Below are 115,343 nucleotides of genomic sequence, written 5' to 3' on the forward strand. Positions count from 1 at the left end.
ATAAAGAAATCAGGGAGTGCAGTTATGTACTCCCTTTATTGTATGTAAGCGTCTATTTGTGCGGCAATGTCGCCAGCCAGTACGGCACCGTAGCCCACACGGAGCTCGATAGTGGGACGAAGCGGGTCGTTGGTACCGATGATCACAGCATACTCGTCTATGGTGTAGGGCGTGGCCATGTTCTTTGACATCACGCACTCCAGACTGCTGAGTTTCAGCTCTTCGCCGGCGATAATCGCAATGTCATGGTTGGGATAGAATAGGATAAGGGCAGGGAGCTCGTTGGCTCGCGAGGCATCCAGCACCACCACGCCGTCGGGTTCTCCGTATCTCTGTTTTACCTCTTCCACCGTGGCGTAGGTCACCCTTGGAACAGCCGTCCGCTCCTTGCGCTTGATGATGAAGTAAGCGAAGGGGGCGATAACCAGCAGCAACAGTAAGTACGGTCCAAAGCCAATGGCTAACATAATGCCGGCAACGACGGCAAGAATCGTGTTTCGTTTCATAAATAGTCTGTTATTTGTCTTTACCGAAAAATCGCTGGCAAAGTTACGCATTCTTTCTCCATTCTATCTTAACCATGGAAATTCCTCAAAAAGCTGTCTATCAAACTCCTCGGAAGAAGTCCAATGTACCTGTCCGTTTCTTAAATTCTCTTCAAACTTATCTATACTTTCAATAGCCTCTTTTTCTGATGAAGGGCCAATGATGGGATACTTTCCCCAGTTCAGATCGTCAATCCAGTCGTGGACGGCAGTAATGCCATCTACCGAGTTCGAAGCAACGCTTGCTGCTGCAGCTGTAGGTTCGCATGCCATGTTGGTATTGCTTTCCTCTTCGATTTGTGGATATCTTTTTTCTTTCATTGCGCTTTGTTTTATGGCGCAAAGATAAAAAGATTATTTGAACTTTGCAAGATTTTTTAGAAAAACTTCTTATTAATAAAATCAGGGAGTACATAACTGCACTCCCAGACTTGTAGTTGTATATAGGATTAAACTAATCCTGGAAATAAACGCGCTTGACGCGGTTGCTGATGCCGGTGAGGACCTCGTAGGGGATGGTTTCGAGGACATCGCTGAGCACGGTAACGGGCAGGTGCTCGCCAAAGATCTCTACCTGATCGCCCTCCTGACAGGGGATGTCGGTGACATCAATCAGGGCCACATCCATACAGATATTACCCACATACTCAGCTTTCTGGCCGTTTACCAGACAGTAGCAGTGGCGATTGCCCAAACGACGGTTCAAGCCATCGGCATAGCCAATAGGTATGGCAGCGATGACAGAATCGCGAGTCAGCTTACCCTTGCGACTGTAGCCCACGGTTTCGCTCTTGGGCACCTGGTGCATCTGCAGAATGGTGGTCTTCAGGGTACTGACGGTATGGAGGATGCGGTTGTCGCGCGAATCGATACCATACAGACCGAGACCCAAACGACACATATCCAACTGGCGATCGGGGAAATGCTCGATGCCGGCAGAGTTGTCGATATGGCGCAGAATCTTGTGCGAGAAAGCGGCCTGAAGTTTCTGACTGCCCATCTCGAAACGCTTGAACTGCAAGGTTGAGAAATTATCGAAGTCGTCGCTATCAGAACCAACGAAATGACTGAACACCGAACGGGGGATAACAGCCTGCTGATGGGTGAGGCGATCGATAAGCTCATCCATATCCTGCTCGGGATCGAAGCCTAAGCGGTGCATACCTGTATCGAGCTTGATATGTACAGGCCAGCCGGTGATACCCTCCTTGCGGGCTGCCTTGATGAGGGCATCGAGCAAACGGAAGCTATATACCTCGGGCTCCAGGTCGTAATCGAACATGGTCTTGAAGGCGGTCATCTCGGGGTTCATAATCATGATATTGGCGGTGATGCCAGCCTTACGGAGGGTAACACCCTCGTCGGCCACTGCCACTGCGAGGTAGTCAACACGGTGATCCTGCAGGGTTTTGGCTATCTCGACGGCTCCTGCTCCATAGGCATCGGCCTTGATCATGCACACCATCTTGGTTTCGGGCTTCATGAACGAGCGATAGAAGTTGAGATTCTCGACCACGGCATTGAGGTTGACCTCGAGGATGGTTTCGTGAACCTTCTGCTCGAGCTGCTCGGTAATCTGATCGAAACCGAAAGGACGGGCACCCTTCAAGAGAATCATCTCGTTGCGCAAACCGGTAAAGGCATCGCTACCCAGGAAGTGGTTTACATCGGCAAAGAACTGCTTGTCGGCAATCTGAATTTTATCGGCCTGGGCAGTGAGCTGGGCGCCGATACCAATAAACTTGGTGATGCCACGCTTAACAGCCAAATCGGATACCTGGGCGTAGAGTTTTTCGGGCGAAAGACCCGACTGGAACATATCGCTGAGGATAAGGGTACGCTTCTTCAACTCCTCGCGGCGATTCATGAAATCAAGGGCGATATCGAGTGAATTGATATCGGAGTTGTACGAGTCGTTGATGAGGATGCAACCACGCTGGCCCTCTTTAACCTCGAGGCGCATGGCCACGGGCTCAAGCTTAGGCATGCGGTCGGCCAGATCGCCAGGGGTGAGACCCAAGCGCAGGGCAACGGCTGCACAGGTGATACAATCCTCGATTGAGGCCTCGTCGATAAATGGGATATCGAAGCAGTTCTCTTCTTCCTTCCAAATATAGGTGATGTGCGAGTTCTCGACACTCTTCACATAGAAGGCGGCCTGCTGATCGCAGGTGCTCCACGAGATTTTCTCGCCTTTATAGTTCATGCGACGGATGCAACGGCTCACGATATCGTTATCAGAGCAATACACCATGGCCTCGGTATCGTGCATCAGCTCGAGTTTCTCCATGCACTTCTCTTCCATCGAACGGAAGTTTTCCTGATGGGCGGCACCTAACGAGGTGAGCACGCCGATGGTGGGCTGGATGATATCGCGCAGGGCCATCATCTCGCCAGGCTGCGAGATACCTGCCTCGAAGATACCAACCTCGGTCTGCTCGTTGAGCAACCATACCGAGAGGGGCACACCTATCTGTGAGTTGTAGCTGCGAGGCGAACGTACAATACGCTGCGAGGGCAACAGCAACTGATAAAGCCACTCCTTAACCATGGTTTTACCATTAGAGCCGGTGATACCTACGATGGGCAACGAGAACTCGTCGCGATGGCGCTCGGCCAAACGCTGCAGGGCTGCCAATGTGTGCGGTACGCGCAAAAAGTTGGCCTGCGGATAAAGGGTTTCGTAAGCCTCGGGCACCTGCTCTACTACAAACTGGCGCACACCACGGTTATACAAGTCCTGAATGTAACGATGACCATCGTTACGCTGTGTTTTCAGGGCAAAAAACAATGTTTCTTCGGGGAAACAAAGACTACGGCTATCGGTGAGCAACCAGCTTACCTGAGCCTCAGTGTTTCCATATCGTCGCGCTCCTATGAGCGTGGTAACCTTTTCTATACTGTATTTCATACTGCAAAGTTAGGGTATTTTTTTTGCAACTCGGAAATTTTTAACATAGTTTTATCCATAAATATGCGATATTCATCCGAATCGGGATTGAACGGCTTGTGATTAAGCGCGGCCTTGAGGGGTTGCCACTCCTTGAGGAATGCCTTGGCCTCGGGACTGAGATACACCTCGGAGAATCGCTGCCAGATATACTCTACGGCCTGCGATGAGGGGTGCAGCATATCATCGGCATAAAAGCGGTAATCGCGCAACTCGTCGTTGATGATTTCGTAGGCGGGAAAGTAAGAGACATTAAACATTAAACATGAAACATTAAACATTAAACATGAAACATGAAACATTTTGATGACCTTATCAACGGCTAGGAGAAGCGTAGCTTTAGATAACTTGGAGCCGTGGTAGCCGTATTTGCGATAGCGGATGGGACTGACGGTGAGCACGATGCGCATATCGGGATTGGCGGCATGCAGGATATCAATGGCCTGCTGCAGGTAATCGGCACACTCATCTACCGTGAGTTCCTTCTCGGTAAAGAGCGATTGCGGGCGCTTTTGGCAGTTATCTACTATCTCGCCTGTTTCATTGAGAATATAAACGTGATTGGTGCCGAGGGTCAAGAATGCGGTCTTGACGGATTTCAAATCGGGCTGAGCGGAGAGGCGCTGGATGGTATGGAGGATGGAGGCGGGATTATACATCACGCCAAAGGGATTAACGATGGTGCGGAACTTCTCGTCGGTAAAGCGTGCGCCTATCTTATCGGCAAAGCACGACCCTACGAAGAGCATCTCCTCGCAAGCCCCTATCCTAAACCCAGGGTCCTCAATATCTACAATAGTCCTAAACTCCATATTTTCTTTTTTGCAACGGATAACAGGACTAACAGGATGATTATCGCGGGTAAAAATCCTAAAGTCCTGTAGTCCGTTGCTAAATATCAACTTCTACTTATTTGCAAACCGCTCGTAGAGAGACTCATCTCAACAAAGCGGGCATTTTTACGGATGCTGTTTTCGGTGAGTATCTGCTTGATACGTGCGGCGGCCTCGGGATCCTTAGCTACCATATACAGATAGCCGCCACCACCTGCACCAGGCAGTTTGTAACCTAAGCAGAGGTCGTCGATCAAGCTGGTGAGCTTAGCCACATCGGCTGGGTTGGTACCTGCATCGAGGGCCTGATTCTGTGCCCACGTTTTGCGTACCAACAAGCCCATTCGCTCGAAGTCGTTCTGCTGGATGGCCTCGTACATGTCGAGGGTATGCTGTTTCATCTGACGCAACAGGCGAAGCTCGTCGCCACGATTCAGGAACATGCCACGCACAATCTCGGCCAGGATGCTCTTAGCCGTACGCGTGATGCCTGTATAATATAATAGGTGACAAGGGCGATATTCGGGTTGCGTCCACAGATCGGTAGGCAACCAGCGCACCTGTGGGTTCTGGGCGAAGCCCCTACCCGTTTGCAGCAGTTTTACACCACCCAGCACACCACCGAACTGATCCTGCCAACCACCACCTGTGGTAAGCATCTGTTCGAGCATCAGGGTGCGATGACCTATCTCGTTCTTATCCCAACCCAAGCCGCAGAAATCGTTGAGCGCGCCCAGCACGGTAGCAGCCAGGATGCTGCTGGTGCCTAAGCCACTGCCTGCGGGGATGGCACTGAGCAGGGTGAGCTCGATACCTGCGCCAAAGGCAGCTAACTCATCCTTGAGCGAACGCTGACCAAAGCCTGCCAATACCAAGGCGGCCTTGGGGATTGAGAAGGGCGAGCCTACGTGCATAAAATCACGCAACTGCTCGGAGGTCTCTACTACCTCCATGGCACCCAGGTCGATGCTACGCAGCACAATACGGGGCTCCTGACAGGGGCGCACATAGGTTTGCAACGGGGGCTGACCATTGAGCTCGATGGCCAGGTTGATGACGTTGCCACCCTCCATCAGACAGTAAGGAGGGGTATCGGTCCAACCACCTGCGATATCGATACGCACAGGTGAACGGCCCCAGACAATCTGGTCATCGGCCACGCTGAGCTGGGGTATCTGCTGATAATCGTTGGTATCGAGTAAGCCCTCACGTAAAAGCGCAAAGGCCTTTTCGCTTTCGCCACGGAACATGGCATCGTGGATGCGCGTCATCAGGGGTGCATCGGCATCGAGTGCAGGGGGCATCTCAATGTGCTGTTCGTCGAACTCGCGCTTGGCATCGGCCAGGTCGAGCTGGTAGAACACACTGTGGTTCCAGTTCTTGGCCAGCGCACTCCAGTTGAGTTTGCGGAAAGCCTTACGCTGATCGAACAAGCGATGCAGATTGGCCTCGGTACTAATCTCCTCGGCCGAAATCATACGACTGGTAACGAGTGCCAGGCCATCCAGTGTTTGCAGCATGCTCAGGGCCTCAAGGTCGGCCACTACAGGGAACTGCTGTTTCTGCTGTTCGGCACCAGCAAACTTATCGTCGATATGGTACAGGCGCACAGCGTATTCGGTATCGCCAATGGGCACTACATCGATACACTCGCCTGGGGCCAGGTTTACCTTCCAGTGGTTCTGGGGTACACCTGTTATAATATTGTCGTGACTCAGGGTCCAGCCCTCGCTCACGTCGCTGTTTTCAATCCAGATATTGGTATTGTCCTCGGTAAACTTGTACTTGCAAACGGCATTCTGCACAAACAAGCTGGGGTGCGGTTTGCGATCGTGGTGCATAATCTCTCGCTGATCGTTTACCAGATTCTGAATGCGGAGGGTAGATGAGATCATCTCGCGCGAAGTACCGAAGTGATAGAACTCGCCACCCTGCAGGGGCACAATGGCCACCTTGAGATCCTTCAGATCGTCGTCGGGCAACGAAGGGTTGGTACCCAAAGCACAACCGAACTCAGAGTACATATCGTACTCCTTTAATTGACCATTCTTGCCTTGCAAGCCAGCAGAGCTGGAGCGGACCATTGACAATGGACCATTTGGATCTGCCATTGATTTTTTAGCCAATAGTTCAACGGCTTTGTCGCTCAGCATCCAGATGCCGATATCGGTGAGGTAATAATGATCTTTCTGAAGCTCGTTCAGGGTCTCGATGCTGGGTTTCTGCAGCATATGCTTAAGCACCTGGGGCGATTTGCGCGAGCTTACGAACACACCGTGGTTCTTGGCCACTGAGGCATCGAGCCACAAGCCATAGCACACCACATCGGCATCGGGGATGGGCTGCAGGGGCTGTGAGGTGCGCACCAGCACATCGCCACTTACCACCATGGTGTGGATGCCCTCGGGAGCCATATCCATCATCTGCTCGTAAAGGGGCAGCTGCAGACTGAGCAAGTCCTGTGAGAGGCGCTGTCCACGCTCCCAACGGAACACGGGTACGGGGGTAAGGATCTTACCTGATGGGGCATACGAGGGCAAGCGACGACTCTGTCCGCCGGCATGCAGCAGAATACGCTTTTCGCGGGGCAGCCACTCGGCAAGCGAGGTGCCATCCTCGGTAGTCATACAGGCCTGTAACAGCCAGGTGGTTCCGCCACCACTACCCAACTTATGACCAACTGGATCGTTGGTACAGAAATACTCCTCACGACTCAATCCGGTTACATCGTGGAAACTGTCCACCAAGTTTGGTGGCAATGAGAGCAACTTTTTCATTGAACATTGAACATTGAACATTGAACATTCAGCTCGCCAAGAGCCTTAACCATTCTTTTTGCGGCGGTAGGCCATGAAGGCGGCTCCTGCCAGCACCAGTATCAGTATAGCATACGCTGTATAGGCAATCGTCTCGGTAGTATCAACCGACTTGGGGAAGAAGCTGAGCACTACCTCGTGTTTACCTGGTTTTACATTGAGGGCACGCAGGATGTAGTTTACCCTACCCAACTCGGCAGGCTCGCCATCGATGGTGGCAGTCCAGCCGGGATAGTAAACCTCGGAGAATACCACTACACCACCCTTACCCGAGTTAACCTCGTAGGTAAGCTGGTTAGGCTCGTAGCTCTTGATATCCACGGTGCTGGTGGTATCCTGTGTAACAGCATCACCCAGCTGTGCCTGGAACTTCTCGTCGGCCACAGCCTCGTGACGCAGGTCGATCTGACCCACCTTCAAAATCTCCTCGTTGGCATTCTTGGCATAGCTAATCTTATCAACAAACCACGCATTACCCAAAGCATAGGGGTTCTGGATGGGCACTGTCTGGCCACCCTGCAGTGGGAACACAAAGTAGCGGGTGTTGAGCATATTGATAACAGGACAGATGCTGTCGCCTTTAACCTGAGTCATGTCGCCACCAGCCTCGGCCACGGCATTCATCAGGCGCTGCATCTCGGGTGAGATATACTGCTCTATCATCTCCTGATAACGGCGCAGCTTGGCAGCATGGTAACCACCAATGCTCTTATGGTAGTAAGATGTCTCGTTCTCGTTGAAGGTATTTGATGCCAGGTTGAGCACACGGTAATCCAGGGCCTTGTCGCGCAGGATGAGCTCATCGGTCTGCGACATCTGCTGGGGTGCCTCGCGCTCGCTCTGGGGCACAAACATCTCATCGTTCAGGTAACGCTTGTTAACCTGCCAAAGGTCGATGAGGCAGAGCACCAGGATAGCACCGATGGTATATTCGGCCTTGAGTTTGCGATATTTGTAAGCCATGAGCAATACCATGCCCACGACGATAATCCAGAACGAACGCCAGCAATCGGCTGTAAACACGGCTGTACGCATATCAACCAGATTACTGATAAGTGGTTGGATGTGCTCCTGTGGCAAGGTGCTGAGAGCACGCATCTCGCTGGATGAAACAAAACCATCGAAGAAGGTGGTTGGCATCAGGGCAAACAACAGGCAGAAGCCTGCGGTAACACCAAAGCTGATGTAGATAGGCTTGCTGTACTTGCTAAAGCCCTCGGGCTCGTCGAACAGTTTTTTCAATGCCATCATGGCCAGCAAGGGGATGGTGAACTCGGCAATCACCAATATCGAGGCCACGGTACGGAACTTGGCGTACATGGGCACATAATCGAGGAAGAAATCGGTAAAGCCCATGAAGTTACGACCCCACGACAGGAGTATCGACAGGATGGTAACAGCGAGCAAAGCCCACTTCATAGGACCTTTGACAATCAGCAGTCCCAGCACAAACAGGAACATCACAAAGGCACCTACATACACAGGACCGCTGGTACCAGGCTGTTCGCCCCAGTACTGACCAATCTGCTGGTAGATGCTCTCGTAGGTAGGATCGGCTTTCTCCATGGCAATCTTACTCTCGCTCATGGGCACCGAAGCACCACCCTTGGTGTTAGGAATGAGCAGGGTCCAGGTCTCGTCGATACCATAACTCCACTGTGTGATATAATCGCGCTCCAAACCACTGCTGGTCTGGTTGGCCGAATTCTTCTTTACCAGTTCGCTCTTACCGCGCATCGACTCCTGACCGTACTGCCAGGTGTGGTAGAGGTTTGAGAGGTTGATGCACACGCCAATGGCGGCACCTGCGATGCACACGGCAGTGGCCTTACCGAAGGCAGCCAACTGATGCTTGCGGATGGCATCTACCAACCAGGCAATCACCATGGCCAGGATGATAAACAGATAGTAATACGTCATCTGCACGTGGTTGGCATTGATTTCGAATGCGGTAAAAATGGCTGTGAGCACAAAGCCCCACAGATATTTGCCCCTATAGGCCAGCACAAGTCCTGCAATCAATGGTGGCAGGTAGGCCAGTGCCCACACCTTCCAGATGTGACCTGCAGCAATGATGATGAGGAAATAGGTGCTGAAGGCCCACACGATAGAGCCTAAGGCTGCCAGATGCTGACGGAAATCGAAAGCACGCAGCAAAATATAGAATCCTAACAGATAAGCAAACACATACCACACATTCTCGGGTAAGAACAGATGGTAGATCTTGGTCATTGTACTGAGTTTATCGGTAGAATGATACGAGGGAGCCATCTGGTAGGTAGGCATACCACCAAACAGGGCGTTGGTCCAACGACTACGCTCGCCTGTTTTCTGCATATATTCGATACCCTCCTGACCAGCACCACGACCAGCTGAGGCATCGTGACGGTACAGGATACGTCCCTCGATATCGGCAGGGAAGAAATACGCAAAGGCCAGAACGGCGAATAACAACACTGCCAACATATCGGGCAGCCATTTTTTCAATAATGTCATAACTTGCAAATTATTTAATTTGCCTGCAAAGGTATTAAATTTTTGGCACGGATTACACGGATTTCACGGATTTTTTATAATTTTGCAGCAAAATATGGAAGAAACAATCATTACAAGCGTACAAAACGCCAAGATTAAGCACGTAGTAGCCCTGCAGCAGAAGTCGTCGCTCCGTCGTGAGGAGGGACTTTTTGTGGTTGAAGGCCAGCGCGAGATAGAGCACTGTAAAGCCTGCGGCTACGAGGTGACGGAGGAGTACATCCGCGACAAGAACGTTTCGCCGCAGGTATATGAAAAGATGGCCTATCGCGGCAGTACCGAGGGCCACATTGCCGTGGTGAGATGCAAGGAGCACACACTGTCAATTCTCAATTCTCAATTGTCAATTAAGAACAACCCTCTTGTGGTTGTTCTCGAGAGTGTGGAGAAGCCTGGCAACCTGGGGGCTATATTGCGTAGTGCCGAGGCGGCTGGTATTGATGCCCTCATCGTGTGCGACCCACTGACGGATATGTACAATCCCAACGTGATTCGTGCTAGTATCGGTGGTGTGTTCTGCGTGCCCACAGCCGTTTGTTCGTCGCAGGAGTGCATCGCCTTCCTCAAGGAGCACGGCATCAAGATTCTTACCGCCCAGTTGCAGGATTCGTACGAGTATTACGATTACGACATGACGCAGGGCACAGCCATTGTGATGGGCACCGAGAGCACGGGCCTTACCAACCAGTGGCGCGAGGCCGCCGATGCCCATATCCGCATACCCATGCTGGGCCGCCTAGACTCGCTGAACGTAAGCGTATCAGCCGCTATCCTGATGTACGAAGCTGTGCGCCAGCGCAATGTGAAATGAATATTTAGCAACGGACAACAGGACTAACAAGACTGATTATCACAGGTAAAAAAAATCCTAAAGTCCTGTAGTCCGTTGCAAAAAATAAATGTTTAATCTTTAATGTTTAATCTTTAATGTTTAATGTTTAATCTTTAATGTTTAACGTATGAAAGTTGGAATGATCGTAGCGATGGACAAGGAACTGAAGCAGCTCCGTCCATTATTCCCCGAAGATAAAGTGATTCTGCAGAAGAGTGGTATTGCCACTGTAAATGCCGCTATCCAGGCAGTAGAGATGATTCGCCAGTATAAGCCCGACGTGATTATCTCGAGTGGTTGCGCTGGTGGTAATGGCGACGACATCAACCTGCAGGATGTAGTAGTTAGTTCGGAGCTGACCTACCACGATGTGTATTGTGGCTATGCCATCGACGAGAACACGGTATATGGTCAGGTGCAGGGCTTGCCAGCCCGTTATCAGGCCGACCCTTATCTGCTTGAGAAAGCCCAGTTGGCAGGTGCCAAGCCCGGACTGATTGTGACTGGCGACTGGTTTGTGGATTCTAAGGAAAAGATGCGCGAGATAGTAAATCACTTCCCCGAGGCCAAGGCTGTAGATATGGAGAGCTGTGCCATCGCGCAGGTATGCCACATCTATAAGGTGCCCTTTATCTCGTTCCGCGTCATCAGCGATATTCCCCTGCGCGACACCGATGCCTCGCAATACCACAACTTCTGGGATACCGTGGCCGAGAAGTCATTCATCACCACCAAGACTTTTATCGAAAGCCTGTAGAAAAATGTAAAAATTGAAAAATGTAAAAATGTAAAAATTGAATGGAAGTTATACAGAGTTTTACGATTGACCACACGCACCTGAAGCCAGGTATCTACGTATCGCGTGTGGATAAAGGTTTTACCACTTTTGATTTGCGCATTACCGAACCCAATAAGGAGCCCGCTGTTGCCCCTGCTGCTATCCACAGCATTGAGCACCTGATGGCCACCTGGTTCCGCAACTCGCGCGCCAAGGAGGATGTGGTATATGTGGGTCCGATGGGCTGCCTCACAGGTATGTACATCATTATGACGGGTGAATACACCGTTGAGGACATGCGCCAATTGACGATGGAGTGCCTGGAGTGGATACTGACACAGGACGAGGTGCCTGCAACACGTCCTGAGGCTTGTGGCAACTATCTGCTGCACGATCTGCCCATGTGCAAATGGGAGTGCACCCGCTATCTTGACCGTCTGAAGAACGATTTCCACTGCGAGTACACCAAACTGCAGATTACACTCGAAGACGGTAAGGTGTTTGCCGATGCCTAATCCTTCAGCAACATAAAAAATAATCCCCACCTCGATTTGAGATGGGGATTTTCTTTTCTTGGTTGTAAGTACGAATATTACTTACGGAGACCCAGAGCCTTGATGATAGCACGATAACGATTGATATCGTTATTGTACAGGTACTTCAGCAACTTACGACGCTTACCTACCAGCATGGTGAGTGAACGTGCAGTGTTGTGGTCCTTGTGATTCTTCTTCAGGTGCTCTGTCAGGTGAGAGATACGGTAGCTGAAGAGTGCAATCTGAGCCTCTGCAGAACCAGTATCAGTAGTGCTCTTACCGTACTGACCGAAGATCTCCTCTTTCTTTGCCTTGTCTAAATACATAATTTTAATGTGATTAAAAAATTGTTGCAATAACATTTTTCAAACGCGATTCCCGCCTAATCACCAGTGGGTTTACGTCGTCAAATGCTCCGGATTTTCCGAAATGCGGCTGCAAAATTACAACAATTTATCCATTCCTCCAAATTTTTTGGCACGGATTTCACGGATTAACACTGATTTTTGATATTTTTTTGTGATATTTATTAAAAAATCCGCGTAATCCGTGTAATCCGTGCCTATTTTTTTGTAACTTTGCACCCGCAAAACAATTTAATTAGTATGCAGGATATCAGAAACATTGCAATTATCGCTCATGTTGACCACGGAAAAACAACCCTTGTGGACAAGATGATGCTGGCTGGACACCTGTTCCGTGACGGACAGAATCTCAGCAATCAGGTACTGGATGCCAACGACTTGGAGCGCGAGCGTGGTATCACAATTCTTTCGAAAAACGTCAGTATCAATTGGAAAGGCGTTAAAATCAATATCATCGACACTCCGGGACACTCTGACTTCGGTGGCGAGGTTGAGCGCGTGCTCAACATGGCTGATGGCTGTCTGCTGTTGGTTGATGCCTTCGAAGGTCCTATGCCTCAGACACGTTTCGTGCTGCAGAAGGCACTCGAAATCGGTCTGAAGCCTATCGTTGTAGTTAACAAGGTGGATAAGCCTAACTGCCGCCCTGAGGAGGTTTACGAAATGGTGTTCGACCTGATGTTCTCGCTCAACGCCACCGAGGAGCAGTTGGATTTCCCCGTGGTTTATGGTTCGGCCAAGAACGGCTGGATGAGCGAGGATTGGCAGAAGCCTACCGACAATATCACTTATCTGCTTGATAAAATCGTAGAGGTGATTCCCGCCCCAAAGAAGGAAGAGGGAACACCTCAGATGCTCATCACATCGCTCGACTATTCGAGCTATCAGGGACGTATCGCTGTAGGTCGTGTGCACCGTGGCACCCTGAAGGATGGTATGCAGGTAACCATTGCACACCGCGATGGCACCATGGAGAAGACCAAGATTAAGGAGCTGCACACCTTTGAGGGTATGGGACACGTACATACCGAACAAGTGGAGTGTGGCGACATCTGCGCTGTAATTGGACTGGAGAAGTTTGAGATTGGTGATACCATCTGCGACCTTGAGAACCCAGAGCCCCTGCCACCTATCGCTATTGATGAGCCAACCATGTCGATGCTGTTTATGATCAACGACTCACCTTTCTTTGGTAAGGAGGGTAAGTTTGTGACATCACGCCATATTAACGACCGCTTGGAGAAGGAGCTGGAGAAGAACCTGGCCCTGCGTGTGACACCTTTCGAGGATAGCACCGATAAGTGGATTGTATCTGGCCGTGGTGTGCTGCACCTCTCAGTGCTGGTTGAGACCATGCGCCGCGAGGGCTACGAGCTGCAGGTTGGTCAGCCTCAGGTAATCTACAAGGAGATCGACGGTGTAAAGCACGAGCCTGTTGAGGAGCTCACCATCAACGTGCCCGAGGAGTTCTCATCTAAGATGATTGATATGGTAACCCGTCGTAAGGGTGAGATGACATCGATGGAGAGTCAGGGCGAGCGTGTAAATATCGAGTTCGATATCCCATCACGTGGTATTATCGGACTGCGTACCAATGTGCTCACAGCCAGTCAGGGCGAGGCTATCATGGCCCACCGCTTTAAGGAGTATCAGCCATACAAGGGCGAGATTGAGCGCCGTGTAAATGGTTCGATGATCTCGATGGATACTGGTAACGCTTTTGCTTATGCTATCGATAAACTGCAGGACCGTGGTAAGTTCTTCATCGATCCAGGTGAGGATGTTTACATGGGTCAGGTAGTAGGTGAGCATGTTCACGATAACGACCTGGTAGTAAACGTATGTAAGGCTAAGCAGCTTACTAACGTACGTGCATCGGGTACCGATGATAAGGCTCGCATTATTCCAAAGACCGTGATGAGCCTTGAGGAGTGCCTGGAGTACATCAAGAGCGACGAGTTGGTTGAGGTAACACCAAAATCGATGCGTATGCGCAAAACGATTCTGGATCACGACCAGCGTAAAAAGGCTGCGAAACAGTGAGCGTAATGATGCTTGCATCGATTACCGAACGCAAGCAGGCTCGACCGTAGGTCTCAAGGCTAATAAAGTATAAGGTTTATATAGCAAAAAAAAAGCCTCGCCAATCGGCGAGGTTTTTTTATGCTTAGAAGTGAATGTTTACGTCTAATCCAACCTGGATAGGTGTTGCTCGCTGAGCAAAGTAGTGAGTTCCACCTACAGCACTCGATGCAACGGCAAACGTATTGTAGTGCGTGTTGGTGAGGTTACGTCCCCAGAGCGATACCAGCACAGGACCGAAGTCGTAATCAGCATGAGCACCAGCCACAGCATAGAACTTCTGTGCGTAGGTGTTAGCATCGTCCCACCAAATCTTGCCCTGACCATTCATATTGGCACCAATGGTAAACTTACCGATGTGCCAATCAACCATAGCGCTCAGGGTGTGCTGAGGAACGAATGGCACATAGTTGCCATCGTAATCACCAGCGAATGTATCCGTATTTGGAGATGTTGAACCACCTACGGTATGCTGGTACTCATCAAACTTAGCATTTGTGAATGCATAGGTTACAGCCCAGTCGAGAGCATTGTCGGCAGCCTTTCCGCGCAGAGTTGCCTCAAGTCCGCATGAGTGACTCTTACCTGCATTGACCATTATGCGACCATAGTTGCTGTTTGGCTCCATGATTGACAGCTGCTGATTGCGAATCTGCATGTAGTAGAGAGCCAAGTCGAAGTGAGTGCTACCACCAAACAGGTTGAGGTGGGTACCAATCTCATAGTTCCAACTCTCCTCTGGCTTGTAGGCGATAGTCTCGTTGATAGCATCATAGTCGGCAGCAGTGTGCTCCACATCGTAGTCACCACGCATAGCGTCCTGCTGATGCGCATTCAACTCAGTCTGCAGCACATCGCTAAACATCTGGAAATTGTATCCACCAGCGCGATAGCCCTTTGATACCAGTGCGTAGATATTACCAATTGAATCGTCGAAGGTATAGGTAAGACCAATCTTTGGCAATAGCTGGGTGTAGCTCTTAGAGCGACTGTCCTGTACATGCGATGTGAGGTGATAGGTAGCTGTGGCATTAGCAGTACCACCAGTCATGTTCATATAGGCCAGCGCATCGTACTCAATCTTCACCTTATCTATATTAAAGCGCAAACCAAGGGTAAGCTTCCAGTTGTCGCCCAACAGGATGTTACTCTCGTGGAAAGCTGCAAAGTTCCAAGTTGGAGTTTTGTACTCACCAGGCACAGCCATCTCAGCACTCATGTTTACACCCATCTTTTCTACAGCAGCCTGTGCAGCAGCCCTAGCAGCCTCAGCACTCATTCCCTGCCCCATAAAGCGACCAATCATACCCTGAAGCATAGAGTTCTTCATGGCATTGGCAATCGCATTGCCGATAGGACCTGTGATGCCATCGCCAAAGAGCACGGGTGCATTGGTGTTAAGCCACTGGTACGAAGCGAACAAACCTGTAGCATGCTGCCAACGACTTGGGAATATCTGACGAATCAAGCCCTTGTTGTTGCTACGCAGCACAAACTCCTGAGTGATGGCGTTCATCTTCTGAGCCTGATTCAGCTGCAGATAATCGCCTGTCATATAATCCTGGTCCATCAGCATCAGGTCGTTCAGGTACTGATAGCTGGTGGTTGAGGTAAAGAGCAGGCTCTCTGTCTCGTAACCAATGTTCAAACCTGTGGTAAACATGTTACGCTTGTAACCATTCATGATGGTGGTGGCAGGATCCTGAACTGTTTCATCTGCAGGCATAAATGTTGAGCTATATAGTGTTGGCAGATAAGCGAACGGCTGGAACTCGCCATAACCAAAACCATTCTGGTTTACATACTGGTAATCAGCAGTCCAGTCGAACTTCAGTTGCTTGTTAGGCTGCCAAATCAGGCGCAGCTTACCACCAGCCTCGTTGGTCAGGTCGTTCTTCTGGTCGAAGTTCTGATTATTAATAAAACCTTTAAGTCCGCTGTAGAATCCAGCCACGCTGAATGCCAACTTCTCTGATGGACGATGGTAGTGAGCCACCTCTACATTACTATATAAGCCAGTGCCGATACCCAAACGGATATCAGTACCCTGATAGTTCATCGGGTTCTTAGAATAGATACGTACCAGTCCGCCCTCGGTATTCTGACCATAGAGCGACCCCTGAGGACCACGCAGCACATCTACACGATCCAACATATAGAAATGGTTGTTGAAAGCCGACTTCGACATCAGGGGGATGTTATCGTAATACACACCCACTGCAGGGTTGTTGATACGCGAACCAATACCACGCACATACATCGACGAGGTGAGGCGCGAACCATACGATGGCATCACAAACGATGGTACATACTGCGAAAGCTGACTCAAATCGTGAACATGCAACTGCTGCAACTGCTCACTACCAAACACATTACTACTAACTGGCTGAAGGCGCAGGCGCACCTGCTCCTTGGGTTGCGATACCACCACAACCTCGTCAAGGTCGACAACCTTACTTGAATCGCTGAGCTCCTCAGTATCCAAGTTTCTAAGAGGAGTGGCCATTACCGAAAGCTGACCACCCAGTGCCAAAAGCACGAAAACAATCTTCTTATTCATCAATTTTACAACTTATGTTCTTAATTGCGCTGCAAAGGTACGCAATTTTTGCAACTTGAGCAATCCACATTTATATGGATTTTCAGAAACACTACGACAAACAGACATACATCAATGCCATTTTGTCAGACAAAAAGCCTTAGGCATAAGCTTTGAACATTAAACATTAAAGATTAAACATTAAAATAGAAAGGAGCATATTATGACATTCGACAAGTTTACAATTAAAGCACAAGAGGCCATTCAGCAGGCGGTGAACGCGGCCCAGATGAATGGTCAGCAGGTGATAGAACCTGTACACATACTGAAAGGTGTGATAGAGAAGGCGAAGGATGTAACCACCTTCATCTTCCAGAAGTTGGGCGTAAATGCCCAGCAGATAGAGTTACTGGTAGATCAGGAGATACAGCATCTGCCCAAAGTACAGGGTGCTGGTCAGCCTTATCTCTCCAGTGATAGTAATAATGTACTCGTGCGCGCGCAAGAGGTGGCCCAGAAAGGTGGCGACGAGTTTGTATCGGTAGAGCCTATCCTACTCGCCCTGCTGAAAGTTAATTCTACTGCCTCACGCATCATGAAGGATGCCGGCTGTACCGAGAAGGATATGCAGGCGGCTATCCAGGAGCTGCGCCAGGGACAGAAGGTGCAATCGCAGAGTGCCGATGATAACTACCAGAGCTTGGAGAAATATGCCAAGAACCTGGTGGATTTGGCCCGTCAAGGCAAGCTGGACCCAGTGATTGGTCGCGACGATGAGATTCGTCGTGTACTGCAGATTCTGAGTCGCCGCACCAAGAACAACCCTATATTAATAGGTGAACCTGGTACAGGTAAGACAGCCATCGTTGAGGGACTGGCTGGTCGTATTGTGCGTGGCGATGTGCCCGAGAACCTGAAGGACAAGCAACTCTACTCGCTGGATATGGGTGCACTGGTAGCAGGTGCCAAGTACAAAGGTGAGTTTGAGGAGCGCCTGAAGAGTGTGATCAACGAGGTGACCAAGGCCGAGGGCCGCATCATCCTGTTTATCGACGAGATCCACACCTTGGTAGGTGCAGGTGGTGGCGAGGGTGCCATGGATGCCGCTAACATTCTGAAACCAGCCCTGGCTCGTGGCGAACTGCGTGCCATAGGTGCCACCACACTGAACGAGTATCAGAAATACTTTGAGAAGGATAAGGCCCTGGAGCGCCGATTCCAGACCGTGATGGTTGATGAGCCCGATGAACTGAGTGCTATCAGCATTCTGCGAGGCTTGAAGGAACGTTACGAGAACCACCACAAGGTACGTATCCAGGACGATGCCTGTATCGCTGCCGTACAACTCTCAGAGCGCTATATCTCTGAAAGATTCCTCCCCGACAAGGCCATCGACCTGATGGACGAGGCCGCAGCAAAACTGCGCATGGAGCGCGACTCGGTACCTGAGGAGTTGGATGAGATTACCCGCCGACTGGCTCAGCTCGAAATCGAGCGTGAGGCTATCAAAAGAGAGGGCGACACCCAGAAGATAGCACAGTTGGATAAGGACATCGCCGAACTGAAGGAACAGGAAACCCAGTTCCGTGCCAAGTGGGAAGGCGAGCGCCAACTCATCAACAAAATCCAACAGGACAAGCAGGATATTGAGAACCTGAAGCTGGAGGCAGAACGTGCCGAGCGCGAGGGCGACTATGGTAAGGTAGCCGAAATACGCTACTCGAAACTGAAAGCACTTGAGGACGACATTGCACATATCCAGAGTCAGCTGGCCAATGCCCAAGGCGATAACTCTCTGGTTCGCGAAGAGGTTACCGCCGATGACATCGCCGAGGTAGTAAGCCGCTGGACTGGCATCCCCGTTACCAAGATGATGCAGAGCGAGCGCGAAAAGCTGTTGCACTTAGAGAATGAGTTGCACAAGCGTGTGATTGGTCAGGACGAAGCCATCATTGCCGTATCTGATGCTGTGCGCCGTAGTCGTGCTGGCTTGCAGGATCCTAAGCGTCCTATCGCCAGCTTCATCTTCCTTGGTACCACAGGTGTAGGTAAAACAGAGCTTGCCAAAACCCTGGCCGACTATCTGTTTAACGACGAGACCATGATGACGCGTATCGACATGAGTGAGTATCAGGAGAAATACAGCGTGAGCCGACTGATTGGTGCACCTCCAGGATACGTAGGCTACGACGAGGGTGGACAACTGACCGAGGCCGTGCGCCGCAAGCCTTACTCGGTAGTGCTGTTCGATGAGATTGAGAAGGCCCATCCGGATGTGTTCAACATTCTGTTGCAGGTGCTGGACGATGGACGTTTGACGGACAACAAGGGACGTACCGCCAACTTTAAGAACACCATCATTATCATGACCTCGAACGCCACCCGTGAGCAGCTCAGAGCCACTATGCGCCCAGAGTTCCTGAACCGTATTGATGAGATTATCACCTTTACACCTCTTACCAAGGAACAGATTGCCGACGTAGTGAAGTTGCAGATGAAGAAGGTTACTGATATGCTGGCACCTCAGGGCATCACCTTAGAGTGTACACCGCAGGCCATCGACTATCTGGCCGAGCAGGGTTACGATCCCGACTTTGGTGCACGTCCTGTTAAGCGTGCCATCCAGCAGTTCGTGCTCAACGATCTGTCGAAGAAGATTCTGTCAGACGAGGTGGATCGCACCAAGCCTATCATCATCGATGAATACGGCGAAGGACTGATATTTAGAAACTAAAAAAAGGGTTGCTCGAGTTATCGGGCAACCTTTTTTCTGTTATGGATATACACACCTTTCTGACGTGGTTCGCCTTGTAGCTGGCGCCCTTGCAGGTCGTACCAACGATTATCAGTATCCGTTACCTCGATAATCGGTTGGATGCCCGATGTACCCTTCATAAAGTCGAATGATACCGTACCATCATCAGCAATACGGATATTGGTAATAGCCTTCGACATCAGCAGGGCACCTTCAGCATTCTTATTATGCACGGTAGATGCAGGTGTACTGCTATCATTCAGCACATCGTTTATCAACTGCGTTTCGGGATTGGTATAAGGATAAGTCGAGGTACTCAGGTATCTGTTACGCAACCAGTCGTCCATCGTATATTTCCCCAAATCCTTGCCATTATTCTTGGGATCCCAAGTCAGGTAATCCTTACCATCCGCATGGAACAAATCGTAACGGAAAAGGGTATCAGCGATATTTACTTCATTTAAATGCCACCTTTCCTGATCGTAATCTACATGAAAAATTGCTAAGCCATTGCCAGGAATACCATAATCCCACTTAGTTTGTCTTCGATTCTCCAGCAGATAGTACTCGTTTGTGCAGCCAGAGTTACGAATTAAATAGGTTGTCCCTCCCTCACTTACAGGCTTCATTTCTGTGATAGTAGTGGGTTCTGTCAGTTCGGTAGGTGTACCCCACCCCAAGAGCATTTTCTCCAAGATCGATAAGTTGGGTGGGCACCAACCCTTGTTGGTGTAGTTTCCCCCATCCATCAGGTCCCACTCATCCACCACCGAGAAATAACTTGAACTACTAGTAGGGTAGATATCAGGCAACCCTAAGCAATGGGCAAACTCGTGGCAAATGGTACCAATACCACATAGTGTCTTGTCTCTCCACAGTTCACAAGTTATACAGGTATTCACCATTTCCTTTTTTCCTGGGGCATTAAAAGTAGTATAATCTGTGTTAGGCCAAATGTAACCCGAAGCCTGGTTTCCGCAAAGACCAGCTGCCACAAACAGCATCTGTTCAACCACACCATCTCCATTCCAATCGTAAACAGAGAAGTCTTGAGTGGTCAAGGTATCCAATGCCGCCAAAGCCTCTTCCATAGCATTAAAGCCATAGTTATTATAAGAACCTTTTGCACTCATGCTGACCTTAATAGGGCCATAGATGTCAAACTGCAAGTTAAAAAGTCCACCTGACTGATCGCGAAAATAATCAGCCACTGAGCCTAAACCATAACCCTCGTTATAGCCATTCTCATTAAACAAACGCTGGTAATAGGCGGCAGGATTCTCCATCGAAAAATCGCAATCGGCAAAGGTTATCAGCACCACAGCCTGACGATACACTTTCTGCGGATCCCAATCTTGAACGGGAAAACTAAGCACCCCGCGGGTCTTAGCTTTATCAGTGGGGATATTTAGTACACAAGGCTTTCGCTCTTGTGCGCTGGTGGCAACCGCCACCAGCAACACAAATGCGAACAGTATTATTTTGCGCAAGGTGTCCATGGCTTCAGGGTCTTGAAGAAGTCATTACCCTTATCGTCAACCAGGATGAATGCGGGGAAGTCCTCAACCTCAATCTTCCATACAGCCTCCATACCCAGCTCTGGGTACTCTACGCACTCAATGCTCTTGATAGAGCTCTTAGAGAGAACAGCGGCTACACCACCGATGGTTCCGAGGTAGAAACCACCATGCTTCTTACAAGCCTCGGTAACAACATCAGAACGGTTACCCTTGGCAATCATCACGAGCGATGCACCATTAGCCTGGAACTCATCAACGTATGGGTCCATACGGTTAGCGGTGGTTGGGCCCATCGATCCACAAGGATAGCCCTCTGGAGTCTTAGCAGGACCTGCATACAGTACAGGATACTTTTTGAAGTACTCAGGCATTCCCTCACCAGCATCCAGACGAGCCTTCAGTTTAGCGTGAGCGATATCACGAGCCACAATGATGGTACCCTTCAGGTTTACACGGGTGCTTACAGGATACTTAGAGAGCTCAGCACGTACAGCATCGATACCCTCGTTCAGGTCGATCTCGATACCCTTGCCGCCCTCACCTGGCTTGCGCAGCTCCTCAGGAATCAGCTCTGTTGGGTTAGAGTCCATCTTCTCCAACCAGATACCATCGGCATTAATCTTAGCCTTGATATTACGGTCAGCCGAACAAGATACACCCATACCGATAGGACAGCTGGCACCATGACGAGGCAGACGGATTACGCGGATATCGTGAGCCAGGTACTTACCACCGAACTGGGCACCCAGACCAATCTTCTGAGCCTCCTTAATCAGCTTCTGCTCCAGGTCGATATCACGGAAAGCACGACCAGTCTCATCACCTGTTGTGGGCAGACCATCGTAGAACTTGATAGAAGCCAGCTTCACTGTCAGCAGGTTCTTCTCGGCTGATGTACCACCAATTACGAATGCAATGTGGTATGGAGGACATGCAGCTGTACCCAGACTCTTCATCTTCTCAACCAGGAATGGGATAAGTGTACCCTCGTTCTGGATAGTAGCCTTGGTCATGGGATAGAAGTAGGTCTTATTGGCAGAGCCACCACCCTTAGCAACCATCACAAACTTATACTCAGCACCCTCGGTAGCCTCGATATCAATCTGTGCAGGCAGGTTGCAACGAGTGTTCACCTCGTCGTACATGTTCAGAGGAGCATTCTGCGAGTAGCGCAGGTTGTCCTGAGTAAAGGTATTGAACACACCACGGCTCAGAGCCTCTTCATCCTCGAAACCTGTCCATATCTGCTGTCCCTTCTCACCATGGATGATGGCAGTACCTGTATCCTGACAGAAAGGCAGGATACCCTTGCAAGCCACCTCGGCATTGCGCAGGAACTGCAGGGCTACATACTTATCATTCTCAGAGGCCTCGGGATCGGTCAGGATCTTAGCCACCTGTTCGTTATGTTCGCGACGCAGCATAAACTCCACATCGTGGAATGCCTGCTGGGCCAAGAGAGTGAGGGCTTCTTTGCTAACCTTCACGATCTGCTTTCCTTCAAACTCGGCGGTTGTTACGCCTTCCTTCGACAACAGACGATATTCCGTCTTGTCCTCGCCCACCTGGAACATGGGCGCATACTTAAATTCAACTGTCTTAGCCATAATCGTATTTGTTTAATCAACGTTTAATGTTTAATCTTTCATGTTTAATATCCAAAAACTTCTTCGGTAGTCAGTCTCTTCACAGGACCGATCTTCTCGAGTGTCTTCATGTCGAGTTCCTTTTCATCGCCTAAGATGATATAGCGACATGGCTTGTTGGCCATCTGCTGCTTCTCAAAGTTCACAATATCCTGCAGGGTTACCTTATCCAGGTTCTTGTAGATAATCTCATCCAGACTGCAGTCGAGACCCAGGCGCAGAGCACTCAGATAGGCATTAAAGATACCAATCTTGGTAGTACGGTTGCTGGCCATCTGCTTGGTAACAGCATCCTTGGCAATCTTAAAGGCTGCCTCGCTAGCAGGCATATTGTTCAGAATCTCGTTAAAGTGTGCAATACAATCGCTCATCTTATCGTTCTGGGTGATGATATGAGTCATAAAGAACTCCTTACGATCCTTCCAGCTGGGCTGAGCATAGTAAGCGTAGGCATTGTAAGCCAGACCTCGAGCCTCGCGCATCTCCTGGAATACGATACCGTTCATACCGCCACCATAGTACTCGTTGAATACCTCCTGTACAGCAGCCTCATCAGGATTCCAGCTACGACCCTCATTGTGGTACATACGCATGTAGATGTTCTTGGCATCGTAAGGTGCAATCAGAACTTCGTTCTGGGTAGCAGGTGCATTCAGGTATGGCTTGTTCTCTGGGATAGCAGCCAACTTCTTGGCTATGCGGTGAGCCTTAGCAATAGCAGCAACAGCCTCCTTCTCGCTCATCGGACCAAAGTAAACCACCTTATGGGTGTAGTTGCTCAAGCCCTTCAGCAGATCAACAAATACCTGTGGATCGGTATCTTTCAACTCCTGCTCGCTAACCAGGTCGCGATAAGCATTACGCTCGCCAACGGTAGCATAGCTATACAGGTGTGAGAAATAGGCACCCTGACTCTTCTTGGTATCGTTACGACGCTTCAAAGTCAGATTTACCATCTGATCGTAAGCGGCCTTATCTACCTTGGCATTCTTAAACAGGTCCTCGAGCAGAGCCAGTGCTGCAGGCATATTCTCGTTCAAACCCGACAGGTTAACGGTGATATTCTCAGTACCTACATTCATCGACCAGTCGCAAGCCAGCTCATAGAACTTCTGCTTCAACTCAGCGGCACTCTGCTTGTCGGTACCAAGCAGCTTAATATAATCAGCCACTACATCGTAGCGCTTATCAGCACTCTGACCAAACTCGTAGAAGAATACCAGATTGAACAAACCGTTATCGTTATTCTTCACGTAGTAGAAAGGCAGACTCTTACCCAGCTTAGCGATGGTCAGATCCTTCTTAAAGTCAACAAATCGTGGCTGGATGGGCTCTACCTCAGCATTCTGTACATCCTTCACAAACTGACTCATCATGTCGCGGTTGGTAGGGATGGCGGTGATGGCAGGCTTATCAATCTTCTTCTGCAGGCTGTCAACACCCTGCTTCTTGAATACGGTTACATATCCATCGGTAAAGAACTTGTTGGCAAAGTCAACCAGTTCCTGCTTGGTAATCTTCGAAATACGGTCGATACTCTCAACCTCCTGTTTCCAGTCAACCTCGTTGATAAAGGCATCCACGAACATATCTGCTCTACCCTCGTTGCTCTCCAGACGCTGATAGTAGCTACGCTTCTTGTTGTTAATAATGCTGGGCAACAGGTTCTCGGGGAAGTCGCCCTTCTTCAGCTTGTCAATCTCAGCCAGCATCAAGCTACGAACCTCTTCCAGGCTCTGACCCTGCTTTGGGGTACCCATCAGGAAGAAAGCGCTATGGTCTCTCAACAGTTCGCAACCACCATTGGCGCTCTGCACCTTCATGGTCTGGTTCAAATCCAGGTCGAACAGTCCGGCACGACCGTTGCTCAGTACATCCTCCATCAGCTGCAAGGTATCAGCCTGCAGGGCATTGGCCTGCTTGGCACGCCAAGCCATCCATACACGCTCGGCCTCTGGACCTACGATGGTAGTATCCTTGGGCTGCGTAAGAGCTGGCAGTGGTGCAAAGGTTGGCTGCTTTACATCAGCACCTGGCTTCCAACTGCTGAAGTACTTATCGATGATAGCGATGGTCTTATCAGGATCAAAATCACCAGCCATACAGATTGCCACATTATTGGGGCGATACCACTTGTTGAAGTAGTTCTTGATATTGGTGATTGATGGGTTCTTCAGGTGCTCCTGGGTACCGATGGTGGTCTGTGTGCCATAAGGATGGTTAGGCCACAACAACTTGCTCAGGGTAGCGAACAGCTTACGACTGTCGCTGGTCAGTCCGATGTTATACTCCTCGTACACAGCCTCCAGCTCAGTGTGGAAACCACGAATCACCATATTCTGGAAACGATCGGCCTGGATCTTTGCCCAGTTATCAATCTCGTTCGATGGGATATTCTCGGTATAGCAAGTCACATCGTTCGAAGTGTAGGCGTTGGTACCCTCAGCACCAATAGCAGCCATCAGCTTGTCGTACTCGTTAGGAATAAAGTACTTGGCAGCAACCTGACTCACTGAGTCGATCTCGTGATATGCCTTTTTACGAGCCTCAGGATCGGTGAGCTTACGATAAGCCTCGTAGCGCTGCTCAATCTCAGCCAGCAATGGGGCCTCAGCCTCTGGGTTGCTAGTACCAAACTGCTTGGTGCCCTTAAACATCAGGTGCTCCAGATAGTGAGCCAATCCTGTGGTTTCGGCAGGGTCGTTCTTTGAGCCTGTACGTACGGCTATATAAGTCTGGATACGTGGTTTCTCTGTGTTCACACTCAGGAACACCTTCAGGCCGTTATCCAATGTGTACATACGGGTTTGCATCTTGTCGCCGGGAACGGTGACGTACTTGAAATCCTTAGCCTGGACACTCATTCCAAGTGCCATGGCTGCGATAGTCAGTAAAAATTTAGTTTTCATTAATAATAATAAATTGATAATAATAATTATTTCAGCCGCAAAGGTAGGTATTATTTGCGACATTTGCAAATAAAAAGGAGCATTTCTTAATAAAAAAATGCTCCTTGATATTATTTAATAATCATTCCGCCATTCGGCTGAATAACGACTTTTATCTTTCCCTTCTTATCTTTCTGCAAGGCTGTCTGTACTGGCTGCTTCTGCTTATCGTCAACAAGCAGTTTAGTCAGGTCACCAAATGCCTTCAAATCAAGAGTCAGTGCGAGTGGTTCTTTCTGGGCATTCAAACCAGCGATGTACCACTTGCCATTAGTGGCTTTACGTGCCATCACCACATACTTGCCGGGATAGCCATCAATAAAGCGTGTCTCCTCCCAAGTGGTGGGCAACTCGCGCAAAAAGTCCATCTCAAACTGTGGCAGTTCCTGCAGGTTGTTAGGCTGCATGGCTACACACTGTACCGAGGTCTGCATGGTAATTCCCGAAGCCAGTTCGAAGATATCGGTAGTCTTGCGTGAGTGGCGACTCTTGTTATCTGTCGACATGAACTTGTTCATGATAATACCACCCCAGTCCATCGAGGCCGTAGCATTACGACAGAAGGGATGCAACGTAAGGTCGAAGCCCTCGCTGATGGTAGCGCCCTCGCCAAAGAACAGGTTCTCCGAAGCCAACACAGCCTCCGAAGCCACAAAGTTAGGATACATGCGCTCCCAGCCACGAGGCACGGTGCAACCATGGAACACCACCTGCAAACCATGACGATTGGCATCGCTCAGGATATCCTCATACAGCTGCATGGTCTGCTGCTTGTCGCCACCAAAGAAATCTACCTTGATACCCTTCACACCAATGCTCTCCAACCAGCTCATCTCCTTTTCACGGGCAATGGCGGTGTTCATACAGTTGCGTGGGGTTTGTGGGGCATCGTTCCAGAAACCATTACTGTTATACCACATCAGCAGGTGTACACCCTTGCTCTGGGCATATTTCGAGAGTTCGGCAATACGCTCACGACCGATATTCTGGTCCCACCAGTTATCCACCAGACAGTACTCAAAGCCCATGGCCGAAGCCAGATCGATAAAGCGTACCTGATCATCGTAGTTAATCGAGTTGTCCTGACCAATCAGCCAGCTCCAGGTATAGCGACCAGGCTTGTAATCAGTCGAGGCCTGATAGCGGGGCTCTACCACATCATAGCTGATGGTTGTTTCCATAATTGGCTTCAAGGTGCTGCCCAAGGTAATGGTGCGCCATGGTGTTTCGCCTGGCAGGGGAATAGCGGCAAAGTCGTTACCAAAGCCGTTGTTCTCGCCCTTATCGGGATATGCCACGGTATAGCCACTACCTGCCTGATAATCACTCAGATGACTACCACAATAGCCACTAGTAACCCCCGTCTCGCTCACCAGTGCCCAACCAGTAGGCAGATGGAACAACGCAGGGAAGATGTAGCCATGACCATACTGCGAAACCTTATCCATGGGTGCATCGTTAGAGTAGCCCTCCTCGTACGAAGGTTTGGTCTGCTCCCAACCAGTTTCCGGGCCAATCTGTGGTGAGATAAAGGTGGTGGTACCCTCAGGGAAGTTAAAGCCACTCACCTCTGAGAGAATACGCACACGCTTGTACTCACGGCGACGGATAGTCTGTCGTGGCATCTGGTAGCGGTAGGCGATATCATTGTCAGATACCTGAAACAGGATGCTGAACTTTACACCATCCTTGTTCTGAAGATTGATGGTCAAGGCATTGGCCTTATAATCCACCTTCGAGGCCTTGGTGCCACGCATCGAGTAGCTATTAGCTACAGTTGACAATTGAGAATTTACAATTGACAATTCCTTAGTCAGGTCGCCCAGACTGGTTTGCAAACCCAAGGCCGATGGTGCCAACATCTGCTTACCATCAAGGGTAGCCGAATAACTCAGTTTTCCTTCTGCATCACTCACAGTCACCACCAAACTCCCGTTAGGTGATGAAACACGAACGTCATCAGCCCAACAAAGGACTGATGACGCCAGCATTATTGATAAAAATATTTTCTTCAAAATATTAAATGTTTAATGTTTAATATTACAAAAGCTGGTCGCTTTCGATATCCTTAAAGTACTTATAGGTGCTAACCTTCAGCTCATCAGCAGCCTCCTCATCACTTACGATGATGCCGTGCTCATGCATCTGCAGAGCCGAGATTGTCCACATGTGGTTCACAGCACCCTCAATAGCAGCCTGCATAGCGCGAGCCTTACCATGACCATTTACCAGAATCATGACCTCGCGGGCATCCATCACGGTACCAACACCTACGGTCAGAGCGTGTGCAGGTACATTCTCGGGCTTACCACCAAAGAAACGACTGTTAGCAATACGAGTGTCGGTAGTCAGAGTCTTCATACGAGTACGGCTGCGCAGTGATGAACCTGGCTCGTTAAAGGCAATATGACCATCAGGACCAATACCACCGATAAACAGGTCGATACCACCAGCCTGCTTAATCATCTCCTCGTAGTGCTTGCACTCAGCCTGCAAGTCAGCTGCATTACCATTCAGAATATGGATATTCTCCTTGGGACAGTCGATATGATCAAACAGGTTGCGGGCCATAAAAGCATGATAGCTCTCAGGATGAGCCTCGGGCAAACCAACATACTCGTCCATGTTAAAGGTAATCACATTCTTAAACGAAACCTTACCTGCACGGTTAGCCTCAACCAGTGCATTATACATTCCTACTGGCGACGAACCGGTTGGCAATCCCAGTACAAACTTGTGATCGGGAGTTGGATTGAACTCGTTGATACGCTTAATAACGTGGTTTGCGGCCCACTGTGACATTTTCTGATAGTCACTCTGAATAATCACTCTCATACGCTATTTGATTTTAGTTTATTTCTATTTCCGTGCAAAAATACAACGAAATATTCTTTTTAGGCACGGATTAACACGGATTAACACGGATTTTTTTCTGTCGCGAAGATTTTTCTATAATTTTGTGCCGAAAAATAATTGTAAAATAGAAAAATAGTAAATAGTCCATTGAAAGAGTTTGTAATATCAGAAGCAAAAGCAGAGACTGCCGTACTGGTGGGACTCATTACCAAGGAACAGAACGAGGCTAAGACCAAGGAATATCTCGACGAGCTCGAGTTCCTGGCAGATACTGCCGGTGCAGTTACCGTGAAGCGTTTCACCCAGAAAGTGGGTGGCCCCAGTCAGACCACCTATGTAGGTAGCGGTAAACTGCTCGAAATCAAAGAATATATCAAGCAATGCCAGGATGCCTACGATGAGTGGCTGGATGAGCAGGATGCCTCGCTGTTTGCCGAGGGTTTGCTCGACGAGTCGAATGCGCCACAGCCTGTAGGTATGGTCATCTTTGATGATGAGCTGAGTGCCAAGCAGATGCGTAATATCGAAAAAGAGCTACAGGTTAAGATTCTGGATCGCACCTCGCTTATTCTCGATATCTTTGCTATGCGCGCCCAGACCGCCGAGGCCAAGGCACAGGTTGAGCTGGCTCAGCATCGCTATATGCTGCCCCGCCTGCAGCGACTCTGGACCCACTTGGAGCGCCAGGGTGGTGGCTCAGGTTCAGGTGGCGGAAAAGGTTCGGTAGGACTGCGTGGACCTGGTGAAACCCAGTTGGAGATGGACCGTCGTATCATTCTGCAGCGCATCACCCTGTTGAAACAGCGCCTGGCCGAGATCGACAAACAGAAAACCACTCAGCGTAAGAACCGTGGTCGTCTGATTCGTGTGGCCCTCGTAGGTTATACCAACGTGGGTAAGAGCACCATGATGAACCTGCTGGCCAAGAGCGAGGTGTTTGCCGAGAACAAGCTCTTTGCCACACTCGATACCACCGTACGTAAGATGACCATCGATAACCTGCCTTTCCTGTTGGCCGATACCGTTGGATTCATCCGCAAACTGCCCAGCGACCTGGTTGAATCGTTCAAAAGCACCCTCGACGAGGTGCGCGAGGCCGACCTGCTGGTACACGTGGTAGATATCTCCCACCCCGACTTCGAGGATCAGATCCGTGTGGTTGAGGAAACCTTAAAGGAGTTAGGCTGTGCCGATAAACCCGCCATGCTGGTATTCAACAAGATTGATGCCTATACCTGGGTGGAGAAAGAGGAGGACGACCTGACACCTGCCACCAAGGAGAACATGACACTCGAAGATTTGGAAAAGACCTGGATGGCTCGCACAGGCGAGAACCAGCACTACCTGGAGTGCCTGTTCATCTCGGCCAAACAAAAGGATAATATTGATGCACTGCGCGACATTCTGTATAAACGAGTACGTGAGCTGCATGTGCAGAAATACCCCTATAACGACTTTTTATATCAAGATTATGAGTAATTACAGACAACTAACCCAGAACGAAATCGACGTTTTGGAGAACAACGTGTGCTGGGCTGAGGACTGGCAACGTGTTTTAGTCGACGAGAACTTTAAACCGTACAATTTCCATCGTGTGATGTTCTATGGCGACATCCGCTTAGGCGCATTCAACAAGATGGTCGAGGTAAGCAAGGGCTTTACCAAGCACTCTGGTATCAACGATGCCACCCTGCGCAATGTCACGGTAGGTAACGACTGCCTTATCGAGAAGATTGGCAACTACATCAATAACTACACCATCGGTAACGACTGTTACATATCTAATATATGTACGCTTGAGACCACCGATGACGCCACTTATGGTGAAGGTTCTGTTATCTCGGTACTCAACGAGATGGGCGATGGCAATGTAACCATCTTCCGCGAGTTGAACTCACAGTTAGCGTCGTTCATGGTGAAGCATAACAACGACAAGAACCTGAAGCAAACCCTCCAGCAGATGATCGAGGACGAGTTGCGTGTTTCGCGCCCCGATCGTGGCTATATCGGTAACAACGTAAAGATTATCAACGCCAAGGATATCACCAACACCATCATCAAAGGCGACTGCGAGATTAGTGGTGCAGCTCGCCTCTCAGAGTGTACGGTAATGAGCTCAATGGATGCCCCTGTGTTTATCGGCACAGGTGTTATCTGCGAAAATTCGATTATTTGCGATGGTTGCTCAATCAACAATTCGGTAAAAATGCAGGATTGCTTCGTAGGCGAGGCCTGTCAGATTACCAATGGCTTTACGGCCGAGGCTTCACTCTTCTTTGCCAACTCATTCATGGCCAATGGCGAGGCTTGTGCTGCTTTCTGCGGCCCGTTCTCAGCCTCTCACCATAAGAGTTCGCTGCTGATTGGTGGCGAGTTCTCGTTCTATAACGCAGGCTCTAACACCAACTTCTCAAACCACGCTTATAAGATGGGCCCCATGCACTATGGTACGCTGGAGCGCGGCACCAAGACCGCCTCGGGTGCTTACGTGCTGATGCCTGCCACTATCGGTGCTTTCTCGGTGTGCTTTGGTAAGCTGATGCACCACCCCGACACCCGCAATCTGCCATTCAGCTACCTGTTGGCTTATGGCGACGATTGCTATCTGGTGCCAGGACGTAACATCACCACCGTGGGGTTGTATCGTGATATCAAGAAATGGCCCAAGCGTGACAAGCGTTCTAAGCAGTCGCGTAAGAGTATTATCAACTTCGACTGGCTCTCACCCTTCACCGTAGGCGAGATTATGCAGGGCATCCAGATCCTGAAGGACCTGCGCCATGCTTCGGGTGATAATGTCACCACCTATAACTTCCACGAGTATGTCATCAATGCCACCTCGCTGCGTAAGGGATTAAAGTACTACGATATCGCCCTGCGTATCTATATGGGTGCCGTACTCAAACGTGCCCAGAAAGAGGGTTATATTGGCAAGCCCGTGAGCACCACTGGCCAGGGCCGCTGGATTGACATGAGCGGACTGCTACTGCCCGAGAGCGAGGAGCAGCGTTTGGTTGAGGATATCAAGAATGGCAACATCGACAATATCCACGATGTACTCGACCGCTTTGTGGAGATTAACAACAACTACAGCGATTATCGCTGGGCATGGAGCTACCAGATGATTCTGGATTACTATCAGCTCGAAGAACTCGACGAGGCCGCTTGTGAACGTATTCGTGAGGACTACGTCAGAGCCCGCCGTGCCTGGATTGCCGAGATCCGCAAGGATGCCGAAAAGGAATTCCAGATGGGCGACGTAGAACAGGACGTTTACGAAGACTTCCTCTCCAAACTCGACCACGAGATTGACTACGAGAACTAACAATAATCCCCAGCCGCTCGGCTGGGGATTTATTATTTTACTTCTTATCTAATTTCTCATAAACCGAATTATTCGACTTATATTCCGGTACGATATCTTTCATCTTCTTCACGGTTGCCATATCATCAAAGCGTCCGGCTATCTCTACCAGTTCATCGATATCCTGGCATACCTGATCATAGTCGTACTCACGAACCTCGGCAATACGTATCTTCTCGTGGAAAGTTGGCTTGGTGTTCTCCTGATCGTTCAGCACCTCTTCATAGAGTTTCTCGCCAGGACGCAGACCTGTATATTTGATTTCCACATTCTTAGCGCCCGACAGTTTTATCATACGCTTGGCCAGGTCCGAAATCTTCACGGGCTGTCCCATATCAAACACAAATATCTCACCGCCATTACCCTTGGTACCAGCCTCGAGCACCAGCTTACAAGCCTCTGGTATCAGCATAAAGTAGCGAACGATATTCTCATCGGTCACAGTTACAGGACCACCCTCCATAATCTGCTTACGGAACAAAGGTATCACACTACCGTTCGATCCCAGCACATTACCAAAGCGGGTAGTTACAAACTGTGTCTTCGTATAGTCGCGATCCAGCTTATGGTGTGTCTGCAGGTGCTCCAGCTTCAGTTTGCGGTCCAAGCTCTGCACATAAATCTCACAGATACGCTTCGAGCAACCCATTACGTTGGTGGGGTTCACCGCCTTATCGGTCGAAACCATCACAAACTTCTTCACACCGTACTTCACACTCAGGTCGGCAATCACCTTTGTACCATAAATGTTATTATGCACAGCCTCGCTGGGGTTATTCTCCATCATAGGCACATGCTTATAAGCCGCAGCATGGAACACATAATCAGGCTTAAAGCGCTCAAATATAGTCTCCATACGCGCCTGGTTGCAAATGCTTGTCACGATAGTCTCTGTAGGAATCTTCGGATAGTTCTTCGCCATCATCAGACGGATATCATGCTCAGGTGTCTCAGCCTGGTCAATCAGCATCATGGCTGCAGGTTTAAACTTCGCCACCTGGTTCACCATCTCCGAGCCAATCGAACCTGCACTACCTGTAATCAGCACGCGCTTACCTTTCAGCAGTTCCTCTACCGATTTCAAATCCACACGTATTTCCATGCGTGGCAACAGTTCCTCAACGCTCACCTCGCGCATCTGCAAACCGGCATCAAAGTCCTCGCCATTCTGCTGGGCGTCATCACCCATCTCAATAGCATTCTGCGCCATCAGGATCTTAGCACCCGCACCGATAATCTGATCCTGAACTTTCTGATCATTTCGGAAATCCTTCACACGATAAGGCGACACCAATACGGCATCAATATCCTTTTTATGGATAATATCGGCCAAATCTTCGCAAACAGAGTACACAGGTTCACCTAATATTTCTTTATGTCTTCCTCTCTTTACATGCGAGATAAAACCTTTTACGATGTATTTACGTGGACGCTGGTTACGGATACTTTTAGCAAGTCCAACGCCTCCCTGCATAGCACCATATATCAGGATACGCATCGCTCTGGTATCCGAGAATGCGGCATCATAAAGTGTCTTCACAAACACACGTGTGGCCCACATCATCAATGTAGCCAACAAGAATATCAGGAATATCGCCGACAACTTAAAGTGTACAAACCACTCGGTGGGCAACAAATAGGTAACCGATTGTGCCAACAGCACCAGACCTAACGACAACAAGTTGCCATACACTACACGCATCAGGTCAACAAAACCCGCAAAACGCATATAGCCCGCATAAGTATGGAACAAGCGGAAACCAGGTACGCTAAGAATAGTAAAACACACCATGGTGTTAAATACCCTGAGTGTATCATCATAAAGTGTTTGTGTATTTGTAAACAGCCAATACGTTAGCACGCCACTGGCCATCATACTGGCGCAATCTATCAAAATAATGCACCAATAAGGCAGGGCACTTTTAGAAAAGTACCAATTTAGTATCTTATCAAACAGATTTCTCATACAACACTCATATAGTTCTTGGCCGCAAAATTACATATTATTTCCGAACTATGCAAGAAAATCGCAACTTTTTCCACCCTATCGAGAAAAAACTCATTCACTATTTAAATGAATTAAGCGCGGAAACAACCGCCTCGGCATCTTCTGAAGAAATTGCTTGATTCATTGGTATTGACAACTCCTGAGCATGAATCTTCTCTGAAATAGGAAAACTGCGATGATTCCACTCCCGATAGCATGCCTGCTGATGCGGAGGTATCGGATAATGAATCAATGTCTCGATACCATACTCTTTCAGATAGTCCTGTAGTTCATCGCGGCGCACACAGAAGATGGGGAATTGATGATAAACATTGTTCTCATCATCCAATCTTTTGGGGAGCGTTATCAGAGGATTATGGATATGCGTACAATAATAAGCCGCCAACTCTTGGCGTTTCCTGTTATCATCATCCAGATACTTCAGCTTTACATCCAGCACGGCAGCATCTGTTTCTGCCATTCTACTGTTGATACCAATGTATTTGAATGCATACTTTTCTTCACTACCATAATTGGCCAGCGCTCTGATAACCGATGCGAGTTCTGCATCATTGGTTGTTACTGCCCCAGCATCACCAAAGGCTCCAAGATTTTTTCCTGGGTAAAAACTATGAGCTGCAGCATCGCCTAATGCACCAGTTTTCACACCTTTCCAAGCACATCCATGGCTTTGAGCACAATCTTCCAATAACTTCAGGTTATGCTTTTTGCAGATATCACCCAATTGGTCATTATAAGCAATTCGTCCATATAGATGTACTATCATCACCCCCTTGGTTTTTGGCGTGATAGCAGTCTCAATCTTATCTATATCTATTTCCAGATGTTCCCAAGTCGGCTCAACCAATACCGGAACCAGATGGTTGCGTGTGATTGCAATAATAGTGGCAATGTAGGTGTTGGCTGGTACAATAATCTCGTCGCCATCATGCATCAATCCCATTTCCTTATAACCACGTAGCAATAGGTAGAGTGCATCCAATCCGTTTGCCACGGCTACACAATGATTGGTGCCAATGTATTGAGCATAATGCGCCTCAAATTGCTGGTTTGCATGGCCCTGCAGAAACCAGCCCGAGTCAATCACCCTGGCTATAGCCTCTTTGTACTCATCAGCATGCATCGCCGTAATGGCCTGCAAATCATAGAACTTAACCATAATTTATCCTTGCTCATATAATCTGATGCAAAAGTACACATTTTATTTGAGCCAACCAAAATTAGTGGAAAATAGTTCATCTCCGTAAAGAGAAATAAAAACGCCTCTAAGGAGAGTAGTTCTTCTTAGGGGCGTGGTATTAACTGTCAAGCCTTATCACTTACTTGGGCTGGAGATTGGCGTACTCGCGGCTGGGGAAGTAGCAGGGGCAGTCCTTGGCTACATGGGGTAGTTCGCAATGGCCTACGATGCGGGCTTGGGAATATTCCGCGGTCAGTTCCTTCAACAGTTCGTAGAGAGCATGCTTCTGGGCTTCGGTGCGGGTGTCGCAAGCCTTTCCTTGCTCGTTCAATCCGCCCTCGTACACAATGCCGAGCGAGCAGTAGTTGTAATGCCTGGCATGTACCCCCTGCACGGTTTCTGGTAGCAGCGGTATTACCTCACCATCTCTGCGTACATAGTAGTGGTAGGAACACTGACCGTATTTGGCTTCGCCGCAGGCAATCAGGTTCTCAACACTGAATGGACGGTTACACTTGGTAGCCGTGCAATGCACTACAAGCAGTAGCACTTTCTTAAGAGGCTTCAACTGTTTATTCATAACTTACGGGTTTAATTAGAACAAACTGGGGCCGCAGCTCTGAACTGCCAGTGTACCAGCTACAGTAGTGACGATGGTAGCAGCTATCTTGATAAGCTGCTTGATTGTTGACCACTTGATTTTCATTTTTAATACGATTTTTAATGGATAAAGTTTATGGATGAAAAAGGAAGAAGCAGATGCGCAGGCTGCGTTCATACCAATTGAAAATTAATAATTGAGAATTGATTTCAGTGTTCTCACCGGGATGGTATCGCTTTGCCCCAGACACATCTGCTATCTTCCATGATTTACGGTTTAATCACCAATGGGCTCGTTGCTGGGGGGATTGTTATTTCCACCGCCACCGGTATTGCCTCCTCCAGTGGTATTACCACTGTTACCAGAGTTCGATGAACCCGAACCCGATGGTTCTGTTTCTACGTTCATGGCATTGTCGTGAGTTTCCTCGAAGGTTACATCCTTCAGCAGCGAGATGGCATTTACGTACTTCTGCTTCACACTGCCGTCTTCTTTCTTCTCCTGGCCAACCACCACACGGCTGGTCTCTGGCTGGAACAGAATACGACGGGTGGTAATGGTCTGGGCACCGCAATCCTCGAGCTTCGTCACACCGATACTAGAGAAGCCCACCTTGAAGATGCCAATGCCGTTGAGCTTGATTTTCTGGCCCATCTCGAAGAAGTGCTTCAGGGCCTCACCCAACTCCTGGAGTACGGCTTTGATGTCACTCTTCTTCACTGAAGCCTGGCGCTGGATGAAATCTGCCAGCTCTTCAGTTCCCACAAAGTGGTTGTCGTACACGGCCTGTGCAAAGTACTTGCCGAAAGCCTGACTTGAACTGTTCTTGTTCTGCGACTTGATAAATTTTTGACTCATGTTTTTAAAATGTTTAAATGATTAAAGTTTATGGCTGGCGAGGAGACCATCTTAACGTGCTATCCGGATAGTCTTAATGAGTCGTTCAGATAGTCTTTATACCCCCTAAGGGATTATCTCAATGAGGTGTTCAGATGCTCTTAATGACTCGAAAAGATAGTCTCAATGACCCGTAGATGACTCGGTATCACTCGGCTCGCTTACCGATTACAAAGATACAACATTTCGAAAACTCGTTGTCTGTTTCTGTCTGTTTTTGGCCGAATTTGGCTGAAAAAAGTTCATATTTCTATGCCATAGTCATCACATATGTATTTTACAGCCTGAGGTGGCAGCAGATGAGCATGAAGACTTACGCCCATAGTCGCAAGAACGTTTTGGCGAGAAACCATATAGCGCTGAAAAGTTCTGGGTGACACGCCAGCTAATCTGGCGAGTTCTGATTTATACATGGCTTTCATCTTGTTCAAATAAAAAATCTACTATATCAATTTTGCGTTCTTTCTGTTCTTTGGTAGTTTTCTGCTCCAGCAATGGCGACAGGCGGATGGGATAACGGAATCGGTAAAGTCGTTGTGTCTCGTTTACGATGTCGGCCCATTGCTTGTATGCTTCACCCTCAGGATCTGCATCTGGAAAGATAATGATGCGATATTGTGCTAATGGTGCTAACAGCTCTGGTTTCAGCATTTGCATGCCACCACACGATAACCATACAAAGTCTGTAAACTTCTCCGACATAATTACCGCCGTTTTCTCTGATTCTACAATCGCTACTCGTTCTGTACGTTCATTTAGCAGGTGCAGTCCGAAAAGGCAATGCTGCAACTCGTAGTCAGCTGGCAATTGTTTTTTCAGGATAGTATGTACCCAGGTTGGGTTATGCCCTTTGTCGCGATGGCAGTCGGGTTGGTAATACATAATTTTTCCCGTATGCACCTGCTGCTGTTCGTCAATCTCCCAGAAGATAACGCCGCCCTCTTTTGAGTAGCCTAGCTGATAGCGTTCTGCTGCATGGCGCAACTGTCCCTCGCTCAGGTAGCCTGTAGCCACCACTGCTTTGCAAAACTCGGAACCCAGACCTTTGGATTTGGTAACCAAAGCCGCATCCAGCGGTACCACAATAGGTGGTGGAGGTGCAGATGGCTTGCTTTTTACATGGTTTTGAACAGTATGGTTTGTCAATATCACATCAAACTCCTTTACCAACCAATCGCAAGCCTCTCGAAAATCTAGATTCTCGTGTTCCTGGACTAACTTGATCACATCGCCACCTTCGCCACATACAAAGCATTTGTAGATGTTCTTTTCCTTGTTGATACGCATTGATGGGTGCTTGTCGTTGTGGTGCCAGCAAAGGGTACGTTTGGTAATCTTGCCCTTTCCTTTTAACGTAATACCCAATTTCGAGCATACATCAAATATGGGCACCTCGCGGATTTTTTGAAGATCTAATTCATTGTATTTCATTTTTTAATTTTTACATTCTTACATTTTTCAATTTTTGCATTTTTACTTCCTCCGTAGGTGAATGCTAAGTCCCCATACGTAATTCTCTCTACGAGAGAGAATGTAGTATGTGGGGGAACGTTAGCGTTTCACCGTAGGCCATATTCTTTTTTGCCAAAGGGATTCGTTACACACACTATCACGTTTTCTTCTACCGCCTTTTGTAGTATCTCATCGTGCAGTTTAGGTTTGATGGCTCCTGTCAGATCGAAAATCTGTGGTTTCAGTTGCTCCTCGGAATATACCAGTCCGGGTTGCATGATATCGATAAACAGCTGTTTTACATCGAACACATGCTTGCGGCCCTCCTTGTGAGCATACTTCGGGTTTAAATCAGGCAGTTTATTCGAGCCTTGCAATTTGTCGGCCATCTTCTGCTGACTGCGGAACTGTGCTTCCAGTAGCTGCTCGTGACTGCATTGATACGGCAGTCCGTCATCATTCACAGCAAACTGCAATGGTGTCGGGATGGTGTATTTGCGTGTATCCGTTTGCCCCCACGTAAAGATGTGCTCTGAGTTTTTGGCACACTCATATACCTCGAAGGCTTTGTTCTTCAGTTCTGTACCAATCCAACCACGCAGGTTCTTGTCCTCCTGGCTCTTGTTCTGGTGCAACACGCATACGATGGCACAGTGGTTTTCCGATGCCAGGCGCATCAACCGTTCGATGGTGTCCTGAGCCACCACGCCATCGTTAATATCCGCCACCAGGTCGCGAATACCATCCAGCACCACCAGGTCGGGCTGATAGCGCATCACCAACAGCTCCAATAGGCCTAAGCGTTCATTCATGGGCTCGCCACGCACGTTAAACACATCCATCTGCTCCATCGGGAACCGGTCTTCGGGTATGCCTGCGAGTGGTATGATACGATGCTTGAGGATGTCTTGCGTCGACTCTTCGCTCTGCTCGGTATCATACCACAACACGTGCAGCTTTTTCTGCTCGATTCGCTCTACGGAGAGCAACTGGTTGCAAAAGCATAGTGCCATCAAGATACTCGAAACAAATGTCTTACCGCTCTTGGCCTTACCAGATAGTCCTGTTAGTTCGCCACGGGCAAAGCAGGGCTTACCCGACAAGCGGAACAGGAACTCCATCGGCCGTAACTTGGTGGTTGGTGTAATACGTCGCTGCTCCAGCTGCTTCAGTCGTTGTTCCTGCTCACAGGAAATACCTGCCAGCCACAGCTCTCCACGAATCAGATGCCCCGCATCCGGATTAAACACCACAGGTTTTAGGTTCTGCATAATTGTTATAATGTTAAAGTTTAAATGATGTAAAAAATACAGTTGAGTTATGGTCTGATGGCGCAAATATAAGAAAAAAAGCAGTAACTTTGCATCCACTTTGTGCTCCATTAGGGGCGCACAAAACTAACACATTTTAACAATAAGATGAACGAATTTATGACAACACCGTCATTTCGTGCCTTGATTAAAGGCATGATTGACAACGACGCGCAGGCCACTGTGCGTAACCTCGAGTATGTCCATGTTGGTCGCAAGACACGGGACCGTTTTTTAAAAGCGAAAGCAGTGTAATAGCCCTTTGGCAGGGCTATGTAGTGCTCCGTTACTTCCTGCAGAAGCCCGGACTCAGTTCCTATCAGAAATGGCAACTGATAGCCAAGGTTCTCGACAGTCTGGAGCACGACTTCCAAGAAGCCTTCCCCAACGAGCCCCCCATCTTCCTGCAAGGCTTCCGCGAAACCCTCTTCGCCCTAGTCACCCAACCGTAAAAACACAACAGCGGGAGCTCCACCCATGAAGCTCCCGCTGATATTCATTTTATTCATCAAAATTCACATTTTTGCTTGCAATTCAAGAATGAGTTCATCTACTATATAGGCATCGCTCCTATTATGAAGATGATATTCCAAATTACTTAAACAACGATACACCTCAGACGTATAAAACAAATCAAGCGCACGTACCTGACTTATTTGCAATGTCTTAGCCAAAAGCGACACTACCCTTGCAAACTTCATCTGCAACAGTGTTTCATTTATCAACGGATTCTTAACCATGTTGTTCTCCCCTTTCCAAAAATCAACAGATTCTATGAATTTGGGAGTTTTTTGTTTTAAATATGTTAACACCTCATCAACAATATAATCCTTGCTTTGTGTATGAAGAGTTGGGTAACTAGGGTACAAGAATTCTTCAATAGCATTCAGCCGTTTCATCTCCTTATACAAAATGTCTCCAGAGATTCCAAGCCTCATAGCGGTATTTTCTATACAAAACACCACAAATTCCGTTGCCCTGTCAGTTGTTTCCATATCTTATACTTATTTGTACGTCTGCAAAGATATACATTATTTCCTACCCCACCAACTAAAAACTAAAAAAAGATGTGTTATAACAAAAAAACTACCCCTAGAGGGTAGTTCCTTATACAAAAAAACTGCTGCTTGTCGGCATTAACTACGACAAACAGCAGAAAACTCACGCTTGCAAAATTGAGCGATTGTAGAATCAACCAACGATTGACTCTCTGATAGTCTGTACAATATATTTTACATCCTCATCGCTCACATATGGACCAGCGGGGAGACACATACCTATTTTGAATATTTCCTCGCTCACACCATTTAAGTATGCTGGTGCATCCTTGTATACAGGCTGCTTGTGCATAGGCTTCCATACAGGACGAGCCTCGATGCCTGCCTGATCCAAAGCCACACGCATTGCCTCTACATTATCATTGGGCTGACAATCTGTTACGGCACTCGACGCTGCATGAATAACACCTGCAGCACCACCCACAGCACCAGTAACGATTGTTTTGTAAGCATTCTCCTGCCCTTTCACCTTCAATGTTGGGTCAAGTGTAATCGTGCAAAGCCAGTAGTTACTATCGTAATCACTATTCTCAGGCTGACGATGCACAGTTATTCCTTCAACACCAGCCAACAACTCCTCATAGAGTTTCTGCATATGCTGATGATGCTTAATATGATCATCTGCAACTGTCATCTGGCCACGACCGATACCCGCACAAATATTACTCATGCGGTAATTGTAACCAATCTTCTCATGCTGATAGTATGGATAACTCTCACGATACTGCGTAGCATACATCATAATCTCACGCCAAGCAGCCTCATCAGGTGTAATCAGCGCACCGCCGCCGCTGGTAGTAATCATCTTATTACCATTGAACGAAAGCACACCATATTTTCCAAATGTGCCCAGCATTTGTCCCTTAAACTTCGAACCAAATCCTTCAGCCGCATCCTCAATCACAGGAATATCATAGCGATTAGCAATCTCCATGATGCGGTCAATCTGATATGGCATACCGTAAAGTGCTACAGGTACGATGGCTTTAGGCTTCTTACCTGTTTTTGCAATACGGTCATTAATTGCCTCCTCCAACAAATCAGGATCCATATTCCAAGTATCACGCTCAGAATCCACGAACACAGGTGTAGCTCCCAAATAGGTTATTGGGTGTGACGATGCACAAAACGTAAAGCTCTGTACAATCACCTCATCGCCAGGACATACGCCACAAGCAATCAGCGCCAAATGCACTGCCGCAGTACCAGCCGAGAGGGCAACCACCTTCTTTTTTAAAAGACTTCCATCTTTACATTCTTTAATTTTTTCATTGTCAGTTACAAACTGACGAAGGTCTTCTTCAAAGCCATTTACGTTAGGTCCAAGAGGCACAACCCAGTTAGTATCAAATGCCTCCTTAATATACTTCTGTTCCAATCCAGCCTCGCTCATATGAGCCAAGCATAGATAAATCCTCTTATTTGCCATATTATATCATTTCGTTATTATTCCTAATAAAAAAATCCAGCCTCATTTAAATATATATTCCCAACTATATTGCGCAAATCCTTAGGTTTTATCTTTTCAATTTTTCCCATTAAACGCCTCCATCGTGGCATTCCCCTCCTGCGAAATACCATCACGCTTCAGCACCTTCATAATGGTTATCCAAATAACCTTCAAATCTGTCGCTACCGACACATGATCAACATACCACACATCCAACTTAAACTTCTCCGTCCAACTGATCGCATTCCGCCCATGACACTGGGCCCAACCAGATATCCCCGGTCTAACCTCATGTCTTCGAGCCTGCTCCGGGGAATATAGTGGAAGATATCGTACAAGCAATGGTCTTGGCCCTATCAAAGCCATATCTCCTTTCAGCACATTAATCAACTGCGGAAGTTCATCAATCGAAGTTGATCTAACAAACTTTCCTATTTTAGTTAGTCGAATCTCATCAGGCAACAAATTCCCTTCCGCATCTCGTTCATCCGACATGGTCTTATATTTTATAACCTTAAACACCTTCCCATTCTTGCCTGGGCGCTCTTGGAGAAAAAAAACCCCAGCCCCCTTATTCGCAAAGTGCATCAAAATCGTAACAACCAATAATATCGGACTTATAATAATCAGCATCACCAGTGCGATCCAAAAGTCAAAGAATCTTTTAAAAAAGTGTTTGTACATACAGTTTCTACAATCTATTCAAATAATAATCTAAAGCCTTTTTTCTCATCTCATCTGTTACAGATACAGAAATCACTTTCCTTTCTGGCACTCCATAATCCATCAAAATACGAGTGGCCAACGACACATATCCTTTATCAAGGCTCGCAACAATTACATAATCAAATTCCAACGAAGAGATACTATCAACAGGATCCACATTCAGACAACAACGTCTATATTCCCAATAGTCATCATCCAACCATCCTACGATTTTGCAAGATTGGTCTTTCGCAAATCTTTTCATCAACTGCTGGCCAAAAGTTCCCCCGCCATACAGGACGACTTTCTTACCTGTCAAAGAGCAGCCAAATGGGAATTCAGAGAGCGATTTTTCATCTGTCACCAAATACCCACCCGATCGTATTATAAAGATTCCTGTGATAAAATCATCAACTTGTTTTTGAAGTCCATACCCATCGGGATATCCTTTAATCACCGATGAAAGATTGTTATACAGAGCCCTTACCCGAATCATCTCCTTATCAAAATCTACAGAACTCTTCAGCATAGAATCTTCCCGCTGACGATAATGATAAGCACAATTATCTGTAATGCAGATGCGTTTACAATCCAAAAGCGTAGCATAAACCACGACAGCATCTTCTCCAATCGAGACATCATCACTTATTTCGAGTTGATGCTTAAATATCACATCCCTTTTAAACAACTTGTTCCAATGATAAGTCGATATGCCATGATGATAAAACTCCCCATAAGATATCATTTCTTTGAAAACATGTTTTAATGTCTCGCCTTCATAATATCCCGAAGGAACAAAATTGTAAATGCTTTTTGTTTGATTAAACAAGTCCCGACTAAAACCTGCAATAGCAACATCACAATCATTCTGACTTATTGCATTATAGAGCGATTGATAAAAGCCTGGCCCTACCCAGTCATCACCATCTACAAAACCTATATAATTACCAGTAGCAGCTTGTACCCCTGCCTTACGAGCGGAGACAAGACCACCATTTTCTTTATGAATTACCTTTATTCGTTTATCCTTTGAAGCATACAGATCGCATATCTCAGAACAACGATCTTTTGATCCGTCATCCACAAGAATTATCTCCAGGTTCCTATATGTTTGATTAAGAATGCTCTCGATACAAATACCAAGATACTTATCAATCATATATATAGGAACGATTACACTAATAATAGGCTTATTCATATCATTCATTAATTGGCTTGCCTTAGATATACTCTCCTGCAGTCATCCTAAATGTACTACCAGTCATCATGCTCGACTCATCCGAAAGCAAATAAACAAGTCCTGGCAGATAGTCTGCATACTCTGGCATTCTCCCCATTGGTAGGATTCCTGCTGCTCGTTGGCGTAATTCCGCCTCAGACTCTCCTTGCGACTTACGAAGAGCCACCTCTCCATCCGTTGCTGTCCATCCTAGAGTAAAGTAGTTACAGCGAATATGCTCCGTAGCATACTGGTGGGCAATATGTTCCATCAGGATACGCAACGCGCCTTTTGAGCACGCATATGCAGTACGGTCTTTCTGACCACCCCATGCATGAGCCGAGCCTGTAAAAACGATACTACCGCCGCCATTCATTCGCATATATTTTATTGCCTGCTGGCAGCAGAAGAAACACCCTTTAAAGTTCACGCCCATCACCCAATCATAAGTCTCCTCATCGCATGTATCGAGAGGTGATACTGGTGTAACACCTGAATACATATAGAACCCGTCTATCTTTCCGAACTTCTTATAAGCTTCGTCAAACAGGATCTTACAATACTTAATGTCGCGAAGGTCAACATATACAAAATGACCATCACTACCATATGTTCGCATCAGACGGATGCTACGCATAGCAGCCTCTTCATCCAAGTCACCTATAACAACCTTCGCACCTTGACGAGCGAACTCCTCAGCAGCAGCACGACCTACGCCGCGAGTACCTCCAGCGATGACGATAACCTTATTTTCAAGTCTCTTTTCCATAACAAGTAAGTATTATTAAGAGTGTACTACTACTATTTTTTCTTTTTTATTCACTTGAGGTACATAGTCAGAAGATGTTGCTAACGCTTTATCTACGTCAAAACCCTTCAAAAGCATATTATTTCCAGCCTTATCAAAAACCTTAACTTTCTGGTGATACTCTTTGATAGCGGCTGTCAGTTCTTCTTTAGTGTCGCAAACCAAATACAAGCGAGTCAGCACTTGCTTCTCATTACCAACCCACTCTTCAGGAACAATGTCACCTTCATGAAGGCGCTGACCATTAGCCACCACACGCTTGTCGGCTGTAACCTTTTCAAGTCCTTCAATTTTGGCGATCTCCCCCTGCTTCAGCAAGAACCATACCGTAGCTGCAAACTTGCCACTCATGTATGGATCTTCCTTATAAAGATCAACCTTCTCACCCTCGCTACCAGTCAGTGCAAAACGTATCAGCATCTCGCGCTGGTCATAACCATATATGGATTCAAGAAGCAGATGGGGGGCTTCTCCCTGAAGGCGGAAACCTGTGTCATATACATAAAACTCTCCATTTTCGTAGAAACCACTTAGCATCAGAATTCCATTTTTGATACCAATCTCCTTAAACATACGAATGGCATTAAAATGCATACGACGCATATAGTCGTTCATATGCTTTGAAGGATAAGTTCCACCAAGGCATACTCGAGCCATGCCGGGTTGCTCATCAGTAGTGTAGCGGTCATAAATACAAGAAGCAGAACAATAACCATCCTTAAAGGTATAATACATACCCATATCCTCTACGCCCCCCATATAACGCTCTACAATGAAGCGTTTGCTGTGCGAAGCTTCTAGAGCAATGTCTACGGCTGCTTTCAGTTCACTTTCCTTATATACTACAGTGATACCTACACCACCGCCATTATCTACAGGTTTAACTACAACGGGATATTTTATCTTTGCAACGTCCTCTGGCTTCATCTCCGCACTAAGATAGTATTCAGGAATACCATGAATGCCATAGCTCTCACAAGTAGCCTTAAAAACATCCTTATATGAGAAAACATCCACAATACGCTGAGTAGCATAGCAAGGGAGGTTCAGCGCATCACAGACTTTACAATAAGAAGGAACAAGGATGTCAGCCACTCCAACAAGCACACCGTCAACCTTCTCTTCTTGAGCTAATGCAATCAACCCTGGAACATCCATACCATCAACATCAGATGCTTTCCAGCAGTATTTTTTTGCATCGTCAGTATGCCTTCCGCTTGCCACTATTGTCTTTACACCCATCTCATTAGCGACTTTCACCAGCGCTGTAGTCTCAGGATTTCCTCCTAAAATTAGAAGTTTCTTTCCTTCAAATTCTTTTTCCATATTATCGATAATTTATGTATATTTCTGTTTTATTCAAATTACTATCCCTTCACCTTGTGTGAATATCTTATACTTCTGTTCTGGCAATTTCTCTTCCAACAATTCTTTCCAAAGTCCCGGATGCCCTCCATGAGAAGCGAACATACCGAAATGACAAGGAACTGTCAGTTGGGGCTTCAAAGCAGCTGTCAAATCAACCTGTTCCTGCTCATTCAAATTTCCGTATGCACCGTTAATTGGTGCAATCAGCACATCAAGAGCACCTTCCTTCATATATTCAGCTTTCCAGTCAAGATGCAACGAGGTGTCTCCAGCTTCAAGGATATGTTTACCATCAACTGTAATAATCGGTGCAACCTCCAAAGGTGCACCTGCCCCATGATCCGAATGAATAAAGTCGACATGGAAGCCTGCTACGTCACAACTGTCTCCTGGTTTAACATATTGGACACGACTATCATCAATCTTCAATCTTTCAACATCCTCCTGACAATCATAAGCACAGTACAACTGTGTCTTTCTATTCGCCATCAGACCTGGCATCGCATCAATATCAAAATGGTCTCTATGGAAATGAGTTGCAATGAGTACATCAAACTGCAATTCATCATATCCTAATATCTTAGGCATTAGTCTATGATAACCTACATGTCCCTCAACTGGTTCCACGCACTCCGATAGATACAAATCTATCCCCAAGAGTTTTCCATCTTTACCCTTTATAATAAAGCCTGCCTGACCAACCCAAAACAAATGCGTCTCCCCGAGGGATGCTTCCATCACGTTCTTTGCAAAACTATTCATATAGATAATGTTTAAGTAAACTCATACATACTTTTCTAATAACTCATCATAGAAATCATATAGGCAATTCCTAACGAAGCCCTGCTCAAATCTTGAAGCAATCATCTCTCTTGCATTATCAGCCATTCTATCGCGGGCTGCGTTATCATTCACCATATCCATCATAGCCTTATATAGTGCATCTGCATCTTTCGACGGAATGACAACACCGTTTTTGCCTTGACGAATAATCTCGCGCGAGCCATTTATATCAGTCACGATTGACGGTAATCCCATAGCTCCTGCTTCTATCACTGTATTGGGGAATCCTTCTCGGTAACTTGGAAAAACGAAACAATCAGACGCTGCATAATAGGATAATAATTCATCGCCATATTTCGACCCGACAAATTCTATTGCAGGATTATTTTCGATAAGACCACGGGCATCATCTGATATCGGATCAAGACTATCTTCAAAAATTCCTACCAATATCAATCTTGCTTGAACAGACTTAGATAACTTATCCATAGCCTGACATAACTCGTTGATTCCCTTATCTCGTACAATACGCCCTACAAATACGAACGTAAATACATCTTTCTTTATCTCTGCAGCAAGTTTCATGACTTCAGAACGTCGAGAGTAGAAATTCAAATCTACTCCTCGAACATTTCCATAGCCAAGTACTTTCAGTGGTTTCTGTGTAATGCCATTGTTAAGCAAATCATTTTTCACACCCTCACCTTCGGGTATAATATGTGTAGCACACGCACAGGTCAACCAATCTGTAGCCATCAGGATTTTACGTTTCAGACCTGTAGCAGTAGGGAATACAAGACCTGTAAATGTATGTACTCTAACTGGCACCCTGCATACCTTACCCGCCAAAGTACATAGTAACCCGGCTTTAGGAGTCATACTATGCACCATCGTAGGCTTCTCATTACGAAACGTTCTTATCAGCAACAACAGTGCCTTGAAGTCCTTTGACAATGATATATGTCTCTCCATCGGCACAGCAATCGTCCTCACCCCTTCTCGCTCAGCTACTCTCTCAAGAGCCTCACCAGGCGATGACAATCCTACAACTTCATATTTCTCCGACAACTCCTGAAGCATTCCTTTGCAAAAGGTATTCAAAGATTCAGGTACTGTCGTAGCTCGAATTATCTTTATCATTATACTATCTTCACTATTTTACGTAATATCGCATTATAATCAGTAATAGAGTCCTTAGCCAGTTGTTCGTTGCGTCTTCGTATCATCCTATCATCACATCGAATTATATGCAAAAAGACAGCAACAATCGATGAAACCAGGATTTTACATATCAGCTGAAGAAAATGACTTCTATTATCCATATAACATCTCTTACCCCAAGAATAACGGAGAAGTAATCTTTGGCGTTTCAAATATGTTTTCAATCTGAATATCAAAGGTTCACGATAGAAAAGTACAGGTTCGAGAATATCTGCAAATACAGAATTTTTGAAGCTACGAATCCACAAATCCATATCTTCACAACCAGATAGACTTTCATCATATTTCCAGTTTCTAAACCATTCTGTTTTACCAGCTACTGTTGGATGAATAAAACGAGATGACATAAATAAATCATCAAAATTCCATATACGACTAGCCCGTCCACGCAAACCAAGGATGTTGTTATTCTCATCTATCACTAGCGCAGGTGCTCCTACGACATCAACTTCTGGGTTCTCTTGTAAGAATATCACTTGCCTTTCAAGTCTATCGGGGAACATCAGATCATCACCATCCATCCTGATAAGATATTGCCCTGATGCCAAATCTATAAGTTGATTCAGGCGACAAGCGATTCCTTTATTATATCCATCCTTATATAATTTTATTCTGCTATCAGAAAAACTCTCGATAATATTAGTCGTATCATCAGTACTCCCATCATCAAAAATAAGCAATTCAAAATCAGTAAACGTCTGATTAATCACTGAACATATTGTACTCCGAATTGTTTTCTCACAATTATATGCGGGAATAACAACTGATACCAATGGTCTATTTTCCATATTCGTTAGTTTAACAACGATTTAAGTGTCAATGCTGCATTTACTAATAAGAAAAGCCCTATAGCACGTAATACATATCTCTGGGGACGTTGATTATTAAGATAACCATTTAACACTGGATATAAAAGAAGAAATGGTATCATAAACCAACTTAAATATGCGAAACGATCCGTATATGGCATTCTAATCAACAATAACCATAAAGAGTTAACCAAAAGATAAGCTCGATATACTGTATTATAAAGAGGTAAGTCATTTACTAAATTCTTCATATTATATCTGGCGAACAATACTGGTGCTAAAGAATAGACAACAAAATCCAATCTGAAACCCACATTGTACAATTCACTTGTACCATCAATATATTCCTCGGCACGTGCATCAAGTCCACTTGCCAGCATCATAATATCTGAGATAACTGACGTCGTGGCTGTTAGAGCTAGAAAAAATAACCATACCCATTCACACCATCGCTCTTTCTTCATAACATATTTTGCACACAAATAACCACATATTGGAATCAGCATCGGCATATTACAGCCAACTGCAAAAATCGCGAAGAACAACTTACTCCATCGTTTCTCTGAGCAGAAAGAAAGTAACACCAATGCCAACCCAAAACCTGCACGAATAGTATTACTACCATAAGCAACAAAGCCCATGCACCCAATTACACACAACACGAAATAACCGGAATACTGATCTGGAAAAAATTTCTTAGCTAAAACAAAATAGGCAGCACAATATATTACCGAATAAAACAACCAATATAAGATTTCGTTTTTCATTAAAACGGAACTAAGGAATATTTGCAATTTTCCCCAAAAAAGTTCTCGAGTATACGTCCCATAATAGTTCTCTGCATCAAGATAACTATCTAAATACTCATGTTTATCCACTCCCTCTACAAAGATAAGAGTAAACATATAAAAAAGCAGGAGAAGTAATCCACCCCACAAATGGAATTCGACTATTTTATCCTCATCTCGTTCTGTTGTAGATACAAGAAATAAGTAGAGAAAAGGGATAAATATATAAACAAATCCAATAAATTCAGACATCTATAAAAAATTATCTGTACGTCAAAACAACCGAAGAATCAGATTATACAATCTGTACTTATACAAGAAATATAACACACCATATTTTACAGAATGCTTCATAAACCTTGCAACGAGTTGACAATCACAGAATTTCTGATAAAACTCCGACTCTCTCACCTTTGCCAAAGCATGACATCTATCTTTAAAAGACAATCCTAACTGCTGATTAGAATAATATGCACATACATTCACTACATATTGCCTAAACAACAAATAGGTATAATTGAATTTATTTTTTTCTAAAGATATTTGCAAAGCCTTTATTGTTTCTGTGATAGACAATAATTTCCTTTCAAACATAAAAATGTTATCTTCACAGAATTTTGATGAAGTAGAAAAGCCTTTACGGATATAATGAAGATAATAACAATGATTAATTGTCACCATGGTGTTTGTATAACGAATAAATCTTTGATTAAAATCTATATCCTCTCCTCCATGCTTATAGTGTTCATCAAAACAAATATTATTTTTCTTCAACACATCTCTTTTATATAAGCCATCCCATACACAATCAAGTGTCCTATTATCAACCAAAGAAAAATAATTCTTTCTAATTTGAGTACGATCTAAAACACTGTGTGATAAGGTACTAGCCATAACTCGCTGGACTTTTGAACAATTGATTATATATTCTTTCTTCCCAACTTTTACTAAATCAGCATTATTCCTACGAGCCTCTTCATAGGCATGTTTCAAAAAACCAGGAAGGTATTCATCATCATGATCTGAAAAAGCGATGTATTCACCATTAGCCCTTTTTAAAGCACTATTACGGGCATTACAGATTCCACCATTATGCTGATGAATTACTACAACTCTAGAATCCTCATTTGCATACTGGTCGCATAATTCAGAACTTCCATCACTTGAACCATCATCAATCAAAATCAATTCAAAATTACTGAAATCCTGCGTTAATATGCTATTTACAGCTGTTTTCAGATAATTGCCCGCATTATAAACTGGCAATATGACAGAAATGCCAACGTTACTCATTATAATATTCAATATATTTTTGGGCAATTACTGGCCACGAGTATTCTCCTGAAGAAAAGAACTTCTCGATATTGTCTTTATACAATCTTAATTTATCAGGAGAATTGTACATCTCACAAATCGCAGTTGCTAATTCTTCAACATTATTTGGCGATATAAGTCGCCCATTAACATTATCCTTAACAGTTTCACTTAATCCACCTACATTTGTAGCCAAAACAGGTTTATTCAAAGAAAAAGCCGAAGCAACGACCCCGCTTTGAGTGGCATCTTTGTAAGGACATACCACAAATTTTGAATTTGAAATTAAATTCACTAACTCTTCCAAACTCAAAAATTTATTTATTATTTTAATATAGCCTACATTATCATAGCATTTAACATCAAAATCCAAGACACCTCTACCTGCTATAATACATTCAATTTCAGGTGCTTGTTCATGGACTATTTCCATAGCCCTACATAATAAGTCTATTCCTTTATATGGAGAAAAGTGCCCGCAAAACAGAATATAGTTCTTGCCATAATTAGGTAACATTTGCATAATAGACCTAACATAATTCAAACACGAATACTTTCCTAATTTGTTAATTAACACTGGTCGTTTCCCTACATTATATAAACTTGCAAAAGTTTTTTTCTGGTTATTATTTAACAAAACGAACTTATCAATGTGTCTAAAAGCAAATTTACGTTTCAACTCGCCATATGAACTACCTTCGCCTGAATGAGTGAAAGGATCATGTACCGTCATCACTTTAGATTGGGGATAAAAATATAGAAGAAATTCCGAAATACCCAATTCATAAGTTAGATGCAGAACATTTATCCTCTTTTTCCATAGAAATAGAAACAATTTTATCATTATCCATAAATTTACAATATTATACCATCGTTTTGAACGAATAATAATATATATATTGTCTAAATCTATAAAATCACGATAGAATCTGAATTCTGGAATATCATTAGCTTTATGTATTCCTAAACGAGGATAAGAAATGGAAGAAAACAGACCACCAGAATCCCGCCCTTCATAGACATTAACAAAATACGTAACGTCAACATTCTGGTTCTGCATTTCCTTAACTAAAGGGAAATCGCAATCAGAAAAGAATACATTACTATAATAAGCAATTTTCATATATTTCTAATACTATATACGAATCTATGAGCCAAAGCTTTCAAGAAATAAGAATTTTTCAAACCATATTTCTTTCTATGGAAATATATTGAAAGATAATCCTTCCACAAAGAATATTGCAAATACTCCGGAATAACTGCTGCCAAACAACAATTTCGATGTAACTCAATTGAATTTTTGAACCATGCGGGTTCGTCCTTTATGAAATTCTGTATCCAAACAGTGTATCTCATCTGAGCAGATATCTTTTGTTCTGTATTTTTTTCTTTTACTGACGAGATATTGTCGCCACTCATTCGGAAGGAAACCAAAAGACTATTAGAATGTGCGATACCGCCCTCCTTTGCAAATTCCAAAATAGAGATTTCATCAGAGCACCAAGCTTTTGGCATATTCACATATCCCCCGCATTTTCTCACAGTTGATGTCCTTAACAAGAATTCAGAAATGGTCTGAATTCTATTCCTAGAAACTTTAGCCCACAAATAATCCATCGCAGACTCATAGGTTGGCGAAGAAGGAAATAGATCTATAATACTATCATTCGAATCAATCATCTTAACCCGACTTCTAAAAACAGAGACATCAGGATACTTAGATGATAGAGAAAGCATTTCAGAAATAAAATTCCTATCATATACATCGTCATCACAGAGAAGAGCAAAAAAAGTACCTTTTGCATAATCCAAACATTTATTCCAATTAGCAACCGGGTCAGCTCCTCCAAGATTGATTTCATTTACATAATACCGAATTCTTGGGTCATGAAATTCAGAAACCACATCATCCAATGATTCTGGAGATGCATCATTAACTATCACCAGTTCAATATTATCATATGTCTGACTAAGTGCTGACGCTATAGCTTGTTTCAGAAACTTTCTTTTATATGCAGGTATCGCAATAGTCACCAATGGACAATTCTTGTTGTTTTCCATATTTCCTCTGAACAAATTATTAAAACCAACATTTACCCAAGCAACGCATTTATTTCTTTATTACAACCGCTATTCATACTTATCAGAACATCGTTTCGTTGCTTCCAGATATTTTAATCCATATTTTAAATCTGGCTCAAGATGATTACCTTCTGCCCATTCATTCCATGCATTTATAAAAACAAAGTTCTCCTCTTCATTACGAGGCTCGAACCCTTCCATTACAGAAGACAACCATTTCTCATATTTTTCCGGAGTACTATTTTTTAGTTCAAAAAAAGCGTTTTTCTGCCTTCTTGGAGAATTATCCCAACGTGGTGTAACACAAGGATAACGATTATAATCAACAGAAATCAATAACTCATGATTAACATATGATTCATAATCAACTATACGAGGGAAAAATTTTCTTTCAAATAATTTATTTGTGAATAAATTGCATATGTCTTTCATTCTTGTCAAGATATTATTCCTAACATGATTAAAATGCGGTTGAAAATCTATCGCAGCATCGAAACCTGGTTTCAAATAATCAGCACCTTCTGTATTAAAGCTCTCAAACCTACATATATACAACTCTTCTCCCCATTTTCTCGCTTCATCCCTCATAACAGCAATTGAGTGCTTCATGTTTGGGAAAAGCGTAGAACGATAAATACAAAACACAGGTTTCCCAGCAACTCTTATATATCTCGGATCCTTGAAATAATGTTCACACAAATACCGTATATGTGCTCTGTCATCTTCTTCAGAATAACGTTGTTCTATAAGAATCTCCTTTTCTCCTCCATCCCATGCACGAGTCCAATTTTCATTAGCCCAACACACCATAAAAGGAAAATCCGGATTACCAGATTTAATCATTTCATTAATGGGTTTCTCCATCAACAAATGACCATTAAACCAATAATGATAATAACAGAAGCCATAAATACCATACTGTTTAGCTAATTCTGCCTGAGCAATTCGGCTCTCTTCCAAACGTAAATCATAGAAACCCAAGTCGGCAGGAATATGCGGCTGATAATGCCCTTTATATCTCGGTCTCGCTTTTGCGACATTTGTCCATTCTGTAAATCCTTTCCCCCACCATTCATCATTTTCTTTAAATGGATGAAATTGTGGTAGGTGTATAGCAATAAGTCTTTTCTTCATAATAATTATCTATTTCAATTGTTTTATCACTTTTGCAGGTGCACCAGCCACCAAACTATTAGATGGAATATTATGGGTAACAATGGAACCAGCTCCTATAATAGCATTGTCTCCAATTGATACGCCAGACAAAATAGACACTCTATCACCAATCCATACATTACGTCCAATAGATATTTCCCCCTTTGATGTCAGCTTCCTTTGAGCAGGCGGAACATCAACCTCCTCTAACGATAGTTCTCCATGCGCATTGTCACCTATATAAACATAGCGCCCTGTTAACAAGCCACTACCAATAGTTATTCTTTTTATCGCAGAGAAATGACAATATTCACCAATTTTGCAATCATCCCCTATAATGATCTCTGGTTCAAAACGGTTTTCTTCCCCATAGCGTTCCCAACAACCAAGAATGGTATGATGTCCAACACTTGTATTTGAACCAATTTTTATTCTATGAGCTCCACCTCCCTGCAACAATAAAGGACGACAGAAAATTGTATTTTTTCCAACATAGCCTATAAAATTACGAATCCAAAGTGTATAAATGAAATCTTTATACCACTGCAACGACATACTAAAGTTATAGGTGTACAAGCGACTCCATATATAAACAAACAAAAGCAACAATCTTTTTATGATTTGCTTCATAACAATATCACTAAAAAACAAATTAAATCAAAAATAATCATCCGCAATTATGATTTCTCTGATAGCAGATTTAACCAACCTCTAAGAACAACATTAAACTGCCAATTTACAAATCGAATTTAAACATTGTATTTATTATATACGCGAATAACATCCTGGGCCAAACGTTTAGGTGAAGTCAATTCTAATGCCACATCTCGGCAATGCGCCCTAAGTGCTTCATATTCTGGAACTAGCATGTTAAATATGTTGTTAATACCATTTGCAAAATCTTTAGCATCACGTAGCTTCGCACAATAACCTGTACATTGTCCCTTTACGACATCCAAAGCTGTCCCCATTTCAAAGGCTATGATTGGTGTTCCACATGCCATAGCCTGATTTACCATTGAGGGACCAGCATCATTAACCGATGGACTCAGGAATACACTTGACATAGAATATATGTCAGGAAGATCCGTTGCTTTCACATATCCCAAATATAGATAATCAAAACACAATTGTTCTTTTATAGGTTCAATATCTCTACCAATTAACACTAATAACACCCGCTTTCTATCTTCGCTTGACAGTTTATCATGGAATAATCTTAATGATTGCAACAAATATGAGATCCCTTTTCTTTCATCATAAAGGCTCTGGCTACCAAACAAAAGAATAAAAGTCTTATTCTCACCTATACAATATTTCTCTCTACATTTTATAGGATCTTGAGGACAGTATTTATCAACATCAACCACTGGAAGAACAGTTTCTAACCTATCATATTCCCCCAACAAGAAAGACTTCCGATAAAAACGATTCATATACGAATTACCATATACGATTGGCCTAACCTTTTTATAAACTCGACTTCGATATGTAACATTCCATTTGGTAAAATCATTCTCTTTAATAGAACAAATAGCTGGACAAAGACCACATCCTGTTTGATAACGTAAGCAATCACCTGTAAAATGACATCCGCCAGACATTGGAGAATAGTCCACACACTGAAAGTGGAACTGACAATGCAGCTTATCATACAAAGCGCTTATAGTAGCGAAAGATAGTAATTCCTGCCAAAAAACAATATAAACCAGATCATAAGATTTCTGAATTTTTTTTAGTACCCTATCAACTGATACTGGCGGATTTAATTCTTTGGCGTAAAAAAAGAAATACCCAGGAAGTTGTTTAAAAGACTCCGAGATATGAAAAAAATACTCAAGTTTTCTCTTTACTCTATCAAACAAACTAGGCTTGGCGGGGTTAAAATCGAATATACTTATAAACTCTGGATGACCTTCAACTGGATATTTAGTTAAAAAATCGACATCCAATCCTGCATTCTTAAATGCTTGGTAATGCTCGAGTCCAACCACAGCAGGACCTATTGAGGGGTCTACTGAAGAAATAACAAGAACCTTCGGGGATCTATTTTCCATCAAAAAAATCCTTTATTGTTGAAATAACCAATTTTACATCTTCATCATTTAATTCGAAATACATTGGCAAGCGGATCAGACAGTCTGCAAATCGATCACAATTCACCAGGTTGGGAATATCTCCAACATGATGCTCTTTATAATATTCACTAAGGTGTAGGCTGAGATAATGGAATACTGCCAAAGTTCCATTCTCTTTTAGACACTTAATAAGGCTTGTACGCTCATCAAGATTTCTACATATCAAATAAAACATGTGCCCATTATTTGTGGCATATTCTGGCACATCTGGCAAATTGACGTATCCTCTATCTGCAAGCTCTTTAAGCCCTTCAGCATACATTTTCCAAATAGCCTTACGTCGAGACTGAATGATTTCAAGACTCTCTAACTGGGCCCATAAGAAAGCACTGTTAATCTCTGACGGTAAGAAACTTGAGCCAGTATCAACCCAGCCGTATTTATTAACCATACCACGGAAAAACTCTGCACGATTGGTTCCCTTTTCCCAAATAATTTCAGCACGGCGAATGAAGCGTTCATCATTAACAGCAAGCAGACCACCCTCACCGCCTGCAGTGACATTTTTTGTCTCATGGAAAGAAAAACAACCAAAATGTCCAATACTTCCTAACGGTTTCCCTTTATAATACGAATCAATAGCCTGAGCAGCATCCTCAACAACAAATATATTGTGCCGATTAGCAATATCCATGATTTTGTCCATATCACATGCAACACCAGCATAATGAACAGGAACAATAACCTTAGTATTTGGAGTAATCAAGGCTTCTATTTTATTGACATCAATATTTGGATTATTCGAGCAACTATCTGCAAAAACAATATGTGCTCCTTGACGAACAAATGCCAATGCAGAAGATACAAAAGTATATGAAGGAACTATCACTTCATCACCTGGTTTCACATCACAAAGAATTGCAGCCATTTCCAACGCATCGGTACATGACGTTGTCATAATGGCTTTCTTAAAACCAAATTTTTCTTCAAAGAACTGCTGACATTTCTTTGTAAACACGCCATTACCAGACAATTTTCCTGTATATACTGCCTGATACATGTAATGAGCTTCCTTTCCAGTAAGAAAGGGTTTGTTAAACGGAATCATTCTTTCTAAATTTATAATTGGTTTATATAATCATCCACCCAAATATGATAGATGTTACTAATTGATTTAACTTCAAAACCATTTTTCTCATAAAAACGGCATGCACCTATATTGGCCTTTTGTGTAGCAACCTCTATTACAGTCCCCTCAGGGAAAAGGCCATCTAAATGCTTGATTAGCTTACTTCCAACCCCTCTATCACGAAACGCATAATTAACTGCAACAAGACCAATAATTACGCAATTTGTGGACTTCTTATATGTTAGCAATCCGATATTCGTACCATTTTCTTGATACACAAGGACATCAGAGGCAATAGAACCATCTAACGAATTCTTTATCCAAGCATCATACAGAGATAAATACGCATGGATTGGCATTTTCTTATCCATATAATATCTTGAGTGCCCCCCACTCTGCAATGCCAACAATAACAAATCTGCCTGCAAAGGCTGATGTAAATAACTCACAATCTCCTTAGAGCCGTCAGCAAACGAGGTTCCAAGAGTCTTTGTATAAATAACTTTTTCATCAGAAAGAAAAAAACTGTCCGACAAATACTCATCTATCCCATCTTGATCTTTAAGGTATAGTAATTTATACCCAGCTTTCTTAGCTTTCGATATCACACTCTGCAAGTCATCAGAATTAGGGAAAGACGAAGACACAAGATTGCCAACCTTAAATCCAAAAGTATCTGTATCCCAAGAAAGATATTCAATTTCCATAATTAATTTTACTACAAAAATATAATCATAAGAGCACAAGAAAAAAAGAACTAGCAGCCATAGCTATAATTAACGCACTCTTTTCTTAGCATTTTGGTATATTTGAAGTATCAATTCTTTTTCTCTTAGATTAAACACAAAAGTAGCAACAAGATATACAAATAATCCTAATGCCCCACCAACAAACAACTGTAAATAGACATTATTAACTAACAAAGACCACAAATATATAAATGCCCCCATAAAACTCACAGATAAAACAACATCCATCTGGGGGAGTAACTGTTTTTTAAATCCCATACCAAAGTCCCATCTCAATACATACATATTAATAATGACTTCAAAAAGAGAACTTGCAAGGACTCCCCAGCAAACCGCTGTAACACTAATGCCAACTGTAGCTATCAATAACACGAAAGATACTATTCTCTTAACAAGCTGATATTTTAAAAGGATTCCAGAATGCCCTATTGCCGAAACAGGATTCCCAGATTGCAACATAACAGCATATAGCATAAAATTGAGAGAATATATCTGAATAAATGGTACAGCAGGAAGCCATTTCTCCGTTAGTAATATTTCTATCAAAGGATGAGCTAAAACAATAAGCAGCATCATCAAAGGCAATATAATATAATTAGAAAGATGAAGATATTTCTCGTATGCCTCGATAAGTTTTTTCCTGTCATCCTGTAAACTTGTCAATACAGGAAAAATAATTCGGTTCATCACTTCAGCAAGATTAACCGAAGGAAACTGAGTGAGCGTAAAACCTCTGTTATAATAAGCTAAGTCTGCTACAGAATACTTCTTACCTATAATAAGATTAGCAAGATTGATATATATGCCAGTCATCAAATTGCTTGCCATCAGTTTGGAACCATAGTTAAACATCTTCTTAAATGATTCTGTAGAAAACTGCAGTTTTGGAGTCCAACGAGAAAAGTACAACAAAGAAAATGAAGTTATTAGCTGGCTTATCAGGCTCTGAACAACCAACGCCCACACCTCCATACCTGAATAAGCACATACGACTCCACAGATGCCACTAATAATAACAGCGAGTACACCAGCTTTAGTTTGAGTTTTGAAATCAAGTTCAATAGTAAGTTTTGCTCTTTGAACAATTGACAAACTTGACAAGATAAGATTCAATGAGATAACACGAGTCAAACTCGTCAACTGAGATTCATTATAAAATGACGCAATAAATGGAGCAGCAAAAAATAATATTATATATAGTCCTACAGCGACTGCCAAATTAAACAAAAAAACTGTATAATAATCTATTGCTGTTCTGTCTTTTTTCTGAATAAGTGCATTGGCAAAACCTCCATCTATAAATATTTGAGAGAGCGACAAAAACACTTGTACCATAACTATCAAGCCATATGAACTTGGTGATACGATACGGGCAATTAAGATTCCTAGCAGAAACCCAATCCCTTGGATAGAAAATCTCTCAATACCACTCCAAACAAATCCTCTAGCAACTTTCGACATAAAAATCAATTATCCTTTTTAGCAATAATGCATTCAACAAGATCCATCGCCGCGCCAATAGCAACATCCATGTTATAATATTCCCAATCTGCAAATCTACCAGTGAAATAAAATCCACATGGAGAAAGAACCGATTTCAGTTCTTTAATCATTCCACGCGTATTAGCATCTTGTATAGGATAAGTATACTGATTATACACATGATCAATATATTCCGGATGAAGTGGAATTCGCTTCAAATTATCCAAAATATTTTCTTTACTTATTTCGTCTGTAAATTCAATCGTAGCAGTAATACGTCCATCAGGAATAGAACCATCGTTATTTGTTTGCGAGAAATTGCCTGTACAGATAATACGATGACTCTCGTGATTACGAGAAGGCTGATATATCCAAGAATATGGATTTTTATCAATCTCACAGAACACCGCGGTAGTACCATGATACTCCAAAGCATCTACAGGTGCTTTAAAGACTTCCACATCTACACCTTTAATCATCTTAACCATATCTTTGATATTTCCACAGAAAATGACTTTATCAAATACTTCACCGCAAACATTCCATTTGCCATCCATATACTGGATGCTATTTATCTCCACACCATACTTAATATTTAATCCTTCTGCGAGTTTATCTGCAATAAATTGAGAGCCATTTTTTTTCTCATACCAAAAGGTAGAATGAACGAACGATTTTTCTTCAACTTTATTTGCATTATTATCGCGCATTTCTTTTGTAGTTGGCATAGGAAGTTTACCCTCCATCCACGACATGGGGACGGTAGTTAAATCACGACGCCAAACTTTCTCATTATAAGGTTGAAAATAGAGGTTGTAAAGAGTTTTACCAAAACGCCAACGCAAGAAGTCACCGAAATTATCATAATCCGTAAACTTTGCGTTCAATCCCTTTACCCTATCTATTTCATCTAAATCCTCATAAAAGGCCTTTTGAACATCCTTATCAAAAAGATACATGTGATTCTCTATTGGATATGGAATATTATCATGTTCAAGAGATGTATCATTCTTATCCATAAAAACACAGGAATTACGATCTGTTTTCGTAAATTCCACTTCTTTATTGAACCTTGACCAGAACCAATCAAGTACATCCTGACGTTTTGAATTAAATACATGACCTCCACAAGTATGGAATAGACTACCATTTATTCTACGGCACTTGATAAGACCACCAGGTTTGCTATCTTTTTCAAAAATCGTTATATCATGATTCTCTTTCAGGAAATGAGCAGCACTCATGCCTGAAATTCCTGCACCAATAATCGCTATTTTCATTATACGTTTATTCTAAGAATATTATAATCCACTTAGTAATTCTTTTAGCTCCCTAACCCTCGATGAAGTATAATGCTTTTCTAAATAAGATGAATACATCTCTAAATCAACATCTGTCTTCAGGGCACAATCCATCGCATATTCAAACTCATCATAGGTTTCAATTGAAGGAGAGAACTTATTAAATTCATAGTACTGAGCATCAATACCATCTGAACCTGAAGGATAACGAAGAAGGACATGACACCCACATGCAATTATCTCTAGGAAATGAGGGGTCATATGATAAAATCCTTTAGTAAATCCATCATAATAACCTTGAACTCCATAAAGTGTAACTCTTCCTTGTGCTTGTAATTTCATAAAGTCCTCGCGAGTATCAATCGAGCCTATATACTCCTTACCGTTCAAATAATAGCCCTTTGTCTTCTGCCTGTCATTATCCAAGCCCTCACCTCTTTTTACATAAGTCACATTTGGATGTTTTTTCACATATTCAACAAAGAACGAATATAGAAAGGGATCTTGTCTACCTGTAAGTACAATATCATATTTCTTCTCTAATTTATTCTTTAATTTTGCATACTTATCAGAAAGAGAATATGCAAAAAGTCCTATATTTAAAGGACACTTATGTTCTTTGAGATATTGATAATCAAATGGACTAGAAAGAAGAACAATTTTATTTCTTGAATGCTTTCGATAAAACTCCTGAAGCTGTTCTCCCTTTTCAAAAAAATCTATAATACAAGGAATAATATGCTTACTATTCATAGGTTCGTCATAATCTCTTCCATTTATGACAAATCTGAATGTATCGCTAAATGGTGCAACTAACGACGTATGTAAACCCAACCGATTAACATAGCGATATAATGAAGGATAAGGTCTGACAGGAACTCCAATTTCTCTAGAAATTTCATTCTCCCATTCATATATTATAGGCAACGCATAATTTTGACCAGGATTAAACCTACGCGTTAATATTTGTTGAATTCCCATGTAATACTTAATTATTAAAAGACAAAAGGAGAAACAAAATCACAAAGCAATGGATGCATAGTATCCTTCTCACTCAAAATAGCATTTTCGACAGGGATTCTCCAGTCAATACCTAACGAATCATCCAAAATACTAATACCGCCATCAGCCTCTGGATGATAAAATTCATCACACTTATATTGGAAAACGGCAGTATCTGAAAGCACTGCGAAACCATGAGCAAACCCCTTGGGGATAAAAAACTGACGATGATTATCCTCTGTGAGTTCTACAGCAACATGCTGACCATAGGTTGCTGAGCCTTTGCGAATATCTACAGCCACATCCAGCACTGCGCCTTTGACACAACGCACCAATTTGCTCTGAGTAAAGGGTGGACGCTGGAAATGAAGTCCACGCATTACACCATAGCTTGACTTGGACTCGTTGTCTTGAACGAAATTAATTGGGCCAACTTTTTCTTCGAACTCTCGCTGAGAGAAGGATTCGAAGAAATAGCCACGGCTATCTTCGAAAATGCGGGGTTCAATAATGAACACGCCGTCAATTGATGTTTTTATAACTTCCATAACTTAAATAATTACGAATAAGTACAAAGAAAACATTCCGAACTGACGAATATAAAACACTATAGGTCAGTACGTTACGAAATAATTAGTTTTTATTAACTACGTGGTACTTGGGAGCTTTAAGAAATCGATTTCCCTTTTCCGCATGCAAAGATAAGGGATTTTTATGATACCACCAAATAAAAAAGGCGGAAAATGACGATTTATTCTTTATTTATTCGCCACTTCCGTCTTAAGTATATCAACATTTGCATTTATGACAAGCCTAATAGAGACTTCAAAAGATTCTCTTTATACAATATGCAAATGGACGTAAAAACAAACCCTAAGAAAAGAGATGCCAAAACGATTTTTTTTCCTTGTGGACCTGCGGGGCCTAATGGAACTGTCGCACGTTGAAGTGTGGTAAAGGCTGGAGTTGCCTCCTGTACTTTAGCCTTGTATGCCAAAACCTGAGCACTCAAGGTATTATAGTTATTATATTGCAGCTGCAAATCGTTTTCCAAGTCAGTCTGCATCTGACGAATGCTTTCCAGAACTACATCTTGATTGGCATCGACAAACTCAACATATTTCTGACGCGCATGTTCATAATCCTTTTTCGCCTGAGACTGCAACATCTCGGCATACTCCAAATCGTGGCGAGACTTCTGTGTACGATATTCTGTTAAGAAATCCTGCAAACGGGCTTTAACCGAATCAGCCAACAAAGCCGCGATATAAGGATCCTGGGTAGTAACATCGATTGAAATCAAATTTGTCTTTTTATCAATCTTGCAAACAACATTCTTCATAATCATGCCAGATATACGAGCCTGCTCACCTGTCAACTCAAAGTTATTAACCAACGTATCAGGTTTGCTTTCTGGTGCCATCAAGCCAAAAAAATCCTTCCACCATGGCTCCTTCCACTCATTCTTGAGGTAATCGTAATAAGTCATGGTAGTTTTATCTTTCTTGCCATGAACCTTGATAGGGAACAAAGAGGTTTTAAAATCGGTACTCTTCATCAAGTCGGGGTACAACGAAGGGGTAATAGCATCGCCACCGGCATTGCCACCGCCACCAAGGCTCACGCCAAAGGAACTGGCTAAGGAAGCTAACTGACTCGTACCGCCACCTCCACCAGACTCCGGTGCCAACAACACCTCACACTGATAGTAAGTAGGGATAGACTTAGCAATCACTACAGCCACCACAAAGGCGATAGGCAATACGATATAATAGAGCTTTCTGTTATTCTTGATAGCCTGCCAGATGGCAACAAAATCAATGGATTTAACCTTTTTGGTCTGAGAAATTATCTGATTCTGCTCCATATTACGTTAGAATGTCTTTATCAGGTTTGTAACTGTGGCCAGCATGGTAACCATGGTGGCGAGAGAGGTGCCAAGGTTAGCAATCATACTAATCTTATCGTTGGCAGAGCGGGTTTTGCTAGGTACGAAGATTTCGCAACCAGGTTCAATCTTAGCGCCACTAGCCTTCTTAACAGCACCATTCTGATAGAGAATGAATGCACGTGACTTTTTGGCACCCATACCGAAACCACCGGCCTGGTTCTTAACATACCACTTATAACTCTTACCGCTGCTATAGCTGGCGGTGTTGGGATACATCACATTACCATCAATCTTAACGGTACCGCTGAACTCGGGTACAATAATACGGTCGCCCTCACGGAGTACCACATCATCATCAGAGCCAGGATTAGCCAAAGCTTTATCGAGCTCGATGGCTACATAGTAAACACTATCCTGATCGACCTTATTGACATCGAAACCAGCACCAGACTGCACCTTGGCCAACTGGAGGATACGATTAAGGCGGAACTTCTCATCGGCATTCATGGGGCGCTCGATACGGGCACCACGGATATAAGCCTCCTTGGTAACACCGCCGGCAGCCTTAACCACCTCGCTAAGACGCTGATTTTTATGAGCCAAAGGATAGGTACCAGCAAAGAGCACCTCGCCCTCGACCGTCACATTGCGCTGAGGCATATAACCAGGACTCTTACGTACATACACCTCGTCGTAAGGCTGCAGCACGAAATCCTTAGAACCATCTACTACCAAACCATCTTTCAAAGTGAAAGAGAAAGTCTGAGCCACCTCGCGAGAATCCTCGGTAGCCTTAGGATCAATCATACGACGTGATACATCGACCTTCACAGTAGAAGCTGCATCGGTGAGGCCACCAGCCTGGATAATGAGGTCTTCAATGGATTCATCATCGGCATACTCGTAGGTAGCAGGGAACATCACCTCACCAAAAATAGTAATGGTGCGCTCGTTGGTCTTTTCCTGCTTAGAGGCAATGGTGAGCACATCCTCGTTCTCCAGAGGTACATCGGCTACTGTACCGTTGAGAATGCCCTGGATATCAAGCGAGATAACACGGCGTGTGCGATCCTCCTTCATGCGATGCAGCACACCGCGACCAGCAAAAGCATCCTCGGTGAGGCCATCAGCCTGCTCAATCAAGCTCTTAACAGTGGTAACATTGCCACCGAGGCTATACTGGCCGGGACGGAACACTGCACCAGCAATCTCGACCATATTCTCGTAACGGCGGAGATTACCACTAACGGTAACAGAGTCGCCATCCTGCAAACGGAAGCTACTCATATCGAACTCGTTGACATTATATACCGAGTATTGTTCGCCAGCAGTACGGTTTACACGAACAGCCTTTTTATAAGCATCGCCTGTAAAACCACCAGCATACTTGAGCAGGGTAGCAATACTCTCGTTCTTCTTCATCTCGTAAGCCATGGGGCGCTTGACATTACCAGCCACATCGACGATGTTCTGATAAGGACCGACCATAATAACATCGTTCTCGGCCAAACGGATATTGCCAGAGAGCTTGCCATTGAGGATATAATCGTAGATATCGACCGAAGCAATCTGACGACCACCACGGAACACCTTGATATCACGCAGGGTACCCAGACTATTAACACCACCTGCCATATACAGGGCGTGGAACACGCTGGCAAAAGCAGAAAGGGTATAAGTACCAGGTGCCATCACCTCACCCATCACATTAACCATGATGGTACGGGTCTGGCCCAATGTCATACGAATTTTAGAACTGCTATAACGCTTGCCAAGGGTCTGCTTGATTTTAGCATTGGCAGCTGAGACAGAGAGACCTGCGATGTGGATAGGACCGTAACCAGTAACCACGATAGAACCATCGGGGCCAACCTCCATCTGCTCAGACTTCTGCGAACCGCCATAGACATCGACGAACACTTTATCGCCAGGACCTACAATATATGAAGTTGGTGTGGCGATATTCATGTTTGGTTCGAACGAAAGGGCTTTGTTATTGAAGATATCACGGCCAAACACACGTTTGCCATTGATGGTATTCACTGAATCAGGGATGTATATCTTCTGTCGATTCTCGATAGATGTTGTTTCACCATCAGCATCGGTACTTGTACCAACTTTCTGTACATACAACTCGTTACCCTCAGCATCGACACGCACAGCGCCATTACTCTCACGCATACGGCTATCGGCCGTGAGCTGGTCGGTGGTTGATCCAGAAGAACGCACAGCCGAGGTGCCGTTCATCTTTTCGTACTGACTGCGCACACGCTGCAACTGCTGCATGGTAACGCCTTTCTGCATGAGTTTAGTAGCAATCTGCGACTGAGAAGCGCCATTCTTTGATTCGCGCTGAACATACTGCATCACCTGAATGTCGCTCATCTGAGCCTGCACCAACAGGGTGGTGAGCAACAGTGATAATACCAATAGAGATCTCTTCATTTCAAAAAATACTAGCTATTTTTAAACGGCTGCAAAGATACTGATTTATTTTAAAACAAACAACTTTTTTACCTAATTTATATTAATAGACAAAGATTTTGTAATCCTTGATGCTGCCGGGGGCTCCTTCCTCCATACGTGGCAGATAATCAAAACCAGTAATTGTCTGCTCGCTACCGAGGTCGATAACCATGAGATGTGGCAGGGCCGCACCACGCTCAGTACGCCAGTAAGTTGACTCTTGCAAATCGAAAGATTTTTCAGCAGTATTATTACCGCGTTTCGTCTCCTCGCTATCGGCATATTTAACCGTCCAAGGTTCACGACTGAGGCGTGCACCATCGGCATTAACAGCATAGAGCTCGGCCACAGACACTACATCCTTACCTTCGTGTGTAGATAATGCCTGGATAGCCAAATAGCGACCAGTCTTGGGAGCATCGAAACGCACCATCTGCCAACCATTACCGGCTGACAGCTGACCTACATGTGCGGGAGTAGCCGAATTCAAATCAGGCTTATCACCAGGATTATTATGTGTCCGCGATTTTTCAATATTCAGCTTATCAAGTTCGGGCTTATTCTGTGCAAAGAGCCAAGGTGAAAGGCGCTTACCATCCTTGGTGAGATAGAATACCTTGGCCGAAGGACCAACAACATCGAGCACAACGACCTCGTTCTTACCTTTCTTGAGCCAGCAACCAGGCACATAAAGAGTCTGCTGAGGACCGATAGACCAGAAACGTCCAACGGCATGACCATTGACATACACCTGACCTTTACCCCAGTTCTCCATATTCAGGAAGGTATCGCCTACCCTCTTGAGGTTGAAATAGCCACGATAATAGCCTGAGCCCTTGAACACCATTTTTGTGAGCGAATCGCGCTTGGCAGTATCGAGTGCCTTCTTGGCAGCTGCATAGCTATCGGGAATGGTAAAGATATCCCAACGCTTGAGGTTCCAGATAAGTTCGTGACCATCCTTATCGGTTGACAGGGTGACACTCTCGGTGATGCCCTTATAATCCTTGATAGCACGACCAAAGTTGATACGGCCCATAGCCTCGATAAGAATCTTAAGTTCCTGACCTTTCTTTACGGCAGGCAACAGGAGGCTCTTTTCGTTGCGTACACGATCGATCTTACCGATATAGGTACTATCGATGAATACCTGTGCAAAGTCGTGTCCATCGTTGAGTGTAAGTACACTAGGGGTATCGATATCGGGCAGCGAGGTGATATATACCATTGATCCCCAGCCCTGATTAAGTTCCTCCATGGTGCGCAGCGGACTGTTCATCACCAGACTGTCGGCACCCAGCAGAATATCGGCATGCTCGCGCATCTCGAAAGCAGGAATATTGATCATATTAGCTGGACGCGCAGGGATAGCAGGCAGCGGTGTTTTGCTGTACTTCTGCATCATCTTGCGCAGCTGGAAAAACTTTTCTGTTGTGCCACCAAACTCGTTGATAGGGGCATCGTAATCGTAACTGGTTACATCGGGTGCGAAACCAGGAGAGTTGGCACCAGCCCAATGACCAAACGAGGTACCGCCGTGTGTCATATAGAGCGAGAACGAGATATTCTTTGACAGCATCTCGTCCATACCATCCACCATATCCTTGGCAGGGCGTGTTTCGTGATTAGCCCCCCACTTATCGAACCAACCGCTCCAGAACTCAGAGCACATCAGAGGCGCATTGGGGCGCAACTGCTTGAGGCGTGCAAACTCGTGATCGATATTAGCACCAGTACCGAAGTTCATGGTCCACACCAAATCATCGAGACCGTTCTTCTCGAAATTTGAACTCCAGTCGCACTGGAACAGTGTGAGTTTTTCGCCGTAGATGCCACGCAGGCAATCGCGAATCTCAGAGATATAGGGTTTATCCTCGCCATACGAGCCATACTCGTTCTCGACCTGAACCATGATGATAGGGCCGCCGTTCTGAATAGTAAGAGGTGCCAACTGCTCGCCCACCTTCTGCTCGAAGATTTTTACACGCTCCAAGAAATAAGGATCGCGTTCGCGCAGACGGATATCTTTCTTCTTGAGCAGCCACCAAGGCAGACCGCCCATCTCCCACTCGGCACAAACGTATGGACCAGGACGCACAATCACGTACATGCCATTTTTCTGTGCCAAACGGCAGAACTCTGCCACATCGTTATTATCGGTGAAATCGAACTGCCCCTCGCGCTGCTCATGGATATTCCAGAACACATAGATGCAGAGGGTGTTCATGCCCAAAGCCTTACACATTTTGATGCGATGCTCCCAATAAGGTCGGGGGATACGCGGATAGTGAACCTCGGCCGCCTTAACCACAAAAGGCTGACCATTTAACAGGAATGTCTGGTTGCCTACAGTGAAATCACCGGCATGTACCAGCATCGGAAAAATAAGCAATAAAGCAGTAATCAGTAGTTGGATCTTTTTCATTTTGTATCTTTTATTTCGTTATTTGGTGCAAAGGTACAAATTTTTAGGCACGGATTACGCGGATTACACAGATTTTTTATATTTTTGCAACAAAATTATCAATAAATATGAAGAAACTAACATTACTCTTAATGGCATTGGTCTTTGCTGGGATGGCAAAGGCTGAAGACGGTCACCAGTTGTGGCTGAGGTACCAACCTATTAACAAAGCAAAAGTTACAGGACCTGAGTGTATAGCAGCTCAGGAACTGAGAGCGTACAGCAAACAGGATGTAACCTTGAAGCTGGATGCAAGTATGAAACAGGATGCGTACTGCATCAAAGTGAATAGTGAACAGGGAAAAGTGAACAGTGTAATCTCTGCCAAAAACGAGATTGGATTATTGTATGGCGCCTATGCATTGTTGCGTGGCGAGACTACTGGCAGTGAGCCATTCTACAAACTGCGCATATTGAACCACTGGGACAACCTAAATGGTACTATCGAGCGCGGCTACGCTGGATTGAGTATTTTCTGGAAAGGAAAAGCTGGCGAAAGAAAATTCCATGGTCGTACCATCTTTGTAGAGGATCCCGATCAGCCCATAGATGCAGAGCTGATAAAGGAATATGCACGTGCCAATGCCTCGATCGGTATCAATGGTACGGTACTGAATAATGTGAATGCCTCGCCCAAGATGCTGTCGGCTATATATATTAATAAGGTAAAGCAGTATGCCGACATTCTGCGTCCTTACGGCATCAAGGTATATCTGTCGGTAAACTTTGCCTCGCCTATGAGCATTCCTGCCAAGGGATTCAATGGCGGCAAACCCGTAAAGACTGCCGACCCACTGACCCCCAAAGTAAAAGCCTGGTGGAAAGCAAAGGCTAAGGAGATATATGCACAGATTCCCGACTTTGGCGGATTCCTGGTAAAGGCCAACTCGGAAGGACAGCCTGGCCCATTCGACTACAAGCGCACACATGCTGATGGTGCCAACATGCTGGCCGATGCCGTAAAGCCTTACGGTGGTATTATTATGTGGCGTAGCTTTGTATATGGTGCAGCCCACAGTGGTGAAGACCGCGTCAAACAGGCTGTAAGCGAATTTAAGGACCTAGATGGCAAGTTCCGCGACAATGTGATTCTGCAGTCAAAGAATGGTCCTCTGGACTTCCAACCACGCGAACCGTACGCTCCTATCTTCGACAATATTAAAAACACAAAACAAATGGCCGAGTTGCAGATTACTCAGGAATACTTAGGCCAGTCGCGCCACCTTACCTACTTAGCCCCCATGTGGCGCGAGTTCTTTGGATTTGTTGCACCCGAGAAATTAGTTGGCATTGCAGGTGTGGCCAACATCGGACTGGACAAGAACTGGTGTGGACACCACTTCTCGCAGGCCAACTGGTATGCCTTTGGTCGTCTGGCATGGAATCCGGACCTGACCAGCGAGCAGATTGCAGAAGAATGGCTGGGTCTGACATTTAATGCTTCGAATAACGAAGCATTAAAGTCGATGATGCTGCGTAGTCGCGAAGCTTGTGTAGATTATATGATGCCAATAGGATTGCACCATATCTTTGCATTTGATGAGCACTACGGACCCGAGCCCGATGGTTACAATGCACACCTTCCCCTGGAGTGGTGCCCTGTTTACTACCATAAGGCCAACAACGACAGCATTGGTTTCGACCGCACACATACTGGTTCGAATGCCACAGCACAGTATCGAGAGCCTTACTGCACACTGTACGACAACATCAACACCTGTCCAGAGCGCTACCTGTTGTGGTTCCACCGCGTGCCATGGAGCTACCGACTGAAAAGCGGTCGCACCGTACTTGAAGAGATGGACTACCGCTACGCACGTGGCGTGAAAGAGGTTGAGGACTTTATCCGCATCTGGAACGAGACCAAACCAAACATCGACGAGCAGCGCTGGCAAGAAGTAGATGCCCGCTTACAGCATCAACTCGAAAATGCCAAGGAATGGCAGAAAGTATGTATGGATTACTTCAGTAGTTTTACAAAGAAATAAAAACAACAAATCCCTCGCCAATAAGCGAGGGATTTTTATTTGTTATAGCTTATTGACCCAACCAACAATATCTGCAAGCACCTCTTCTGCGATGGTCTCTTCAATACTATAGTATTCATCAGGGCTACCTGTGTTACAGTGTTGGAACAGGTGGTTCAGTCCTTCATACTCTTTAATCTTCGTTTTCTTGTTCTTAGGTAACAGACGGCGTAACACGGGGATGTTTTGTGCGGCAGGTACCTGACAATCCTTTGAGCCATTGAGTGCTAGCACTGGGCACTTGGTCTTGGCGATATTTTCAGTTGGATCATAGTCCATAAACCACTCCACCCACTTATTGCCCTTCATCATATTGCGCAGATACTCCATGGTGATACCCTTAGCAAGTGGACTGCCGCTGTTTCTGCTCTGATATAGCAGGATACTATCACCCTTAACTGCTGGACCAGCCAGTGATACAATGAAGTCTACTTTCTTTTGTGCACCCAGCATAAAGGCTATCAGTCCGCCCTCGCTGTGACCCAGCAGTCCCACCTTCTTGAATCGCTTCTGCGCACGCAGCCACTCGATGCCTGCAGCGGCATCTTCGGCTAAGTCGATCGATGTGGCGTTTTTCATATCTCCACCCACCGACTGACCTGTGGCACGATCATCGTATCGCAGTGTGGCTATGCCAGCGCGAGCCAGGCGGTCGGCTATCACAGCAAAAGGCTTATGGGCATAGATTTCTTCGTCGCGATTCTCTGGTCCACTGCCTGTCACCATAATCATTACGCATTTAGCTCCGCCTTTAGGAACAGTTAGTGTGCCTGCCAAAGTTGCGCCAGCCTTGGTGTTGGTAAATGTCATCTCTTCTGTGGTGTAGGGGAATGGTCCCTTTGGTGTTTGTGGACGATTGGGACCATCGGGCGAGATCTCTTTCATGTTGAGTGGCAACTTCATACCTGCTTGGGCGAAAGTTCCCTGCAGTTGACCATCTACAAAGCATGCAACATATGTGGCACCAAGCGACTTGACGCTGATCTTTATCGAGTCTTTTGTGAGCAGGTCTACAGTGGCAGGGATGCCTGTTGCACCTTGGGCAGGACTATCGAGCGTACACTTGCCGTCAACCAGGTTCAGTACGATGGGCAGTTTCTGTCCCATCGCTTCCAGATTACCACTCCAACTTCTGCGCACCTCCTGCGCAGTGGCGGTCAGGCCTATGCAGGCTAAGACAAGGGTGAAGAATAGTTTTTTCATTTCGCTTTAACTTTAATCTTCTCTGGTTTCATTGTTCTTCTTCTTTTTTGGTAGACGCTTGGCTTTGCGCAGGGCCTCGGTGATGATCCACTGCAGCTGGCCATTGGTGCTGCGGAACTCGTCCGCAGCCCAGGCCTCTATTGCGTCCATCGTGTCACTATCTACACGCAGGATAAAACTCTTAGTGGATTTCTTCTCTGGCATTAATCTTTAATGTTTAATCTTTAATGTTTAATGATTTAGTGTTCCTGTATTGACTACAGGCTGAGCGTTGTCATCGCCGCAGAGCACTACCAGCAGATTACTAACCATGGCAGCCTTCTTGTCATCGTCGAGTTCTACTATCTCCTCGCTCGAGAGCTTATCGAGTGCCATCTTTACCATCGATACAGCGCCCTCTACAATCTTTTCGCGTGCAGTGATGATAGCACTTGCCTGCTGGCGACGCAGCATTACGGCTGCAATCTCAGGAGCGTAGGCCAGATAGTTGATGCGGGCCTCTACCACCTCGATACCTGCCAGTGCCAAGCGCTCATCCAGTTTCTGCTCCAACTGCTCGTTGATTTCATCGGCACTCGAGCGCAGGGTAGGTTCGCCTGTCTTGGTGTCCTCATCATCGTAGGCATACTGACCAGCCACCTGGCGCAGGGCAGCATCGCTCTGCACACGTACAAAATTCTCGAGCGCGTTCATCAGTCCCTTGGTGTCGCTACCTATAGCAGCAGGATTAGCGGCCATGGTTTGTGTATCAACCTCGAACAGAGCCTTGTAGGTGTCCTTCAGTTTCCAAACCAGTACCAGGCCAATCATTACAGGGTTACCAGTCTTGTCGTTTACCTTAATAGGCTCTGCATCCAGATTTCGCGCACGCAGACTAACCTTCTTAGAAGATAATAATGGGTTAACCCAAAAGTATCCAGTCCTCGTGAACGTACCTCTATACTTTCCAAAGAATGTAAGTACACGTGCCTCGTTGGGTTCCAACATCAGGAATCCACACATCAGCACAATGCTTACAATTAAGAGGACTGCACAGCCGAGTAGCTGCCAGCCACCATTGGCTCCATCTGTGTCTGTCAAAAGGATAATCCACTTTATACCAGCATAGATATTTGCTAATGCCAATGCTATTGTTACAAACAACATGAGGAATCCGTTTAGGACCATTCCATTAAATGTACATTCTTGCGTCCCTACGGTAGCAAGCGACTTGTCGATCACTTTATTTTCCATAATCTTAATGTTTAATATTTATAATTCGATCTGATATCATTTTGATATCGCAAAGATATAAACTGTTTCCGAATCAACAATGGATTTTGAGGGAACATTAACCATATTTAACTATCAACTATCAATTATCAATTGTCAATTATCAATTATTTAGTACCTTTGCACCCATGAACATAAAAGACATTGAGAATAAGCGCATTGCAGTGTTGCTTTCGGGCGGTGTAGATAGCAGTGTAGTCGTATACGAGTTCGCTCGTATGGGACTGCATCCTGATTGTTTCTATATTAAGATTGGTCCGGAAGAGGAAGAAGAATGGGATTGCTCGAGCGAGGAGGACTTGGAGATGGCTACTGCTGTATCGCATAAGTTTGGATGCAAACTGGAGGTTATCGACTGTCACAAGGAGTATTGGGACCAGGTTACTAAGTACACCATGGACAAAGTACGTGCAGGATTAACACCTAATCCCGATGTCATGTGCAACCGACTGATTAAGTTTGGAGCCTTTGACGAGAAGCGTGGTCACGACTACGACCTGATTGCAACAGGTCACTATGCTATGACCGAAACAGACGAGAATGGTGACAAGTGGCTCTGCACCAGTCCTGACCCTGTGAAAGATCAGACTGATTTCCTGGCACAGATAGCTGACTGGCAGCTGAAGAAGGCCCTGTTCCCAATAGGTCATTATGTAAAGGATGAGGTGCGTTTGATAGCAGAACGCGAGCATTTGGTTAATGCAAAACGTAAGGATTCGCAAGGTATCTGTTTCTTAGGAAAGATTAATTATAACGACTATATTCGCAGGTATCTTGGCGAACAACCAGGTGATGTGATTGAACTGGAAACAGGCAAACGTATTGGCGAACACAAGGGTTTGTGGTTCCACACCATTGGTCAGCGTAAGGGCATGGGCTTTGGTGGCGGTCCTTGGTTTGTAGTTAAGAAAGATGTGGCTAATAATATATTATATGTATCGCACGGCTACGATCCCGAAACAGCTTATAAGGCCGATTTCCCTGTGCACGATTTCCATTTCCTCACTAAGGAGTTACAGCCAACGGAGGTTACCTTTAAGATTCGCCACACACCAGAATACCATCCGGCCACATTAGAGTGGACAAGTCCAAGTACTTGCATGGTTCACTCAAAAGATAAAATCCACGGTGTGGCACCTGGTCAGTTCTGTGTAGTTTACGACAAGGATCATCATCGCTGCTTAGGCTCTGGCGAAATCACCATTTAACAATAAATCCCTCGCCGGTAAGCGAGGGATTTATTGTTTGTTTAGAGATGTTTCTTGGGATAGAGAGCGTCCCACCAAGTGGGATCGTCCTTCAGCCACTTCTGGAACCACGCCATCTGGGTGGCCAACCACTTTTCTTTCTTAGAATAATCGAGAATGTGATGATTCTCACCCTCAACTTCAACCAGCGATACTTCGCGGCCTAAGAGCTTCAGAGCAGTGAACATCTGCAGACTCTCGATGAGCGGCACGTTGGTATCAGCATTTCCATGGAGCAGCAACAGTGGTGTGTGGATCTTATCGGCATTGAACAGCGGACTCTGATCGACATACAACTGGCGATGACTCCAAGGATAGCTGTTGGCCATCGACACCTCGCTGTAGTTATAGCCCCAATAGCCCTCGCCCCAATAACTGGTGTGGTTGGCAATACCGGCATGCGAAACAGCGGCAGCAAAGATATCGGTCTGTGTTTGCAGGTACTGGGTCATAAAGCCACCATACGAAGCACCCATACAACCAATCTTATCCTTATTAATAAATGGATGAGCCTCGCAGATTTTCTTAGTTCCCTCGATGATATCCTCGGCAGGACCACGACCAGCGGTATTAACATGGCGCGATGCCCACTCCTGACCAAAACCGGTTGCACCACTGGGCTCAAGGATATAAGCTACATACCCCAGAGAGTTCCAATACTGTGGAGCATATGGAGATTCGAAATAACGCGACACAGGCGAGCAACCACCATAATAGTAAACAATCATAGGATACTTCTTGGTTGCATCGAAATCCTTAGGCAGATAAAGACGACCATAAACGGTATCGCCCTTACTGTTGGTAAAGTTCCAATCCTGACAGGTTCCAATCTCAGCATCGCCAAGTGCCTCTTTGCCATTGAACATTAAACTATGAGCATTGAACTTTGCGTTCTTAATAGTAGCTACATAGGCTGATGCAGGCTCCATCGTTTTATACGACAGATATGCCAGTACAGGAGCATGGGCAGCCATATTAAAACGATAAGTATAATCGCCCTTCACAGGCAGTTTTGTTATGTTCCCCGTCTTAGGATTCAGTACAAACATATTGACATAATCGCGATCTTCGGCTGAGAAGTAAATCTGTCCATCAGCCCATGACCAATCGACATCATCAATTGAAGGATCGAAATCCTTAGTTAAGGGCTTAACCTGTTTTGAAGCGATATCAAACAGGAAAAGTTCATTCTCTGTCATACTAGGTGTAACCTCGGCAGGCAACTGGCAACCGATACGATTAAAGGCCTCGGGATTACCCACAAACAATATCTGCGATCCATCTGGCGAGAAAGAACCACCACCCAGGAATTCAGCACCTGAAAGCAGCGTATCAACCTTCAATGTCTGAGCATCCATCACAAACACATCAGACACAGTGGTGGGACGCTTAGTAAGACGAGAGCGATTGCTGATAACCAACAGCTTACTACCATCCTGTGAAATATCATACAGATACTCGCCCTTATTACCAAAGGTAATACGCTGGGTAATACCCGTTTTGATATCGTACTTGGCCAGATAGTTACGTTTGCGCCAACCAGGCTGGCGATCATCCATCTCGAGAATCTCGAATACTTCCTTATCCTCCTGTGGACCTTCTTCTTCAAGCGTAAAAATGAGATAATCCTCGGTAGGAGAAACCGTGTAGCTACCCTCTGGGATATCATAGGCAAAACGCGTACGAACACCTGTCTTGGGGTCAACCTTATATAATACGCGATGACTACCCTCTTTCTCCTCTTCCAACCAAGCGATGCTTTTTGGCATCCAGCGTGGATTGCGTGAAGGCTGCGAAATCAGTCGACCAGACTTCACATCGCGCAACTCATAATTCCAACGAGTGTTACCACCACGGTCGGTTGTCTGATAAGACACACAAACAAACTGACCATCGGCCGAAAGATTGATACCACGAACGCGCTTACCATCTGTCAGATCGTGTACCATATAAGGATGGCGAGCATCAGTTGACAATTGATAATTGACAGTTGACAATTCTGATTCAATAACCACCTGGACAGAATCGGTATCCTTAGGCTCGGCCAGATACTGGATGGTAAAGGTGTGATGTTCGGGTGCAAGCTTTAACTCACCGCCAGCCTCAACACCATCTATAAAAAGCTTGGAGTGCTTGGGACCTTTCACCTCAATCTTACCCTTGATAAAATCGGAGTTATTAACATAGAAACTCAGCAAACCTACGCTCTTACTATCAGGCAATGATGGGAGTACCTGACCAGAGAACTTTCCTGTAAAGTGAGAGGTTAAAGCAATGGAACCCAACTGCGAAACGGGATCGAACTTCTTGCCCTGCACATCAACTGTATCGATAGCAAAAGGGGCTGAAACTGCATAAGGACCTGCAAGATTAAACTCGGTTACAGGCGTCTTTACTTGGGCTGTAGCCATCATGCCAATGGCCAACAGCATTTGTGTTGTAATAAGTCTTTTCATTTATGTTTGTTTAATAAGCTGCTCTATATTTGCCTTCGTCCTTATCCTCGAGCATCGAGAGATATGACTGATAGCGGCTTTCGGCAATGTAATGGTCCTCGAGTGCTTTGAGCACAGCACAACCAGGTTCGTGGGTATGGGTACAATTTGAGAATTTGCAATCCTGAGAAAAATGGAATATCTCCTTGAAATAGCTGGTAAGCTCTTCTGGCTCCATATCGAACGTACCAAAGCCCTTAATACCTGGGGTATCGATAAGCCAGCCCTCATCCAACCGAATCATCTCACTGAAAGTGGTGGTATGCTGACCCGTATTATGGGCATCGCTGATTTCGGCTGTACGCTGACTAGCACCAGGCACTAAACGGTTAATAAGCGTTGATTTACCTACGCCACTGTTACCACTCAGCAAGGTTATCTTATCCTTGAGCAAGGGTTGCAGAGCCTCAACACCTGCACCTGTCTCGGCCGAAATCTGATAACACTCATAGCCAATGGTTTGATACAGATGTACCATCGCCTCCTGATAGCGGTGTGTATCTTCATCGAGCAGGTCGGTTTTATTAAATACCAGGATAACCGGCACGCGATAAGCCTCGGCCGAAGCCAGGAAACGATCGATAAAAGTAGTAGATGTCTGTGGGTTTACCACTGTAACCACCAAGATGGCCTGATCGACATTAGCCGCCAAGATATGACTCTGTTTGGAGAGGTTGATACTCTTACGGATAATATAATTACGGCGATCCTCAATCTCAGTAATAAACGCCGTACCCTCGTTGTTAGGCACAATCCCAACCCTATCGCCCACAGCCACAGGGTTTGTACTACGGATACCTTTCAATCGAAAGTTACCCTTTATCTTACACTCAATCAGCTGGCCATCGTCGGTTAAGACGGTGTACCAGCTGCCTGTATTCTTAATAACAAGTCCGCGCATTTATACGGTCATGATTTCCTTGTTCTTGGCCGTAATCAGCTCATCAATCTTCTTGATAAACTTATCGTGCAACTTCTGGAGCTCAGCCTCGGCATCCTTCTCCAAGTCCTCCGACAGACCATCCTTAATTGCTTTCTTAAGCTTATCCTTGATATCACCACGCACGTTACGTACCTCAACCTTAGCCTTCTCGGCAATCTTGTTGCACTGCTTGGTAAGATCGCGACGACGCTCCTCAGTGGGCTGAGGAATATTCAATCGGATAATCTCACCATTATTCTCAGGAGTGATACCTACATCGCTATCCATAATAGCCTTCTCGATGTTACGGATCTCCTTGCGATCCCAAGGCTTGATAGCAATGGTACGAGGATCGGGCACACTCACGTTAGCCACCTGATTGAGGGGCACCTTGCTGCCATACACTTCTACGCGCACAGCATCGAGAATAGCCACGTTGGCGCGGCCGGCACGGATACGATTCAGCTCCTCCTCGAGGTACATAGCCGCCATTTCCATGCGCTCTTCGCTCTTGTTTAAAATTTCTTTTACGTCAACCATATTTTTGTACTTTTAGTCATTTTCTGATGACAAAAGTAACGTTTTTCTGCGAAACTTCCAAATAAATGCGTTTTTTTCGTTCAAAAATTTTGTTATTTGCGCAAAATCAGCTATCTTTGCGGGTGTTTACTACCATACTTACGGACAATTTATGCTTATATACAGCAATCATATATATATTTATCTGATAGCGGTTTTCTTGATATCCGTTATTGGCATGGTAGTATACAATCGGCTCATCTACTATCGCGAACGCAAAATAACCAGGAAAGTACAGCGGCTGAATATGCAACTGACACTGATTATGGATGCCAACAAAACTGACACCTGGACCTATCATACCAAGAAGAATTTATTTAAGGTTATATCAAAACAGGATCTGACCGAAACACTCTATACACCTTTCGACTTTTCACAGCTTTACGACCGCGATGACTTTAAAAAGATAAAGAAAGCCATTACAAACATACAGAACAGAGAAATCCTATCGGAAACACTGACCGTGAAGAGTGCACCCAACAAAGACGGATTAGTGAAATGCTACGAGATAACCCTCTCGGTACTGCACAGGAACCGCCACGACATGCCAAGCGAGATTCTAGGTACCCAGCGCGACATTACTCTGGAGCAGCAAAGGGCAGAGAATACCCGAAAACTGATGCTGAGATACCACACAGTATTTAACTCGTCGCTAGTTGACATGATTTACTATGATGCAGATGGCTATCTGGCCGACCTGAACGATAAAGCCTGCGAGACATTTGGTGTGAAAAACCCTCAAGCCTTGCTTGACCGCCAGATGAAAATGACCGATATTCCCTCGTACAGGGAGATGGACGTACGCACTATAGAGCACACCCAGCTATCGTCGATTACCGATATCAATCAGACAAAAGCTACCGATGAGCGTGTTCCCGAGGTAACACGCCAAGGCAAGATATACTATGAGGTGATGTTAGGGCCTATCCGAAACGAGGACAACCAGCTTTATGGTGTGATTGCAGCAGGCAGAGACATTACCGAGATGGTAGAGTCGACACACAAGCAGAAGGAAGCCAGCAGACTGATTGAGAAGCGTACCAAAGAGATACAGCAATACATCAGAGATATCAACTACTCGCTGAAAATTAGTGAGGCTCGTTTGGTAAACTATTACCCCGACACCCATGAACTGGAGATTCTGAGCGACTTGAGCGAAACAGGTAAACGTATAGCACAGCTACATGCGGTGGCACTGATACATAGCGACGACCGTCCCAAAGCCAAGCACTTGATTCTGCATATGGACAAACGACGTTTGGACACGATATCAGAAACACTGCATACCAAACTGCCCGACAAACAGGGACGCGACATTTACTTGAACTTTAACCTGATGCCCATCACCAACCACGATGGCATAGTAACGCATTACTTCGGTCTGCTACGAAACGACACAGAGATGTCGTACACTGAAATGCGACTGCAGGAAGAAACAGCCAAAGCCCAGGAAGAGGAGCAGCTGAAGAACGCCTTCCTGTTGAACATGAGCTATGAGCTGCGCGTGCCCTTACACGCAGTGATTGGTTTTGCCGACTTGTTCAAAACAGAGCATAGTCTGGAAGACGAGCCGATATTTGCCAACGAAATCAAGAAGAACACAGATGTGCTGTTGAACCTGATTAACGATATCCTGTTCATATCGCGTCTGGATGCCCACATGATAGAATACAATTACGAGGTGCACGACTTTGCCACCTTGTTCGACAGTTGGTGCCAGCATGGTTGGAGCGAGACGAGCAATGATGCCAGAAAGATCATCAACAACTCCTATAAATCGCTTCGCGTGAAAATAGATAAGCACAACTTGGGTATTGCCATCGAGAAGTTGTGTAACTATGTAGGTTTGAGTACCAACGAGGGACTTATCAAATCAAGATACGAATACCTGCACGACGAGCTGATTGTGATTGTTGACAGCACAGATGGCGGTATGGACCTGGAAGATGCCACCAAGATGTTCGACCGCTTTGTAAGCGATGGCAAGAACAAGCGCATTGGCACAGGACTGGACCTGCCTATCGTAAAAGAGATGATAGAACAGATGGGCGGTACCATCGATGTGCTGTCGGAACCCGACAAGGGTAGCTCGTTCTTTATCGCCCTGCCCTGCGAGATGATTGACTTTGAAAGAAAAATAGTGATATAGTATGCAGATACTGATAGTTATATTAACCCTGGTGGTGATTATCATAGGCATGATATTGAACCGCATTACACTCTACAGCATTCGAAAGAATACCTGGAGAGCCAAGGATATGGCTACCATCATGCAACGCACACTAAACGACAACAACTATGTGGTACGACTCAAACTGCAAAACCACCTGGCCTATAACCTATATGGCGATTTCCTGCCTGCCAACGGTATGACTTTCGAACAGAGTCTGGAATACATACACCCCGACGACCGTCATTTCTATAGCGAGTTTATTATTCGGTTAGTAAAAGGTGCCGAATCATCGGAGTGTATCTTCAGATGGGATAGCAGTTTGGACAAGCATGAAGAACAATGGCGCTATATTCACGATATAGGTATTGTGGAATACGACTATGATGACAAGAAAACGCCAATCAATTTTTACTGTATTCTGGACGACCAGACCGACCAGATACTGACCGAAAAGGAAGAACGGGAACTAACCGACCGCTATCGCAAACTGTTTGAACAGAGCATCGTGGGGCAGGCTTTCTACGACAAGGATGGCCATCTGCTAACAGCCAACCAGAAGTTGCGCGAGATACTGAAGTTTAAGACAGAAGACGACCCTTACTATCACCGCTACACACTGTTTGACCTGCCCACCTTCCGTTATATTCTACGAAAGGATCTTACCGACGACCTCTACTTCTGCACCAAGACAGTGATGTATGAGCGTGGCGTGAACTGTTATTCAGAAATAAGAATACATCCCATTTTCAATGAAGATCACCAATTGGAGTTCTTCACACTGTATATGCGAGATGTTACCCAGGAACGTGAGCTATACCAACAGGACAAGGAGAACGAAGCATCGCTGCAACGTACCAACCAGGCCATCGAACAGTACGAGACAGAGCTGAAATACCTGATGGAGAATGTTGACATGCACTTTTTCCGCACCTCGTTCGAGAAACGCGAGGTTACCTTCTATCGCGAGATGAGCGTGATAGAAAGCAAAATGGGTTTCGACGAGCTCATATCACACTTTATCGACGATCCGTTTGCCGAAGGATTACGCCATCCCTACGAGTTCTTTAACGAGCCTAAGTCGACCCTGACCCATATGCGTCCGTTCTTCCACGACAGCGATGAACTGGAGTGGACCTTTATCGATAGCATTCCATACTATGATGAGAACGGCAAGCAGACAGGCACCTATGGTGTGGTAAGAAACGTAACCGACCTGATTTACAAGCAGGAACAACTGAAGGAAGAAACCGAACGCGCTAACCAGGCGGGTATGCGCAAGAGTACCTTCCTGGCCAGCATGAGTCATGAGATACGTACCCCACTGAATGCCATCGTAGGTTTCTCGGATGTATTGGCAACCATGAGTACACCCGAAGAGCGAGAGGGTATTATACAAGTGATATCCAACAACTGCGACATGCTGTTACGTCTGGTGAACGATATCCTGGCACTCTCATCGTTAGAGAGTGGCGACATCATCGTCAAGCCCACCAGAACCGACTTTGCCAAGTGTTTTAACAGCGTGGCCACCTCGTTGGCACAGCGCATTAAGAACCCCAAAATAGAATTCCTGGTAGAGAGTCCCTACCCCACCTATATCACAACCATTGATGGCGGACGTACCCAACAGATAGTAACCAACTTTGTTACCAATGCCATCAAATATACCCAACAGGGGCATATAAAGATTGGTTATGAGCAGCAGATGCGACAGGATAAGGAAGGCTTGTACATCTACTGCGAAGATACCGGTGCTGGCATACCCAAGGAGCACCAGGGAAAAGTGTTCGACCGCTTTGTAAAGCTGAATGATTTTGTACAGGGCACAGGTCTGGGTCTGAGCATCTGCAAGCTTATTGCCGACAATAGCGGTGGCGAGATTGGCGTTACATCCGAAGGCAAGGATTGTGGCTCTACCTTCTGGGTATGGATTCCATGTAAACAAGAAATTACTGAATGATTATGAATAGATTTAGAATATTTGTACTACTTTTGGCCTGCCACCTGTCATTTGGCACCGCATACGCTCAAAAAGACAGCATCATTGTTTACAATGATCAGCGACCGCTGGTGTATGAGGATGCCTGGGACCTGTGGCCCTATGTATTCCTGAACGAGAACGGCGAACCTGACGGCTATAATATCGACCTTTTGAAGATGATTTTCAAAGAACTCGACATTCCATACGTTATCAGACTACGCCCTACTCTGGAAGCACAGAAAGACCTGAAAGACCATAAGTCGGACCTGATGCTGAGAATGGATGCCGACTTTGCCCGCAACAACTCATCCTACGGAAAAACCATTGTGCAGATATTCACCCATAGTCTGGTAACTCCTAAAAGTCAGGCTATCCATGCCAAGGCAGGAAAAGACCTTACCGACTACTCTATCATTGTGCATGAGGGCAGTTTCAGTCACCACAAACTGATTGATAACGGATGGGCCAAGGAAATCATCCCCTTCGACGACATGAAAGAGGCCATACAGACAGTAAGTTCTGAAAACAAAGGTGTGATACTTTGGAACTCTATGTCGCTGAAGTGGCTGATGATGAAATACCATACCGACAACCTGGAACTCACTCCCTTCGACTTTCCCTATGGCGAATATAAGTTCTTTGCCAACGACCATCACCTGCTGGCGCAACTGGACAGTGTTTACTCGAAACTGCGCGCCAACGATCAGTTGACTGCTATCCAGAACAAGTGGTTCTACCCAGAGCGCCAGGAATCGGGTATCCCTTCGTGGATTTGGGATTGGATTAAGTTCTTTGCCATCCTGGCTTTGGCCATAATCATTTACTATGCCTTCTTCAAGATTCGCGAACACAAAATGACAAAGAAGATCTTGAAGGAAAACGAACGTCTGTCGTTGGTTATGCGTACCAGTAACGTAAAGTTCTGTACTTACGATGTGGCCTCACAGTTCTTTGTGATGATGGATTCGGCCGGCTACCCCGAGCGCAACTATTCGCTGCTGGAATTCTCACACCGATTCGATCCTAACGACTTTACGCAACTTACCGAAGCCTTGCGCCTGGTTATCGAGGAGAAAGTTCCCACCTATACCTTGCAACTCAAGGAATACGAGAACGACCTGATTCATAGCAACAACTATACGGCTACCCTGTCGGTATTGCGACGCGATAAACACAAGAAACCATCAGTTATTATCTGTTCGAAGACCGATACCACCCAGGAGCGTATGCGCCAACAGCTCATTAAGGAGTCGATGCTGCGTTATCAGTCGCTGTTTAACTCGGCTATGGTTGATATGGTGTACTATGATGCCGATGGTTATATCACCGATATGAACTCCAAATCACTTGCTGTAGTAGGAGTTGACATAGAAACAATCAAAAAACTGCACATCTCACTATCCGATGTGCTGGGTATAGAAGATTTGGATCTCGACGACTTCGAAATCTTCTATGCCACACAGATTTACAACGGACCTGACGATGGGCGTACACTGAACAATCTGTTGGAACGCGACAAGTTATACTACGAGCTGCAGGTAATGCCTATCCGCGATAACAATGGTAAGCGCATCGGTTTCTTCGGTTCTGGACGTAATGTAACCGAGGTTGCCCATTCGTACCGACAGCTGCAGGAGAACACCAACGAACTGCAAGAGGCACAGGACGAGGTTACCAGCTATGTGCGTAACATCGACTATGTGCTGGCAGTAGGAGGCATCAGTCTGGCCAAGTATCACCTTGACACGCACACACTAACCGTATTCAGCGAAATCAATCACGAGAAATATTCGCTAACCCAAACCAGGGCATTGGCATTCATCGCCCCCTCATCAGAGAAACAGGCACTGCGCATACTGAACAAGATGGATAATAAGCAGCCTGGCAGTCTGCGAGCCGAAATCAAGACCTGCATCAGGCGCAAGGACCACGTAACCCTGTACCTGCAGTTTAACTTTGTGCCCACCTATAAGGATGGACAGATAGTGGAATACTTCGGACTGATTCGTGACATCAGTGATATAAAGGCCGTGGAAGAGAAACTAGCATTGGAGTCGGTTCGTGCCCAGGAGGTAGAGACAGTGAAGAACGCCTTCCTGCACAACATGAGCCACGAGATACGTACACCATTGAATACGGTAGTAGGATTCTCCGAATTGTTTGAGATGGATCACTCGCCTGAAGACGAGGCTGTATTTATCAATGAGATTAAGGAGAGCTCGGCCTCGCTGCTCAAACTGATCAACGACATTCTGTTCCTGTCGCGACTGGATGCCGGCATGATTACCATCTCGCCTCAGCCCATCGATCTGGCCAGCATTTTCGAGGGCCGTTGCTCATCTGTATGGGACAACCACAGGCAACCAGGCGTAGAGTATATTGCACAGAATCCGTTTAAGCGATTGATAGTTGAGATTGATGAGCCCAATGTATCGATGATTCTCAACAAGATACTCACTAATGCCATACAACACACCACCTCGGGATCGGTATTGGCACGCTACGAATTTATTGCCGACCGCCTGATTGTATCGGTAGAAGATACCGGATGTGGCATTAAGCAAGAAGACATCGAGCACATATTCGACCGATTTGTAACCGGTGCCAACAATGGTGCAGGCTTGGGTCTCAGTATCTGCCATGAGTTGGTAGAGTATATGGGCGGACAGATAGAGCTTAAATCTACCGAAGGCAAGGGCACCATGGTATGGTTCTCGATACCTTGTAAGCTGATTGAAATGGAACGTTGTTAAATCCGAAACTTGATGATCATGACAAAAAAGATATTCATACTTGCTATTACCAGTTTGCTTGCCTTGTGCCACGTGCAGCAAGCGGCAGCTAAATATATACGTGAATACACCACCGATAAACCGCTGATTATTGTGAGCGACTGGGAGTTTCCGCCTTATGAGTTCAGAAACGACATGGGCGAACCTGATGGCTACAATGTTGAGGTGCTGAATCTGATATTAGACAAACTGGGTATTCCGCACAAGTTCATCATGAAAGAGTGGTACCAGTGTACAGAGACTTTCGACAGGCACGAGGCCGACCTTATCCACTGTCTGAAGTTTAAATACGACCGTCCCCCATTCGAGTACACCCAGAACATGATTACCTATTATAATGTAAGGGCTGTACGACTGAAGGGTACCCGTCCACTCCGACGCATCAGTCAGCTTACTAAGAATGATACACTGACAGTGAAGAAAAACGACTATGTAGACTTGAAGGTAGCCGAACAGAAGAGCAAGCCGTTTAGGGTAGAATACCATTCACCCCGCGAGGCCCTGATGGGTATCCGAAGTGGCAAGTACAAGTACTACATGTGGGGCGAACAGCCACTGATGATGAAGGTTAAGGAGCTGAACATTGATGGCATTGAGTTTGACGAGACCGACATCCCTGCTGGCGAGTTGCGTATCATCGGTTACGATAAGGATCTGATTCACGCCATCGACGATACGTTTGCACGTATGGAGCAGTCGGGCGATGTCGAAAGGATATACGACAGGTGGTTCCATCCCGAGAATGTACACAACGATGCATCGCCCATGGCACTCATTCTGCTGGTTGGCATCATCGCAGCAGCCATCATCTTCCTGCTGTTCAGTCAGGTGATGCGTACCCGCGTTCGAAAGGCTGTTGAGAAATCGGTTGACCTGAACGAGATGATGCAGAAAGCACTGAGTTCAGGTAAATACTATGTGATTGAGTTCGACATCCAGACACAATGGTTGAAAAACAGATATGGCGACATGCTACCTGAAGAAGGTATGAGTCACGCCGTATTTATGGATCGCCTACCCGAAGAAGAGAAGGGTAAATTCAGCGAAGCCATGCGCTTAATGAGTCAAGGTCATAAGGATCTGGGCTATCTGAAGCGTCGTTATAACAGAGGAACAATAGAAAAACCCGACTGGCATTGGATTGAGGGACACGCCGTAGTAGAATACGACGAAGACAAACCACGTTACATCATTACCTCGTTCAGGGATTACACCAACGAGGTACAAGAGGAGCGCATGAACGAAGAGATAGCCAGCAAATACCAGAACATGTTCGAGTATGGCTTGATAGCCATGTCGTTCTATGACAAGGATGGTAAACTGATTGACGTGAACCGTCGCATGGCCGACCTCTGCGAGTTTGACAAGGATGGCGAGGAGTTCTTCCGCCAGATGAACCTGTTCGAAGTTCCCCTGGTAAAAGGCCTGTACCACAAAGGCGACAAAGAGAACTTCCACGTTTGTCAGCGCATGTTCTATCCCGAGATTGGCATCTACAAGTATATCGAGATTAAGGTGCGCCCAACATTCGATGAGAATGGCGAGATGCAGTTCTACGTGGTAACGGCCCGCGATATGACTGCCGAACGACACCTATATCTGGAACAGCATAGGCACGATACCGAGATTCGTAAAGCCACCGAAGATATCAAGACCTACGAGAACCAACTGGGTTATCTGCTTGAAACCTGTAAGATGTTTGTTTGGACATTCGACTTGAAAGAGGGACTCATCCACTTCAGTTATAGTGGTCGCAAAACCGACTATACCAAGACTCTGGATGAATTCTATGGAGGCGTAACTGACGAGTTTAGCGAAAATGCACTCAAGGATGCTATGGCAACAATTGCCCAAGCTAAGCCATACAACCAAACCATCCACTTCAAGTACACCGTTATCAACCCTAATCCTGTATGGTATGCCATCAGCGGTATTCCTAGTTTCGATGAGAATGGAAAGGTATATCAGTATTTTGGTGTGGCTCGTAACATCGACACCCTGATGGAAGCCCAGCAGAAACTGAAAGACGAGACCCTGCGCGCTGAGGAATCAGGTAAGATGAAGGCAGCCTTCCTGGCTAATATGACCCATGAGATACGCACGCCACTGAATGCCATTGTGGGATTCAGCGATCTGTTGCCAGTGGTTGAGGAACATAGCGAGCGTATGGAGTTTATCCGCATTATCCGCAACAACTGCGACATGCTGATGCGACTCATCAACGATATCCTCGAAGCCTCGAATGTGGGTCAGGCACTGGCCATCCAACCCGAGCAGGTTGACTTTGCCAAGGTATTCGACGACATCTGTCAGACATTGGCACAGCGTGTAGATGAGGCAGGCGTACAGTTCATTAAGGATAATCCATACGACACCTTCCCTGCCACGCTCGATAAGGGCCGCATACAACAGGTACTTACCAACTTTACCACCAATGCCATCAAGTACACCCACGAAGGACACATCAAGGTGGGCTATCGCGAGCAGGATGGCGGCATCTACTTCTACTGCGAAGATACAGGTGCTGGTATCCCCAAGGATAAGCAGGCTGCTGTGTTTGAGCGTTTTGTAAAGCTGAACGACTTTGTACAGGGTACAGGTTTAGGATTGAGTATCTGTAAGGCTATTGCCGAACGATGCGAAGGAAAGATTGGTGTTGAATCAGAAGGTGAAGGTCATGGTTCTACCTTCTGGATGTGGATACCAAGGAAATAAAAAAAAAGCCCTCGCCATTTAGCGAGGGCTTATTATTTAGAAGAACAATGCTCTTTCAACCCAGTAAGTAAGAATACCTGCCAGATAGCCCACAAAAGCCACCCAGGTAATCTTCTTCATATACCAGCCAAAGGTAATCTTCTCGAGACCCATCACAACCACGCCAGCAGCCGATCCGATGATAAGCATTGAACCGCCCACACCAGCACAGTAGGCCAGCAACTGCCAGAAGATACCATCGATAGCCATATCGCCAGTAGCAGCCACAGGATACATACCCATACATCCGGCTACCAGAGGCACATTATCAACAATCGACGAGAGCACACCGATAATACCTGTTACCAGGAAGTGATTACCCTCGAAAGTGGTATCAAGTACGCCACCCAGCATGGTGAGTACGCCAACCTCCTGCAGTACGGCTACAGCCATCAGGATTCCCAGGAAGAACATAATGGTAGACAGGTCGATACGCGACAGCAGATCGCTTACACGCTTGGCCATGGTGTCATCATCCGAAGCACTGTAGTGGAAGATCTCTGTAACTGTCCAAAGCAGACCCAGAACAAGCAGGATGCCCATGAATGGAGGCAGATGAGTAATCGTCTTGAAGATGGGCACAAAGCACAGACCGCCTACACCCAGCCAGAAGATGATGTCGCGCTGCGACTTGGTAAAGGTACTGACATCGGCCTTTGGCAGATTCTGCTCCTTATCAAACTTGCCTTCCAACTGATACTGCAGGATAAAGGCAGGTACCAGCATAGAAATCAGCGATGGGATAAAGATTTCGGTCAGCACACCCTGAGTAGTAATAACGCCCTTAATCCAAAGCATGATGGTGGTTACATCGCCAATAGGCGAGAATGCGCCTCCCGAGTTAGCCGAGATAACTACCAGAGCTGCATAGATCAATCGGTCGTTACGACTCTGAACCAACTTACGCAGCACCATAATCATCACGATAGATGTTGTTAGGTTATCAAGAATAGCTGAAAGGAAGAAGGTCATAAAGGCCATTCGCCACATCAGCTTACGCTTAGAGCGTGTCTTTATGGCATCGCGAACAAAGTTAAAACCACCGTTTGAGTCTACAATCTCTACGATGGTCATGGCACCCATCAGGAAGAACAAGGTACCTGCGGCATCGCCCAAATGATGTTCGATAACTTCGGATATGTGGTGCATCACATCACTGCCCAGTAAGCTGGGATAATACGACATTGGATCAAGCATAAGCAGTGTCCAGCACAGCACACACATCAGCAGCGCAATAGCCGCTTTATTTACTTTTGTCAGGCTCTCAAGAGCTATACAAAGATAGCCTATACAGAACACAACGACAATCAAAATTGTTAATGTTGACATTTTTGTTTAGAATACTTTTTAATTATTGTTTTGAATTTGGCTGCAAAGGTACGAATAAGTGAGAAGAAAACCAAATATTATTTGAGTTTTCTCGAACGGAAGTACCTTAGAGCGAAGCTCAGAGGTAATAATAAGTTAGAAGAATACCAAATAAAACCCGAAAAGTTTGTTGCTTAGCGAAAAAGTTTGTATATTTGCACTCCATATGAACAACGAACTGAATAATGAAGTAAAGTGGAGTGACAACGTGGTACTGGTAGATGCAGACTACGTTGACACTGTGGCATTTAATCTCATTGTTAACTTCGAGCGCATGATTGGAAGACGCATTCCACAGGCAGATATCGCCAAGTGGCTTGACTGCGTGGCACTCGATGGCGGCGTGAGAGAGGGTGAGAACGAGATACAGGTAATCCTGATTCACCAGAAGGACCAGCAGCAGATGAAAAACTTCGTACCAGGAAACTATGCTAACGACTTGAGCGAAAAGGCATTCAAGGATCATCTGGGCGAGTTTACCATCAATGCCTACCAGCCCGAAGAGTTTGCCAAGACTGGCGATTTCTTTTGCGAGGTACTCGAACTGGTTTGCGCCCAGAAGAACATTAAGCGCCTGATGGTGATTCCTAATGCCGAAGATGCCTCTATATATAATAAGGTACGCGAGACGTTGCGCCATGCCGACGATGATGATAAGCGCATCACCGTGTTCAGCATGCAGCCACAAACAGGCGGTAACTATCGTCAGGAAATCTTAGGCTACTCGCTAATGGCAGCACTCGGTATCAAAGCCGACGAGATTAAAGATTAAAGATTAAAGGCCTCGATTAAGTGAGAGCAAAGCCAAGCTTGCTTGAGCTATGCCGAACGTGAGAGGGCTCAATACGAAGTATTAACATTAAAAATTATAGGACTATGGCAAAAGTATTAATGATTGGCGCTGGTGGCGTGGCTACCGTTGCAGCGTTTAAGATTGCTCAGAACGCTGACGTGTTTACAGAGTTTATGATTGCTAGTCGCCGTAAGGCCAAGTGCGATAAGATTGTGGAGGATATCCACAAGGCTGGATATAAAATGGATATTAAGACCGCTCAGGTTGATGCTGATGATGTAGAGCAGCTCAAGGTGCTGTTCAACGACTTCAAGCCCGAGCTGGTTATCAACCTGGCCCTGCCCTATCAGGACCTGACTATTATGGATGCTTGCTTGGCTTGCGGTTGCAACTATCTCGATACAGCCAACTACGAGCCAAAGGACGAGGCTCACTTTGAGTACTCATGGCAGTGGGCTTATCGCGAGCGCTTTGAGAAGGCTGGACTGACAGCTATCTTGGGCTGCGGTTTCGACCCAGGTGTAACTTCAATCTACACCGCTTATGCTGCCAAGCATCACTTCAAGGAGATTCAGTATCTGGATATTGTTGACTGTAACGCTGGCGACCACCACAAGGCTTTCGCTACCAACTTCAACCCAGAGATCAACATCCGCGAGATTACCCAGAAGGGACTGTACTGGGAAGATGGCAAGTGGGTTGAGACTGAGCCTCTGGAGATTCACAAGGATCTTACCTATCCAGAGATCGGTCCTCGCGACAGCTACCTGCTGCACCACGAGGAAATCGAGAGTCTGGTTATCAACTACCCCACCATCAAGCGTGCCCGTTTCTGGATGACCTTCGGTCAGCAGTATCTGAAGCACCTCGAAGTGATTCAGAATATTGGCATGAGCCGTATCGACGAGGTAGAGTACGAGGCTCCATTGGCCGATGGTACTGGTACTGCCAAGGTAAAAATTGTACCTCTGCAGTTCCTGAAGGCTGTGCTGCCTAACCCACAGGATCTTGGCGAGAACTACGAGGGACAAACCTCTATCGGCTGCCGCATCCGTGGTATTGGCAACGATGGCAAGGAGCACACCTATTATGTATACAACAACTGCAGCCACCGTGCCGCTTACGAGGAGACAGGTATGCAGGGTGTTAGCTACACCACAGGTGTACCTGCAATGATTGGTGCCATGATGTTCTGCAAGGGTCTTTGGAACACCCCAGGTGTGCACAACGTAGAGGAGTTCGATCCCGATCCATTCATGGAGCAGCTCAACAAGCAGGGTCTGCCTTGGCATGAGATCCACGATGGCGACTTGGAATTATAATCAATTATAAATAATAACTCATCAAATAGTATAACTAACTATGGCAAAAGAAAAAGATGAGGCCTTGTCGCCTCAGCAGGAGAAGTTGAAAGCGCTTCAGGCTGCCATGTCGAAGATTGAGAAAGACTATGGTAAGGGCTCGATTATGCGCATGGGAGACGAGCAGATAGATAATGTAGAAGTTATCCCAACAGGTTCGATAGGTTTGAATGCAGCCTTAGGTGTAGGTGGCTACCCCAAAGGTCGTATCATCGAGATATATGGTCCCGAGTCGTCAGGTAAAACCACACTGGCTATCCACGCTATTGCCGAGTGCCAGAAGAATGGTGGTATTGCCGCTTTCATCGATGCCGAGCATGCTTTCGACCGTTTCTATGCAGCCCACCTGGGTGTTGATGTAGAGAACCTCTATATCTCACAGCCCGATAATGGTGAGCAGGCTCTGGAAATTGCCGACCAGTTGATTCGTTCGAGTGCTATCGATATCATCGTCATCGACTCTGTAGCCGCTCTGACTCCTAAGAAGGAGATTGAGGGCGACATGGGTGATTCTGCAGTTGGTCTGCAGGCCCGTCTGATGAGCCAGGCACTCCGCAAGCTCACCTCAACCATCTCGAAGACCAACACTACCTGTATCTTCATCAACCAGTTGCGTGAGAAGATTGGCGTAATGTTCGGTAACCCCGAAACTACCACAGGTGGTAACGCCCTGAAGTTCTACGCTTCAGTACGTCTGGATATCCGCAAGGTTACTGCCATTAAGGATGGCGACAACATCATTGGTAACCAGGTACGCGTAAAGGTGATTAAGAATAAGGTAGCTCCCCCATTCCGCAAGGCCGAATTCGAGATTACCTTTGGCGAGGGCATCTCAAAGATTGGCGAGATTGTAGATCTGGGTGTTGAGTACGAGATTATCAAGAAGAGTGGTTCATGGTTCAGCTATGGCGACTCGAAACTGGCCCAGGGCCGCGATGCAGTAAAAGCGCTGCTCAAGGATAACCCAGAGCTTTGCGAGGAACTCGAAGCAAAGATTATGGAAGCTATCGCTGACAAGAAATAATAAAAACAATTATCCCAGCCGCTTGGCTGGGATAATTGTTTATTCGGCTGTTGGATCGGCTTTACCACCCATCCAACCCTTTACTGGCTGAGGTTTCTTCTTTTTCTTACCAGTGCCTTCGTTCATATCCTTTACGCTGGTTTTCTTAACCACACCCGTTCCGTCGAACTCTACATACAGCAGTTTATCGTTCGAGCGGTTAAACACCCAGAAGTACTGTCCACCCTGTCCGTGCTCGACCTTATCGGGCTCACCAGCTGCCATCTGAACCTCGTCCTCGCTCATACCGACACCTACGTGTCCGGCACGAATCATAGCACGACTGGCTTCGCTGGTTACAACCTTCTTACCAGGACCAGGAGCAAATATCAAACCGAAGAACTGATCGGGATGAGCCTCGCTCTGATACTGATCAAGGAAGCACTCGGAATAGAAGTAGGTACCAAGGGTGGTATTCTTCAGCTTAACGGTAGCCATATTATCACTCTTGTGGGGCGTAATCGATTCAATCTTGTACTCAGCCAAACGTGGGATAGCCTGCTGCTTGCTGGTGACCTCGTTCAGCATCTTTACAGGAATCTTGGTGTGTACAACCTTACCAATAAACAGCTTGTAGTTGCGACTGCTGATTGACATGATGTCGTCCTGCAACTCAAACGAGTTATTAAACAAGAATCGAGCATCTTCACCTGCCAACTCATCGTCGCGCAGTCCGCAGTTGGTTCTCGACATCGTTACGTTCTGGTAGAACTGGTTGCCATCCTTATCCTCGACCACGATTTTAACAGGGAAATTACGCGAGCCAACACCTACAGCCACTACCTTAACCACCATATCCTGGTCAACCAGCACCTCCTGATAGCCCTCGCCATCATACTCGGTATCCATACGGTAAAGCTTGGTCTTGGTGTACAGCATCTTATCCATCAGCTTCTCCTTGGCAATATCCACATCGCCCAGATAGGCCAATGTGGGCACACCCGTTTTCTGGAAGCAATAGTCCTCAAAGGTGCCGTAATCTATCTCGTAATAATAGAATTTGCCATCATCCTGACACTGGAAGTTAATCAGGGCATGACCATCCTTACTCTCCGAATGGCCTTTATAGATCATGATTTTGTACTTCAATGTGAGGTTGCTCACATTCTTGCCCGTGGCAGTTTCAGTAAAAGTTTTCACCACCAGGTCGTACTTATCAGGCATCACCATAAACTTCATACCTTCCTCCCAATCGCACAAACTGTGGAAGCGGAAGTTCTGGCTGATGAAGTCCTTAGCACTCTCCTCATCCTCCTCCATCGCTTCGGCAATCTCGTCTGCCATATGATTCTGAGCGCTCTTGGTAGCGCCCTTAGTCTTTACAATATAAGAGTTGGTCTGAGCCGAGGCTGCCATAAAGGCAAACGCCATACAGGCAGTTAAAAACGTTTTTTTCATCATGACCGATTGTTTTAATATAGAATTCTGTGTGCAAAGATAGACTTTTTCGGATGAATATCCAAATATTTTGTGCCAAAATGACGTAATAAAAAACATTTTTATCATAAAAGGACATTTTGGCACATGCTTTGCACTCCCGATTGTGACAAATTGAGTATAAATTAAAAAAATATAAGAATTATGGGAAAGATTATTGGAATCGATTTAGGAACTACCAACAGCTGTGTTGCCGTATTCGAGGGTAACGAGCCAGTAGTAATTGCCAACAGCGAGGGTAAGCGTACAACACCTTCAGTAGTTGGTTTTGTTGATAACGGTGAGCGTAAGATCGGTGACCCTGCTAAGCGTCAGGCCATCACTAATCCTAAGAACACTGTTTACTCTATTAAGCGTTTCATGGGTGAGAACTGGCAGCAGACCGAGAAGGAGATTGGTCGTGTACCATATACTGTAGTTAACGAGGGTGGCTACCCACGTGTAGATATCAACGGTCGTAAGTACACGCCACAGGAGATTTCTGCTATGGTTCTTCAGAAGATGAAGAAGACTGCAGAGGACTACCTGGGTCAGGAGGTTACCGAGGCTGTTATCACCGTACCTGCTTACTTCTCTGATTCTCAGCGTCAGGCTACTAAAGAGGCTGGTCAGATTGCCGGTCTCGACGTAAAGCGTATTGTAAACGAGCCTACAGCCGCAGCTCTGGCTTACGGTGTTGACAAGGCTAACAAGGATATGAAGATTGCTGTATTCGACCTGGGTGGTGGTACATTCGATATCTCTATTCTGGAGTTCGGTGGCGGCGTATTCGAGGTACTCTCTACCAATGGTGATACTCACCTGGGTGGTGACGACTTCGACCAGGTTATCATCGACTGGCTGGTACAGGAGTTCAAGAACGACGAGGGTGCCGACCTGACTGCCGATCCTATGGCTATGCAGCGCCTGAAGGAGGCTGCCGAGAAGGCTAAGATCGAGCTGTCTTCTTCTACAAGCACCGAGATTAACCTGCCTTACATCATGCCTGTAGCAGGTGTACCTAAGCACTTGGTTAAGACTCTTACCCGTGCTAAGTTCGAGCAGCTGGCTCACGACCTCATCCAGGCTTGTCTGGCTCCATGTCAGAAGGCTATGGCCGATGCTAAGCTGAACACAGCTGATATCGACGAGGTAATCCTGGTAGGTGGTTCAAGCCGTATCCCAGCTGTTCAGACTCTGGTTAAGAACTACTTCGGTAAGGAGCCTTCAAAGGGTGTTAACCCCGACGAGGTTGTAGCCGTAGGTGCTTCTATTCAGGGTGCTATCCTGAACAAGGAAGGTGGCGTAGGCGACATCGTACTGCTCGACGTTACTCCTCTTACACTGGGTATCGAGACCATGGGTGGTGTAATGACCAAGCTGATCGAGGCTAACACCACTATCCCTTGCAAGAAGAGCGAGACATTCTCTACAGCAGCTGATAACCAGACCGAGGTAACGATCCACGTTCTGCAGGGTGAGCGCCCAATGGCTGCTCAGAACAAGAGCATCGGACAGTTCAACCTTACAGGTATCGCTCCAGCACGTCGTGGTATTCCTCAGATCGAGGTAACCTTCGATATCGATGCCAACGGTATCCTCAAGGTATCTGCCAAGGATAAGGCTACAGGCAAGGAGCAGGCTATCCGCATCGAGGCTTCATCTGGTCTGTCACAGGACGAGATCAACCGCATGAAGGCCGAGGCAGAGCAGAATGCAGAGAACGATAAGAAGGAGCGCGAGCGCATTGACAAGCTGAACCAGGCCGACTCAATGATTTTCCAGACCGAGAATCAGCTGAAGGAGCTTGGCGATAAGATCCCTGCACAGCACAAGCCAGCTATCGAGCAGGCTCTGCAGCAGCTTAAGGATGCCCACAAGGCAGGCGACGTAGCTGCTATCGACACAGCTATCGCAGCCCTGAACACTGCTTGGCAGACTGCTTCACAGCAGATGTACCAGCAGAGCGGTGCAGCCGGTCAGCCTGGTGGCGACCAGTTCCAGGGCGGTCAGCAGCAGGCCCAGCAGGGTCCAAAGCCTGAGGATATTCAGGACGCTGACTTTGAGGAGGTAAAGTAAATTATTGATTTACTTACAACATAACCAAGAGGTGCAGATTCAACGTCTGCACCTCTTTTGTTTTATTTCTCAATCAACCAGTATGCCATATAATTCCATTTCCACAAAAATTTTTCGGCATATTGCCTACATGCCTACATAAAATCGCTCGAAAACCGCATGCATAAAGGGTTTCTGGCGTTTTCAAGCCTACATAAAGTACCACAAAAGCCTACATAAAGCCTACATAAAATCGACCGAAAAGTAGCTTTTTAGGGTATGAAAAGTAGCTTTTGGGCCTTTTGATGCTTACTTATCAGTATGCGAAAAGCTACTTTCTGCCTTACGAAAACATACTTATTAATGTACTCGCAATATTTCTCCCTAAAGGATGTGGCGAAATTCTCTAGAGAATTTTCGGCTAAGTGCCTTACTAAACATTACTGAGTGCCTTGGTAGCTGCGAAATTCTCTAGAGAATTTCGCAACGAGTATTAAGGATAAAAGCTGCTAACCAGGCAAGCAATATCTGTTAGTACGTGGGTAAACGGCAAAAACATGTAGGCTGCATGTAGGCTTTATGTAGGCTTTTGTGGGGCTTTATGTAGGCTATAATCTTTGTAACATGTTGTATAATAGGTATTTACAATAAAAACATGTAGGCATGTAGGCTAATTACATAATTTTCAATAATAATAATGTTTATTCTATAGAAAAAATATACGATAGGGAATCTAAGACTTTGGCATATATCCTGCCTAATCTATCGACCATACAATGTTTTTTGTTTGCGAACACATTATTTTTGCGCAACAGTTAACACTAATTAACCCTACACCAAATACAACATACTTGTATTTTTCGTATATTTGCGCCAAATATATCAATGATGAATGCAATTACTAATCTAACCTATTACAATTATGACAAAAAGAACTAATTTCGGATTTATAGCAATTGTGACCACCATGCTGGTTACGATTATGCTCTCGTCGTGTAGTCATGATAAATATCTCTACAGCGAAGAGAAAGTTGAACAGAATTTGAACGAAAAGTATGCTGCAGCTTTTGAGAAAGCGTTTGGTAAGGTTGGTTCCAATGTTGACTGGGGATTTAGCAGCAAAAGAGCCAATACACGCGCTCTAACCCGTGCTGCGGGCACTTATGCCTCGTACAAAGGTAACTTACAGCCTACCATCACATTCCCGACAGACTGTGATGCCAGCAAGTATAATCCTGATCTCACAGGTATTCCTTCTTATGAAGAATATCTGATAAGCAAAGGTACGCAATGGTGGCACCCTGAGGAAATAAACGATGGAGGAGTAGTGTATATCGACGCAGTCCAGCCTATAAAAATCTCTGGCGGCACTGAAGATGCACATGCAAAGCTTTACATCAAGGCAGGAACGTATAATTTCACAGGAGTATCGTTTGATTTAGGCAAGTATACTGACTTGTATCTATTAGAAGGTGCAACTGTTACATTCGATAACACTGTTGCTTCTACCGCCACATTTGATATATACATTGCTCAAGAAGCCAAGCTGATTGCCAACGGCGAAAACGGTTTAGTTGCGAATTCTGGTGCCCGAGTATATAATCATGGTACAATAACATGTTCTACATTTGGAATGAACTCGACCAGTTTCCTCTATAATGTTGGCACACTGGAAGCAGGAAGCGTGAATGCCGAAAGCAATGATAGCCGTATTGTAAACGATGGTACCATCACTGCCACCAATGTTACAGTGAACGCGGGTGCTGTACAAAACAACGCAGAGTGGAACGTTACGGGCACTACCGAGATCAATTCCAACAACTCTGGTTGGGTAAACAATGGCCATTGGACTACTTATGACTATGCCTACATCGGTGGAAGCGAGAACGTAATCAACAACTGTTTCCTTGAGGTGGAAAACGATTTTGCCATGAACATCTCATCAGATCAAGGATCATTTAAGATTGATGCGGGCTGCGGTGTGCTTACTAAGTATTTTGACGGAGGTAGAACAAGTTCTGGTGCCGTAGCAGGTCCGTTTAAGATCGTGATGGGTGAGAATGCCGTATTTACAGTCGAGGAAACAGCCCTGTTCGAGTGTGGAATAGATGGTGAAGCTGGCTATGGCATCTATAGTATATCGCCAACAGGATATGCTGTATTCCAAGCTAAGGATATTGTGAGAGACCCAAATCTTGCAAGTAGTGACACCCATGGTGCAGTAACCTATGGCGGAAACCTATACGTTTCGGCCGAGACACATTTTGCACAAGGCAGCGATGGTAGCGGCAATAAGTTTATCTATGAGAAAGACGGGTTCAGCATAGCTAACAATATTTATGCTGCAGGCTTTAAGTCAGGCAAGCCATCCATCAACATTCCTGCAACACCATGTAACCCAGGCTTTGTTGGTGGTAGTCCACTTTATCGCGTGATTGCAGAGGACCTGTCGGCTTCAGAAGCTGGAGACTTCGACTTCAACGACGTTGTCTTCGATGTAGTGAAAGCAGAAGGTGGCAAGACCACACTGAGACTGATTTGTGCTGGCGGTGTGCTCCCGCTGAGAGTAATGGATATTGAGGTACACGGCTTGTTCGGCGAAACAACTCCCAACGAAAAGGGCGAATATAAGATGTATAACACGGGTGCTGGTCCGAATGTTGACCCCGTTGAGTTCGAGATTACCGGCGAGTACACCACTCCCGAGCAGATTAAGAATATCAAGATTGAGGTTAAAAAGAACGGAATATGGCTGGAACTCTACGCCACTACAGGCGAGGCTGCTTGTAAGATTCTGGTTGACGACACGTTCATACCTGTTGCTGAGAGAAGAAATATTGCTAATGAAAATAAGAAATTCACAGACTATGTACAAGGTACATTTGTAGATGAGTTCTGGTGGAAATAAACTATGTCATTAACATGTACCTGAAAAACACGAGGGGGCTCGCCATCAAGCGAGCCCTTATTTGTTAAATAATCGTTTGGGCCGTTCATTAATAGCACTTTTCCAGCGCCTGTTTCATAAGTTTTTTGTATCTTTGCCGGCGAATTAAAAAGTTTAATAATTGATAATCAGACAATGAATAGAACCATCACAAAAGCCAACCCGCAGCAGGTTGACGACATCATGAACGTCATCGCTGCAGCCAAAAAGATTATGCGGCAATCGGGCAACATGCACCAATGGACCAACAATTACCCCTCAACAGATGTGATTCTGCACGACATAGAGATTGGTGGCGGCTATGTGGTAGAAGACGATGGCACCATCGTGGCCTATTTCGCCTTTCTACCCAGTCCAGATCCAACTTACGCCAAAATCTACGAGGGCAACTGGATAGAGGACACTCTACCCTATCACGTAGTGCACCGCATTGCCAGTTATCCTGATGCCCACGGTGTTTTTAAGAGCATCATGGACTTCTGCTTTGCCCACGACAGCAACATCCGCATCGACACCCATCGCGACAATCAAATTATGCAGCACGTCATCCTGAAACAAGGCTTTACCTACTGCGGCATCATCTACCTACTCTCAGGCGACGAACGTCTGGCTTATCAGAAAACGAAATAAAAACAAAGGATATGGATACAAAACGGATTTTAAGCTATCTGAAGCAGTTGATGGCAAATAACAACCGTGATTGGTTTTGGGAGCATAAGGCAGAGTATGATGCTGTAAGGGCAGATTTCGAAGCTGGAATTGAAATGGCTATTAACAGGATTGCGAGTTTCGACCCCTCGATTGCACATCTTACAGTAAAGGATTGCACGTATCGTTTTAATCGCGACACACGTTTCTCACCCGATAAGTCGCCCTACAAGAACCACTTTGGCGGCTATATTGCTGCCCATGGTAAGAAGGCTCTGCATGGCGGATACTACCTGCACCTGGAGCCAGGACATTGCATGGTGGCGTGTGGTAACTATTGGTTGCCAACCAATATACTCACATCGTGCCGCAATGAGATGATGGGCAACACAGCCGAGTGGCTGAAGTGCGTAGAGAACAAAGAATTCAAGAAATACTACGGTAGTCCTGTAGCCAGTAGTTTCTCAACACCTACGGATGTATCGAGCTGGTCCCAGCCCCAGGGCTTTGGACTGGAGAAACTAAAGAAATGCCCAGTGGGATTCCCCAAAGACTGGCCCTACGTAGAGTATCTGCGCATGAAGGATTACTGTTGCTGGCATCAGGTGCCAGACGACTTTTATGAAGGCGAAAAATGGCTCGACGAAATTGAACGCATGTTCAAAGCCGCCAAGCCAATGATGGATTTCATAAACTCGGTAATCGACGATTACGAGTAGCCCTTACTCGTAATGACGAATCCTTACATCGATGCCTGTTCCTTCAAGCTGGGCAGGTATCGAACTCAGGTCGGTTTGTCCGTAGTGATAAGGGAACAGCACCTTGGGTTTGATAACCTTTGCTGCACGTACCAACTGATCGGGCGTCATCGTATAAGGCTGGTTACAAGGCAGGAAAGCAATGTCGATATCCTTAATCTGCGCCATCTCTGGGATATCCTCGGTATCGCCGGCAATATAGATACGCAAGCCATCGATGGTAAGGATATAGCCATTATCGCGCCCCTTGGGGTGGAACTGCTCGCGACCTACCGTAGAGTTATACGCAGACACAGCCTCAACACTAACATCGGCTAACTGCAGTTTGTCGCCATTCGCCATCACCTTACCAGAACCATACATATCGGCACAGCGCTTATTCGTCACCAGCTGCGTTTTGTCAGCCGATAATGTTTTAAGTGCAGCAGCATCGTAATGGTCGGCATGCTCATGGGTTACAAAGATGTAATCGGCCTTAGGCATGGCTGCATAGTTGATAGAACGATTGCCCAACTTCGATACAGGATCAATCTGTATCTCCTTGCCATCGTACTGAATACGGATACACGAGTGCATCAGCGCATGAAACTTAACGGTTTTTCCACTCGCGGTGGTAAACTCATCTACCTCGTAGGGTGACTGGCCACAGGCTGTGTTGAGACCTAAAACGGCCATTAGCAATAAAAATAGTTTCTTCATACCTTATTAATATATAGAACTGGGGCAAAAATACGATAAATATACGAAAGTTCCAAACCAAATAAATAAAATATACACTTTTGATGGTACTTTCTTGGTTGATTCAAAAAAATACCTTAACTTTGTGCCCGTAAAGTACATATAATCAACGACAAGAAACAGACATGATTTGGAATGAAACAATGGAGTGTATGGATCGCGAACAGCTTCGCGAAATCCAGAGTCAACGCCTAGTAAAAATGGCAGAGTATGTATATTACAACACCCCCTTCTACCGTAAGAAGTTTCAGGAGATGGGGTTGGAACCAGGCGATATCAAGAGTATCGACGACATTACCAAGCTGCCTTTTACTAATAAGCTCGACCTCCGCGACAACTATCCCTTTGGACTGGCTGCCGTGCCCATGAGTCAGATTGTCAGAATCCACGCCTCATCGGGAACAACCGGTAAACCAGTTGTAGTACTTTACACCCGCAAAGACCTTGCTATGTGGAGCGAAGCCATCAGCCGTGCCTTTACCGCCTATGGTGCAGGTAAGGACGATATCTTCCAGGTAGCTTACGGCTATGGCCTGTTTACTGGAGGTCTTGGCGCTCACGACGGAGCCACCAATATCGGCGCATCGGTAATCCCCATCTCTTCAGGTAACACCCAGAAGCAGATGACCCTGATGCACGACTTTGGCACCACCATTCTGTGCTGCACCCCCAGCTACGCCATGTTCCTGGGAGAGGCCATGAAAGAGTGCCCATGGAGCCGCGATGAGTTTAAGCTGAAAGTGGGCGTGTTTGGTGCAGAGCCTTGGACCGAGAAGATGCGTAAGAAACTGGAAGAGAGTCTGGGTATTAAAGCTTACGATATCTACGGACTGAGCGAGATTGCCGGTCCTGGCGTAGGCTACGAGTGCGAGCACCAGTGCGGTACCCACCTGAACGAGGACCTGTTCTATCCAGAGATTCTGGACCCAAAGACAGGCGAGCCTCTACCAGAAGGTCAGTTCGGTGAGCTGACATTCACCCACCTTACTAAAGAGGGTATGCCATTGCTCCGCTATCGCACCCACGACCTGACAGCCCTGCACTACGACAAGTGTAAGTGCGGACGTACCTTGGTACGTATGGACCGCATCCTGGGCCGTTGCGATGATATGCTGATTATCCGTGGTGTGAACGTATTCCCATCACAGATTGAGGATGTCATCCTGAAGCTGCCTGAGTACGAGCCTCACTTCCTGCTCACCGTCGACCGCGTGAACAATACCGATACCTCAGAGTTGAAGGTTGAGGTGAAGGAGGAGTACTTTACCGACGATATGGCCACGATGGTTGGTCTGCAGAAGAAGCTGGAAGGCGAGCTGCGTAGCGTGATCGGACTGGGCTTCAAGGTTAAGTTGGTTGAGCCAAAGGGCATTGAGCGCTCGGAGGGCAAGGCCAAGCGTGTGATTGACAAACGTAACATCTAAAAATACAATCGTAATTATGAAGACTAAGCAACTATCAATTTTCCTTGAGAACAAGTCAGGCCGTCTGACTGAGGTGACCGAGGTGCTTGGTGCAGCAGGCATCAACCTTTCGGCCATGAGTATTGCCGATAACAGCGACTTTGGTATTCTGCGCTGCATCGTTTCCGATCCCGACAAAGCCTATCAGGTTCTGAAAGAGGCACACTTTGCCGTGAAGATTACTGACGTGATCGGATTTGTATGCCCCAACACCAGTGGTTCGCTGGCCATCGTACTGAAGCACCTCTCACAGAACGGTGTTTTCATCGAGTATATGTATTCGTTTGCTAATGGCGATGTGGCCACAGTGGTAATCCGCCCCACCGATTTGGATGCCTGCGAGAAGATACTTTCAGACAAAAAAGTGGAGTTGATGGCCGCAAACGACCTCTATCAGCTATAAATTTACAAGAAACTGCAAGATTTTCGCCTGAAAATTTTGCAGTTTCATTTTTTCTTTGTAACTTTGCACCCGCAAACAAGAAACAAGGGCGTTTAGCTCAGCTGGTTTAGAGCATCTGCCTTACAAGCAGAGGGTCGGCGGTTCGAATCCGTCAACGCCCACAACACAAAAAATCCGCTTTCCGCAGCCGATGAGGTTGCGGTTTTGGGTTAAAGAAGGATATTGAACGTTTAGAAATTATCGATAATTACAGGAATTAATTTAAAACATGGATTTAAGTTTATTGACAGCCATCTCGCCTATTGATGGCCGTTACAGAAGTAAGACCGAACCATTGGCAGAATACTTTTCAGAGTATGCCTTGATACGTTACAGGGTACGCGTTGAAATAGAGTATTTTATTGCCTTGTGTGAATTGCCATTACCTCAACTTCAGGGTATCAACCACTCAACATTCGATCAACTTCGTGACATCTACCGTAATTTCACACCCGCTAATGCACAGCGTGTGAAAGACATTGAGTCGATTACTAACCACGACGTAAAAGCCGTAGAGTACTTTATCAAGGAGCAGCTCGACGCCATGGGCGGTTTCGAGAGCTACAAGGAGTTCATCCACTTCGGCCTCACATCGCAGGACATTAACAACACCAGCGTTCCCCTTTCTATCAAGGAGGCTCTGGAGCAGGTTTACTATCCTATGGTGGAGGAGCTGATTGAGCAACTGCACGATTATGCCGAGCAGTGGAAGAACATTCCTATGCTGGCCAAGACCCACGGACAGCCTGCATCGCCAACCCGTTTGGGTAAGGAGGTGATGGTTTACGTGTACCGTCTGGAAGAGCAGCTGCGCGGTTTGAAGGCTACCCCTATCACTGCCAAGTTCGGTGGTGCTACCGGTAACTACAACGCTCACCACGTGGCTTATCCACAGTACGACTGGCGTGAGTTTGGTAACACATTCGTAAGCGAAAAGTTAGGATTGGAGCGCGAGCAGTACACCACTCAGATTTCGAACTACGACTGGTTGGGTGCTATCTTTGATGCTATGCGTCGTATCAACACCATCGTTATCGACTTGGATCGCGACTTCTGGATGTACATCTCTATGGACTACTTCAAGCAGAAGATCAAAAAGGGCGAGGTTGGTTCGAGTGCTATGCCACATAAGGTGAACCCCATCGACTACGAGAACTCTGAGGGCAACCTGGGTATTGCCAACGCCATTCTGCAGTTCCTGGCAGCAAAGCTGCCCGTAAGCCGTTTGCAGCGCGACCTGACCGACTCTACCGTTCTGCGTAACGTAGGTGTACCTATGGGTCATGCTGTGATTGCTTTCCAGAGCACACTGAAGGGTTTGCGCAAGCTCATTCTGAACGAGGATAAGCTGCAGGAGGATCTCGACAACACTTGGGCAGTAGTAGCCGAGGCTATCCAGACTATTCTGCGTCGTGAGGCCTACCCCAACCCATACGAGACCCTGAAGGCGCTGACTCGTACCAACGAGAAGCTGACTGGCGAAAAGATCAAGAATTTCATTGAAACACTCGAGGTGAGTGAGGATGTAAAAGAAGAACTTCGTGCCATTACCCCATCAACCTATACAGGCATTTAATTACACATTAGTATATTTATAGAAATTAGTAACATTTTAAAGAATAACAAGTCATGGATTTCGAAAACAACGAGAAAAAACAGGAAGAGACTGCACAGGACGGATATCAGAAGGAGTATCGTCCAGGTCGTTCACCACGTCCACGCATTCATACCGCTGCGCGCCCAGTATATGAGCGTCCCAGCTATCGCAATAACAACGACGAAGGCGAGTTCCGCCCAGAGGGATTCGGCGCAGGTTTGCAGAGCAATGCACCTCAGCGTCCTCAGGGAGGCTATCGTCCACGTAACAACTACAATAACGATGGTGGCTACGGTCAGCAGCGTCAGGGTGGTTATGGCCAGCGCCCACAGGGCGGCTACGGTCGTCCTCAGCAGGGCGGTTACGGTCGTCCTCAGCAGGGCGGTTACGGCCAGCGTCCACAGGGTGGCGGTTATGGCCAGCGTCCTCAGCAGGGTGGCTACGGTCGTCCTCAGCAGGGTGGTTATGGCCAGCGCCCACAGGGCGGCTACGGTCGTCCTCAGCAGGGCGGTTACGGTCGTCCTCAGCAGGGCGGCTATGGCAAGCCTTACGGAGCAGCTCCTTATAAGAAGGGTCCACGTCAGCGCACAGCCGACTACGATCCAAATGCAAAGTACTCTATGAAGAAGCGCATCGAGTACAAGGAAATTAACTACGATCCAAACGAGCCACTGCGTTTGAACAAGTTCCTGGCTAATGCCGGTGTTTGCAGCCGTCGCGAGGCCGACGAGTTCATCCAGGCAGGTGTAGTATCGGTTAACGGCGAGATTGTAACCGAGCTGGGAACAAAGATCCTGCGTACCGATGTTGTTAAGTTCCACGATCAGCCCGTAAACATCGAGAAGAAGGTTTACGTACTGCTCAACAAGCCAAAGGACTACGTTACTACCAGCGACGATCCTCAGCAGCGTAAGACTGTAATGGACCTCGTTAAGAACGCTTGTCCTGAGCGTATCTACCCCGTAGGTCGTCTCGACCGCAACACTACTGGTGTGCTGCTGCTCACCAACGACGGCGATCTGGCTTCTAAGCTTACACATCCTAAGTACCTGAAGAAGAAGATTTATCACGTTTACCTCGATAAGAACGTTACCGCTCACGACCTGGCACAGATTGCCGAGGGCATCCAGCTTGAGGATGGTGAGATTAAGGCCGACGACGTTCAGTATGCACATCCTACCGATAAGAAGCAGGTTGGCATCGAGATTCACTCAGGTAAGAACCGTATCGTTCGCCGTATCTTCGAGAGCCTGGGCTACCGTGTTCAGAAGCTCGACCGCGTACAGTTCGCTGGTCTGACTAAGAAGAACCTGAAGCGTGGCGACTGGCGCTACCTGACCGAGGAGGAGGTTGACCGCCTGCGTATGGGAGCTTACGAGTAAAGTTCAATGTTCAAAGATCAAAGTTCAATGAAACGTACAAAGATTATTGATGTGCTGAAGAGCACTGAATATGGCAAGGAGGTTTGCGTTAAGGGTTGGGTGCGCACGCACCGCAGCTCTAAGGCTGTAGACTTCATTGCACTCAACGACGGTTCTACCATCAAGAATGTGCAGATTGTTGTTGATCCTACTAAGTTCGACGAGCAGGTATTGAAGGATATCACCACTGGTGCCTGCATCAGCGCCGAGGGTACACTAGTTGAGAGTCAGGGTGCCGGTCAGAGCAGCGAAATCCAGGCTACTAAGCTTGAGGTTTACGGTCTGTGCGGCAACGACTACCCCATGCAGAAGAAAGGTCAGAGCTTCGAGGTAATGCGTAAGAACGCTCACATGCGTCTGCGTACCAACACTTTCGGAGCTGTGATGCGCATCCGCCACAACATGGCGATGGCTATCCACACCTACTTCCACGAGCATGGATTCTTCTACTTCCACACACCACTGATTACTGCCAGTGACTGTGAGGGAGCAGGTAACATGTTCCAGGTAACTACCAAGAACCTGTACGACCTGAAGAAGGACGAGAACGGCAAGATTATCTACGACGATGATTTCTTCGGAGAGCAGACTTCGCTGACTGTATCTGGTCAGTTGGAGGGTGAGTTGGGTGCTACCGCACTGGGTTCTATCTACACCTTCGGTCCTACTTTCCGTGCAGAGAACAGTAACACACCTCGTCACCTGGCTGAGTTCTGGATGGTTGAGCCTGAAGTTGCTTTCTTGGATCAGGAAGAGCTGATGGATCTTGAAGAGGACTTCATCAAGTACTGCGTACGCTGGGCTCTCGATAACTGTAAGGACGACCTCGAGTTCCTGAATAAGATGATTGATAAGACTCTGATCGAGCGTCTGGAGGGTGTACTCAAGGAGACCTTCGTTCGCTTGCCTTACACTGAGGGTATCAATATCCTGCAGGAGGCTATCAAGAACGGCAAGAAGTTCGAGTTCCCCTGCAACTGGGGCGACGACCTGGCCAGCGAGCATGAGCGCTACCTGGTTGAAGAGCACTTCAAGAAGCCTGTTATCATGACCGACTACCCACGTGCATTCAAGTCGTTCTATATGAAGCAGAACCAGGACACTGCCGATGGCGGTTCAGTAGGTTATAAGGGTGCTGTTGCCCCTGGTCCTACCATGCAGGGTACCGATGTACTCTTCCCACAGATTGGTGAGATTATCGGTGGTAGTGTTCGTGAGGAGAGCTACGATAAGTTGATGGGCGAGATTAATCGCCGCGAGATGGACCAGACCCACCTCTGGTGGTACATCGACACCCGCAAGTGGGGTTCATGCCCACACGCCGGTTTCGGTCTTGGTTTCGAGCGTCTCATCCTGTTCGTAACAGGTATGCAGAACATCCGCGACGTGATCCCCTTCCCACGTACTCCGAAATCAGCAGAGTTCTAAACATAAAAAAGCCTCGCCAATCGGCGAGGTTTTTTATTGCCTTTATTTTACTAAGCGAATGCCATCAGGTTCGATAGTGATGAGGCGACGCTTATAGAGATCGCCAACAGCTTTCTTATAGGCCTTCTTTGATACCTGGAAGCGGTCATAAATCAACTCGGCAGGCGACTTATCTCCCAGATTGCAGAATCCATCATTCTCGTAAAGATAGCGTAGCAGTGTCTCAGCAAAGTCCAGCGTTTGCTGTCTGCCTGTCTGCTGCAGAACGATATCAATCTTGCCATCCTGACGCACATGATCCACATAGGCCTTGAGTTTCATACCACTGTGCAGAGGCTGGAAAATCTGATTCTCGAATATCAGGCCCTGGAACTTATTGTTCACAATCACCTTGAAGCCCAGATCGGTCTTCTGCCACACTAAAATATCCACCTCGGCACCATGCTGCAACGATGGCAGATCGGTAATAATAGGTGTAGTGAGATATTTCTCTACCTTGGCCGTAGCCATCAGGCGATAGCTGTCTTCATCTACCTTAATATATACGATATGACGCTGACCTTGCTCCATACGTTTTTTCTGCTCACGGAAGGGGCAGAAGATGTCCTTCATCAGGCCCCAGTTAAGGAATGCGCCAAACTGGTTAACCCATGCCACCTCTAAACTTACAAACTCGCCCACCTTGGCATAAGGTGTCTCTGTTGTAGCCACAGGTCGCTCTTCCTGGTCGAGGTAGATAAACACCGTAACCTCGTTACCAATTTTCATATCGTTAGTAACATAACGCTGGGGAAGCAAAATTTCGCCTTCCTCGCCACCGTCGAGATAAAGTCCGAAGTCGACCGACTTCACGATTTTCAAGGTATTGTAATCTCCTAATTTTATCATATTTCCTCTGTTATTTCAATGTTTTCCGTAGGTAATATCAGTCCATCCTTAAGATGAATAGTTCTATCTGTAATCGAAGCAAGTCCCTCATCGTGGGTAACAATCACAAAAGTCTGTCCGAACTGATCACGAAGATCGAAGAACAACTGATGCAACTCTTCCTTATTCTTTGTGTCGAGCGAGCCAGAAGGCTCATCGGCAAGAATCACTGCAGGATTGTTTACCAGCGCACGAGCCACAGCCACACGCTGTTTCTCACCACCAGAGAGTTCGTTGGGCTTGTGGGTAGCACGATCGGCCAGTCCCATAAACTCAAGCAGCTCTTTGGCACGCTGCTTAGCCTTACTCTGCGATGTGCCAGCTATATAAGCGGGAATCATGATATTCTCGATAGCAGTAAACTCAGGCAACAGCTGATGGAACTGGAACACAAATCCCAGATGGCGGTTGCGGAAATCAGCAAGATGCTTGGATGAGAGCGTGGTTGTGTCGATACCATCAACCACAACACTACCAGTATCAGGACGGTCAAGTGTACCGATAATCTGTAGCAACGTGGTTTTACCTGCACCGCTGGGACCTACAATGCTTACCACCTCGCCCTTGTTGATATGGAGGTCGATGCCCTTCAGTACCTGTAACGAGCCAAAGCTCTTGGTTATATTCTTTATATCAATCATCTCTAATCTTTAATGTTAAATTTTTAATGTTTAATCTTCCTCTCGTGTATCCAGCGCAGAATAGTATCATAGATACTCTTCTCCTCGTGGTGCTGTGCCTCAGTAAAGCTCATGCGCTCGTCCTTAGTATCACCATGCTGGTCGGGGAAGATTATCATGAGGTTCTTACCCGAGAAGTGCTTCTGCAACTCATCAGGCAGTCGCTCTAACGCTGTTTTGTATGAGATGGTACCCTTACGGGCTGTAACTACCACAAACAGATGGTCGTCGGCAATACCCGCAGCCAACTGAGGCAACTCGTTCCAATGGGCCATGTAGGTATACTCGGCACGCACATTGGGATGGCGGTTGTTGATATACTCCTTGATGAGCATCAGACTCTCGTTGCGACCATGGAACTGGATACGGCAGTCCAACTGACCAGCCAACCTACTCAACCTTTCGAGCCAACGATGGAAACCTGGCTCAAACTCGGCTCGTGAAGGCACTGCCACACGAATACGACGCAACGTGGTCATAGGCTGAACGAAACGTACCAGCAGAATCTGGCGGTTCAAACCATTATACAGACTCTGGATAAACTCTCCCCAGAACCTGGGGGTGATATCGGTATGCACGTGCATACCCATCACAATCTCCGAGCAACCAAACTCACGGAAAGCGTGCTTAATACCATTGGCGATATTGGTAGCCAAGCGCACCTGCGTTTGCACCTTTACCTCGCTGGCGCTGGCCGTATGCTGCAGTTGCTCCAACAATCGGATACCCTCTTCGCGAGCAGCATTGCTACGCTCATCATCGTAAACCACATTCAGCGCCACCAAATCGCGATTCAGACGCTGGTTACGCATGAACATCGACATATACAGCAGATGCGGTGCAATCTCAGGATATTTCACACATAATAATATCTTCTCGTCGTCATCCTTAGGCACATCGCCCTGCAGATGGGTCTTCTCCTGAATGATAATCTTCTTGGCAGCATGCTCGGTCATCATGGTACTGATGATACAGGTAAACAATATCATCATAATGATACCATTCAGCATGTCGTCGCTCACCAGGTATTCGCCAGGAGCCACCTCTAAACGGATGCCCACCATCACCATAGCGATGGCACCAGCCGCATGGGCCGATGTAAGACCGAACATCATGTGACCATCGGCCTTTGACAGGCGGAACAGCAGACTGCAGATATAGGCAGCCACAGCCTTGCCAAATGTTCCGAAGAACACGATAAGCAGCACAATCCATACCATCTGCATGCTAGAGAACAGCGTACCCAGATTGATGAGCATACCCACACCAATCAGGAAATAGGGGATAAACAATGCGTTACCGATAAACTCGATGCGGTTCATCAGTGGCGACACACGTGGAATATATCTGTTTAATATCAATCCCGAGTAGAACGCGCCAAACACACCCTCGATACCAATGAGCGACGAGAGTGCCGCACTGAGAAACATCACCGCCATAACGAAGGTGTACTGCATCACGGCATCACTGTATCGGCGCAGGAAATAGCGCGTCAACTTAGGTATCAGAACAACGCTACCTACACAGAAGGCGGCAAACTTAACCACAAACAGCACCCAGAACCACCAACCACTATCTTTGCTGAACGATCCAGAGATAGCAGCCAGCATCACCAGCGCCATAAACAGTGATATCATCGACGAGCCCACACTGAGGGCCACGCTCTGGTGCTTCTGCAAACCATATCGACCAACAATAGGATAAGCAATCAAGGTATTTGACGCCATGATACAGCCCAACAGAAACGAAGCCGATGACGAATAGTCGAGGATGGTTACCGACATGACATAGGTAAGTATCAGCGGTACAAAGCACGTCAGCAGTCCGAACAACAGGAATCGGCGCGAATGCTTCTTCACACCTTCCATGTCCATCTCCAGTCCGGCCAGGAACATAATATAGTAGAGACCTACCCTACCAAAAAGTTCGAACGAGTTGTCGCGGACCAGAATATTAAAACCATATTGACCGATGGCGATACCCGCCAGAACCATGCCAATGATATGCGGAATTCTAAGTTTACTCATCACGATAGGAGCAAACAGAATGATCATCAGCACCACAAAAAAGATAAAAGTTGGGTCTGTAATCGGTAAATATGATAATAATAATGTCATTTTGGCTACAAAGGTACTCATTTTTTTGGTAAAATGAAAAAAAAAACATAATTTTGCGGCCAAATTGTAACCATTTAAAGGATTATCAAGATGAAAGTAGCAATTGTAGGTGCGAGTGGAGCCGTAGGACAAGAGTTTCTGCGCATCCTCGCTGAGAGAAATTTCCCAATGGACGAACTGGTACTGTTTGGCTCAGAGCGCAGTGCCGGAACAAAGTACAATTTTAAAGGTAAGGAGATTGAGGTTAAACTGCTTCAGCACAACGACGATTTTAAGGATGTCGACATCGCCTTCACTTCAGCAGGTGCAGGCACATCGAAGGAGTTTGCCGAGACTATCACAAAGTATGGTGCTGTAATGATTGATAACTCGAGTGCATTCCGTATGGACGACGATGTACCCTTGGTAGTGCCCGAGTGCAACGCCGAGGACGCCCTGAACCGTCCTCGTGGAATCATCGCTAACCCTAACTGCACCACTATCATGATGGTAGTTGTTCTCCAGCCTCTGGAAAAGCTCTCTCATATAAAACGCATCCATGTTGCTTCATATCAGAGTGCTTCAGGTGCCGGTGCCGCTGCCATGGCCGAACTGCAGCAGCAGTACAAAGAGATGGTAGAGGATGGTGAGGTTAAGACCGTAAAGAAGTTCGCCCACCAGCTGGCTTATAACGTTATCCCTCAGATTGACGTGTTCCAGCCAAATGGCTACACCAAGGAGGAGATGAAGATGTTTAACGAGACACGTAAGATTATGCATACCGATGCTAAGTGCTCGGCCATGTGTGTACGTGTTAGCTCACTGCGCTCTCACTCAGAGAGTGTTTGGATTGAGACCGAGCGCCCCATCAGCGTAGAGGAGGCTCAGAAGGCTATCGCCGCTGCTCCTGGTTGTACACTGAAGGACGATCCCGCTACACTTACCTACCCCATGCCTCTGGAAACTGCCGGCAAGGACGATGTTTACGTAGGTCGTGTACGTAAGGACCTGAGCGACGAAAACGGTCTGACCTTCTGGCTCAGTGGCGACCAGATACGTAAGGGTGCTGCCCTTAATGCTGTTCAGATTGCAGAGTACTTAGTTAAGGTTGGAAATGTTAAGTAAGTTCTTATACAGGGCAGCTATGGTGGCTGCCCTGGTATTTTTGACCGCTTGCGGTGGTGGTGACGATGATGGACGCCGACTGGGCGAAATGATTGTCGGCACTTGGCAACGCGGTTGGGGTGAAGGTGATGTTGTGATTGATGGCGACACCGACTTAGGCCCCGATAACTTTACGTACGATCAGTTTGTTTTCCGTGGTGATGGCAATTACAACGGCATGGTGCGCAAAGGCACTTTTACCGCCTATGACACAGAAGGTATGGTGATTTACGAAGGCGACTATCAGTGCGACAACAATAACCTGAAACTTACATACGTTGACGATGGCGGAGCCAAGCGCTCGCTCCTAGCACAGGTGGTTTCGTTTACCGACAGTTCTGTGCTTATCAGGTACGACTACGAACAAAAAGGCATAACCGTTACTTTCATTATTCGCAAACTATCAAACGAAACTAACGGTTATTCGTCATCTTCAGTTACATCGCGGTAATAGAAATCCTGATAGTATTCTATCTCGCTGTTGGCTGAGAAATACCCCAAACAGCCACCAGTAAAGTTATCAATAGGATTGGTAGCCGTGCTCGACATCTGCTGCATAGAGTACAGATAGTCGTAAGCACGCTGATCGATGGCACGTATAACAATATGCAGCTCGTCGCCATCCTGTAGAACGTCATTATCGTGCTGACCATCACGGAAGAAGGTAAACAGCTGCTGCAGTTCCTTGTTCGGATTCTTATCATCCTTCATCACCGCCCAACGATAACCTAAACCATTACGATAAATATGCATAAAATACCAGTTACTCTCGTTAGGTATGTCCTGCAGGCGCAAGTCACCAAACAAGTAACGCTCCGTCAGCATCTTCTTCCACACCAGTTTAAACTCGTTCATCTTGGGGGTGCGCTGCATGGTAGAAGTTGACGTAAAATGGTGTCCTTCAACCTCAACATCCAACTTATAAACAGTGCCGGCAATACCAGCAAACTTTGAACGGTAGTAGCCATTGCGTACGAAGGGGATGGTAGCAGTGGTACCATCGTCGGCCGTCATTGTAACGGTAGCGTTGTTCACATCACTGCCAGTAGCATTATCTTCCATCGCATTGGTGGTGCTCACACGTATCTCCGTACCATCATTGTTAATAGTACCTTCAACCACATAGCGTGTATCGTGACTATGATAGTCGATGCTGATTTCCTTTGTACACGACATCAGCCCTAATATACCTATTATATATAGTAATCTACGCATAGCTTTCAGAAATTAATATTAAACGATACCGATGGTACAATGCCGAACAACGAATACTGCTTGGCCTTGGTGCCTGCACCATACTCACCATCCTCAAAGTTAATGAGGAAGGGGTTGTAGCGGTTATACAGATTGTAGATACCGAACACCAGCTGATGGGTGCGATTTCTGTATTTCTTGCTCCACACAGCACTTACATCCAGATGATGCGAGGCTGGTGCGCGATAACCATTACGCTCGGTGTAGTAATATATCCAGTTGTCCTCAATCATATACTTTCCACTGGGGGCTGTGAAAGCCTGACCACTGTTATATACCCACGAGGCACTCAGGTTCCAACGCTTATTCAGGTGATACATAGCCACGATGTTGATGTCATGACGGCGATCGTTGTTAGCATCGTACCAGCGTCCCTGATTAATACCATCAATCTTGGTTTTCGACCACGAAAGCGTGTAGCCAATCCATCCCGTCAGTCTGCCGTTGTTCTTTCGGGCACTCAGCTCTATACCGTAGCCCTTGCCCTTACCCGCCAGCATCAAGCGCTCAATTTCTATCTCACTGGCAAACGATTTGCCATCGCGATAGTCTAACACATTATTAATATGACGATAGTAAACCTCGGCCGAGAAGTCGTAATCCTGATTGGGCGTCATCATAAACAAGCCTGCACTCACTTGGTCGGCTACCTCGGGCTTAACAATGTTACTGCTCATGGTGTAACGGTCGAAGGGTGTTGCAGTGCTCTGGTTGCGTAAGGCATGCACATTCTGCGAAGTACGGGTGTAACCGAACTTAAGAGAGGCAACAGGTGATAGTTGATAGTTAACAGAGAGTCGGGGCTCAAGCACTGTGTGGGTTTTAACTATCTGGTTCTTACCATAGTTGTAGTACCAAGCTATGTCGCCATTATCTTCCAGATCGTAATACAACGAACCACCCAAAGGCGAGAAGGCACTCACACGCAGACCGGCCGAAACATCAAGTTTTTTGGTGATGGGCACCATCAGGTTCAGCCAAAATGCATTATCCCAGGCACGGCGCTGTTCCTTCTCGTGCAACGACACCTGTTTCCACTCGGCCGACTTCACATTAAGCAAAGCCGTTTGCAAACCAGCATCTAGCCTATACTTTCCCAGATTGGCATGGAAATCCTGTCGGAAACCTGTCTGACGAATATGACCAGAGAACCAGATATTCATACCCAGAAAATCAATACCATTATCCGTCTGATAGCCGCTGTAGTAAGCCGTCGACTGAGCATAGGCATTACTACCAAAATGGTGCAACCACTTTAAACTGGTTGAAAGGTTGTTCCAACGGATGTCAACCATATCCTCAAGTGCCGTACGGTCGTGACCTGTAAAGAAACTCAGAAACAGTTGGTTGTTCTCGTTAATGGTCCAGTCAGCCTTGGCGTTGATATCGTAGAAATACAAAGTATTACCTTTAAAATCGGGTGATAGTTTCAGAAACATGTCCATATACGAACGGCGTGCCGTAACTAAAAAGGCGGCCTTATTCTTCACAATCGGGCCTTCGATGGTACCCTTTGCTGAAAGGAGTCCGATACTGGCGCCACCGTGGTACTCGCTCTTGTTACCTGTTTTCCCGATAATATCAAGCACCGCACTCGAGGCGCCAC

General features: G+C 45.9%; 88 protein-coding genes and 1 tRNA gene (2 of these 89 cut by a window edge). 31 read left to right on the forward strand and 58 right to left on the reverse strand.

Annotated elements, in window-relative coordinates; translation table 11 throughout:
• Positions 1–4, forward strand: partial view of a hypothetical protein gene (locus BLR73_RS12665; RefSeq protein ID WP_091862574.1) — the 3' end only. Its footprint begins 590 nt before the window's first position; the window shows 4 of its 594 coding nt (coding positions 591–594); its start codon lies off the left edge, out of view; it ends in the stop codon at positions 2–4.
• 31 nt (positions 5–35) lie between these two features.
• Here BLR73_RS12665 and BLR73_RS12670 read toward each other — a convergent pair whose 3' ends face one another.
• From BLR73_RS12670 to BLR73_RS12695, 6 genes are all read right to left on the reverse strand, one after another.
• Positions 36–506 carry a hypothetical protein gene (locus BLR73_RS12670; RefSeq protein ID WP_143010958.1) on the reverse strand — a complete coding sequence of 157 codons (471 nt, stop codon included), beginning with the start codon at positions 504–506 and terminating at the stop codon, positions 36–38.
• A 63-nt stretch (positions 507–569) separates the two neighbouring features.
• Positions 570–818 carry a hypothetical protein gene (locus BLR73_RS12675; RefSeq protein WP_143010959.1) on the reverse strand — a complete coding sequence of 83 codons (249 nt, stop codon included), beginning with the start codon at positions 816–818 and terminating at the stop codon, positions 570–572.
• Positions 819–999: 181 nt separating this feature from the next.
• Entirely contained in the window at positions 1,000–3,456 is a 2,457-nt protein-coding gene (locus tag BLR73_RS12680; protein WP_091862584.1) for a bifunctional UDP-N-acetylmuramoyl-tripeptide:D-alanyl-D-alanine ligase/alanine racemase, read from the reverse strand.
• Positions 3,453–4,307, reverse strand: coding sequence for a GSCFA domain-containing protein (locus BLR73_RS12685; RefSeq protein WP_091862858.1), 855 nt, complete (start codon positions 4,305–4,307; stop codon positions 3,453–3,455). Before BLR73_RS12685 ends, BLR73_RS12680 begins: the two co-directional genes overlap by 4 nt.
• Before the next feature lie 86 nt (positions 4,308–4,393).
• Positions 4,394–7,105: a bifunctional fucokinase/fucose-1-phosphate guanylyltransferase gene (locus tag BLR73_RS12690; protein WP_091862587.1), complete on the reverse strand. Its 2,712-nt coding sequence runs from the start codon at positions 7,103–7,105 to the stop codon at positions 4,394–4,396.
• A 45-nt stretch (positions 7,106–7,150) separates the two neighbouring features.
• Positions 7,151–9,640: a YfhO family protein gene (locus BLR73_RS12695; RefSeq protein ID WP_091862590.1), complete on the reverse strand. Its 2,490-nt coding sequence runs from the start codon at positions 9,638–9,640 to the stop codon at positions 7,151–7,153.
• 94 nt (positions 9,641–9,734) lie between these two features.
• Between BLR73_RS12695 and BLR73_RS12700 the strand changes: the two genes are divergently transcribed.
• From BLR73_RS12700 to BLR73_RS12710, 3 genes are all read left to right on the forward strand, one after another.
• Positions 9,735–10,490, forward strand: coding sequence for a TrmH family RNA methyltransferase (locus tag BLR73_RS12700; RefSeq protein ID WP_091862593.1), 756 nt, complete (start codon positions 9,735–9,737; stop codon positions 10,488–10,490).
• A gap of 148 nt (positions 10,491–10,638) precedes the next feature.
• Positions 10,639–11,268: a 5'-methylthioadenosine/S-adenosylhomocysteine nucleosidase gene (gene mtnN / locus BLR73_RS12705; protein WP_091862596.1), complete on the forward strand. Its 630-nt coding sequence runs from the start codon at positions 10,639–10,641 to the stop codon at positions 11,266–11,268.
• 41 nt (positions 11,269–11,309) lie between these two features.
• Positions 11,310–11,804 carry an S-ribosylhomocysteine lyase gene (locus BLR73_RS12710; RefSeq protein ID WP_091862598.1) on the forward strand — a complete coding sequence of 165 codons (495 nt, stop codon included), beginning with the start codon at positions 11,310–11,312 and terminating at the stop codon, positions 11,802–11,804.
• A 77-nt stretch (positions 11,805–11,881) separates the two neighbouring features.
• Here the strand turns inward: BLR73_RS12710 and rpsO are convergent, their stop codons facing one another.
• Entirely contained in the window at positions 11,882–12,151 is a 270-nt protein-coding gene (gene rpsO, locus BLR73_RS12715; RefSeq protein WP_013063513.1) for a 30S ribosomal protein S15, read from the reverse strand.
• 279 nt (positions 12,152–12,430) lie between these two features.
• On the opposite strand from rpsO, the gene typA reads away from it, so the two are divergent.
• The gene (gene typA / locus BLR73_RS12720; protein WP_091862601.1) at positions 12,431–14,233 is read left to right on the forward strand and encodes a translational GTPase TypA; all 1,803 of its coding nucleotides are present in this window, start codon (positions 12,431–12,433) and stop codon (positions 14,231–14,233) included.
• A gap of 124 nt (positions 14,234–14,357) precedes the next feature.
• Here the strand turns inward: typA and BLR73_RS12725 are convergent, their stop codons facing one another.
• Positions 14,358–16,832, reverse strand: coding sequence for a TonB-dependent receptor (locus BLR73_RS12725; RefSeq protein ID WP_233456467.1), 2,475 nt, complete (start codon positions 16,830–16,832; stop codon positions 14,358–14,360).
• Positions 16,833–17,034: 202 nt separating this feature from the next.
• On the opposite strand from BLR73_RS12725, the gene clpB reads away from it, so the two are divergent.
• The gene (gene clpB, locus BLR73_RS12730) at positions 17,035–19,545 is read left to right on the forward strand and encodes an ATP-dependent chaperone ClpB (RefSeq protein ID WP_091862603.1); all 2,511 of its coding nucleotides are present in this window, start codon (positions 17,035–17,037) and stop codon (positions 19,543–19,545) included.
• 17 nt (positions 19,546–19,562) lie between these two features.
• On the opposite strand, the gene BLR73_RS12735 is transcribed toward clpB, so the two are convergent.
• The 5 genes from BLR73_RS12735 to nagB form a co-directional block, all read right to left on the reverse strand.
• A complete protein-coding gene (locus tag BLR73_RS12735) occupies positions 19,563–21,056 on the reverse strand; it encodes a M6 family metalloprotease domain-containing protein (RefSeq protein ID WP_176763689.1) in 1,494 nt (497 codons plus the stop codon).
• Complete coding sequence (locus BLR73_RS12740) at positions 21,044–22,693, reverse strand: fumarate hydratase (protein ID WP_091862608.1); 1,650 nt, start codon at positions 22,691–22,693, stop codon at positions 21,044–21,046. The genes BLR73_RS12735 and BLR73_RS12740 overlap by 13 nt, the downstream gene beginning before the upstream one ends.
• Positions 22,694–22,737: 44 nt before the next feature.
• On the reverse strand, positions 22,738–25,641 hold the full coding sequence (locus BLR73_RS12745) for a M16 family metallopeptidase (protein WP_091862611.1): 2,904 nt from the start codon (positions 25,639–25,641) through the stop codon (positions 22,738–22,740).
• Positions 25,642–25,751: 110 nt separating this feature from the next.
• On the reverse strand, positions 25,752–27,671 hold the full coding sequence (locus BLR73_RS12750) for a glycoside hydrolase family 97 protein (RefSeq protein ID WP_091862614.1): 1,920 nt from the start codon (positions 27,669–27,671) through the stop codon (positions 25,752–25,754).
• Positions 27,672–27,720: 49 nt separating this feature from the next.
• Positions 27,721–28,515, reverse strand: coding sequence for a glucosamine-6-phosphate deaminase (nagB, locus tag BLR73_RS12755; protein ID WP_091862617.1), 795 nt, complete (start codon positions 28,513–28,515; stop codon positions 27,721–27,723).
• A 168-nt stretch (positions 28,516–28,683) separates the two neighbouring features.
• Between nagB and hflX the strand changes: the two genes are divergently transcribed.
• Together hflX and BLR73_RS12765 are read left to right on the forward strand one after the other, a co-directional pair.
• The gene (gene hflX / locus BLR73_RS12760) at positions 28,684–30,015 is read left to right on the forward strand and encodes a GTPase HflX (protein WP_013063118.1); all 1,332 of its coding nucleotides are present in this window, start codon (positions 28,684–28,686) and stop codon (positions 30,013–30,015) included.
• Entirely contained in the window at positions 30,008–31,861 is a 1,854-nt protein-coding gene (locus BLR73_RS12765; RefSeq protein WP_013063857.1) for a DUF4954 family protein, read from the forward strand. Before hflX ends, BLR73_RS12765 begins: the two co-directional genes overlap by 8 nt.
• Before the next feature lie 37 nt (positions 31,862–31,898).
• On the opposite strand, the gene BLR73_RS12770 is transcribed toward BLR73_RS12765, so the two are convergent.
• From BLR73_RS12770 to BLR73_RS12795, 6 genes are all read right to left on the reverse strand, one after another.
• Positions 31,899–33,866 (reverse strand): nucleoside-diphosphate sugar epimerase/dehydratase, encoded by a 1,968-nt coding sequence (locus BLR73_RS12770; RefSeq protein ID WP_091862620.1) that lies wholly within the window; start codon positions 33,864–33,866, stop codon positions 31,899–31,901.
• A gap of 100 nt (positions 33,867–33,966) precedes the next feature.
• On the reverse strand, positions 33,967–35,067 hold the full coding sequence (locus tag BLR73_RS12775; RefSeq protein ID WP_091862623.1) for a DegT/DnrJ/EryC1/StrS family aminotransferase: 1,101 nt from the start codon (positions 35,065–35,067) through the stop codon (positions 33,967–33,969).
• 160 nt (positions 35,068–35,227) lie between these two features.
• Positions 35,228–35,668 (reverse strand): N-acetylmuramoyl-L-alanine amidase, encoded by a 441-nt coding sequence (locus BLR73_RS12780; protein WP_091862626.1) that lies wholly within the window; start codon positions 35,666–35,668, stop codon positions 35,228–35,230.
• A 297-nt stretch (positions 35,669–35,965) separates the two neighbouring features.
• Positions 35,966–36,547 (reverse strand): HU family DNA-binding protein, encoded by a 582-nt coding sequence (locus BLR73_RS12785; RefSeq protein ID WP_091862629.1) that lies wholly within the window; start codon positions 36,545–36,547, stop codon positions 35,966–35,968.
• A gap of 444 nt (positions 36,548–36,991) precedes the next feature.
• A complete protein-coding gene (locus tag BLR73_RS12790) occupies positions 36,992–38,017 on the reverse strand; it encodes a DUF6371 domain-containing protein (protein WP_091862631.1) in 1,026 nt (341 codons plus the stop codon).
• A gap of 128 nt (positions 38,018–38,145) precedes the next feature.
• Positions 38,146–39,309, reverse strand: coding sequence for an AAA family ATPase (locus tag BLR73_RS12795; RefSeq protein WP_176763690.1), 1,164 nt, complete (start codon positions 39,307–39,309; stop codon positions 38,146–38,148).
• Between the two features lie 147 nt (positions 39,310–39,456).
• On the opposite strand from BLR73_RS12795, the gene BLR73_RS14415 reads away from it, so the two are divergent.
• Complete coding sequence (locus tag BLR73_RS14415) at positions 39,457–39,603, forward strand: hypothetical protein (RefSeq protein WP_176763691.1); 147 nt, start codon at positions 39,457–39,459, stop codon at positions 39,601–39,603.
• A 23-nt stretch (positions 39,604–39,626) separates the two neighbouring features.
• Positions 39,627–39,800, forward strand: a complete 174-nt coding sequence (locus BLR73_RS14420) for a hypothetical protein (protein ID WP_013064439.1) — start codon at positions 39,627–39,629, stop codon at positions 39,798–39,800.
• Between the two features lie 63 nt (positions 39,801–39,863).
• Here BLR73_RS14420 and BLR73_RS12805 read toward each other — a convergent pair whose 3' ends face one another.
• The 25 genes from BLR73_RS12805 to BLR73_RS12925 form a co-directional block, all read right to left on the reverse strand.
• A complete protein-coding gene (locus BLR73_RS12805) occupies positions 39,864–40,343 on the reverse strand; it encodes a DUF3791 domain-containing protein (protein WP_091862638.1) in 480 nt (159 codons plus the stop codon).
• A gap of 196 nt (positions 40,344–40,539) precedes the next feature.
• The gene (locus tag BLR73_RS12810; protein ID WP_091862640.1) at positions 40,540–41,835 is read right to left on the reverse strand and encodes a DegT/DnrJ/EryC1/StrS family aminotransferase; all 1,296 of its coding nucleotides are present in this window, start codon (positions 41,833–41,835) and stop codon (positions 40,540–40,542) included.
• A 96-nt stretch (positions 41,836–41,931) separates the two neighbouring features.
• Entirely contained in the window at positions 41,932–42,540 is a 609-nt protein-coding gene (locus BLR73_RS12815) for a sugar transferase (RefSeq protein ID WP_091862642.1), read from the reverse strand.
• A 7-nt stretch (positions 42,541–42,547) separates the two neighbouring features.
• Complete coding sequence (locus BLR73_RS12820) at positions 42,548–43,759, reverse strand: glycosyltransferase family 2 protein (protein ID WP_176763692.1); 1,212 nt, start codon at positions 43,757–43,759, stop codon at positions 42,548–42,550.
• A gap of 22 nt (positions 43,760–43,781) precedes the next feature.
• Positions 43,782–44,549 (reverse strand): SDR family NAD(P)-dependent oxidoreductase, encoded by a 768-nt coding sequence (locus BLR73_RS12825; protein WP_091862648.1) that lies wholly within the window; start codon positions 44,547–44,549, stop codon positions 43,782–43,784.
• Between the two features lie 15 nt (positions 44,550–44,564).
• Entirely contained in the window at positions 44,565–45,914 is a 1,350-nt protein-coding gene (locus BLR73_RS12830; RefSeq protein ID WP_091862651.1) for an ATP-grasp domain-containing protein, read from the reverse strand.
• Between the two features lie 33 nt (positions 45,915–45,947).
• Entirely contained in the window at positions 45,948–46,718 is a 771-nt protein-coding gene (locus BLR73_RS12835) for an MBL fold metallo-hydrolase (protein ID WP_091862654.1), read from the reverse strand.
• Positions 46,719–46,739: 21 nt separating this feature from the next.
• Complete coding sequence (locus BLR73_RS12840; RefSeq protein WP_091862657.1) at positions 46,740–47,879, reverse strand: glycosyltransferase family 4 protein; 1,140 nt, start codon at positions 47,877–47,879, stop codon at positions 46,740–46,742.
• Entirely contained in the window at positions 47,879–48,748 is an 870-nt protein-coding gene (locus BLR73_RS12845; protein ID WP_091862660.1) for a glycosyltransferase, read from the reverse strand. Before BLR73_RS12845 ends, BLR73_RS12840 begins: the two co-directional genes overlap by 1 nt.
• A gap of 5 nt (positions 48,749–48,753) precedes the next feature.
• Positions 48,754–49,809 (reverse strand): EpsG family protein, encoded by a 1,056-nt coding sequence (locus BLR73_RS12850; RefSeq protein WP_091862663.1) that lies wholly within the window; start codon positions 49,807–49,809, stop codon positions 48,754–48,756.
• Positions 49,810–49,830: 21 nt separating this feature from the next.
• Positions 49,831–50,850 (reverse strand): glycosyltransferase family 2 protein, encoded by a 1,020-nt coding sequence (locus BLR73_RS12855; protein WP_091862665.1) that lies wholly within the window; start codon positions 50,848–50,850, stop codon positions 49,831–49,833.
• Entirely contained in the window at positions 50,843–51,994 is a 1,152-nt protein-coding gene (locus BLR73_RS12860; RefSeq protein ID WP_091862668.1) for a glycosyltransferase family 4 protein, read from the reverse strand. Before BLR73_RS12860 ends, BLR73_RS12855 begins: the two co-directional genes overlap by 8 nt.
• Positions 51,991–52,932, reverse strand: coding sequence for a glycosyltransferase family 2 protein (locus BLR73_RS12865; protein WP_091862670.1), 942 nt, complete (start codon positions 52,930–52,932; stop codon positions 51,991–51,993). Before BLR73_RS12865 ends, BLR73_RS12860 begins: the two co-directional genes overlap by 4 nt.
• Positions 52,933–53,001: 69 nt before the next feature.
• Entirely contained in the window at positions 53,002–54,087 is a 1,086-nt protein-coding gene (locus tag BLR73_RS12870; RefSeq protein WP_091862673.1) for a glycosyltransferase WbsX family protein, read from the reverse strand.
• A 9-nt stretch (positions 54,088–54,096) separates the two neighbouring features.
• Positions 54,097–54,738 carry an acyltransferase gene (locus tag BLR73_RS12875; RefSeq protein WP_233456468.1) on the reverse strand — a complete coding sequence of 214 codons (642 nt, stop codon included), beginning with the start codon at positions 54,736–54,738 and terminating at the stop codon, positions 54,097–54,099.
• Positions 54,739–54,857: 119 nt separating this feature from the next.
• Entirely contained in the window at positions 54,858–56,165 is a 1,308-nt protein-coding gene (locus BLR73_RS12880) for a glycosyltransferase (protein ID WP_091862676.1), read from the reverse strand.
• Positions 56,155–57,294, reverse strand: coding sequence for a dTDP-4-amino-4,6-dideoxygalactose transaminase (rffA, locus tag BLR73_RS12885; RefSeq protein WP_091862677.1), 1,140 nt, complete (start codon positions 57,292–57,294; stop codon positions 56,155–56,157). Before rffA ends, BLR73_RS12880 begins: the two co-directional genes overlap by 11 nt.
• A gap of 11 nt (positions 57,295–57,305) precedes the next feature.
• On the reverse strand, positions 57,306–58,022 hold the full coding sequence (locus BLR73_RS12890; RefSeq protein WP_091862680.1) for a GNAT family N-acetyltransferase: 717 nt from the start codon (positions 58,020–58,022) through the stop codon (positions 57,306–57,308).
• Between the two features lie 69 nt (positions 58,023–58,091).
• A complete protein-coding gene (locus BLR73_RS12895) occupies positions 58,092–59,525 on the reverse strand; it encodes a lipopolysaccharide biosynthesis protein (protein WP_091862683.1) in 1,434 nt (477 codons plus the stop codon).
• Between the two features lie 5 nt (positions 59,526–59,530).
• A complete protein-coding gene (locus BLR73_RS12900; protein ID WP_091862685.1) occupies positions 59,531–60,829 on the reverse strand; it encodes a protoporphyrinogen/coproporphyrinogen oxidase in 1,299 nt (432 codons plus the stop codon).
• 18 nt (positions 60,830–60,847) lie between these two features.
• Positions 60,848–61,828, reverse strand: coding sequence for a hypothetical protein (locus BLR73_RS12905; RefSeq protein ID WP_091862688.1), 981 nt, complete (start codon positions 61,826–61,828; stop codon positions 60,848–60,850).
• A gap of 14 nt (positions 61,829–61,842) precedes the next feature.
• Positions 61,843–62,397 (reverse strand): dTDP-4-dehydrorhamnose 3,5-epimerase, encoded by a 555-nt coding sequence (rfbC, locus tag BLR73_RS12910; RefSeq protein WP_091862690.1) that lies wholly within the window; start codon positions 62,395–62,397, stop codon positions 61,843–61,845.
• Between the two features lie 254 nt (positions 62,398–62,651).
• Entirely contained in the window at positions 62,652–63,716 is a 1,065-nt protein-coding gene (locus tag BLR73_RS12915; RefSeq protein WP_091862692.1) for a GumC domain-containing protein, read from the reverse strand.
• 6 nt (positions 63,717–63,722) lie between these two features.
• Complete coding sequence (locus BLR73_RS12920; RefSeq protein ID WP_091862695.1) at positions 63,723–66,185, reverse strand: SLBB domain-containing protein; 2,463 nt, start codon at positions 66,183–66,185, stop codon at positions 63,723–63,725.
• A gap of 82 nt (positions 66,186–66,267) precedes the next feature.
• Positions 66,268–68,631, reverse strand: a complete 2,364-nt coding sequence (locus BLR73_RS12925) for a beta-galactosidase (RefSeq protein ID WP_091862697.1) — start codon at positions 68,629–68,631, stop codon at positions 66,268–66,270.
• Between the two features lie 107 nt (positions 68,632–68,738).
• Here BLR73_RS12925 and BLR73_RS12930 point away from each other — a divergent pair, with 107 nt between their 5' ends.
• The gene (locus tag BLR73_RS12930) at positions 68,739–70,658 is read left to right on the forward strand and encodes an alpha-glucuronidase (protein ID WP_091862700.1); all 1,920 of its coding nucleotides are present in this window, start codon (positions 68,739–68,741) and stop codon (positions 70,656–70,658) included.
• A gap of 42 nt (positions 70,659–70,700) precedes the next feature.
• Here the strand turns inward: BLR73_RS12930 and BLR73_RS12935 are convergent, their stop codons facing one another.
• The 3 genes from BLR73_RS12935 to BLR73_RS12945 are packed head-to-tail and all read right to left on the reverse strand — an operon-like array spanning position 70,701 to position 73,133.
• On the reverse strand, positions 70,701–71,900 hold the full coding sequence (locus tag BLR73_RS12935) for an alpha/beta hydrolase (protein ID WP_091862703.1): 1,200 nt from the start codon (positions 71,898–71,900) through the stop codon (positions 70,701–70,703).
• Between the two features lie 12 nt (positions 71,901–71,912).
• Positions 71,913–72,104: a type II toxin-antitoxin system antitoxin gene (locus BLR73_RS12940; protein ID WP_091862706.1), complete on the reverse strand. Its 192-nt coding sequence runs from the start codon at positions 72,102–72,104 to the stop codon at positions 71,913–71,915.
• 27 nt (positions 72,105–72,131) lie between these two features.
• On the reverse strand, positions 72,132–73,133 hold the full coding sequence (locus BLR73_RS12945; protein ID WP_091862709.1) for an SPFH domain-containing protein: 1,002 nt from the start codon (positions 73,131–73,133) through the stop codon (positions 72,132–72,134).
• Positions 73,134–73,300: 167 nt separating this feature from the next.
• Between BLR73_RS12945 and mnmA the strand changes: the two genes are divergently transcribed.
• Positions 73,301–74,380: a tRNA 2-thiouridine(34) synthase MnmA gene (gene mnmA, locus BLR73_RS12950; RefSeq protein ID WP_091862711.1), complete on the forward strand. Its 1,080-nt coding sequence runs from the start codon at positions 73,301–73,303 to the stop codon at positions 74,378–74,380.
• Between the two features lie 41 nt (positions 74,381–74,421).
• Here mnmA and BLR73_RS12955 read toward each other — a convergent pair whose 3' ends face one another.
• Genes BLR73_RS12955 through frr form a run of 3 tightly spaced genes read right to left on the reverse strand, consistent with a single transcriptional unit; the run spans position 74,422 to position 78,376 of the window.
• Positions 74,422–76,875 carry an alpha/beta hydrolase family protein gene (locus BLR73_RS12955; RefSeq protein ID WP_091862713.1) on the reverse strand — a complete coding sequence of 818 codons (2,454 nt, stop codon included), beginning with the start codon at positions 76,873–76,875 and terminating at the stop codon, positions 74,422–74,424.
• Positions 76,876–76,885: 10 nt separating this feature from the next.
• A complete protein-coding gene (rsgA, locus tag BLR73_RS12960; RefSeq protein WP_091862716.1) occupies positions 76,886–77,815 on the reverse strand; it encodes a ribosome small subunit-dependent GTPase A in 930 nt (309 codons plus the stop codon).
• Positions 77,816–78,376 (reverse strand): ribosome recycling factor, encoded by a 561-nt coding sequence (gene frr / locus BLR73_RS12965; RefSeq protein WP_013064196.1) that lies wholly within the window; start codon positions 78,374–78,376, stop codon positions 77,816–77,818.
• Positions 78,377–78,593: 217 nt separating this feature from the next.
• Between frr and BLR73_RS12970 the strand changes: the two genes are divergently transcribed.
• Genes BLR73_RS12970 through BLR73_RS12985 form a run of 4 tightly spaced genes read left to right on the forward strand, consistent with a single transcriptional unit; the run spans position 78,594 to position 88,076 of the window.
• Positions 78,594–80,564 (forward strand): sensor histidine kinase, encoded by a 1,971-nt coding sequence (locus tag BLR73_RS12970; RefSeq protein WP_176763693.1) that lies wholly within the window; start codon positions 78,594–78,596, stop codon positions 80,562–80,564.
• Between the two features lies 1 nt (position 80,565).
• Positions 80,566–82,548 (forward strand): PAS domain-containing sensor histidine kinase, encoded by a 1,983-nt coding sequence (locus BLR73_RS12975; protein WP_091862721.1) that lies wholly within the window; start codon positions 80,566–80,568, stop codon positions 82,546–82,548.
• Positions 82,549–82,550: 2 nt separating this feature from the next.
• On the forward strand, positions 82,551–85,322 hold the full coding sequence (locus BLR73_RS12980) for an ATP-binding protein (RefSeq protein WP_176763694.1): 2,772 nt from the start codon (positions 82,551–82,553) through the stop codon (positions 85,320–85,322).
• Between the two features lie 18 nt (positions 85,323–85,340).
• Positions 85,341–88,076 (forward strand): ATP-binding protein, encoded by a 2,736-nt coding sequence (locus tag BLR73_RS12985; RefSeq protein WP_176763695.1) that lies wholly within the window; start codon positions 85,341–85,343, stop codon positions 88,074–88,076.
• Positions 88,077–88,112: 36 nt separating this feature from the next.
• Here the strand turns inward: BLR73_RS12985 and nhaD are convergent, their stop codons facing one another.
• Positions 88,113–89,444 carry a sodium:proton antiporter NhaD gene (nhaD, locus tag BLR73_RS12990; protein WP_033151010.1) on the reverse strand — a complete coding sequence of 444 codons (1,332 nt, stop codon included), beginning with the start codon at positions 89,442–89,444 and terminating at the stop codon, positions 88,113–88,115.
• Between the two features lie 205 nt (positions 89,445–89,649).
• Between nhaD and BLR73_RS12995 the strand changes: the two genes are divergently transcribed.
• From BLR73_RS12995 to recA, 3 genes are all read left to right on the forward strand, one after another.
• Positions 89,650–90,255: a DUF6621 family protein gene (locus tag BLR73_RS12995; protein WP_091862730.1), complete on the forward strand. Its 606-nt coding sequence runs from the start codon at positions 89,650–89,652 to the stop codon at positions 90,253–90,255.
• Between the two features lie 104 nt (positions 90,256–90,359).
• Complete coding sequence (locus BLR73_RS13000) at positions 90,360–91,598, forward strand: saccharopine dehydrogenase family protein (protein ID WP_013065478.1); 1,239 nt, start codon at positions 90,360–90,362, stop codon at positions 91,596–91,598.
• A 40-nt stretch (positions 91,599–91,638) separates the two neighbouring features.
• Complete coding sequence (gene recA / locus BLR73_RS13005) at positions 91,639–92,661, forward strand: recombinase RecA (protein WP_013063920.1); 1,023 nt, start codon at positions 91,639–91,641, stop codon at positions 92,659–92,661.
• Between the two features lie 39 nt (positions 92,662–92,700).
• Here the strand turns inward: recA and BLR73_RS13010 are convergent, their stop codons facing one another.
• The gene (locus BLR73_RS13010) at positions 92,701–94,098 is read right to left on the reverse strand and encodes a hypothetical protein (protein WP_143010960.1); all 1,398 of its coding nucleotides are present in this window, start codon (positions 94,096–94,098) and stop codon (positions 92,701–92,703) included.
• Between the two features lie 183 nt (positions 94,099–94,281).
• Here BLR73_RS13010 and dnaK point away from each other — a divergent pair, with 183 nt between their 5' ends.
• From dnaK to BLR73_RS13030, 4 genes are all read left to right on the forward strand, one after another.
• Positions 94,282–96,195, forward strand: coding sequence for a molecular chaperone DnaK (dnaK, locus tag BLR73_RS13015; protein WP_091862735.1), 1,914 nt, complete (start codon positions 94,282–94,284; stop codon positions 96,193–96,195).
• A 901-nt stretch (positions 96,196–97,096) separates the two neighbouring features.
• On the forward strand, positions 97,097–99,082 hold the full coding sequence (locus BLR73_RS13020; protein WP_143010961.1) for a hypothetical protein: 1,986 nt from the start codon (positions 97,097–97,099) through the stop codon (positions 99,080–99,082).
• A gap of 174 nt (positions 99,083–99,256) precedes the next feature.
• Positions 99,257–99,751: a GNAT family acetyltransferase gene (locus BLR73_RS13025; RefSeq protein ID WP_091862741.1), complete on the forward strand. Its 495-nt coding sequence runs from the start codon at positions 99,257–99,259 to the stop codon at positions 99,749–99,751.
• Positions 99,752–99,762: 11 nt separating this feature from the next.
• Positions 99,763–100,488, forward strand: coding sequence for a DUF2461 domain-containing protein (locus BLR73_RS13030; protein WP_091862744.1), 726 nt, complete (start codon positions 99,763–99,765; stop codon positions 100,486–100,488).
• 3 nt (positions 100,489–100,491) lie between these two features.
• On the opposite strand, the gene BLR73_RS13035 is transcribed toward BLR73_RS13030, so the two are convergent.
• Positions 100,492–101,226, reverse strand: coding sequence for an MBL fold metallo-hydrolase (locus BLR73_RS13035; RefSeq protein ID WP_091862747.1), 735 nt, complete (start codon positions 101,224–101,226; stop codon positions 100,492–100,494).
• Between the two features lie 164 nt (positions 101,227–101,390).
• On the opposite strand from BLR73_RS13035, the gene BLR73_RS13040 reads away from it, so the two are divergent.
• The 6 genes from BLR73_RS13040 to asnS all read left to right on the forward strand — a co-directional run bounded on the left by BLR73_RS13040 (position 101,391) and on the right by asnS (position 107,616).
• On the forward strand, positions 101,391–102,689 hold the full coding sequence (locus BLR73_RS13040; RefSeq protein WP_013064721.1) for a phenylacetate--CoA ligase family protein: 1,299 nt from the start codon (positions 101,391–101,393) through the stop codon (positions 102,687–102,689).
• A gap of 16 nt (positions 102,690–102,705) precedes the next feature.
• Positions 102,706–103,131, forward strand: coding sequence for an ACT domain-containing protein (locus BLR73_RS13045; RefSeq protein ID WP_013065228.1), 426 nt, complete (start codon positions 102,706–102,708; stop codon positions 103,129–103,131).
• Positions 103,132–103,217: 86 nt separating this feature from the next.
• Positions 103,218–103,292: transfer RNA gene (locus BLR73_RS13050), tRNA-Val, on the forward strand.
• A gap of 107 nt (positions 103,293–103,399) precedes the next feature.
• Positions 103,400–104,746 (forward strand): adenylosuccinate lyase, encoded by a 1,347-nt coding sequence (gene purB, locus BLR73_RS13055; protein ID WP_091862750.1) that lies wholly within the window; start codon positions 103,400–103,402, stop codon positions 104,744–104,746.
• Positions 104,747–104,799: 53 nt separating this feature from the next.
• The gene (locus BLR73_RS13060; protein WP_091862753.1) at positions 104,800–106,149 is read left to right on the forward strand and encodes a pseudouridine synthase; all 1,350 of its coding nucleotides are present in this window, start codon (positions 104,800–104,802) and stop codon (positions 106,147–106,149) included.
• Between the two features lie 27 nt (positions 106,150–106,176).
• Positions 106,177–107,616 (forward strand): asparagine--tRNA ligase, encoded by a 1,440-nt coding sequence (gene asnS / locus BLR73_RS13065; protein WP_013064884.1) that lies wholly within the window; start codon positions 106,177–106,179, stop codon positions 107,614–107,616.
• A 42-nt stretch (positions 107,617–107,658) separates the two neighbouring features.
• On the opposite strand, the gene BLR73_RS13070 is transcribed toward asnS, so the two are convergent.
• From BLR73_RS13070 to BLR73_RS13080, 3 genes are read right to left on the reverse strand one after another with little or no spacing between them, the layout of a single operon-like run.
• Entirely contained in the window at positions 107,659–108,504 is an 846-nt protein-coding gene (locus BLR73_RS13070; protein ID WP_013063099.1) for a CvfB family protein, read from the reverse strand.
• On the reverse strand, positions 108,501–109,184 hold the full coding sequence (locus BLR73_RS13075; protein WP_013063685.1) for an ABC transporter ATP-binding protein: 684 nt from the start codon (positions 109,182–109,184) through the stop codon (positions 108,501–108,503). The genes BLR73_RS13070 and BLR73_RS13075 overlap by 4 nt, the downstream gene beginning before the upstream one ends.
• 23 nt (positions 109,185–109,207) lie before the next feature.
• Positions 109,208–111,340, reverse strand: a complete 2,133-nt coding sequence (locus tag BLR73_RS13080; protein ID WP_091862866.1) for a cation:proton antiporter — start codon at positions 111,338–111,340, stop codon at positions 109,208–109,210.
• Positions 111,341–111,430: 90 nt separating this feature from the next.
• On the opposite strand from BLR73_RS13080, the gene BLR73_RS13085 reads away from it, so the two are divergent.
• Complete coding sequence (locus tag BLR73_RS13085) at positions 111,431–112,444, forward strand: aspartate-semialdehyde dehydrogenase (protein ID WP_013065686.1); 1,014 nt, start codon at positions 111,431–111,433, stop codon at positions 112,442–112,444.
• Positions 112,434–112,934 (forward strand): lipocalin family protein, encoded by a 501-nt coding sequence (locus BLR73_RS13090; RefSeq protein WP_013064298.1) that lies wholly within the window; start codon positions 112,434–112,436, stop codon positions 112,932–112,934. Before BLR73_RS13085 ends, BLR73_RS13090 begins: the two co-directional genes overlap by 11 nt.
• On the opposite strand, the gene BLR73_RS13095 is transcribed toward BLR73_RS13090, so the two are convergent.
• Together BLR73_RS13095 and BLR73_RS13100 are read right to left on the reverse strand one after the other, a co-directional pair.
• Positions 112,904–113,698, reverse strand: coding sequence for a DUF4249 family protein (locus BLR73_RS13095; RefSeq protein WP_080517152.1), 795 nt, complete (start codon positions 113,696–113,698; stop codon positions 112,904–112,906). The genes BLR73_RS13090 and BLR73_RS13095 overlap by 31 nt on opposite strands.
• A 5-nt stretch (positions 113,699–113,703) precedes the next feature.
• Positions 113,704–115,343, reverse strand: the 3' portion of a protein-coding gene (locus BLR73_RS13100) for a TonB-dependent receptor plug domain-containing protein (protein ID WP_013065586.1). Its footprint extends 415 nt past the window's final position; the window shows 1,640 of its 2,055 coding nt (coding positions 416–2,055); its start codon lies off the right edge, out of view; it ends in the stop codon at positions 113,704–113,706.

The sequence above is a fragment of the Prevotella sp. khp1 genome (assembly GCF_900102205.1).
Lineage (GTDB): Bacteria > Bacteroidota > Bacteroidia > Bacteroidales > Bacteroidaceae > Prevotella > Prevotella ruminicola.

Coding starts and splice junctions, on each gene's coding strand:
- BLR73_RS12745 (WP_091862611.1), bottom strand. CDS start 25,641: ATGAAAACTAAATTTTTACTGACTATCGCAGCCATGGCACTTGGAATG.
- BLR73_RS12940 (WP_091862706.1), bottom strand. CDS start 72,104: ATGCCAGAGAAGAAATCCACTAAGAGTTTTATCCTGCGTGTAGATAGT.
- BLR73_RS12805 (WP_091862638.1), bottom strand. CDS start 40,343: ATGGAAACAACTGACAGGGCAACGGAATTTGTGGTGTTTTGTATAGAA.
- BLR73_RS12875 (WP_233456468.1), bottom strand. CDS start 54,738: ATGAAGCAAATCATAAAAAGATTGTTGCTTTTGTTTGTTTATATATGG.
- BLR73_RS12830 (WP_091862651.1), bottom strand. CDS start 45,914: ATGGAAAAAGAATTTGAAGGAAAGAAACTTCTAATTTTAGGAGGAAAT.
- mtnN (WP_091862596.1), top strand. CDS start 10,639: ATGAAAGTTGGAATGATCGTAGCGATGGACAAGGAACTGAAGCAGCTC.
- BLR73_RS12750 (WP_091862614.1), bottom strand. CDS start 27,671: ATGCTGGCGTCATCAGTCCTTTGTTGGGCTGATGACGTTCGTGTTTCA.
- BLR73_RS12815 (WP_091862642.1), bottom strand. CDS start 42,540: ATGTACAAACACTTTTTTAAAAGATTCTTTGACTTTTGGATCGCACTG.
- BLR73_RS12970 (WP_176763693.1), top strand. CDS start 78,594: ATGGTAGTATACAATCGGCTCATCTACTATCGCGAACGCAAAATAACC.
- BLR73_RS12835 (WP_091862654.1), bottom strand. CDS start 46,718: ATGAATAGTTTTGCAAAGAACGTGATGGAAGCATCCCTCGGGGAGACG.
- BLR73_RS12725 (WP_233456467.1), bottom strand. CDS start 16,832: ATGAATAAGAAGATTGTTTTCGTGCTTTTGGCACTGGGTGGTCAGCTT.
- BLR73_RS13000 (WP_013065478.1), top strand. CDS start 90,360: ATGGCAAAAGTATTAATGATTGGCGCTGGTGGCGTGGCTACCGTTGCA.
- nhaD (WP_033151010.1), bottom strand. CDS start 89,444: ATGTCAACATTAACAATTTTGATTGTCGTTGTGTTCTGTATAGGCTAT.
- BLR73_RS12865 (WP_091862670.1), bottom strand. CDS start 52,932: ATGGAAAACAACAAGAATTGTCCATTGGTGACTATTGCGATACCTGCA.
- BLR73_RS13095 (WP_080517152.1), bottom strand. CDS start 113,698: ATGCGTAGATTACTATATATAATAGGTATATTAGGGCTGATGTCGTGT.
- BLR73_RS12690 (WP_091862587.1), bottom strand. CDS start 7,105: ATGAAAAAGTTGCTCTCATTGCCACCAAACTTGGTGGACAGTTTCCAC.
- frr (WP_013064196.1), bottom strand. CDS start 78,376: ATGGTTGACGTAAAAGAAATTTTAAACAAGAGCGAAGAGCGCATGGAA.
- BLR73_RS12860 (WP_091862668.1), bottom strand. CDS start 51,994: ATGAAAATTGCTTATTATAGTAATGTATTCTTTTCTGATTGCGATTTC.
- BLR73_RS13085 (WP_013065686.1), top strand. CDS start 111,431: ATGAAAGTAGCAATTGTAGGTGCGAGTGGAGCCGTAGGACAAGAGTTT.
- BLR73_RS12895 (WP_091862683.1), bottom strand. CDS start 59,525: ATGTCGAAAGTTGCTAGAGGATTTGTTTGGAGTGGTATTGAGAGATTT.
- BLR73_RS13090 (WP_013064298.1), top strand. CDS start 112,434: ATGTTAAGTAAGTTCTTATACAGGGCAGCTATGGTGGCTGCCCTGGTA.
- BLR73_RS12890 (WP_091862680.1), bottom strand. CDS start 58,022: ATGGAAATTGAATATCTTTCTTGGGATACAGATACTTTTGGATTTAAG.
- BLR73_RS12710 (WP_091862598.1), top strand. CDS start 11,310: ATGGAAGTTATACAGAGTTTTACGATTGACCACACGCACCTGAAGCCA.
- BLR73_RS12930 (WP_091862700.1), top strand. CDS start 68,739: ATGAAGAAACTAACATTACTCTTAATGGCATTGGTCTTTGCTGGGATG.
- nagB (WP_091862617.1), bottom strand. CDS start 28,515: ATGAGAGTGATTATTCAGAGTGACTATCAGAAAATGTCACAGTGGGCC.
- BLR73_RS13025 (WP_091862741.1), top strand. CDS start 99,257: ATGAATAGAACCATCACAAAAGCCAACCCGCAGCAGGTTGACGACATC.
- asnS (WP_013064884.1), top strand. CDS start 106,177: ATGAAACGTACAAAGATTATTGATGTGCTGAAGAGCACTGAATATGGC.
- BLR73_RS12925 (WP_091862697.1), bottom strand. CDS start 68,631: ATGAAAAAGATCCAACTACTGATTACTGCTTTATTGCTTATTTTTCCG.
- BLR73_RS12905 (WP_091862688.1), bottom strand. CDS start 61,828: ATGGGAATTCAACAAATATTAACGCGTAGGTTTAATCCTGGTCAAAAT.
- BLR73_RS12775 (WP_091862623.1), bottom strand. CDS start 35,067: ATGGTTAAGTTCTATGATTTGCAGGCCATTACGGCGATGCATGCTGAT.
- BLR73_RS12675 (WP_143010959.1), bottom strand. CDS start 818: ATGGCATGCGAACCTACAGCTGCAGCAGCAAGCGTTGCTTCGAACTCG.
- BLR73_RS12700 (WP_091862593.1), top strand. CDS start 9,735: ATGGAAGAAACAATCATTACAAGCGTACAAAACGCCAAGATTAAGCAC.
- BLR73_RS12985 (WP_176763695.1), top strand. CDS start 85,341: ATGACAAAAAAGATATTCATACTTGCTATTACCAGTTTGCTTGCCTTG.
- mnmA (WP_091862711.1), top strand. CDS start 73,301: ATGAACATAAAAGACATTGAGAATAAGCGCATTGCAGTGTTGCTTTCG.
- recA (WP_013063920.1), top strand. CDS start 91,639: ATGGCAAAAGAAAAAGATGAGGCCTTGTCGCCTCAGCAGGAGAAGTTG.
- BLR73_RS12855 (WP_091862665.1), bottom strand. CDS start 50,850: ATGAGTAACGTTGGCATTTCTGTCATATTGCCAGTTTATAATGCGGGC.
- BLR73_RS13080 (WP_091862866.1), bottom strand. CDS start 111,340: ATGACATTATTATTATCATATTTACCGATTACAGACCCAACTTTTATC.
- typA (WP_091862601.1), top strand. CDS start 12,431: ATGCAGGATATCAGAAACATTGCAATTATCGCTCATGTTGACCACGGA.
- rffA (WP_091862677.1), bottom strand. CDS start 57,294: ATGATTCCGTTTAACAAACCCTTTCTTACTGGAAAGGAAGCTCATTAC.
- BLR73_RS12955 (WP_091862713.1), bottom strand. CDS start 76,875: ATGAAAAGACTTATTACAACACAAATGCTGTTGGCCATTGGCATGATG.
- BLR73_RS12820 (WP_176763692.1), bottom strand. CDS start 43,759: ATGAATAAGCCTATTATTAGTGTAATCGTTCCTATATATATGATTGAT.
- BLR73_RS12680 (WP_091862584.1), bottom strand. CDS start 3,456: ATGAAATACAGTATAGAAAAGGTTACCACGCTCATAGGAGCGCGACGA.
- BLR73_RS12695 (WP_091862590.1), bottom strand. CDS start 9,640: ATGACATTATTGAAAAAATGGCTGCCCGATATGTTGGCAGTGTTGTTA.
- BLR73_RS13035 (WP_091862747.1), bottom strand. CDS start 101,226: ATGAAGAAACTATTTTTATTGCTAATGGCCGTTTTAGGTCTCAACACA.
- BLR73_RS12765 (WP_013063857.1), top strand. CDS start 30,008: ATGAGTAATTACAGACAACTAACCCAGAACGAAATCGACGTTTTGGAG.
- rfbC (WP_091862690.1), bottom strand. CDS start 62,397: ATGGAAGTTATAAAAACATCAATTGACGGCGTGTTCATTATTGAACCC.
- BLR73_RS12770 (WP_091862620.1), bottom strand. CDS start 33,866: ATGAGAAATCTGTTTGATAAGATACTAAATTGGTACTTTTCTAAAAGT.
- BLR73_RS12740 (WP_091862608.1), bottom strand. CDS start 22,693: ATGGCTAAGACAGTTGAATTTAAGTATGCGCCCATGTTCCAGGTGGGC.
- BLR73_RS12845 (WP_091862660.1), bottom strand. CDS start 48,748: ATGGAAAATAGACCATTGGTATCAGTTGTTATTCCCGCATATAATTGT.
- BLR73_RS12850 (WP_091862663.1), bottom strand. CDS start 49,809: ATGTCTGAATTTATTGGATTTGTTTATATATTTATCCCTTTTCTCTAC.
- BLR73_RS12995 (WP_091862730.1), top strand. CDS start 89,650: ATGAACAACGAACTGAATAATGAAGTAAAGTGGAGTGACAACGTGGTA.
- dnaK (WP_091862735.1), top strand. CDS start 94,282: ATGGGAAAGATTATTGGAATCGATTTAGGAACTACCAACAGCTGTGTT.
- clpB (WP_091862603.1), top strand. CDS start 17,035: ATGACATTCGACAAGTTTACAATTAAAGCACAAGAGGCCATTCAGCAG.
- BLR73_RS12945 (WP_091862709.1), bottom strand. CDS start 73,133: ATGGAAAATAAAGTGATCGACAAGTCGCTTGCTACCGTAGGGACGCAA.
- BLR73_RS12795 (WP_176763690.1), bottom strand. CDS start 39,309: ATGCAGAACCTAAAACCTGTGGTGTTTAATCCGGATGCGGGGCATCTG.
- rpsO (WP_013063513.1), bottom strand. CDS start 12,151: ATGTATTTAGACAAGGCAAAGAAAGAGGAGATCTTCGGTCAGTACGGT.
- BLR73_RS12980 (WP_176763694.1), top strand. CDS start 82,551: ATGAATAGATTTAGAATATTTGTACTACTTTTGGCCTGCCACCTGTCA.
- BLR73_RS12790 (WP_091862631.1), bottom strand. CDS start 38,017: ATGAAATACAATGAATTAGATCTTCAAAAAATCCGCGAGGTGCCCATA.
- BLR73_RS12785 (WP_091862629.1), bottom strand. CDS start 36,547: ATGAGTCAAAAATTTATCAAGTCGCAGAACAAGAACAGTTCAAGTCAG.
- BLR73_RS12975 (WP_091862721.1), top strand. CDS start 80,566: ATGCAGATACTGATAGTTATATTAACCCTGGTGGTGATTATCATAGGC.
- BLR73_RS12870 (WP_091862673.1), bottom strand. CDS start 54,087: ATGAAGAAAAGACTTATTGCTATACACCTACCACAATTTCATCCATTT.
- BLR73_RS12935 (WP_091862703.1), bottom strand. CDS start 71,900: ATGAAAAAACTATTCTTCACCCTTGTCTTAGCCTGCATAGGCCTGACC.
- BLR73_RS12685 (WP_091862858.1), bottom strand. CDS start 4,307: ATGGAGTTTAGGACTATTGTAGATATTGAGGACCCTGGGTTTAGGATA.
- BLR73_RS13060 (WP_091862753.1), top strand. CDS start 104,800: ATGGATTTCGAAAACAACGAGAAAAAACAGGAAGAGACTGCACAGGAC.
- BLR73_RS13020 (WP_143010961.1), top strand. CDS start 97,097: ATGACAAAAAGAACTAATTTCGGATTTATAGCAATTGTGACCACCATG.
- BLR73_RS12780 (WP_091862626.1), bottom strand. CDS start 35,668: ATGAATAAACAGTTGAAGCCTCTTAAGAAAGTGCTACTGCTTGTAGTG.
- rsgA (WP_091862716.1), bottom strand. CDS start 77,815: ATGCGCGGACTTGTTATTAAGAATACAGGCAGCTGGTACACCGTCTTA.
- BLR73_RS13045 (WP_013065228.1), top strand. CDS start 102,706: ATGAAGACTAAGCAACTATCAATTTTCCTTGAGAACAAGTCAGGCCGT.
- BLR73_RS13075 (WP_013063685.1), bottom strand. CDS start 109,184: ATGATTGATATAAAGAATATAACCAAGAGCTTTGGCTCGTTACAGGTA.
- BLR73_RS13030 (WP_091862744.1), top strand. CDS start 99,763: ATGGATACAAAACGGATTTTAAGCTATCTGAAGCAGTTGATGGCAAAT.
- BLR73_RS12915 (WP_091862692.1), bottom strand. CDS start 63,716: ATGGAGCAGAATCAGATAATTTCTCAGACCAAAAAGGTTAAATCCATT.
- BLR73_RS13040 (WP_013064721.1), top strand. CDS start 101,391: ATGATTTGGAATGAAACAATGGAGTGTATGGATCGCGAACAGCTTCGC.
- BLR73_RS13010 (WP_143010960.1), bottom strand. CDS start 94,098: ATGAAAAAAACGTTTTTAACTGCCTGTATGGCGTTTGCCTTTATGGCA.
- BLR73_RS12880 (WP_091862676.1), bottom strand. CDS start 56,165: ATGGAAAATAGATCCCCGAAGGTTCTTGTTATTTCTTCAGTAGACCCC.
- BLR73_RS13070 (WP_013063099.1), bottom strand. CDS start 108,504: ATGATAAAATTAGGAGATTACAATACCTTGAAAATCGTGAAGTCGGTC.
- BLR73_RS12920 (WP_091862695.1), bottom strand. CDS start 66,185: ATGAAGAGATCTCTATTGGTATTATCACTGTTGCTCACCACCCTGTTG.
- BLR73_RS12670 (WP_143010958.1), bottom strand. CDS start 506: ATGAAACGAAACACGATTCTTGCCGTCGTTGCCGGCATTATGTTAGCC.
- purB (WP_091862750.1), top strand. CDS start 103,400: ATGGATTTAAGTTTATTGACAGCCATCTCGCCTATTGATGGCCGTTAC.
- BLR73_RS14415 (WP_176763691.1), top strand. CDS start 39,457: ATGAACGAATTTATGACAACACCGTCATTTCGTGCCTTGATTAAAGGC.
- BLR73_RS12840 (WP_091862657.1), bottom strand. CDS start 47,879: ATGATAAAGATAATTCGAGCTACGACAGTACCTGAATCTTTGAATACC.
- BLR73_RS12825 (WP_091862648.1), bottom strand. CDS start 44,549: ATGGAAAAGAGACTTGAAAATAAGGTTATCGTCATCGCTGGAGGTACT.
- BLR73_RS12810 (WP_091862640.1), bottom strand. CDS start 41,835: ATGGCAAATAAGAGGATTTATCTATGCTTGGCTCATATGAGCGAGGCT.